Source organism: Streptomyces sp. NPDC091287 (genome assembly GCF_044768525.1).
Lineage (GTDB): Bacteria > Actinomycetota > Actinomycetes > Streptomycetales > Streptomycetaceae > Streptomyces.
In genome coordinates this window covers 499,297-609,846 of the sequence record NZ_JBIVUV010000001.1, presented here as the reverse complement: position 1 = coordinate 609,846, position 110,550 = coordinate 499,297, and the positions used below count along the sequence as shown (strand labels likewise).

Genomic DNA, 110,550 nt, shown 5'->3' with positions numbered 1-110,550 from the left:
CGCTTCTTCAACCACTACATGAACCCGGACGGCCCCTTCGACTCCCGGCCGGTGACCAAACCGGTCCTGTGGCTCCCGCAGAACGAGATAGCCAACTCGCCGAGCACACCACTTCAGTTGAAGGACGGCCCGTTCGCCGGCCAGATGCTGTTCGGCGACGTGACGTACGGCGGAATCCAGCGTGCGTTCCTGGAGAAGGTCGGCGGTGAGTACCAGGGGGCGGTCTTCCGTCTCACGCAAGGGCTGGAAGCCGGTGTCACCCGGATCAGCGTCGGCCCGGACGGCGCCCTCTACGCGGGCGGGCTGGGTGCGGGCGGCAACTGGGGCCAGGAGGGCAAGCTCAGCCACGGTCTGCAGAAGCTGACACCGAACGGCACCGACGCCTTCGACATCCGCGCCATGCGCGCCGTCCCGGGCGGGTTCGCGTTGGAGTACACCCAGCCGGTGTCGACGGAGACCGCGGCCAACCTGGCCGGACGCTACAAGATCAAGCAGTGGCGTTACGTGCCGACCGCGGCGTACGGCGGCCCCAAGGTCGACGAGGAGAGCCTCACCGCCCAGTCGGCCACTCTCTCCGCCGACCGCAAGACGGTCACGCTGACGGTCCCCGGACTCAAGGCCGACCGAGTCGTCCATGTGCGCTCAGCGCGTCCCTTCAGTGCGACGGGCGGTGAACAGCTCTGGAGCACCGAAGCCTGGTACACGATGAACCAGCTGCCCGGAGCGACCTCCCGGACCGGCGAGGTGAAGGGGGTCAACGGCAAGTGCCTGGACGTGGACAACAGCAATACCGCCGACGGCACGAAGATTCAGCTGTGGAACTGCAACAACTCCGCGGCCCAGCAGTGGACGGTTGGCGCTGACCAGACCGTGCGCGCCCTGGGCAAGTGCCTGGACATCGACAACGGCGGCACTGCCGACGGCACGAAGGTGCAGCTCTACGGCTGCAACGGCACCGCGGCCCAGACCTGGCAGCCCCAGGCCGACGGCACTGTGCGCAACCCGCAGTCGGGCAAGTGCCTCGATGCCTCCGGGGGCGTCTGGAACGACGGCACACCGGTCCATCTATGGGCCTGCCACGCCGGCTCCAATCAGCGGTGGGCACTGCCATAGCACGGCGGGTGGACGCGTGAGCGGTACGACGCGTCTCTGAGGGCGAGGGTCGGAGCGCATGCTCCGGCCCTCGCCCCGCACCACGCCCTGGCCGATTGTCTGTTTCGGCGCTGGGTGTTCCGGTGCGGCCATCCTCCGTGGCGACCTCGCTTCCCTGCTCCGGGAGGCGGTGGCGCTTCCGGCTCGGCGGTGGTCGCGGGGCCGTACCTGAGGGCGTTCGCTCACAGGTGTGTCCTGCCCGGGCCCGGTACGGGGCGGTGGTGCGGGTGGGTGAGGTGCATGACGGTGCGCATGAGCAGGACGGCGGAGGCCGCGAGGCCGAGGGATCCGACGGCTTCCAGGAGGTGCAGGCTGTCGGCGATCCGGGGGCCGGTGCGTTGGGTGAGGAGTGTGGCGGAGATGCCGCCGGTGGTGGCCGCGACGAGAGTGAGAACGGCCTGCTGCGCGATGTGTCGATGCCAGGCGGGGGCGGGCCGGTCCGCCGGGGCGGCAGCCGCGGGGGTGAGGAGTTGCTGCAGTTGCCGGGTGAGGTCGCCGGGTCCGGGCCGTAGGCGGGGTGCGAGGCGGTCGGTGAGGTCGAAGTCGGCGTCCAGGCGCAGGCAGGTGGCTTCGAGGATGGCGAGCCCGCGCAGCACGGTGGTGAAGGCCGGAGGCAGCAGAAGGCCGGTTGTCCTGATCAGACCGGTGAGTGCCGTCAGCGTGTCGGCGTCCGTGCCGGACCCTCGTTGGCCGCGCGCCGGCAGGGTCAGGAGCAGCCTCGCGCAGGCACGTTCGAGGGTGCGCCCGTCGGCGGGGCGGTCGGCGGCCGTGTTGAGGGCACGGGCGAGTGCCGCCGGGTCTCGGAGAGCGGTGGCGGTCAGGATGGCGCGCAGCGCACTGAGCTGGAGGGCGTCGAGGCGGGCGGCGTGTCCGAAATCGAGCAGGGCCGGTGCTGCGCCGGCGCGGAGGTGGATGTTGCCGGGATGGGGGTCGGCGTGGGCGATGCCGTGCCGGAGCAGGAGGTGGAGATGGCCGTCGGCGATGGTGCGGGCCGCGGTGCGGGCGGCCGGGCCGTCGAGGTCGGGGGCAGCTCGGTGGGCGGGCAGGCCAGGTACGAAGTCCTGGACGAGGACTGTGCGGCCGGAGAGACCCGGATGGACGGCGGGGACGGTGACGGGGCCGCGGTGGGCCGCGCGGTGGGCGGCGGCCAGGGTACGGGCTTCGACGCGCAGGTCGAGTTCGGCGCGCACGGCGGTGCTGAAGTCATCGACGAGGCGGGTGATGCCGGTGTCACGGCCCCAGAGGGTGCGACGTTCCAGACTCCGCGCGAGGCGGGCGAGGACGTCGAGGTCACAGGACAGCTGGGCGGTGGCGTCAGGGCGGAGGATCTTCACCGCGACGAGGGTGTTGTCGTGCAGGACGGCCCGGTGGACCTGGGCCATGGACGCCGCGGCGAGCGGCTGCGGGTCGAAGGAGGCGAACACTTCCTGCACCGGGCTGCCGAAGTGGTCGGCGAGGAGCTGTTCCACCCGGCCGGGGTCGGCGGGAGGGACGGTGTCGTGCAGGTCGGCGAGGGGCAGGGCTACGTCATCAGGAATGAGCCCGGGCCGGGCGGCGAGGACTTGGCCGGCCTTCACGAACAGGGGCCCGGCCTCGGTGAGGCAGTCTCTGAGCGCTTCGCCCAGCACAGCGCCGCGGGGTGCGCCGGGCCGACGGGCGAGAAAGAGTCCGTGGCGGGAGGCCAGACGCATGAGCCGGCCGTAGCGGCGGCTGCGCCGGCACCAACCGATGACCGCCCCGGCGAGCGCGAACGGGCCGGGCGGGTGGATGCCGCCTAGGAGTTCCAGGCCGACGGCGGTGGCCATGGCCGCCAGGACCGCGACCGTCAGCAGAAGCCCGGGGTCGGTGAAGGTGTGCGGGTCCGCCCGCCGGGCGAGGACGGCGACCCCGACGGCGGCGGCTGCGCCGGCGCCCGCGCACCATGCCCCGGCGCCGGGACGGGGCGCGATCCCCAGGAGCCGGGGAGCGGTCCAGGCGGCCGCGGCGGCCAGGGCTCCGGTCAGGATCAGCCACATCACGAGCGGCTCCCCTCCTTCACCGGCACCCCCACCGGCACCGGCACCGGCACCGGCACCGGCCGGGCTACACGTGGCCGGGCGGTCAGTAGTGCGGTCAGCACGGTGGCGTGCGCCACCAGCACGGCGAAGCCGCTGCCGACGAAGGCATCGGCGGCGTACGGCAGGAGCGGCAGGAGCGGCAGGAGCGGCAGGATGATTTCGAAGCCCATCAGGCCGGTGAAGACGACCAGGCACAGCGTGGGTATCGCCATCCCTTCGGGCAGTTTCACGTGCCTCCCGCCCGGCGGCCCTCGGGTACCCCGAGCGCGCGCATCAGAAAGGGCAGGGTCCGCTCGACAGCCGTGTGCACCTTCTGCCCGGCCAGGAGAGCGTGCCGCTGGGTCTCCAGGCAGGCCATGATCAGCTGCCCGGTGACGGCTGTGTCCGCGCGCACGAACACCCCCTTCTCCATGCCGTCCTCCAGGAGTTGCCCGACCAGGGCCGCGAGCGGTGCGACGTGTTCGAAGAACCGCGCGCGGTCCTCGGGCGGCAGCATCGTGGCCACCGATGCTCCGGCGCCTCGCTGGAAGGAGAACTCGGTGAGTACCAGCTTGACGAGGATCTCCAGCCGGTCGACCGGTTCGGTGCGGTCGGCGAGTTCGCGCTCGGCGAGGGTCATGAAGCGGGTCATCTCCCGCTGGGACCAGGCCAGCAGCAGGGCCGTCCTGTCGGGGAAGTAGTTGTAGACCGCGGTCCTGGCCACCCCTGCCGCCCTGGCGACCTCCTGGAGTTTGAGGTCCTGCCAGCCGCGCTCGCGCAACTGCTCGGCGAAGGCGTCGATCATCGCCTCGCGCGTGGAGGCCTTGTGCTCGGCCAGCGTGGACCCTCCGGTCAGCTTCGGACTCATGATGCGCTTCCCTCACTCGAAGACGGCCGTGGCAGCGGCAGGCCGAACAGGTCGGCCGCCACGTTCGGGTCACCCTTCCACGCGGTCAGCGGCATCAGCACCAACCGGTCGGTGAGCCGGCGCAGCGCGGTGGCCACCTCCGCCCGCTGCGTGGAGGTCAGCGACCCACGACGATGCAGACGGCGCAGCTCATCGGCGGCCACCGCGGTGGCGTGCAGTCGGGCGGCGTCGATGACGCGAGGACCACAACCGGACGCCACGGGCGGCTCGACCTCGGCGAGCGAACTCATCGGCCGGACTTGGCGAACAGGGCCGAAGCCGCTTCCACCGAGGCCGCTTCGCGCAGCTGAGCGGTGGTGACGCGGACCGTCAGCCACGCGAGCGCGACCATGACCAGAGCGTTCGCGGCGTGAAGGGCCCCGAGGAGCGGAATCCCGGTCCCGTGCTTCTGCAGCACCGGCTGCACCAGCATCGCCAGGAACAGAGCGAGCCCCGCGCCCACCGCCCGTCCCGCCGGACGCCCGACGATCAGCAGCACGACCAGGACGACACCGACGACCTCGGAGGCGTAACCGAGCAACCGGTGGGCATCCAGACTCGACGCCTCACCGATCGGCAGCCTCTCCAGGGCGAACAGCCCGAACCCCGCGGTCACGATCTGCGCGCATGCCGCGCCGATCACCGTCCACGCCGACGCCCGCACCCCCTGGACACCGAACTTGCGGACCCCGCTCAGCGGCCTGATCCGAACGGGAACCACTTCTGTCGTCGCTGCACGCACAGCACACCCCTTTTCATGACGACGTGTCGTCATGAAAAAATAGCACGGGTGGCGCGCGCCCTTCGCTCGTCGCTCGTCGACCGCGCTCTCCTGGAGCTCGCCCGACCACGCGCCACCCGTCCGGAGGCGACACCGGCGCTCAGCGTAGGAGTGTGGCCTCCGGTGACGTCCAGGTCTCCGTCGGCGCGGCATGATCCTTGTCGCCCAGCGCCTTGTCGAAGACCAGCCGCAGGCGATACGTACCCTCGGGCGCCGGGGAGCCGTTGGCGAGCGTGCCGTCCCAGGCGTGGAAGTCCATGCCCGTGCCCGCGCCGGCGTTGCGCGTGACCCAGCGCTCGTCGTACGGCGTCGCGACCGTGCGTCCACGGGCGTCCAGCACCTGCAGACGCATGCGGCGCAGCAGCGGGAACTGATGGGACACCATGACCTGGACGGTGTCGTCCGCGGTGCTCTCGTTGCCGAGGTCGAGCGTCTGGGGTTCGTTCTTCCCGAAGTCGAAGTACGCCGGGCGAAGGGAGGGGTTGTCGATGTTGACGTTGACCCGCGTGAAGCTCGGGTTGATCGCCGTCACGCCGTCGTAGTCACCGGACATCGCGAGGTACGGGACGCCTACGACGTCTCCTTGCGCCACCGGGGTCAGGGTGATCCATCCGCCCAGCAGCGTGCCGTCGGGGACGCCGTCGGGCTGCTCGACCCGCAGGGGCACGGTGCGCGACGAACGGGCCGGCACGGTGACCGTACGCGGCAGGCCTGTGACCGTGGCCGTCGCGTCGTGGGCCTCCCAGTCGTGGGTGTACGGCGGGGTGGCGGACACCGCGCCGCGATGCGCGACCTTGTAGGTGACGGCCTCGCGCCCCGGGTTGCGGACCGAGACCCGGGCGGCGACGGCCCTGCCCTCCAGGTCGCCCAGGGCCAGCTCGGGGGTGGTGGCGTAGGGCTGATCGCCGTCCACGGCGCGCAGGGCGGCCATGACGTCGACGCGGCCGGCGCCTTGGTGCGCGACCGGTTCGAGGCCGCGCCCGGGATCGCCGGTGAGGCCGAGGGGCGTCGCGGTGGTCTGCAGGACCGACCGCACGCGAGCCGGGGACAGTGCGCGGTCGCGCTGAAGGAGGAGCGCGGCGGCGCCCGCGACGTGCGGCGCGGCCATGGACGTGCCCGACAGCACTCCGTACGAGCCGTAGGAGGGAGGCAGCGCGGAGAGGATGTAACCGCCGGGAGCGGCGACGTCCGGCTTGAACTCCAGCTCGTTGCCGGGCCCCCATGAGGACCCGTCGTCCATCAGTCCGGCGTGGGCGTCATCCAGGTCCAGGCCCGCGTACGCGCCCCCCGTCACCGTCGGGTTCTCGGCGGCCAGCAGCCGGCGGGCGCTGTTGAACGAGAGCGAGACCGCCGGTATCCCGGCCGTGCCGCAACACGGCTGGCCGGCGATCGTGTCCGGGTCGCCGAAGTCCTGGTAATACAGCCCGGCGACGGCACCCGCCTTCTCGTACACGCGCAGCAGGTCCATCGGCCGGCACCCGGCGGTGTTGACCGCCTTGAAGAGGACGGCCTTCCCGGCCAGGGAGCCCTCCGGCAGCGGGGCGCACGACGCCTCACCCACGGCCACGGGGTGGTGGGCGGTGGAGGAGAGCGGCGGGGTGCGGCCGAAGTCCTCGTAAGGAAGGGGCGTTTCCTGGCCGTCGTTCAACTTCAGGGCCAGGTACGGGTAGCGGCTGTTGTACGTGCTGCCGACGGCTATCGCCTGACGGGATATGGCCGGGGTCGCGGTGTTGAACGGGCCGGCGAAGCCGTTCCCCACGGAGACGGTGACGCTCACCCCCGCCGCCACCGCGGCGTCGACGGCCTTGGCCAGGATGCCGCTCGCCCGGACACCGCCGGTCGACCCCAGACTCATGTTGATGACGTCCACGCCGTCGCCGACCGCCCGCTCCAGCGCGGCGATCAGCAGCCCCTCCTCAGCCGGACGCTCCTTGCCGAACACGCGGTAGGAACGCAGCCGCGCGTCCGGTGCGACGCCCTCGATGTGGGTGTCGTCGCCGGCGATGATGCCCGCCACATGCGTGCCGTGGCCGAACGAGGGCCCCGACGATTCGTCGTAGGGGTCGGCGTCGTCGTCCGCGAAGTCGTAACCGCCGGTGACCCGGGCGCTCGGAAAGGTCCCGTCGCCGAACGCGGCGTGGTCGTAGGCGATGCCGCTGTCGAGGATGCCGACGGTGACGCCCTCGCCGGTGAACCCGGCACGGTGCGCCTGGGGCACCCCGGTGAGGTCGGTGGTGGTGACGGTCTCCCGGCCCGACGGCGCGTCGCCGGAACGGGCCGGGGAACGGGACTCGTCGGCGATGGCCTTCGCGAGGACGGCCGCGGGCACCGGGGCGGGCCGGTCCGGGGGCCGGTAGGTCACCGGCGTGCTCACCGAGCCGACACCGGGCAGCCCGGCCAGACGGTGCGCCTGGGCGGCCGGAACGGTGACCGACAAGGCGTTGAGGAGCCGGCTGTGACGATGGTCGACAGTGAGCTCGATGCCGGCGGTGCGGGCCGCCGCGCGGAGTTGTTCCTGCTGGTCGGCGACGGCGGCGCGGGCCGCCGCGTACGGGGCCGCGACGGCCGCGGGCCGGGTGAGCGTCAGGATGCGTTGCACGGGCGCCGAAGACGGCTGAGCATCGTCCTGGGCAGCCGCCGCCACGGGGAGGACCGCGACGGCGAGGGCCCCGGCGATACCCAGGGTGAGGAGTTTCTTCATGCGCTGATTCAGCCGCGTCGGCGGCTCCACGACAAGCCGGTGCGGTGGCGAGAAGCCGTCATGACGGCTTGTCGACACGCACGTTGCGCGCCTGTGTCGGCCGGCGTCGCGGACGCTCGGTGCCGGTCCACCGGGAGGTGGGCATCCGCGAAGAGGTCGTCACGGTCGGCTGCTGCCAGAATGTGCCCTGGCAGGAATGCGACAAGTGGAGGGGACGGCATGCTGCAGGACCTGGGTCTGACTCCCGAGGAGGAAGGCGTCTACCGGTTCGTGGTCGGCCGTCCCTCGACCGAACTCAGCGACCTGGTACGAGACATGGAACCACCCCGCACCGCGGAAGCCGTGGCGGGAATCGTGGCCTCCCTCGTCGCGCGAGGACTCGTCGCCCGCACCACCGGCCGCGAGGAGTACGTCGCCGTGTCTCCCGGTGTGGCCCTGGGGGTGGAACTGGCCGAGCGCAAGGAACGCCTTCAGCGCGCCGAACTCGCCCTTGAGGAACTCGCCGAGAGCTACCGGCTGGGCAGCATGGGCCGTGCGCAGCGGGATCTCGTCGAGGTCGTCGACGGGCGGGACGCGGTGCAACGCCGCTATTTCCAGATGCAGTTGTCCGCGCGACGCAGCATCGAGACCTTCGTGACCGGGGACATCCAGGTGGTCGGACCGGAGAACACCCAGGAGCGCACGGTGCTGCGACGCGGCATCAGGCTCCGAGCGGTGGTCGACCAGCGATTCCTCAGCGCCCCGCGGAGCGACGACCAACTGGACGAGTCGCTGGCGGACGGCGTGCAGGTCCGCACCGTGAAGGAGATCCCGCTCAAGCTCATCATCTGCGACAACGAGGTGGCCATGCTGCCCCTGCACGGCAGAGGAGCGGATGTGGACCCGAGCCTCGTTCTGCGCGGTGGGCTGGTCAACATCGCCCTGTCGCTGTTCGACACGGTGTGGGAGCGGGCACGCCCCTACGGCGCGACGGGAATGGACATCGACGCGATGGACGCTAGCGTCCTGCGGCTGCTTCTGGCGGGACTCACCGACTCCGCCGTGGCGAGCCAGCTAGGACTGTCCTCCCGCACGGTGCAACGGCGCATCAAGGCGCTGATGCTCCGCGCCGGAGTGAACACCCGCATGCAACTGGGCTGGCACGCACGCCACCATGGATGGGCCTAGGTGTATTGATCACGGGCGTTGTCAACGCTGTGGGGCTTGATCATCGCCGAGGCCGGGCGCGCGCTGTTCACATCCGGTGCCGGGAGCGCAGCTTGGTCCGTGCCAGTGCCACCGCGGCGACGGCCCCTGCCGTCGCGACGAGGATCGGGCCGCCGAAAGTGAGGGCGTGTTGGAGGGAAGCCGTGGCCGCGTAGCCGGTGCCGGCTTCGAGGGTGGCCCAGAGCGGGGCGGCGGCGAGGCTGTAGGGGGCGATGCGGTGGTAGGGCAGGCGGGTGGCACCGGCGAGGTGCGGGATGAGGGTGCGGATCACCGGGAGGAAGCGGGCCAGGAACACGGCGTGGCCTCCGTAGCGGGTCATCAGCGTCTCGGCCCGCCCCCATGCGGCGGCGGGCAGACGGCGGCCCAGCCGGCCGGTGCGGAGGTGGGTGCCGAGCGCACGCCCGGTGCGGTGGGCGAGGAAGTCGCCCACGACCACCGAGCACGCGGCGGTCGCGATCAGCAGCGGCAGGCTGAGCTGTCCGGTGCGAGCCAGTGCGCCCGCCGTGAGCAGCAGGGTGAGGGTGGGGACGAAGGCCCCGACGAGCAGGACCGACTCGGCCAGGACGGCGGCGGCTACGAGCGCGTACACCCCGGTCGGCGGCACGTGGTCGAGGGCGGTGGTCAAGGCGTTCACCGTCCCGCTCCGGCCGAGGAGCGCGCCGGGCCCGGGACGGTGGTCGCGGGTCGCGTGAGCTGCCATACCTTGGCCGGAGGCAGGTTGCCCCAGATCGTCCGGCACGCGGTGGCGTACCGACGCCGGTAGTCGGCCACAACCTCTTCCGCGGCGTGGTGGCGGTGGGCCCGAGCCCGGGTCGCGAGCAGGGTGCGGGCCCGGCGGGTGCCGAGGTAGGCGAAGTAGGTCAGGGTACCGCCGGGCCGCAGCAGCTCCAGGTACCGGCCCATCACTGCCTCGACCTGGCCGGGGGTGAAGTTGGCGAACGGCAGGCCCGAGACGATCACGTCGTAGCGTCGGTCGGTGTCCAGGTCCTCCACCCGGGCGGTGCGGATGCGGACCTGCTGCCGGTGGACCGCGCCATCCGGGTGCGTGGCTGCGACGTCATGCAGTCGGGCGCTGAAGTGCGGGTTGGCCTCGACGACGTCCAGATGGCTGCCGGCCGGCAACTGGGGGATCAGTGTGCGGGTGACCGCTCCGGTGCCCGCGCCCGCCTCCAGGATGTTCAGCGGGCGTGCCGCCCTGGCGCGCACCGGTTCGGTCAGGGCCCGTGCCAGTGCCCGGCTGCTGGGAGCGATGGCACCGGTGGTGCGGATGTCGCGCGCGGCTTCGATGAGGAACATCCAGCCCTCGGCATGGCGCTGCGCGAGGGAACGGTCGTGCGAGGTGGCCCATTTTTCCATGGGTTCGACGCTAGGAACCGCGGCTCGCCACGGAATCCGCCACTGTGTGATGACGGAACCCTACGAAAGTAGGGGGTCGAGAGGGAAGATCGTCGGATGAGCGGGCTCCGGTCACGGCCTAGGCTTTCGGAGTGGGACGAGGACGGAATCTTCTGTGGGCCGTGTACGGGCGGCGCGGGCTGGTGCTGCTGCTGACCGGCGCGGCGGTCCAGAACGGCGCTGCGACTGCCGGTGGCCGCTATCTGACGGCGGGCACCGCGGCCGCGGTGTTGTGCGGGCTGGCCCTGCTGGTGCCCCGGCTTCCCTGGTTCGCCGCTCCCGCCCTGGCGACCGCGGCGACAGGGCTGTGGGGGTGGCCGCTGCTGCCCCTCCTCCTCGTCGCGCTGTTCGACCTGGCCGCGCGCCGCCGCACCGCGGTGGCCGCCGGCTGTTGCGCGGTCGTGCTGGCGGTCGGCACGGTGGCGCCGTCCTCGGTGTCGCTGTGGCGGCCACAGCAGTACGGCGCCAGCCTCTTTCTGCTCCTGGCCGTCGTCGGTGGATCGTGGATGGGCAACCGCCGCCGCCTGGTGGACGCGTTGAACGCCCAGGTCGAGCACCTGCGGATCGAACGGGAGCTGCGCGAACAGGCGGCGCGGGACGCGGAGCGCTCCCGCGTCGCCGCCGAGATGCACGACGTGCTCGCCCACCGCCTGAGCCTCATCGCCCTGCACACCGGCGTTCTGACCACCCGCGCGGACGCACTGCCCGCTCCGGTGGCCGAGCGCCTCACGCTGCTGCGCACCGCCTCCACCGAGGCACTGGCCGATCTGCGCGACGTCCTGGGAGCCCTGCATGAGTCCGGCCCCACGGCCGGTGATGCGGCGCCCGCCCCCGTGCTGCGCGATGTGCGCGAGCTCATCGCACAGGCGCGTGAGGCCGGGCAGCAGGTCGACGTGCAGATCACCGGCGAGCCCGAGCAGGCGCCTGCCGCGCACCGCCTGGCGCTCTACCGTCTCGTCCAGGAGGGGCTGACCAACGCCCGCAAGCACGCCGTCGGGGCCCCGGTACGCATCCGCCTGGACTACGGGCCGCCCGCCACCGTCGTGGAGATCGTCAATGCCTCCGGCCGCTCCGACGGGCCCACCGCTCCGTCCGGTTTCGGGCTGGTGGGCCTGGGCGAACGCGTCCGCACCCTCGGCGGGCGCCTCACCGCCGGCCCCCACGGCACCGGCACCTGGCGCCTGGCCGCCCGCATCCCCCACCCCGCCCGCTCCGAGCAGAACGGCCCTCTCCCATGATCCGCGTCATGATCGTCGACGACGACGCCCTGGTCCGCCTCGGCCTGGCCGATCTCCTCGACGGCGACGAGGAGATCGAGGTCGCCGCCCAAGCGTCCGACGGTCTGCACGCCGTCGAGCTGGCCACCGCCCACCGCATCGACGTCGCCCTGGTCGATGTGCGCATGCCCCGCATGGACGGCATCACCGCCACCGCCCGCCTGCGCGCCCTGCCCCACCCGCCGAGGGTCATCACCCTGACCACCTTCGACCTCGATGAGTACGTCTACGACGCCCTGGCCGCCGGCGCCGACGGCTTCCTCCTCAAGGACACCGACCCGGCCGAGATCCTGCGCGCCGTCCACCTCGTCGCGGACGGCTCCGCCATGCTCCATCCGACCGCCGCCCGACGGCTCATCGACCGCTACCACCAGTCCGGCCGGCCCAGGGCCGCCGCCGCCCGCGCCCGGCTCGATCAGCTCACCCCTCGCGAACACGACGTCCTGACCCTGCTTGCCCTCGGCGACACCAACGCCGACATCGCCACCGCCCTGGGCATGCGCGAAAGCACGGTCAAAGCCCACGTCAGCCGCATCCTCAACGCCCTGGACGTCACCAATCGCGTCCAGGCAGCACTCCTGGCCCGCGACGCCGGCATCTGACGTCCCCCTCACGAGACCAGGACGCCCAGGCCCGCGCAGTCCCTCGCCAACCCGCCCGGCCCCCCGGCCCGTTGGTCACAGACCGCGCCACGAAGCTCGGAAGGGGGGTACCAGCACCGTGCTGGTACCCCCACCGGGGAGGGTCAGCGTACGGCGTAGGCGCGGATCAGAGTCTGCGTGACCGCCGATCCGTCCGCCGCCGTCGCGCTGATGCGCAGGGAGACGTAGCCGCCCCTCGCGCGGGAGTTGTCCACCAGCGCGGTGAACTTCCCGGCGGCCTCGACCACTCTCGTCTTCGTCCAGGTCGTCCCGTCGTCCCAGGACACCTCCGCGCCGATGGACGTGGCCCGGCCGTCGTAGCCGGGCTGGCCGGTCGCGTCGAGGACGACGGGGAAGCGCTTCAGCCGCGGGGCGCGGTTCCGCGTGTCCAGCGGCGCCCGGTACGACGGCATGAGCAGCGGCAGCGCGGTGTCTTCGCCGACCGTGTCGGAGTCGAAGCTCCATCGTGTGGTGGTCGATGTGGACAGGGCCCAGTCCCGCAGGATCGGAAGGTCCGTCCGGCGTCGCACGGTCGAGGTGAGGTCGTACCGTGCCTCTCCCGGCGTGACCTCCCAGGAACCGGAGCTCACGGAGTTCGTCCTGCCGACCTCGACGCCGTCGCGGGCCAGGCTCACCGTGGGCCGGTCGGTGATCGAGCCGAAGGCGTAGTGTCCGTCCGCGTCACCGAAGAGGGGCAGGGCGAACGTGATCCTGTCCCCGGCCCGTTCGGCCAGCGGGCCGCGGACGCCCGAGGCGAGATCCGACGGGACCCGGGGGCTCAACGGGCCCCGGTACCAGGACTCGTGGTCGGTGTAGGGCTTGGTCTCCCGGCGTATCCGGCCGGTCATCGTCTCCGCGCCGGCGCTCACGTTGCTCGACGCCAGGTGCAGCCAGCCGACGTCCCCGGTGGAGTAGAACGCCACACGGCGGGAGGGGGCCCTGACCTGCTGGGCGCCGAACGCCACGGTCGGGGCGGCCCCGGCGCCGATCGACACCGCGAGGTTGTCGGAGTAGTTGTCCTCCTTGCCGAGGCCGTACCAGCTCTCGGTGATCCGGCCCAGGTCACGGTCGCGGACGCGGAAGCCGGGGTCCTGAGGGACACCGGAGGTGAAGGTGCGGGCCAGGTTGTAGACGTAGGGACTGTCCGGAGCGCCTGTCCAGCGCAGGGCGGCGCCGCCGGGGCGGGCGTGCCCGCGCAGCAGCCGGTAGTCCTCGGTCGTGATGCCGAACACCGGCATCGTGACCGAGTTGAACGGCGTCCAGTTGCCGGGGTAGCCGTGCGTCACCAGAACGGCGGTCGCGCCGCGCGCCTTGAGGACGGTGGCAGCGGCCTCCAGACGCTCCACGGACCCCGCGTCGGTGCCGACGTCCAGCAGCGCGAACCTGCCTTTCACGTCCTGTGCTTCGAGCTCCTCCGGCGTGCCCAGGCCCACGTCGACGGCCCGCGCACGGCCCGAGGGTGCGAGGTAGGTGACGCCGTCGGTGGTGAGAGGACTGGCCAGGGCGTACTGCGCCTCGATCCGGTGCCCGTCGGTCGTGCGCAGGTCCAGCATGGGGGCGTAGGCGCGCGTCAGGTAGTCGATCCGTACGCCGTCCCAGCCGGCCGACGGCGCCTTCGCGATCGCCACGTCGGAGGCGGCCGCACGGTTGACGGACGCGGAGGCCGCGTAGAACGAGTTGCCGATGTCACGGCGGTAGCGCAGGGCCGAGGTACGGCTCTCCAGCGGACGGTCGCCCTTGACGGACACCCGGCTCGCGGTGCGGCCGTCGAGCCGGATGGTCCGGTCCTCGGTGAGCTTCTGCCCGGGCTGGGCGAAGAACGCGAACGACCGGACCGTTTGGTAGAGGTTGTCCTCGGTGACCCCGGGGTCGAAACCGAAGATCCCCGCGTTCAGGTCGTACTCCCCCGCCGGGACGGTGAGGGTGGCGCGCCCCTTGCTGAAGTAGGCGCGTTCCACCTCCCTGCGTCCGGGCGACAGCAGATCGACGTGGCTGATCAAGCCGGCCGGATCGCCCGCGCGGTTGGTGGCGTCGAACGTCATGGTGACCATGTGCGGAGCCACGTGGAATCCGAACGCCGTCACGCTCGTGGCGCCGTCGTCGGAGGTGGCCGTGATACGTCCGGACAACTCGCCGTAGCCGGTGTCCGGCAGTTCGGCCGCGCCGTTCAGTCTCAGGACGGCCGAGGCGGTTCCTCGTGCGGGCACGGTCAGCGAGGTCCGGTCCAAGGACGCGGCTGAGGCCGGAGCCGTGGCGCCGCTCGCGTCGAAGGCGGCCAGGCCGAGGTCCAGCGTCACTGCCGTGTCGCCGTCGTTGGTCCAGGTCACCTCGCGGTCGGCGGTCTGGCCCTCCGTGTGCGGCCAGGGGAAGTCGCCCCCGTCGATCGTTCCGGGGCCGGTCAGCGTAGTCGTGGTGGCCCGTGCGACATCCACGAATCCGGCGCCTTGTGCGAGCGGCGCGTCCTTCGCCTCGGTGCGGGCGGCGGACATCAGCGCCGACTTGAGCCGCTCGCCGGTCCAGTCCGGATGCCGCTGCGCCAGCAGAGCCGCCGCTCCGGCCACATGGGGCGTGGCCATGGAGGTGCCGTTCGCCGCCGTGTACGAGGCGTTCACCGGTGTGCCCATGGTCGTGCCCTTGGCACGGGCGGCGACGATCCCGACGCCGGGAGCCGCTATGTCCGGCTTGAGATAGTGCTCGTCGGGAGAGTCGAAGACGTCGCCGCGGCCCGAGAACGGTGCCGTGCCGAGATCGCGGTCGGCGGCCGCCACGGTGAGCGCGCTGCGGGCGCATCCCGGTGAGCCGACGGTCGACCTGCCCGGGCCCGCGTTGCCCGCGGCGACCACGAAGAGGCTGTGGGACTGTGCGGACAGCGCGTCGATCGCCTCCGAGAGCGGGGTCGCGCACTGCCCGCCCGTATCGGTGCCCAGGCTCATGTTGACGACGTCCGCCCCCTGGTCCACCGCCCACTGGACGCCTGCGAGGGTGGCGGACGTCGGGCCGGAGCCGTTGTCGCCGAGCACCTTTCCGACCAGCAGGTCCGCGTCCGGCGCCACACCCTTCAGTCGGCCGTCCGCGGCGGCACCGCTGCCCGCGACGGTGGAGGCGACGTGGGTGCCGTGCCCGTGCCCGTCGACGGCGCTTCCCTTGCCGGAGAAGTCGCGCTCCTGGGCGACCCGGCCCTTGAGGTCGGGGTGCTCGGGGTCGTACCCCGTGTCCAGCACCGCGACCTTGACACCCTTGCCCGTGTACCCGGCGGCCCACGCGTCCGGGGCGCCGATCTGCGGCACGCTCCTGTCGAGGGACGCGGAGACCGTGGCGTCGAGCCACAGCTTCCGCGGCGCGTCGGCCGAACGGTCGCGCTCCAGCGTGGACAGGCTCTTCCAGAACGTGGCGGCGCTCTTCTTCGGGGTGTGCAGCGCGGTGGTGCGCAGGGCGCCGAGCCGACGGTCCACCACGGCGCCCGAGGGCGCGGGAGCGGTGCGGGCGGCCGACTGCTTGCTGTACGTGGCCAGCAGCGGGATGTCGGACGCACGGGCGTCGTCGTATCCCGACTCGATCAACTCGGCTACGTTGAAGAGCTGTTCGTCCACCCGGTCGCGGGCGATGAGCGGGGTGGCGTCGAGCGGGACGACGAACAGGTCCTCTCCGAGCGTTCGCGTCTGGTGGTCGACGGGCTCGCCCTGGGGGCCTGTGACGGAAAGGACGGAACCGTCCCGGACGCTCACCTTGTCCCCCGTGACCAGGGTGACCGTCCGGACAGGGCCGCTCGCGGGCGTGGACGTCTTCGCGGGGCTGTCGGCGGCGGACGAGGCCGTGGGCGCCGTGAGGGCCGCCCCTCCCAGGGTGAGGGCACAGATCAGGGCGAACATCCGTGGTCCGTGGCGCTCCAGGGACAGAGTTCGTTTCACGTTCGCATCGCCTTTCCGGGGTGTGGGTTCAAGCGACGCTAATTGCAACGTAGTTGCTGCAAAAGCTTCCGGTGAGGCGGCTTTCCGACTCTGTCGTCAAAACGACAGTCTCCGGAGAGCCGGATCAGTCTGTCTCCGGCCTCGGCGGCTCTCGCCCGCTCCGTCGCGCGGGCGCCTCGGCCGCGGGCACGCCCGTGGAGGCGCACTCATGTGAGTGCGCCTCCACGGATGGGCGGCAGCCCGTTCGGTGCCTGGCCGGATGCTTTCAGCGCCCGAGCCACCCGCCGTCGACGGGGAGCACGGCGCCGTGCACGTAGTCCGAGGCTCGGGAGGCCAGGAAGACGGTCGCGCCGGCCAGGTCATCGGGTCGGCCCCATCGGCCGGCCGGGATGCGATCGAGGATGGCGGCGCTGCGTGTCTGGTCGTCGCGGAGGGCCTGAGTGTTGTCGGTGGCGATGTAGCCGGGGGTGATGGCGTTGACGCAGACCCCGGAGGAGGCCCATTCGTTAGCCAGGGCCTTGGTGAGACCGGCGATGGCCGACTTCGTCGCCGTGTACGCCGGAACGAGAACTCCGCCCTGGAAGCTGAGCAGGGAGGCGGTGAAAACGATCTTGCCCTGGCCGCGTTCCACCATGCGTTTGCCGAGCTCCCGGCTGAGAACGAACTGGCTGGAGAGGTTCACCTCGATGAGGCGGTCCCAGTCCTCGTCCGGGAATTCGGCCGCTGGGTGGCGGGCGATGGTTCCGGCGTTGTTGATCAGGATGTCGATGGGACCGTGGTCGGCTTCGACGCGCGCCGCGAAGTGGCTTACGGCCTGCCGGTCGGCGAAGTCGACACGGTGGGCGGCGAAGGAACGGCCGTGCCCGGTGACACGGCGCTCCACCTCGCTGCCATCGGCTTCCATCTGCGCGCTGACACCGATGATGTCGGCTCCGGCCTCGGCGAGGGCTTCGGCCATGGCCAGGCCGATGCCCCGGCGGCAGCCGGTGACAACGGCGCGGCGGCCGGTGAGGTCGAACAGGTGAGGGAGGGAAGACACGGTCGCGTTGTCCTTTCGGGCGGGTGTTCGAGAGAGGCGTGGGGTGTTCGGGAGACGGGAGGGGCGTCCGGGAGACGGGAGGGGTGTCCGCGGGGTCAGGACGCCTGGCAGTCGACGAGGATCTTCATCTGGCCGGAACCACCGCTCTCCAGGGCGGCGAAGCCCGCGGCGGCGTCGGACAGCGGGACGACGGTGGATATCAGTTGCGCTGCGGGCACCTTCTCCTGGGCCACCAGGTGCACGGCTGCCTCGAAGTCGGAACGGTCGTAGAGGCGCGCGCCGATGAGGGTGAGTTCGCGCCAGAAGAAGCGGTGAAGGTTGACCGGGCGGGGCTGGCCGTGGATGGCGACCAGCACCAGACGGCCGCGTACCGCCAGGGCGTCCACGGCGGCAGCGACTCCTCCGGCGGCCCCGGACACTTCGAAGGCGACGTCCGCGCCCGCGCCGCCGGTCCACTCCTCGACGTAGGCCGGCACGTCGGTCGCCGCGTCCACGGTGTGCAGGCCGAGTGTGTCGGCGAAGGCCCGGCGCTGCGGGTCGAGTTCGGCGAGCAGGACGTCGCCACCGGCGCCGGCCGCGACGGAGGCGATCAGCAGACCGACCGGTCCGCCGCCTACCACGAGAACCCTTTCGCCGGGGGCGACCTGGGCCCGACGCACGTCGTGCACCGCGACGGCTGTCGGCTCCACGAGCGCGGCACGGTCCAGCGGCAGGTCCTGCGGGAGGCGGACGAGGAGACCGGTCGGCACCGTCCAGCGGCGGCGCAACGAGCCGGGCGAGTCGATGCCGACGAAGTCGAGCCGGTGGCAGATGTGGCTGTGCCCCGCGCTGCAGGCCGGGCAGGTGCCGCACCAGCGCAGCGGCATCACGGTGACGGCGTCTCCCGGTGCCCAGTCCTCCACGTCCGGGCCGACCTCGGCGATACGCCCGGACATCTCGTGTCCGATGACCGCCGGCAGGGTGACTCGGCTGTCCATGTCGCCGTGAAAGATGTGCAGGTCAGTGCCGCAGATGCCGGTGTAGGCGACGTCGATGGCGACCTCGCCCGGCGCGGGCGCCGTCAGGGCGGCCTCGCTCGTGCTGACGGTGCGCTCACCGGTGTAGAAGGCGGCCGGTGCGGTGGTGTGGGACATGGAGTCTCTCGCTTTCGGGTGCGTGGGGGCGTAGGGCTTCACGGTCATCGGCCGGTCAGTCCGTTCGGGAGCCGGCGGGGGCCGACGCGGATGGCTGGGAGCCGGACGCCGTGAGGGGCGTGGGGCGCGGGACCGCGGCGAGGACTACCGCTCCGAGCACCGCGAGCCCGGCGGCCAGGGAGAACGCGCCACCCCAGGAGTCCAGCTCACCCACCAGGAAGCCGGTGACGGCCGGGGCGATGATGGCGGCGAGGTTGGCACAGAAGTGCACGAAGCCGCTGACGGCGCCGACCCGCGCGGGGTGGACGTACTGCTGCACCAGTGCCCAGAACTGCGCGTTGCTGGTGTAGAGGAGCAGCATGGTGACGGTGAAGAAGGCGACGGACGGGACGGTGCCCGAGACGGAGGTGATGCCGAAGCACAGCAGTCCGCCGAGCGCCAGACCCAGCACCGCTGCCCACTTGCGCACCGCGTAGGGGGCGCGGAGCCGCTTGGCGATCCGATCGGAGAAGATCCCGCCGACCGCTGTGCCCACCGCGGCCGCGATCCACGGCAGGGAGCCGGCCCATGCCAGGCTCTTCAGGTCGACGCCGTGCTCCTGTACGAGGTAGGTGGGGTACCAGGACAGGAACAGGAAGGTGATCCAGTTGAAGCCGAAGAAGGCGAGGGCGGTGGCCAGGACGGCAGGCCTGCGCAGGTAGTAGCCGACGGGGGGCGCGGTGGTGGCCTCCTCGTCGGGCCGGCCCAGTTCGCCGCCGACGATGTGTTCGAGTTCGCCCGCGCGGACGCGTGGATGCTCTTCGGGCCTGTCCCGTACGCATACGTACCAGAGCGCGGCGACCAGCACCCCGACGGCACCGAGCACGACGAACGTCAGCCGCCAGTTGTTCCCGCTCCAGACCAGTAGCCCGGCGACGACCGGCGTGCCGATGGCCGCGCCCAGCGGGTTGGCGGCGAAGGTCAGGCCCACCGCGGTGGCGTACTCGCGGCGGGGAAACCAGTTACTCATCGTCCGGGCGGTCACCGAGCCCTGCGGGCCCTCGCCCAGGCCGAACAGCAGCCGTTGGATCAGGAAGCTCGCCGCGTTCCAGCAGAGCGCCGCCGCCGCGGTGAACACCGACCACCAGATCACCGCGACGGTCATCACCTTGCGTGGGCCGAAGCGGTCGGCGAGCGCCCCGCCGAAGAAGCTGGCCGGCGCGTAGGTGAAGGCGAAGGCGCTCATCAGGATGCCCATGGTGCTCGGGCTGAAGCCGAACTCCTTGACGATGAGGGGCGCGGCCACGCCGATCGCCGCCCGGTCGCCGTAGTTGACGATGAGCACGAACGCGTTGGCGCTCAGCACGCCCCATCGCACGCCGGGCCACGTACGAGCCTGGGCGCGCGCGGGCGGTGTGGCCGGATGCTGCGCGGTCTTCCCCGGGCCGCTCATGCGCGGACCGTCTCAAGCTTGTCGAAGTCCAGCTCCACCCCGTGACCGGAGAGTTCGGGGGCGATGGCCTTGCCGTCGGTACCGGCGTCCAGCCGGAGGGGCGGGGTGAGCATGTAGGCGTCGAGACCGAAGCCGTGTGCCTCCATGTAGGTGCGGTTGGGGGCGGCGGCCAGAGCGTGGACGGTCAGGTCGTGCACGCCGTGCGAGGTGACGGGCAGGTTGGCGGCCTCGGCCAGGGCGCACACCTTGCGGAAGACGGTGTATCCGCCGCAGTTGCTGACGTCGGGCTCGGGGAAGGTGACACCGCCTGCGGCGATCATCTGCTGGAACTCGTAGAGGGTGTGCAGGTTCTCGCCGGTGGCGATGGGCTGGCCGCCGTCGCGGACGATCCGGGCGTGCCCTGCCACATCGTCCGGAATGGTCGGCTCCTCGATCCACACGAGCCCGAACGGTTCCAGGGCGCGTGCGGCGCGCAGGGCCTGATCCACCGACCACTGCATGTTGGCGTCCACCATGAGCGGGAAGTCCTCGCCCAGGTGCTCGCGCATCGCGGCGACCCGCCGGACGTCCTCGCGCAGGCTGGGGCGGCCGACCTTCATCTTGATCGCCCGGAACCCCTGCTCCTGGAAGCCGTCCGCCTGTTCCAGCAGTTGGCTGAGGGGCAGTTGGAGGTCGATGCCGCCGGCGTAGACCGGCACGGCCGGGTCGTAGCCGCCGAACAACCGCCACAGCGGCATCCCGGCCCGCTTGCCCTTCAGGTCCCAAAGGGCGATGTCGACAGCGGAGATGGCGGAGGTGGCGTGACCGCCACGGCCGCCGTAGTGCAGGGTCCACCACATCTTCTGCCAGCAGGCTTCGGTGGCGTCCGCCTCCTCGTTCTCCAGGACGGGAGCCAGGTAGCGCTCGACCATGGTGTGCACGGCGGCACCGCCGTGGTTGACCGTGTAGGTGTACCCCAGACCTTCCACCCCGTCCGCGTCCCGGACCCGGACGGTGACCAGCTCGAAGTCGGTCATGACCCCGTGCGTGCTGTCGGTGAGCGCACTCTGGAGCGGCACTCGGTACAAGTCCGCTCGCACCGCGTTGATCTTTGCCACGGAAACCTCCACTGGGGTTGGGTCGAACGCTGAGAGCCCCGAGCACGGAGCTGGAATCAGCAGGTGCGGCCTGCTGTCCTGACGCATGACAGAGATGGCGGGCACGAGGTGGCCCAGCCAGAAGAAAACCGGTTTTCTTAATGAGGAAGCTACGCCGCCGTCTCCGTGCGTTGTCAAGGGTCCGCAAGCAATCTCCGCAGAAGAACACCGGTTTTCCGGTGCGCTAGGCTGACCGGTGTCACGACGATGGGGAGGCAAGGAAGTGCCAGAGAGGCCAGCGGGGCCGGACACACGCCCGGGCCGCGCCCGGCTCATCGACGTGGCCAACCGCGCGGGCGTCACGAAATCCGTGGTCTCCCGCGTGCTCAACGGCGACCCGACCCTCTCGGCCCGTGACGAGACCCGCCGGCGCGTCCGCGACGCCGCCGAGGCGCTCGGTTACCAGCCCCACGCGGGAGCCAGGGCCCTTGCCCGTGCTCAGGCCCGTGCCATCGCGCTGCTGATTCCCGACCTCACCAACCCCGTCTACGCGCGCATCATCCGCGGCGCCTACCAGCGCGCGCTGGAACGCGGCTACGTCCTGCTGTTCATCGAGGACGCTCCCGGCCGTCGGGCGGACGACATGCTGCTCGACCTGGTCAACACAGGCCGCGTGGACGGCCTGCTCATCGCCTCGGCCCGCCCGGGCCGCCAGTGGCAGCACAGCACTGAACTAGCCGCCGTGCCGCACGTCTTCGTCAACCGCGAAGTGCGCGGCAGCCACCGCAACGTCACCACCGACCTGGCAGGCGCCAGCGCCGTCGCGGTACGCCACCTCGCCGACCACGGGCATCGACGCATCGGCCATGTCGCCGGCCCGCAACGCGTTCCCTCCTCCGCGGCGCGCCGCCGCGGTTTCCTGGCCGAGGCCGACCGGCTCGGCCTGGCGTCGGCTCCCGTCGCGCACGGCGCCTTCAGTGAAGAGGGAGGCGCCAAGGCAGCCATCCGCCTGCTGACCGGGCACCCCGACCTCACCGCGCTCTACGTCAGCACCCTCGGACAAGCCATCGGCGTCCTGCACGCCGCCCGCCAGTGCGAACGGAGCGTGCCCGGGGATCTGTCCGTCATCACCTACGACGATCTTCCACTGGCCGACTACCTCGACCCGCCCCTGACCACGGTCGCCATGCCCCTTCAGGAACTCGGCGCCGCCGCCGTCGACGCCCTGTGGGACCAGCTGAGCGGCAGCCCCCCACACAACGTGAACGTTCCCGCCCAGCCAACTGTGGTCCCCCGGCAATCCGTCGCCTCACCTCGAACCGGTCACGCCGACTAGTAGTGCTTCGTTAGGTTCTGTGTCTGGTTCGGTTACGGGGTAGGGGTCGGTTGCAGGTGGTGCAGGTGCCGGTCCAGCTCTTCAGCAGGTCCTGGAGGGTGTCGAGGACCTGGTAAAGGGTCAGGCCGGCGTGTGGACTTTTGGGTCGAGCCGCCTGAGGGTGAGGAAGGCTTGAGCGGCGGTGACGAGAGTGACGTGGTGGTGCCGGCCGCGCCAGGTGCGTCCCATGCTGCGCGCACTGGAGAAGTGGGGGTTCGATCCGATTCCCTGCGATCTCCTGCACTACGCACCCTTCGGAGGCTCTTTCCACTGCGCGACCCTCGACATCCGGCGGCGCGGTGGGCTGGAGTCCTATACCGACTGAGACACGCCTCCGCGCCACCGAGCCGACAGGGTACGGCACTGAGAGGCTCGCCCAGCGGCCGCGCGAGCGTACGTCATCCCTGGGTCCGTGACTGCGCGGGCAGGGGCACTCGTCGGGCACTTCGCCACCGTGGAGATCACCTCCTCCCCCGGCTCGCGGAGGCTGGCACAGGCCCTGCGCCGCGCGGGCGAGGGCCCCGCCGCCCAGCGGTTCTACGACGAGCACGTGGAAGCCGACGCGGTCCACGAACAGGTGGTGCGCCACGAGGTGATCGGCGGCCTGCTGGAGGACGGGCCCGGCCTGGCGGCCGACATCGTCCTCGGCATCGAGGCGACCGGCCACCTGGAAGACCTCCTCGGGGACCACCTCCTGGCGGCGTGGCGCGAGGGCCGCTCAGCCCTGCGCACACCACCGACACCCTGACCGCGCAAGGCGTTTACTGCCGGACACCTTCAGGACTGTTGCGGCGCACGTTCATTCTGATGCCGCGCCCGGCCGTCGTACGCAACCGCTTCGCAGAGCCCCGGGCCACAGACCTGAGTCCGCGGCAGTCGTCGGAAGCACTGCACCAGGGTGGCCTTCTCCCCGTAGGCGGAGGCTTCCCCGTGGCCAGGAGCCCATCTGTAGCCGAATGGCACCCGGAACTCGTCGGCGGGCACCAACTGGAGCCAGTCGACGTGACACCTACCGGCTGTGGCTTCGGTGCGGTAGCTCGGCAGGCAACCAGAGGAGTTTGACCCTCAGCTTCCGCGGCGTTCACTCACGCTCCAGCAACTCCGTCTGGGGCCTCTCCCTCGGTATCCGGGCGACGAACGGCAACCAACCCCTCATTTGACTGGCAGTCAGGAAGGTCAGCAAAAGGTCAGCATCGATCCGATCGAACCTTGACGCACAAGCGTGAACACGAGACTCGACGTACTTCCTCACCAGGACAGCAGACCCTCGATCCCAAGCACAGGACAGGACACCTATCGAGGGTCCTGGCACGGCGCCCATCAATGGGAGGAAAACCGACCCGACCACAGGTTTCCCCAGGTCAGCGCACTCGCCCACGTGGCTTCAGCGGGGTTGAGGGCAGCTCCGGGGCGGGCAGGCGGGCGCCGTCGTAGCCCTGCACCTCGCCGAACCGCGAGCCTTCCTCCCAGTCTTTTCGCGCCTGTACGATCTCCTCACCGGATCGGGCGATGAAGTTCCAGAACATGACCAGTTCCTCCTCGAACGGCTCGCCGCCCAGGAGCATCAGCCCGGCGTCGGAGACGGCGCGCAGAGGCAGTTCGGTGCGGCCGCATCCGAGGTAGAGCATCGAGCCGGGCAGCACGGGGACGCCGTCGACCTCGGCCTCGCCCGACATGGACAGGACCGCGTACTCGAAGTCGGGGTCCAGGGGCAGGCGGGCCTCGGCGCCACCGGCCAGGGTCACGTCGGCGCCGACGATCGGGGTGTACGCGGTGCCGGGCGAGGCCGCACCGTCCAGTTCGCCCAGGATGACGGTCGCGGTCACGCCGGGGGCGGTGACGACGGGCAGGTCCGTGTGGTGCTGGAAGTGCGGCTCGATGTTGCGGTGCGCTTCCGGGAGGGCCACCCAGAGCTGCGCTCCGTGCAGCAGCCGGGCATGTTCCTTCGGGCTCTCCTCGGAGTGGCTGATGGCGCGGCCCGAGGTCATCAGGCCCAGTTCCCGGGGGCGTACCGTCTGCAGGCTGCCGAGACTGTCCCGGTGAAGGACTTCCCCGTCGTGGAGCCAGCTGACGGTCTGGAGTCCCATGTGGGGATGCGGCGGGACCTGCATTCCGGGCTCGTCGGCGATGTCGTCGGGGCCGTAGTGGTCCACGAAGGCCCAGGCGCCCACCATGCGCCGGCCCAGATTGGGCAGCAGACGGCGGACCTCGGTGCCCTCGCCGAGCTGGACGCGGCGGGGGGCGAGAAGCTCACGGACGGGCTCGGCGACGACGAAGCCGCGCCCTCCGCAGACGGAGGGCGTGGCCTGGCGATCGAGATTGCTCATGGCGCTCAACCTATTCCCGTAGGGGCGTGGAGCACCGGTCCCACGCCAGAATTTTAGTGGAATGTTCAACCATTGTGCGGTGTTGTCATGGCTGAACGTACGGCGAGGCGGTCCGGAGACGGCCCGCACCACACGAAGGAGGACGCGTGAGCGAGACCGAGACCTACTACGAGTTCGGCACCGCCGCCGACCGGTGGGACCGGGCGCAGATGTTCTTCGAGGCCAAGGAGTACCTGACGGCCGCGCGGATCCTGGGTGGACTCGTCGGGGAAGCGCCGGAGCAGGTCGCGCCGCGGCTGCTGTTGGCCCGCTCCTACTACCACTCCGCCCGCCTGGGTAAGGCGGAGCAGGAGCTCCGGGCCATTCTGGAGCTCGACCCGGTGGAGAGCTACGCGCACCTGATGCTGGGCCGGACGCTGGAGCGCCAGGGGCGGATCGCCGACGCGGCGCCGCACCTGCGGATGGCCGCCGCCCTCACCGGCGACTTCGGCCCCGGAGCCACGCGCTCCTGAGCCGCTCCGTGTCACCGACCGGGCCCGCACCACTCGGTGCGGGCCCGGTCTCCTTTACCCGCCGATACGAGCATCGGACAATGGGATCTCCAGGACGAAGGGGTGGAAGATGCACGGATCCAGGAGTGCCGCATTAGGCCGGGCGCGGTCGGCCGCGCTCATCGGGCTGGCGGTGGCGGTTTCGGCCGGCTGCTCCGGTGGCGATGACGGAAAGAACCCGGAGGCGGCGGAGCAGACCGCTCGCCCGCCGGGAACCCACAGTTGGACCAGCAGACCCTGCGATCTCCTCACGGGCGAAGCTCCCGCCGAGGGCTTCACCCTCGGGAGCACCACCGACTCCGCCTCCCCCGACGCCCAGGAGGACATCGGCGAGAACGGCGCGCGGCCGCTGTACCGGCAGACCGGCTGCCTCGCGGACCTGAAGGCCGCCGACGGCACGTTCTGGAAGCTCAGCACCAGGGCCTCGGTGTACGAGGCCACCGGGGCCGCCCGTCACGCGTACCGCGTCAAGGAGGACCTCGACCGTGCCCACGGACGCGGGCCCGAGAAAGTCCACGAAGCCGCCTACGCGATACCGGCCGACGACCAGGGGCGCCCCGGCCGCACCCTCCTCCTGTGGAACGGCGACCTCGTGCTCACAGTGTCCGCGTACGCACCGCACGGGAGCACGGAACACGACGTACAGGAAAGCCTCGAACGGATCGTCGACAACGCGGCACGCCGCACGGAGGACGGCCTCCGCGATCACGACGCCTCCTCCCCCGCACCATGACGACCTCCGCGCCCTGCCTCCTGCCTTCTGCCCCAGATTCCCGGCACCCGGCACCATGACGTCTGTCGCCTGACGCCCCGATGTCCGACTCCCTCGACGACCACACGGTCCGGCAGCGCCCTTGGTTCGGTTCAGCCGTCCGGCCTGGCGTTCGCCACCCGGTCGAGCCACTCCTTCATCAGCGCTGCTTCGGCGGTGCTCAGGCCCGCCCCGTGCTCCTGCCGCAGCAGGGCGCTCAACCGGGCTTACCCGGCGGGTTCCTTCGTGCGCGTCAGTACATGCGCACTGGTGCGTCCGCATGTGCGCGTGCGGTCGGACTCAGTTCACCGCACTCGCGGTTCGGGGCGTCGCGGCAGGGGTGGCCGGCGACAGGAGACGTTCGGTGAGGCGCCCGAAGACGACGCCGAAGACGCTCCACAGCGTCACCTGCACCGCGAGCGTGGAGAGCCGGAACTCCCACAGCAGCCCGGCCGGGAAGTCCTTGCCCACTTCGTCGAAGGAGGGCAGGAAGGCGTAGGCGAGGCCGATCAGCAGGATGAAGCCGGCGGCGGCCGCCACGGTCGCGTTCCAGTTGCCCAGGCGAGGAGCGAGCCGTCTGCCGATGATGACGGCGGCGACGGCCAGCAGCACGCTGAGGGCGACCATCAGGAAGAACAGGGCGGTGCGCTCGCCGATGGTGTCGGGGTTGCCGACGGCGGGCGGATTCGCCGGGTATTTGAGGAACGGCACCACGTAGACCGTGAGCAGGGCGGCGCCCGCGATCAACGCCGCGGTGGCCCGGGGGCCGAAGTCACCGATGCGGCCCAGTGCGTAGCAGAACACGAGGGCGGCGATCCCGCCCACGGCGACGCCGAAGACCAGAACACCGGTGGCGAGTCCGCCGGTGGCCTGCATGGTGCGGCTCACCAACTCCTCGCCACCGCCGTGGTCGTGGCTGTGCGCCTCTTCGAGGGCGATGGCCGCGTCCACCTGGGACTCACCGAGGAAGTAGGCCACGGCGAGCGCGAACGCGCCCGCGATCAGGCCCGCGAGCATGCCGCGCACGAGCAGAGCCCTGACAGATATGGAGTTCACGTTGGTTTCCTGTTTTCTCTTGCTTCCCGTGTCCACTGATTCCCTGGTAGCTCAGGTGTCTCAGTGGCAGGGGAAGCCGAGCAGGTGACGGCCGTCGTGAACCCACTCGTGGACGCCTTCGCCCGAGATGAGCGCTGTGGCGCCCTGTTCGGCGCCGACGAAGTACAGCAGGACGAGCATGAGGATGCCGAAGAAGACCGCCCACGGGGCAATGGTCTTCGCCGAGATCGGGGCGATCGTGGATGTACCTGTTGCCGGAACGGCGGACTGCGCCATGGCAGAACCTCCTGTGGGAACACGCGTCCCTGTCGTGGTGCCTCGGACGAAGGTGCCGGGTCTGACTTCCCCGCGCACGCGGGGTCACAGTGGCGCGACCGTGCCGGATTCTCACCGGGCTTCCGTCGCACCCTCGTCATGGTCGACGCGACCATACCGCCTGCGGGCAGGCGCCGCCATGGTCCAATCTGCGGGGTCGCGGAGCACGGATCGCGTGGGGCGACAGCCCTGGGGCCCCTGGTGAAGAAGTAAGGGCAGGGACATGACAGTACGGGTGATGTTGATCTCACCGGCGATGAACGCCGCGCTGCGGGAGGCCCGCTTCGACGGCGACGCTCCCCTGGACCGGTCCGGCCGGGAGCGCGCGCGGGCAGCGGCCGACGCGGTGCCGGTGACCGGACTCGCGCTCAGCGGCCCCTCCGGGCGGTGCCGCGAGACCGCCGAGGCGCTCGGGCTGGCGGCGCGGACCGACCCGGTGCTGGCCGGCTGGGATCTGGCGCGGTGGTCCGGCCGCCGCCTCGACGATGTGGCGGCCGCCGAGCCCGCCCGGCTGACCGCCTGGCTCGGTGATCCTTCGGCCGCCCCGCACGGCGGCGAGTCGCTGCGGGACCTGATCGGGAGGATCGGAGGATGGCTGGACTCCCTCGGCGGACCGGACGCACCCGGCGCGGACTTCCTGGCCGTGGCCGAGGCCGCCGTCCTCCGGGCGGCGGTCGTCCATGGTCTGCGGCTGCCGGCGGAAGCGTTCTGGCGGCTGGATGTCGCCCCGCTGACGCTGACCGAACTCAGCGGGCGGTCGGGCCGGTGGAACGTGGGGCTGGGCCGCCCGCTCACCGCCCCCACGACCGGCTGAACGCCACTGCGCTACGCCCCCGTCCGCCACTGCGCAGCCCCCACACAGCCCGGCCGGCCGGGCGTCACGCCCCCTCGCTCTCCCGCCAGTCGGGCCGGACCAGCACGGCCGTGGCGACGATGCCGTCCTCGATCCGCCACTGCCCGTGCAGCGTCGTCGGCAGGGCCGGGTCCGTGAGGAGCAGACGCGCCGCGAACGTGCCCTCGGCAGCGGTGCCCCCTTGAGGCGTGTCGCCCGTGTCGCCTCGGCCGCCCGTCTGCTGGAACGTCAGATCTGCCTGGATGAAGTCGAGTTCGATTCCCGTGACCGGGTACCAGGTCTTGAACACGCTCTCCTTGGCACTGAACAGGACACGGTCCCAGTGGATTTCGCCCTTGCCTTCCGGCGCAGGCGGACCGATCCGCGCACGTTCGGCGGGCAGGGTCACCAACTCCCGTACGCCGGTGGGGAGCGGAGCGTGCGGTTCCGCGTCGATGCCGAGCGACAGCACGCCCTTCGCGCGGGCCAGCGCGGCCGCCCGGTACCCGTCGCAGTGGGTGAGGCTGCCGACGATTCCCTCGGGCCACAGCGGTCGTCCCCGGTGACCGTGGAGCACGGCCACGGGTGGCAGACCGAGTCCGGCCATGGCGCGCCGGGCGCAGGCGCGGGCCGTCGAGAAGTCGTTCCTGCGTTTGGCCACGCTCTTGGCGACCAGCGCCTCCTCCTCCGGGAAGAGGGTTCCGTCGGGGACGGTCTCCGCGCGGGTGGCGGCACAGGAGACGTCGGCGGGCAGCAGTCGCTCGATCACGAGGAGCCTCCGGGGGTGCGCCGCTGTGCGGACGGTTCGGCGTCGGTGCGGGCGGGCGGGGCGGGTTGCCCCTCGTAGGGGAGGATCTGCCGCAGCAGGCCGCGCGGGTGCCCCCTCTCGCGCCACTCCCTGGGGTAGCCGATGGAGACCTCCTCGAAGCGCACCCCGTCGTACCAGGTCGTACGGGGGATGTGGAGGTGGCCGTAGACGACGGCGGTGACGTTGAAGCGGCGGTGCCAGTCGGCGGTCAGCTCGGTGCCGCACCACTGGGCGAACTCCGGGTACCACATCACCGATGTGGGTTCCCGGACCAGCGGCCAGTGCCCGGCGAGGACGAGGGGTATCTCGGGGTCGTGCTCCGCGAGCCGGCGCCCGGTCGCGGCGACCCGGGCGCGGCACCAGTCGTCCCGCGTCGGATAGGGATCCGGGTGCAGGAGGTATTCGTCGTTGCAGACGATGCCGGACTCGTGCGCGACGGCCAGCGACTCCTCCTTCGTGTGCGTTCCCGGGGCGCGGAAGGTGTAGTCGTACAGGAGGAAGAGCGGCGCGATCGCCACCGGTCCGTCCGGGCCCGGCCAGAGCGGGAACGGGTCTTCCGGAGTCGTCACTCCGAGGTCCCGGCACAGCTCGACGAGGTGGTCGTAGCGGGCCTGGCCGCGCAGTTGGACCGGGTCCTTGGCCAGGGTCCACAGCTCGTGGTTGCCCGGGGTCCAGATCACGTGGGCGAAGCGCTCCGCGAGGAGTCCGAGCGTCCACCGGATGTCTTCGGGCGTCTCCGCCACATCGCCGGCGACGATCAGCCAGTCCGCGTCGGACGTCGGGTGCAGAGACTCCACGATGGCCCGGTTGTCGGTCACCGCGGCGTGCAGGTCGCTCACGGCCAGCAGACGGCCCGCGCGCTGCTGTCGGCTGCCGTCGCCGGGGGCGGGAACGGCGGCGGGGGCACCGTGCGGTGCGGGGTCGCTCGGAGGCGTCATGGGCGCTGTTTTCCCGATCTGTCGGCAGTGGTCCGGCTCCGTCCGCACGGTGGGGAGCCGCTGGGAACGTAGCCTCTCACGCTCCCCTCGCGGTTCCCCCGGGGTTTCGGATGGCGGGCACGTCGGGCGGGGTCGCTACGGTCACTGATGCTCTGTCAGTCGCTTGCTGTTCGGCGGGAGTTCAGTTCGTTCACCGCACCGAGCGCGTCGCCGACCGTCGTGTAGTCGACGGCGATGAAGGTGACCGGACTGCCGCGTTCCGCCTCGCAGGCACGGGTCCGCTCCAGGACCCAGTCGCGGGCGTTGACGCGGCCGGCGTCCAGGCGGCTGCCTCCCGCGTTCGTGATGAAGTGGTTGAGCAGGAAGAGCTGTTTCCCGGTGCCGCCCCGGTGGGGTTCGCACGTCATCTCGGAGGGGCTCCGGAAGGCGAACGGGGTCTCCATCCCGTACCGGTAGAAGTTGCGGTACCAGGGCGCCGGGCCGTCGGCCTTCTCGGCGAACACCACCAGTCGGCGGCCGCTGTCGATCATCTCCGCCAGGGTGGGCCACGGGGCGTCAGGATCCGCCGAGGGGGTGTGCAGGAGGTCCTCCAGGCCGGCGGCGCGGAACGCCTCCTCGGTGTCCTCGGGGCTGATGTCGTCCTGGACGATGAGCGTCACGATCTCGGTCGGGTGGGCGCGCAGCCAGTTGCCGATGTCCTCCAGGGCCGGGACCAGTTCGATGGCCCCGGCGCGGCAGACGGCGTGGCAGAGCCAGAGTCCCTCGCGTGGCGGGTTCGCCCGGTCGATGGCGCCGGTGATCAGGCGCCGTTGCTCAGGGGTGAATTCGGGGGAGTCGAGACGCCCGGCGATGTCCTGCGGTCGCTCCCAGCGGTACGTGTCGAGCTGGAGGGCCCGGACGCCCGTGTTGAGCTGGGTGGTGATGTCGGGGTCCTGGAGGGGGCCGATGAACCGGTCCGCGGTGGTGGACATGGCGTTGTGCGAGGTGAGGTAGGCGGCTTCGTCGTAGCGCAGTTCGCACAGGCGGCTGCTGCCCAGGCACTGGCGGGGTGCGGACGGGCCGAACACGGGCGGCACCAGCAGCACGCCGGCCAGTGCGGCACAGGCCACGCCCGCCGCCGTCGTCCGCACCGCTGTCGGGGTCGGGGTCGGCATCCGACCCGGGCGCACCAGGAACGCCCAGCCCACGCCCGTGAGGAGCACGCCGCCGACGAGGGCCGTGAGGGCGGCGCTCAGCCCGGTGGCGACCGCCTGGTTCACGGCGTTGCGCTGGAGGTCGTCGAGGAGCGCGGCGACGCTCGGGGCCCAGGAGGACGGTGTGGTGAGGAGGCGTCCTCCGGTGATCAGGCGGGCCAGAAGCACGGCCGCGGCGGTCAGGACTCCCGCGCAGGCGAGCGCCTGCCCCAGTCGCATCAGCCGGCGGGCCGGGGCGGCGGGACCGGTGAACCAGAGCGTCGTGAGCGTGGCCAGTGCGACGGTGAGGGCGAGGACCTGGAGCAGGGTCAGGAGCCTGATCGCGTCACGGGCCCGCTCCAGGGCCGTGAGGTCCATCCCGGCGGTGGTCAGGGTGCCGGTGAGGTCCCACGTACCGTCCTGGAGGGTGGTGCGGAGGTCGGCGGCGGCGGTCCGTGAACCGTCGGAGAGCGCGGCGGCCGCGGTGGCTGCCAGCGCGGTCGATACGTCTCCCTCCCCCAGGGCCACCTCGATCTCGGGGCGCAGCGCCACCCGCTCCCGCTCCGGGACCGTCGTGAGGAGGGCGTCGGCGGCGCGGTCGGCCTGGTCCTTGGTGAGCGGCAGCGTGGGCAGGTTGGGGGCGCGGCCCTCCTTGAGGGCGTCGAGCGCCGTGGCGAGGTCGGCGGTGAACCGTTCGAAGTCCGGCCGGTCACTGCCCTGGATACTGGCCACCAGGTCGCCGAAGTAGACGCGTGCGAGGTCGGCGAGGTTCTCCAGCACCGGGGCCAGGTCGACGGTCAGCCGGAGCTCGTCACGGTCGCCGCGCAGATAGCCGGTCACCGCCTCGATCTGCTGGTCGGTGAGGGCCCGGACCGTGGCGGACGGCAGCACGACCTTGATGTTCGACGTCACCAGCGCCTCGGGCACGGGCAGGCGCGCGAGCAGATCGCGGGTGACGGGCGAGATCTCCGGGTCGACGAGCACCTCGGTGTAGAGCCGGTCGTAGGCCGACTCCTCGTCCAGCACCGCCTGGTAGAAGCCGGGCGAGGCCACCGTGGACCGGACGGTCGCGGTCAGGGCGACCGTCGTCACGCACAGGACGGCCAGCAGGAAGGCGAGCACCGGCACGAGACGGCCGGGCCGGCCCGGGGGCGCGGATCCCCATGTCGGCCCGAGCGGGTTCGCGGTCGGTTCGGCGATCACCCGCCCAGCCTATGCGGAATATCAGCTTTTATGCGTGAATGATGATATTTAGGAGCTGAGGAGCCCGCTGTGCACTCCGTTCACCTGGCCGTGCTGATGACGAGTCACGACCGCCGTGCGCGAACGCTGTCCGTGCTGCGCGCCCTGGAGGAGCAGCGCGGGCTCCCCGCCGGGACGACGCTCGGGGTGCATCTCGTGGACACCGGCAGCACCGACGGTACGCCGGAGGCGGTCCGGCTGCGGCATCCGGCGGTGGAGGTGATGTCGGTGGGCGCGGACACGCCCCACAACCTGGCGCTGCGCATCGCGAGCCGCAACAGCCGCAGCGGCGGCGGGGGCGGCGGTCCGCTCGGCGGCGCGCCCGGCGGGCCGACGTATTCGTGGACGCATCAGCTCTGGCTCGACGGCGGGGTCGAACTCTTCCCGGACGCCCTCGCGAACCTGCTGCGGACGGCCGGGGCGTCCGGGACCGGGGCCGTCGTCGTGGGCGCCGTGCGGAACGCGTACGGGGACACGGTGTACTCCGGCCGGCGGGGCCGTTCCCTGACCCTCGTCGAGCCCGGCGAGCACCGGCCCGAGCCCTGCGACACGTACGACGGGCGCGTGGTCCTGGTGCCCCGTGCCGTGTACGACCTCGTCGGGGACCCCGACAAGGTCTTCCGCCACCGGATGGGCGACTACGACCACGGCAGCCGGGCGCGGCGGGCAGGCGTGAACGCGTTCGTCGCCCCGGGGCATGCCGGTGAGTGCGTGGGTGGGCCGGACGCCCCCGGCTCCCGGGAGCCGGGGATCGGCGTCCGGGAGGCGCTGCGCCGGGCGGCCTCCGTACAGGAGCTGCCGCTCCGCCCGTGGTGGGTCTACTGCCTGCGGCACACCTGGCCGTGGGCGCCATATCTGATGCTCGCCCCGTACGCGCGCGCCGCGGCCCGCGCCACGCTCGGCCGACTGCGGGGGTGATCAGGGGCCGGGCGGCTTCAGCTGCGCTCAGCGGCCACCGCGGCGGCGGACCGGCCGGTGGGCGGGGGCGGCACGGTGGGGCGCCCCGCGGCGGTCCTGGCGGCGCCGGCAGGCGCCCTCTTCCCGGGAGCCGGGCCCGCGACACGCTGTGCGGAGGCGGCGGAGGGGATCGCGGCGCCGGTGGGGGTCGCCGTGGTGCGCCGGGTGACGGTACGGGGTCGGGCCGTGCGGAGCGGTGCGTACGCCGGAATCCTCAGCAGCCCGAACACGGCGGCCACGGTCCCGGCCGGCGGCAGGAGGAGGAGCGCGGGGTGCAGCAGTTCCGCGTACACCAGTGTCGCGGTGGTGACCGGCACAGCCGCCCACAGGCCCAGGAGGACCGCCGTGCCCGGCACGGTGACGCGGACCCGGCGCAGGCGGTGCGCGATGTGGTCGTCCGTGTCGCGCAGCAGGGAACGCGCGGCGCGGCGGCGGGAGATCAGGACCAGGGCGGTGTCGGCGAGGGCCACCGTCGCCAGGACCGGCAGCGCGGCCCAGGCGGCTCGGCCCGACGGGGCTGCCGCCTGGATCAGCGCGCCGGAGGCTGCCAGCGCGAATCCGGTGAACTGCGCACCGGACGCGCCGAGCCGGAGGCGGGCGGGGTGCCAGTTGTGGAGCAGGAAGCCGGCCAGGCCCGCCACCAGGGCCGCCGGAAGCAGGGCGAGGGCGGGACTCCCGCCGACGGCGGCGCACGCGAGCAGCCCGGCGGCGGTGACCAGCCCGACGGTGGTCAGCAGTCCGTCGGCGTGGTCCAGCAGGGCGAAGGCGTTGGTGACGAGGACGATCCAGAGCACGGCCAGGACGCCCGCCGCCGGTGACAGTCCGGCGAGGCAGACGACGAGGATCGCGGCGGCCGTCTGGACGGGGAGGCGGAGGGCGGCCCGGAACGGCTTCAGGTCATGGACGAGCCCCAGGACGGCAACGATCCCGGCCCCGGCGAGCAACCCCCCGAGGGAGCCGGCGGAGTCGTCCGCCGCGCCGAGCCACAGGGCCCCGCCGGCCGCAAGGCCGACGCCGAGCACAGCCGTCGCTCCGCCCGTTCTGCGCAGCGCTGCGGCCCGTGGCGCGCGTCCGCCCGGTTCGTCCGGGGCGTGGGAGCGGAGCGCCGCACGGCGGGCGACCTTGGCGAGTGCGACCGTGATGAACAGCGCGGCCACACCGGAGGCGATGATCCCCAGCACGTTCACCTGCCCTGCCTTTCCTCGTTCATGACCTGCGGCGCGGGACTCCGGGCGGCCGGTGGAACGCCTGCCGCCCGGTCCCGGGCCGATTGCGGGTCGGGGGACACGGGACGCCACTCGGGTGGCGTTTCTCCCCAACCTACGGGCCAATGTCCGCATTCATCCTAAATAACACGAAAAGAGCGATGTATTGTTCTGCCGCCGGGCTTCACCAGGGCCGCCTCCGGGACTGCCACCCGGGCTGTCACCCGACTACCGGGAGGCCTGGGCCGACCGCCCGGCAGCCTTCAACAAGACTCTTTGTGAACGGAGTTGAGGGAGAGCGTGGGCGGATGGGCCGTCAGTAACCGAGACCCCGTCCGGCGTTGCGCTCGGCGGCCGCGTGCCACCAGCGGGGCGGAGAGGGACCGGCGACCGCGGCGGTGGGCTGATCGGGGTGCAGGCCCAGGACGCGCAGCGCGTCCCCGCGGACCCGGACGACGTACTGACCGCGCCAGTGCCCGTCCGCGCCGACGCCGCAAAGGAGATCGATACGAACGAGATTCCCGGCGAAGGGCATCCAGTCGACGCCACGGTCCCGCAGTCAGGCGCGGAGGGCCGCCGGGGGCCGCGGACAGCCCGGCAGGTTCTCGCACGACACGACGGCCACCCACGCGGCGCTCGACCCGCTCTCCGTCTTCTCCCCACGCATGGCACCGAGCCTAGCGTCAGCCCGCGATGCGGGCGTCCCGGCCGTCCACGAAGGTCCCGACGATCTCGATGTCCCCGATCCGCGAGGGGCCCACGCGGTGCGGGTCGTCGCCCAGCACCACCAGGTCGGCGCGCATCCCCGGTGAGAGGGCGCCCACCGACGCCTCCCAGCGGCAGGCGTGGGCGCCGGCGACCGTGTAGGCCCGCAGCGCCTCGTCGACGGTGACGGCCTCGTCGGGGCCGACGAGACGGCCCGACGCGGAGGCGCGTTCGACCATGAACTGGATCGCCCGCAGCGGCGAACCGTCCGTGACGGGGCGGTCCGAGCTGCCGACGAGGGCGACCCCGTGGTCCAGGAAGCCCCGGCCCCGGTACAGCCAGCCGGCCCGCTCCTCCCCCATCACCGTCGCGTAGTCGTCGCCGAAGTAGCGCAGGAAGCCGGGCTGGACCACGGCGCTCACGCCGAGCCCGGCGAACCGGGGCAGCTGGTCCGGGCGGATCAGCCCGGCGTGCTCGATGCGGTGGCGCGCGTCCGGGCGGGGGCGCAGCTTCTGGGCCCGCTCCAGGGCGTCCAGGGCGAGGTCGGCGGCGCGGTCGCCGATGGCGTGGACGGCGAGCTGCCAGCCCGCGAGGTGGCCGTCGACGATGAGGTCGGTGAGAAGGCCGGGGTCGTCCTGGAAACGGCCGACGTTGTCGGTCGTGCCCTCGTACGGGGAGGTGAGCGCCGCCGTACGGGCCATCATCCCGCCGTCGGTGTAGATCTTCAGGGCGCCCAGGGACAGCCAGTCGTCGCCGAACCCGGTGCGCAGGCCGAGGTCCAGGGCCCGGGGGAACCCGTCGTCGGCATGGGTGGCGCGGGGGCGCAGGGTGTCGCCGGACGCCATGAGCTGGACCCGCAGGGGCAGTCGGCCGCGGTCCCGGAGCAGTTGATAGGCGCCCAGTTCGACGGGGCTGTGACCGAGGAGCCCGCCGCCTATGCCCGCCTCGGCGCAGGCCGTGATCCCCTCGTCGAGGCAGCCGCGGGCGGCGAGCTCGATCGCGTCGGCCAGTTCTTCCTGGGAGTAGGGCAGCCGCAGCCGGCGGGCGGTGGTCATGGCGCTCTCGGCGAGGAAGCCGTCCTCGTGCGGCGTTCCGTCCGGCAGGAGCTCCAGCACGGCGGTGTTGACGACGCACGCGTGCCCGGAGTCGTGCATCAGGAGGACCTTGCGGCCGTGACTGACCCGGTCCAGTTCGGCGGCGGTCAGATGCCGGCCCAGGGCCCGCTGGTCGTACCCGGCGACGTCCACCCAGGCGCCGGGAGGGGCCGGCCGCCGGGCCGCCGCGTCCACCACGGCGAGGATGTCCTCGACCCGCTCGCACGGGGCGATGCTCGGCGTGCCGGCCTTCAACCCGGCCCAGGCCAGGTGGACATGGCTGTCGATGAAACCGGGCAGCACGGTGGCGCCGTCCAGGTCGACGACCTCGCGGGCGGGCAGGGATGTCACGTCATCGTCCACACCGACGACCCGCCCCCGCCAGATACCCAGGTCGTGGGCGACGGGGTGCCGGGGGTTCATCGTGAGGATGCGCGCGTTGGTCAGTCGCGCACAGAGCATGGCCAGTCCGTCCGTCGGAGTTCGGTGTGCTGTGCGGGCGTGAGGCTTCTCGGAGCCGTACGGCTGTGGGGCATCGCCGCCGAGAGCCCCCGGCCGTCCGCCGGAATGTAGCGCCGGGGCACGGCGGGCACCATCGGTCCCCCGCGTCGGGCACGGGTCGGACCTGGGCACGGCCTGACGCACTCGGCCTTCAACGCCCCTCCCGGCAGTTCATCGACCCTGCCACGGGCCGGCCGGTCGCCGCGCGGACCGGCCTGCTCAGCACGGTGCACCTGACCGCCTGCGCCGTCGTCCACCTAGGCGGTTTCTTAAGGATCACTGCACGAGACCCGAGCTGTTGGTGGTGTGATGGCTTCATGCGACCTGAGCACTGTGTGACCAGGAACCACATCGAGGTGTGGCAAGAACGCGTGCTGCCGTCGGGGCCGGATCGGATCAGGTTCGGGACGGTGCTGCGCGGCTCACTCCTGCCGATCCTGGTCTGGGGCGGAGTCGCGTGCTTCGTGTATTTCGTCTACAACCCGCTCGTCGCGACGGTCCTCGGCGGTCTCTTCGCGTTGTCGTTCATCGTGGGGTTCGCGCTGCGTCGCGGGGCGAAGCACACGGTTCGCTGCAGCGTCTACGGTGCGCTGGGCGGAGTGCTCGACAAGTCCATGGCTGGGTTCTGAGGCGTTGCGGCACAGGCGGCCCGTCGTTGTACTGAGCGTGCTGACCGATGCCCAGTGGGCCAGGATCGAGCCCCTGTTGCCGGACCGGACTCCCCGCCGAGGGGGAAGATGGCGTGATCACCGGCAGATGATCGACGCAATCGCCTGGAAGTACCGGACTGGATCTCCATGGATGGATCTGCCTACGGAGTTCGGCTCATGGAAAGGCGCCTACAGCCGTCTGCGGAACTGGGCGATCGACGGGACGTGGGAGCGAGTGTTCACCACCCTGCTGGCCCAGGCAGACGCCGATGAGGGCCTGAGCTGGGTGGTATCCGTCGACTCCACGGTCGTGCGGGCACATCAGCATGCGGCTGGAGCCCGCAAAAAGGGGCTCCAGCCGACGAGCCAGCTGACCACGCCATCGGCCGGTCCCGAGGCGGGCTGACCACGAAGATCCACCTCGCCGCCGACGGCAACTGCCGGCCGCTGGCTTTCGTACTTACGGCCGGACAGGCCGGCGACGCGCCCGCCTTCACTGAAGTGGTGGCACGACTGCGCGTCCCCCGCCGTGTCGGGCGTCCCCGGACTCGGCCCGACATGGTTCTGTCCGACAAGGCGTACTCCTCCCGGGCCATCCGCGAACACCTGCGACGGCGAGGCATTCGGACGGTCATCCCGGTCCCAGCCGATCAGCAGGGCCACCGGCTCCGTCGGGGCAGCCACGGCGGCCGGCCGCCCGCCTTCGACCGCGAGGCATACAAGCAGCGCAACACCGTCGAGCGATGCATCAACCGCCTCAAACAGTGGCGAGGGATTGCCACCCGCTACGAGAAGACCGCCACCGTCAACCTGGCCGGACTCCACGTCGCAGCCATCCTCATCTGGTCAGCACGATGATCCGAGAGAAACTGCCTAGCCGTCGCCGTCCTGGCAGCACGGTCCTGAGCACCCGGCCGTCGGCCGCCCGGACCGTAACCCGCGTCAGCGGTGCCATGATGATCGCCATCGGCGGCTTCCTGCTGCTGGAACGACGCGGAACCGAAGGAGTTCACGCACATGGAAGACCGGATACAGCGGGAACCGGCGACCCCCGCGGTGCGCGAACGCGTCCAGGACAGCTTCGGCCGGCAGGGCCTGATGTCCCACCACGGCGCGCGCCTCGCCCACATCGGCCCCGGCCGCGTACACATCGTGCTGCCGGCCCGCCCCGAGGTGACGCAGCAGCACGGCTACGTCCACGCGGGCGCCACCAGCGCCATCGCGGACAGCGCCGGCGGGTACGCCGCGCTCACCCTGTTCGACGAGGAGTCCGAGGTCCTCACCGTCGAGTACAAGATCAACCTCCTCGCTCCCGCGGCCGGTGACCACCTCGAGGCGATCGGCAGCGTCCTCAGGTCCGGCCGCACCCTGACCGTCTGTCAAATGGAGGTCTACGGCGTCCTGGCCGACGGCCCCCGGAAGCTCGTCGCGAACGGCCAGCAGACCCTGATCCGCGTGGACAGCATCGCCGGATGAGCCCCTGGCCCGTTGACGATCCGGGTCGGGCGATGAGCCAGGGCGAGCGGCATCCGGTCATGGCCCGGGGAGGATCAGCTCGCCCGTGTGGTCGTACGGCGACCGGTGGCCGCGCCGACGATCACGGCGAGGGCGACCAGCACGATGCCGAACAGGACGACGCTCGTGACGCCCACGTGGTCCGCGAACAGGCCGCCGATGAGAGCGCCCAGGGCGATACAAGTGTTGTAGGCCATGGTGTTGAGCGACATGGTCGCCTCGAAGGCCTCGGGAGCCGCCGAGAGCGTCAGGTTGATCTGGCTGAGCTGGACGACTCCGAAGGCGAGGCCCCACAGGATCATCGCGACGATCCCACCGATACGGCCGGTCCCGACGGTCAGCAGCAGGACGAGGGCGGCGATCATGATCAGGCCGCCCACGACGAAGCTGCCCCGCATGCTCCGTTCGACCGTCCGGCCGCCGATGAAGTTCCCGACCGCGCCACCGATCCCGAACACGACGAGAACCACGGTGATGAAGCCGGCGGTGGCGGAGGCACCTTGTTCCAGGTACGGCCGGACGAACGTGTACGCGCCGAAATGGCCGAGGACGAAGAACACGACCATGATCAGGACCACGCGCAGCCGTACGTTCCTGAACGGCAGGCCGAACACCTCGCGCACCGGGACGGCGTTGGCCGACGGCAGCGACGGGACCGTGACGGCGACCGCGAGGAGCACCAGCGCGCTGAGACCGGACCAGATCAGGAAGGTGGTGCGCCAGTCGCCCGCGCTCTCCAGCAGGGTGCCGAGCGGGATGCCGACGACGGTGGCGACCGAGATGCCGGACATCACGACGGCTGCGGCCCGGTTGGCATGCCTTTCCGGGACGATGCGCATGGCCATGCTGACGCCGATGGCCCAGAAGACACCGCTGGCGAAGCCCATGACCAGGCGGGTGCCCAGGATCAGCGGGTAGTTCGGGGCGATCGAGGTGATCAGGTTGCCGATCACCAGGACGACGAGCAGGGCGGTCAGCAGCCGACGCCGGTCGACGCGCCGGCTCCATGCCACGATGAACGGCACTCCGAGACCGGCCGCGACACCCTGCGCCGTGACCATCAGGCCGACCGCTCCTACGGAGACCCCGAGGCTCTCGCCGATCGGGGTGAGCAGACCGATCGGCATCAGTTCCGTCGTGAGGAAGACGAACAGGCTGGCGGTGATGGCGGCGACACCCGGCCAGCCCCGGACCGGTGGTACCGGCTCTCCCGAGGTGGCCGGCGGGTTCGTCTCTTCGTGAACGGTCATGTCGTCTCTCCGGATGTGGTCGGGTGTGGTTCGCGGAGGTCCCGCCGCGCCGGTGCCGGCCCGGGGGCCACGGAGTCGGCCGGGGCGGGGCCTCGGTCCGGGGGCGGGCGCTGTCCGAGCACGACCGCACCGAGGATCACCGCCATGCCGACGATCTGGAGGAGGGATAACGTCTCGCCCTTGACCAGGTAGCCCAGCAGGGTCGCCACGACCGGACTGCCCAGCGCGAGGAAGGAGACGGCGACGGCGGGCAGGCGCTCGATGCCCCGGAACCAGACGAAGTAGCTCAGGACCGCGCCCAGGGTGATGAGGTGGGTGAACCCGATGACGTTCGATCCGGTGAGCCCGTCCGGCAGTCCTTCCAGCGACAGCCAGAACGGCAGCAGGACCAGCCCGCCCGCCGTGAGTTGCCATCCGGTGAACGTGAGCAGGCCGACGCCTTCCGGCCGGTCCCACCGCTTGGTCAACGTGATGCCCAGGGCCATGCACAGCGCACCGCCGACAGCCGCGAGGACACCGAGGGCGTCGAGCGGCACCGGGCCCCTGAAGACGAGCAGCACCACTCCCCCGGCGCCCATGGCGCAGGCCAGGGCGTGGCGGGCCCTGACCCAGTCGCCGAGGAAGAGGGCGGCGAGGACCACGACGAACATGGGCTGGGCCGACATGATCACGGCGGCGATGCCGCCCGGCAGTCGATAGGCGGCGAGGAAGAGCAGGAAGTTGAAGGCGCCGATGTTCAGAACGCCCAGGACCGGCGCACGCCACCACCAGACACCGGCGGGAAGTCTCCGGCCGAGGGCCAGCAGCACCAGCCCACCGGGCAGGGCCCGCACGGTGGTCGCCAGGAGTGGCCGGTCCGGCGGCAACAGCTCGGTGGCGACCAGGTAGGTGCTTCCCCAGACCGCCGGAGCGAGACCGGTCAGGGCGGCCGTGCGTATGTTCTGTCTGCTCGTCATCTCGCCTCGGAGTTACGGGGGATCACGGCGGCTCCGCTTTCGGGCGCGCCGGAGAAGCCCCGGTCGCGTGGCCGACGGAAGAGATCGGGCCCGAGGGGGCTGCTGCCGTGTGCGGTCGTCATCAGTCTCGGGCCGGGACCATCCATGAGTCCAACACATGCTTGTCACCTGATGAATCTCGATTCACGATGGATCCATGGAGCTCCAGCAGATGCGGTACGTGATCGCCGTGGCCGAGACGAACAACTTCACGAGGGCCGCCCAGCGCTGTCTGGTCGTCCAGTCCGCGCTCAGCCACCAGATCGCGCGCCTGGAGAAGGAGTTGGGCGCCAGACTCTTCGAACGCACCAGTCGCCGGGTCCGGTTGACCCCGGCGGGCGCGGCGTTCCTGCCCGCTGCGCGCCAGTGCCTGGACGCGGCGGAGCGGGCCGCGGCCGAAGTGGCGGCGGCCGTCGGGGAGGTGCGCGGGCGCCTCACGGTGGGTCTGATCCCCACCGTCGCCGCCGTGGACCTCCCCTCCGTCCTCAAGGACTTCCACCGGCGCCACCCCAAGGCCCGGGTCAGCCTCAGCGTGGGGGCGAGCGAGGATCTCGTCGAGCAGGTCAGGAGGGGCGAGATCGAGGTGGCCTTTCTCGGCATCCCGGTCACGGCCCGGCCCCGGGGTGTCCAGGCCCGGGAGCTGGCCAGGGAGCGACTGATCGCCGTGGTCTCCCAGGACCACCCGCTCGCAGGCGAGTCCTCGGTCGACCTTCGCCGGCTGTCCTCGGAGGTGTTCGTGGACCTCCCGGCGAAGACCGCCGGCCGAGCGCAGTCCGATCTCGCCTTCGCCGCCGCCGGCCTCACCCGCGAGGTCGCCTTCGAGGTGACGAACGCCGACTACCTGGCCCGTTTGGTCGCCGCCGGCCTGGGTGTGGCCCTGCTCCCGCCCGCGTACGTCGCCGGCCTCGCCGGAGTGACCACGATCGAGGTCACGGACGCGCCGGCCCGCGTCGAGTACGTGATCTGGGGCAGGGAGAGCCGAACCTCGGCGGCGGCGGCCTTCCTTGAGCTCCTGGGCATCGAGGCGGAGTGACCGCGGGGCACTCCGGCGGCCCGGGCCGCCGCGGCCGCTGGTCTCACGTTCCCGGGCGGCCGCTGGTCTCACCTTCAAGGACGGCCGCTGTGAGCCGCCTCACTGACCGGGTGCTCCGGGCGGGACGTACGCGATCATGGCCGGATGGAAGCTCGTTTCCTCGGCATCGCCGAGCTCGCCGAAACTCCGTCCGTGGCGGTCGTGGTCGACGTCATGCGGGCGTTCACGGTGGCTGCCTGGGCGTTCGGCCGAGGTGCGGAGAAGATCGTCCTGGCCGAGTCGCCGGCCGACGTCCTGACGCTCAAGGCACGCCATCCCGATTGGGTGGCCCTCAAGGACGGTCCGCCCGCACCCGGCTTCGACACCGTCAACTCCCCCGGTCTGCTGCGCTCCCTCGACCTCGGTGGACGGACCGTCGTCCAGAAGACCACGGCGGGGACGGTCGGCGCCCTGGCGGTCAAGGAGGCGTCGCTGGTGCTGTGCGCCGGCTTCGTGGTGGCGGGCGCGACGGCTCGGCTCCTGCGTCAACACGGCTGTGACGCCGTCACGTTCGTGGTCACCGGCGAGGAGGGGCGCGCCGAGGAGGATCTGGCGTGCGCCCAGTACATCGCGCGAAGGACCAACGGGGGCGGGCCGGACGCGACCCCGTTCCTGCGCCGTGCCGCCGGGTCGCGCGCCGCCGCCGAACTGACGGGGGGCGTACGGCAGGGAGCCCATCCGGATGACGTCGCGCTCTGCCTCGAACTCGACCGGTTCCCCTTCGCCATGGTCGCGTCGCTGGAGGACTCGTTGATGGTCCTCCGCCCGTGCGCCGTGCCCGCACCGGGCGACGAGGCTTCGCCATGATCAGGATCAGCCGCGTGAGCAACCCCGCGTGACAGCCCTCAGGCCGCTGCCCCCGGCGCGATCTCGGCGATCAGTCCCTCGACGAGGGCCCTGATCTCGTCGCGGATCGGGCGGACGGCGGCCACACCACGACCGGCCGGGTCCTCCAGCTTCCAGTCGAGGTAGCGCTTGCCGGGGAAGACCGGGCAGGTGTCGCCGCAGCCCATCGTGACGCAGACGTCGGACTCGCGGACCGCGTCGACGGTGAGTACCTTCGGCGTCTCGGCGGAGATGTCGATCCCCACCTCGGCCATCGCCTCGACGGCGGCGGGGTTGACGGCGTCTCCGGGGTTCGAGCCCGCGGAGCGGACCTCGACGCGGCCCCCGGCCAGGTGGGTCAGCCAGGCGGCGGCCATCTGGGAACGGCCGGCGTTGTGGACGCAGACGAACAGGACGGACGGCTTGCCGGAGGACTCTGCCATGGTGATCGCTCTCTCCCGTCGCACGGCGGAACCGGGCCGCCGATGACTCCGATGACTTCAGCACCCGCTGGTATCAGCGAGCAATGATGTGAGAGTATCAGCGCATGCTGACTTCAGTCGATCCTGATGTGATCCGGGCGCTGGGCGATCCGCTCCGCCTGCAGATCGTGACCCTGCTCGCCCGCGAGACGCTCTGCACGACACACCTGGTGGAGGAGACCGGAGCCAAGCAGACCAACCTGTCCAACCATCTGAAGGTGCTGCGCGAGGCCGGGCTGGTGGAGACCGAGCCGTGCGGCCGCTTCACCTACTACCGGCTCAGGCCCGAGGTCCTGGCCGGACTGTCGGAGCAGTTCGCCTCGCTGGCCGAGTCCGCCCGTACCGCCGATGAGAACAAGAGGGCCTGCCCGTGACCTCCACCGAGCCCGCCACTACCGCGGCCCGGGGCGCCGGCCCGGACGGGGACGACTCGATCGTCAGGAAGCTCTCCACTCTCGACCGCTACCTCGCGGTGTGGATCCTGCTCGCCATGGCCGTCGGGCTGGGTCTGGGCCGCGTCGTCCCCGGGATGAACGACGCCCTCGCGAAGATCGAGATCGGCGGGATCTCCCTGCCGATCGCGCTCGGCCTGCTGGTGATGATGTACCCGGTGCTGGCCAAGGTCCGCTACGACCGGCTCGACCGTGTCACCGGCGACCGCAGACTGTTGGTCTCCTCCCTGGTCGTCAACTGGATCGTCGGCCCCGCGGTCATGTTCGCCCTGGCGTGGATCTTCCTGCCGGACCTGCCCGAATACCGCACCGGCCTGATCATCGTGGGCCTCGCCCGCTGTATCGCCATGGTCATCATCTGGAACGACCTCGCCTGCGGCGACCGGGAGGCCGCAGCCGTCCTCGTCGCTTTGAACTCGGTGTTCCAGGTGTTCGCGTTCGGCCTGCTGGGCTGGTTCTACCTCGACCTGCTGCCCCGCTGGATGAACCTCGGCGACGGCCAGGGTCTGGACGTCTCCGTGTGGCACATCGCGCTGAACGTCGTCATCTTCCTCGGCGTCCCGCTGCTGGCCGGGTTCCTCACCCGCCGCCTCGGAGAGAAGAGGATGGGGCGCGAGCACTACGAGCAGCGGTTCCTGCCGAAGATCGGGCCCTGGGCGCTGTATGGACTGCTGTTCACGATCGTCGTCCTCTTCGCCCTCCAGGGAAAGACGATCACCTCGCAGCCGCTCGACGTCGCGCGGATCGCCCTGCCGCTGCTGGTCTACTTCGCGATCATGTTCTTCGGGACCTTCCTCCTCGGGAAGAGCCTCGGTCTGGCGTACGACCGCACCACCACGCTCGCGTTCACCGCGGCGGGCAACAACTTCGAACTCGCCATCGCGGTGGCCATCGCCACCTTCGGCGTCACCTCCGGACAGGCCCTGTCCGGTGTCGTCGGCCCGCTCATCGAAGTGCCGGTGCTGATCGGGCTGGTGTACGTCGCGCTCGCCTGGCGGCGCACATTCGCCTCAGATGCGGTGACGACGGCACCGTGACGCGGCGCGGGCGCCCCGCGACGTCGTACGCGGGACGGCGCGGCCGAACCGACCCTCACATGATGGCGGGGCTGCGGCGCTCGACGAGAACGACGTCGCGCCAGACGCCGCGGTGGCGCCCGATCCGCTCGCGGATGCCGATGACCCGGAAACCCGCCCGCTCGTGAACGGCGAGACTGGCGGTGTTCTCCGGAAAGATCCCGGCCTGAATGGTCCAGATCCCGGCCTGCTCGGTGGAGTCGACCAGGGCCTTCAGCAGGACGGAAGCGATCCCGCGGCCTCGCGCGGCGGGGTCGACGTAGACGGAGTGCTCGACGACGCCCGCGTACGCGCACCGGTCCGAAACCCGGCCGGCCGCCACCCAGCCCAGGACCTCACCGAGCCCGCCGAGGGCGACGAAGCGGTGGCCGGGCAGCTTCGCGGCGTCGAAGCTGCGCCAGTCGGGCGGGCCGGTCTCGAAGGTGGCGTTGCCCTCGTCGATGCCCGACCGATAGATCGCCAGCACCTGCTCGGCGTGGTCCGCGGCCAGCGGCGCGATCACGACTCCCGGCGCCCCGCTCACCGCGCGCTCCATCCCGTCACCCTCACGGTCAGGCGGCCGACTGCATGAGCAGCCTGCCCATCCCGGCCAGCACCGACGGTTCGACCCGGTAGTAGACCCAGGTGCCGCGCCGCTCGGACGTCAGCAGCCCGGCCTCCTTCAACTTCTTCAAGTGGTGGGACACGGTGGGCTGAGAGACCCCGACATCGGAGATGTCGCACACGCACGCCTCGCCGCCCTCGTGCGAGGCCACGGCGGAGAACAGCCGCAGCCGCACCGGGTCGCCGAGCGCCTTGAACATCCGTGCGGCCGTCTGCGCCTCGTCGGCGGTCATCGGGCGCTCGGTCAGGGGCGGACAGCACGGCACAACGCCCCGGCCGCCGGCGGGCTCGATCAGCGGCAGCACCTTCGCATTCGACATACGTCTATGTTGACACACGTCAAACCAGGGCGGCAGGGGTTCACCCGCGCGCGAGAGCGGCCGAGGGCGAGCCAGGAGGGCCGACGAGCCGAGTGGTCCAGCCCTGACACCCCCACCGAGAACCTGAGGCACCGCACGGGCGACCCCACAATTTCGACACCCGTCTATGTTGACGCTCATCGATACAAGTGCCATCCTGGGCCGCACAAGGCATCGACAGATGTCGAAACACGCGAGGAGTCGCCGCCGTGAACGCGTCCGCCACCAACGAACTGCCCGTCGTCGTGATCGGAGCCGGACCCACCGGTCTGGCCGCCGCGGTCCACCTGATCGGCCGGGGCATCGAACCCCTGGTCCTGGAAGCAGGTGCCACCGCCGGCGCCGCGGTGCGCGACTGGGCGCATGTGCGCCTCTTCTCCACCTGGGGCGAGGTCGTCGACCCGGCCGCCGAGAAGCTGCTGGCCCTCACCGGCTGGACCCGGCCCGCCCCGGACACGTATCCCTCCGGCGGGGACTGGGCCGAGCAGTATCTGCGGCCGCTCGCCGACGCCCTGGGCGACCGGATCCGCCTCGGCGCCCGGGTCACCGGCGTCTCCCGCGCCGGCCGCGACCGGATCGTGGACGCCGACCGCGACCAGCAGCCGTTCGTCGTGCACATCGCCCACGCCGACGGGCGCGAGGAGCGGCTCTTCGCCCGCGCCGTCATCGACGCCTCCGGCACCTGGTCCACACCGTCCCCCGCGGGCGCCGACGGCCTGCCGGCCCTCGGCGAGAAGGCCGCCGCCGACCGCATCACCTACCGTGTCCCCGACCTCAAGGACCCGGCCGTCCGCGCCCGTTACGCGGGGCGCCGCACCGCCGTCATCGGCTCCGGGGCCTCCGCCTTCACCGCCCTCACCTCCCTCGCCGACCTCGCGAAGTCCGACGACGGCACGGGCACCACGGGCGTGTGGGTCCTGCGCCGGGGCCTCTCCGGCTCCACCTTCGGCGGGGGCGGGGCCGACCAGCTGCCCGCCCGCGGGGCACTCGGACTGGCGGCGAAGGCCGCTGTCGACGAGGGGTACGTGGACGCGGTCACCGGCTTCCGGACCGAAGCGATCGAACGCGACGCCCACGGCCGCTTCGTGCTGGCGGGCGAGGACGGACGCCGCCTGGACGCGGTCGACGAGGTGATCGTGCTGACCGGCCTCCGCCCCGACCTCGGCTTCCTGGACGAGCTGCGCCTCGGTCTGGACGATCGGCTGCAGGCGCCCATCGGACTGGCCCCACTGATCGACCCCAACCAGCACTCCTGCGGCACCGTCTACCCGCATGGGCACCGCGAGCTGTCCCACCCGGAACCCGGGATCTACCTGGCGGGCATGAAGTCCTACGGCCGCGCCCCGACCTTCCTCGCCATGACCGGCTACGAGCAGGTCCGCTCCGTGGCCGCCGCCCTCGCCGGCGACCTGGAAGCGGCCGACCGCGTCGAACTCACCCTCCCCGAAACGGGTGTTTGCGGCGGGGCAGGCCTCTTCGACGACCCGGCCACCACCCAGGCCGACACCGGAGGCTGCTGCGCGACACCCGAACCCACCGTGGTTCCGCTCGGTGTCGGAGCGCCCGCCGGCGGCGAGGCGGCGGGCGGCTGCTGCTCCTCCTGACCGACCTGACGGCGGCACCGGGGAGGCGTGCGGGTACGGTCAGTGGTAGGCGTGGACCACGGCGTGCCCCTTGCCGCGGCCGATCATCCACTTGTTGACCGGCGTCGTGATCACAAAGGCCACGGCGAAGCCGCCCAGCAGGGCCGTCCAGAACAGCGCGTCCGAAAGATGGGCGTCCATGGCCCCGGGCGTCAGGGCGATGATGCCGTTGTCGACGAGCTCCATCACCGCGATCGAGACGGTGTCGGCGGCCAGCGCCACCTTCAGCGCGGTCCTGAAGTCCAGCCCTGCCCTGCGGACCGCGAACAGGGTGAACGAGTAGCCGAACACGAACGCCAGCGCGATCGCCAGGGCCATCGTCTGGACGTTGCCCCACATCAGGGCGGTGCCGATGACCATGCCGAGGATCTCACCGATCGCACAGCCGGTGAGGCAGTGCAGCGTCGCCTTCGCAGCCGTCCCCCACGTCGCCCCGCCTTTCCGATGTCCGGCATGACCCGCCTGTGTCCGCCGGCCGTCGTGGTCGTGGTCGGAGTGATGCGTGCCGTCGTCCATGGTCGTCGCCTCCCGTGCCGTCCGGTGCGATCCCCCTGCCCCGCCCACAACACGTTATACCCCCCAGAGGTATAACGGGTCAGCGGAGCGAACGGCCGCTCGCCGCCTTTCGGATACCGAAGACGGAGGCGCCGAGGACGACAACCGCGGCACCGGAGATCACGGCGTCCGGGGGCAGCGCGAAGGCGAGGACCGCGCAGCCGGTCAGGCCGACGGCGGGGATGAGGCGGTTCGGCCGCCCCTCCTCGGGGGCGAGCGTCCAGGCGGATGCGTTGGCGATGGCGTAATAGGCCAGCACACCGAAGGAGGAGAACCCGATCGCTCCGCGTACGTCGGTGGTCGCGGCGAGCACGGCGACGACAGCGCCGACGGCGAGTTCGGCGCGGTGCGGGACACCGAAGCGGGGGTGGACGGCGGCCAGGGCGTGCGGCAGGTGCCGGTCACGGGCCATGGCCAGGGTGGTGCGCGAGACGCCGAGGATCAGTGCGAGCAGGGAGCCGAGGGCCGCGACGGCGCCCCCCACACGGACGACGGGCACGAGCCAGCCGGCCCCCGCGGCATGTACGGCGTCCGCCAACGGGGCGGTCGCGTCCGCCAGTCCACCCGGGCCGAGTACCGTCAGTGCGGCGCCGGCGACGAGGCCGTAGACGGCGAGCGTGATGCCGAGCGCGATCGGGATGGCGCGCGGAATGGTACGGGCGGGGTCCCGCACCTCCTCGCCGAGGGTGGCGATGCGGGCGTACCCGGCGAAGGCGAAGAACAGCAGCCCAGCGGACTGGATCACCCCACCGACTCCGGCGTCCGAGCCGATACGCGCCCGCGAGGCGTCCGCGCCGGACGAGGTCAGGGCGGCGAGGACCACGGCGGCGAGCACCATCAGGACCACCGCGACGACGACCCGGGTGAGCCGCGCGGACTTCTGCACCCCGGCGTAGTTCACCCCGGTCAGCGCCGCCACGGCGAGCACCGCCACCGCGCGCTCCTGACCGGGCCACAGGTAGGCGCCGACCGTGAGGGCCATCGCCGCGCAGGAAGCGGTCTTGCCCACGACGAACGCCCAGCCGGCCAAGTAGCCCCAGAAGTCGCCCAGTCGTTCGCGGCCGTAGACGTAGGCGCCGCCGGACCGGGGGTAGCGGGCGGCCAGTCGCGCCGAGGACGTCGCGTTGCAGTAGGCCACCACCGCGGCGACGGCCAGGGCGAGCAGCAACCCCGAACCCGCGGCCTCCGCGGCCGGACCCAGCGCCACGAAGATCCCGGCACCGATCATCGATCCCAGGCCGATCACCACCGCATCGAACACACCCAGTCGACGCCGCAATCCGCCCGCGCCCCCTGCGACATCCACCGAGCTCACGCGCGCTCCCTCTCACCTCACCCCATGAACGAACTCAGCGGGCACCGTACCCGAATCACGTGTCACGCCGGTGTCGCGGCGGGAGCGGTCACAGCGGCGGGCATCGCGGGGGCACCGGGGCGGACGGCGGCCTCCCGCCGGGGCTCGGCCTCCTGCGCCCCGAGGGCTGAGGCCCCTGAGGCACAGGCGCCCTCCGAGCGGGCACCGGACGCGCAGACGATCTTCTCCGCACCGCCGGACTCTCCCGCACCACCCGGCACCACAACACCGCCCTCCACGCCGTCACCCCTGCCGGCACCAACCTCCTCAACACCGCGGCCTGGGAGCGCCCCTGTCATCCGTGCGGACGGAGTATCCGAACCTGCCGTCGGTGTGGGCCGCACACGTCCACGCGGGCGCCTGACCACGCGCACTCCGGCGTACCGGAGGTCGGCAGTCGGAGGGCGGCAGTCACGGACAGGAGCGCACGGTGTGGCGCCCAGGGGGCCGGCCTCCACCGTGTCCACCCCCTGGCATTTCCGGCGTCCTTCCCGCAGGAGAGGCGTTCCCGCCGGCGTGCCCCGCAGCCGCCTGCGCCGGCACCCCGTACGGGACGCCGACACAGGCGGCTGCGTCTGTGCCGGGCCTGTACCTACAGGGTGCGGGCCAGGCGGTCGGCGAGCAGCCGGGTGAAGCGGGCCGGATCGGGCAGGTCGCCTCCTTCGGCGAGCAGTGCGCTGCCGTAGACCAGCTCGGCGACCTCCGTGAGCGCGGGGTCGTCGGCGTCTGCGTTGTGTGCTGTGCGCAGGGCGGTGACCAGCGGGTGTGAGGGGTTGAGTTCCAAGATCCTCTTGACGGTGGGCATCTGCTGGCCCATCGCCCGGTACATCTTCTCCAGGGTCGGCGTCACGTCGTGGGAGTCGCCGACGATGCAGGCTGCCGAGGTGGTCAGACGTGATGACAGGCGGACCTGCTTGACCTGTTCGGACAGGGCGGTGGTCAGCCACGGCAGCAGGGCGGCGAAGTCCTCCTCGCGCTGGGCCTTGGCGGCGTCGCCTTCCTTCTCGCCGTCGGTGGACTCGCCGAGATCGACCTGACCCTTGGCGATGGACTGCAGGGGGTGGCCGTCGAAGGCCGAGACCCGGTCGACCCACACCTCGTCGACGGGGTCGGTGAGGATCAGGACCTCGTAGCCGTTCGCGGCGACGGCTTCCATGTGCGGGGAGTTCTCCACCATCGCGCGGCTCTCGCCGGTCAGGTAGTAGATGGTGTCCTGACCGTCCTTCATACGCTCGACGTACTCGCGCAGCGTGGTGGTCCTGTCGGGGTCGTGGGTGGAGGCTGCCGACACCAGCTGAAGCAGGGCATCGGTGTTGTCCGTATCCTCGACCAGGCCTTCCTTCAGGGCCCGGCCGAACTGCTCCCACACCTTCGCGTAGCGCTCGGTGTCCTTGGACTGCATGTCCTTGAGGGCGCCGAGGACCTTCTTGACCAGGCGTCGGCGCACGCCGTGAATCTGGCGGTCATGCTGGAGGATCTCGCGCGAGACGTTCAGCGACAGGTCGTGGGCGTCCACGACACCCTTGACGAAGCGCAGGTAGCTCGGCATGAGCGCTTCACAGTCGTCCATGATGAACACCCGCTTGACGTACAGCTGCACGCCGGGCTTGGTGTCGCGGGAGAACAGGTCGAAGGGCGCCTGCGAGGGGATGAACAGCAGCGCCTCGTACTCGAAGGTGCCTTCGGCGCGCATGTGGATCGTCTCGGCCGGGGGCAGCCAGTCGTGGCTGATCTGCTGGTAGAACTCGTTGTACTCGTCCTCGGTCACCTCGGTGCGGGGGCGGGCCCACAGTGCCTTCATCGAGTTGAGCGTGTCGGTCTCGCGGGTGGTCGCGCCATCATTGGCGGTGCGCTCGGTGGCCATGCGGATGGGCCAGCGGATGAAGTCCGAGTACTGCTTGACGATCTGACGGATCTTCGGCTCGGAGAGGTAGTCGGCGCGTCCGTCCTCGCTGTCGGCGGGCTTCAGGTGCAGGGTGACCGAGGTGCCCACGGGCAGGCCGTCGACGGCCTGGATGGCGTAGGTGCCCTCGCCGTCGGACTCCCACCGGGTGCCGGTGTCGGTGCCGGCCCGCCGGGTGCGCAGGGTGACCTTGTCGGCGACCATGAAGGCCGAGTAGAAGCCGACGCCGAACTGCCCGATCAGGTTCTCGGCGGTCGCGGCGTCCTTGGACTCCTTGATCTTCTCCAGGAGGCCGGCGGTGCCGGACTTGGCGATCGTGCCGATCAGCTCCACCAGATCCTCGCGCGTCATGCCGATCCCGTTGTCACGGACGGTCAAGGTGCGGGCTTCCGGGTCGACTTCCAGGGCAATGTGCAGGTCAGCCGATTCGATCTCGAGACTGGAGTCGGTCAGCGATTCCAGCCGCAGCTTGTCCAGGGCGTCGGAGGCGTTGGAGATCAGCTCGCGCAGGAAGATGTCCTTGTTCGAGTAGATCGAGTGAATCACCAGCCGGAGCAACTGGCGGGTCTCCGCCTGGAATTCCAGCGTCTCGACACTGCCGCTCATGTGGATCTCTTTCTGTGGGAACGTCATGAAGGGAATAGGAACAGGGCCGGGACGGGTCGTTGACCGTCACCGGCGTGGTTCGGCATGGGCCGGGCCACACCCACATGGTGTGCCTCTGCGTGGTGGGAGTCAGTCATCGCCAGGGGCGTGGCTGTGCGCCTGGGCGCCCAGGGCATCCAGGGATTCGACGAGGCCGGCGTGGCGGGCGTCGAGGTAGGGGCGGATGCCGGCCAGAGGGGCGATGAGGTCGGCTGCGTCGGCGGCGCCGAGAGCGGCATGCAGGGCATCCTGGGCCGAGCGCGCGTCGGGCGCGAGATGGGCGAGCGCGGCGATCTGCCCGGAGAGGCGGCGCAGGTCGGCGGCGTTGGCGCGGGCCCAGTTGGCGGTGGCGCGGTCGGCGGATCTGGCCTGACGGGTGGCCGCCACGCGCTGCTCGCCGGTGGTTCCGGCGGCGCCGGGGCGGCCGCGCAGGTAGCGGCGTTCGGCGGCCTGGCGGCTGGCGACACCGAGAGGGCGCGCAAGATCCGCCCAGCTGGCGCCCGCGCTGCGGGCGGTTTCGATCAGGCCGGTCTCCCAGCCGGCGAGATGCTCGCGCACCTGCCGCAGCAGCATCAGCGAGGCCAGCGCCTGCTCGGGGCCAGGGCCGACGGCGTCGGGAGACTTTTGCTGCGCGTCGCGCAGGGCGTCCTCCGTGGCGGCAAGGGCCGCCGCGGCGGCGATGAAGGACGCCGGGCTGGGGGCGCCGGTACTGGCCGCGTTCGGCTGGTCTGCTGCGTTCACGGCACCTCCCTCGTCTTGTCAGCGGGCCGACGACATCAGAATTGTCATCCATTGGACGACAAATGACAACGGGATCAGTGCAGCGCATCGGCAGCGACAGCTCGAACCTGCTGGAGGTGTTTCAGATGTTGATGCAGATGTTGATGGCAGATCCTGCTCCAGCTACCCGTCGGGGACGACGTCCTCCTCGGCCGTCCTCGCCGGATTCGGGCGTCAGCTGACCGGCGGCGAACGCGTCGGCTTGGCGCCTGCCTGCCCCTGGAGGGCGCACGCGTGGTGACCGCGCTAGCTCCCGGCCCGGCTCTGCGGGTGCGGAGCCCTCATGACTGTCCCTTCGGGGGCCGGAGGTGCCGACTGATGCCAGAGACCGTTGCTCGGTGTCAGTCGACCTCCTGGGCGCGTGTCCGCCAGAGGTCGTTCTGGGCACTGGTCTTCTCCCAGAGTCGGCTGATTCCATCCGGTCCGAGGTCTTCGAGCGGTACGAGAAATGTCTCCCGGAGTGTTGTGGCGAAGTCCTCGACGTTCGTGATGGTCCGGGAACTTCTGCCGTCCGCGCTGTACTGCCGCACCGTCCGCGACAGCAGCAGCGAGGTGTGCCCGGCAGTGGGCCGTGCGGTATCAGCGTGGTGACGTAGGGCGACTCCGGAGACGTGGAGAGGTCGTGCGAGCGGGCGGCGAAATCGGCGGGCTCGCGCGGCTGGAGGCGGAAGTCGTAGGAGACGATCGTCGCGCCCGGGTGGTGGTGGAAGCGCCAGGTGTCCGAGGCCAGTCGCTCCAGTCGGAAGGTGAACCTCCCTTGCGTCTGGGGCCCTTCGCGTAGGTGGAGCGGCTCTATGAACCCGTCTCCGATACCGGCGTCGGCAACCCATTGCCGGCCGTCGAGGTCGATGATCAGCGCATGGTGATTGCCCCACATCGCATCCCCACGAGCCTGGCGCATGACGCCGCCCTCGACCATCGACACCTCGAACCCGGCCAGGCGCAGCAACATGGCGAGGCCCGCGTTCTGTTCGTAGCAATAGCCACCGCGCCGCCGCCGTATGAGTTTGTCGAACAGCGCGTCGGGGTCGAGGCTGACCGGCCGGCCGAGCTGGATGTCGAGGTTCTCGTACGGCACCATGCGCCGCCAGCATCGGTGCAGGGCGAAAAGCGTCTCGCGGTCAGGCGTCACGCGGCCTCGGTGCCCAATCCGGTGCACCATCGCGTCAAGAGTCAGGGACACCGTCCGCGTCCCCCTTGACGTAGCGGGCGCGGACAGGCGGGCCACCGTCGAGACTTCGTCGTACCGGCTCGGCGCCCCGCGGATCACCGACCCCGCCGGCCGCCGCGGACAGCCGCACCACTTCAGCCGCGGCTCGCAGTACGGCCGCTCGCTCACCCGGACCGATGCCGTCCAACGCCACCACCACCAGTCCGCACATGCAGAGCACGCCTGCCACCAGCAACAGCCAGAAGCCGTTAGTCGGGTAGCCGGGTCACGGCAACGTGACCCGGCTACCCGACTTAACCGCGGTACGTCTCCAGCAGTCGCAGCCACACCTCGCTGATCGTCGGATACGCCGGGACCGCGTGCCACAGGCGGGCGATGGGGACCTCCCCCGCGACCGCGATCGTCGCCGAGTGCAGGAGTTCGCCGATGCCCGGGCCGACGAAGGTGACGCCGAGCAGGATCTCGCGGTCCAGGTCCACGATCATTCGGGCGCGGCCCCGGTAGCCGTCGGCGTAGAGGCCGGAGCCGGCGACCGAGGCGAGGTCGTAGTCGACGGCGCGTGCGCGGTGGCCCGCGCGTTCGGCCTCGGCGAGGGTGAGGCCGACGGACGCGGCCTCCGGGTCGGTGAAGACGACCTGGGGGACGGCCGTGTGGTCGGCGGTGGCCGCGTGGGCGCCCCAGGGAGCGGTCTCCAGGGGGCCGTTGCCGGCGCGGGCGGCGATCGCCGCGCCCGCGATGCGCGCCTGGTATTTGCCCTGGTGGGTCAGGAGGGCGCGGTGGTTGACGTCCCCGACCGCGTACAGCCAGTCCGTTCCCTCGACGCGGCAGCTGTCGTCCACGGTGAGCCAGGAGCCGGGTTCGAGGCCGATCGTCTCCAGGCCCAGGTCGTCCGTGCGCGGGGCCCTGCCGGTGGCGAAGAGAATCTCGTCGGCCTCGATACGGTCGCCGTCGTCCAGGTCGACGGTGACCGGGCCGTCCGGTGCGGGGCGGTGGACGGCCGTGACCGAGACGCCCGTACGGATCCGGGCCCCGGCCTCCGTGAGCGCGTCGGCGATCAGCTCGCCCGCGAAGGGCTCCATCTTCGGGAGCAGACCGCCGCCCCGGATCAGCAGCGTCACCTCGGAGCCCAGCGCCTGCCAGACGGTCGCCATCTCCACGCCCACGACTCCTCCGCCGACGATCACGAGCCGGCCGGGAGCCTCCTTGGCACTGGTGGCTTCGCGGCTGGTCCAGGGGCGGGCCTCCTCGATGCCGGGGAGGGTGGGGACCACGGCCCGGGAGCCGGTGCACACGGCGACGGCGTGCCGGGCCGTGAGCCGGTGCTCCGTGCCGTCGGGGGCCGTGACGGTGACCGCACGGGGGCCGGCGAGCCGGCCCGTACCCCGGTATACGTCCGCTCCGACGCTGTCCAGCCAGGCGACCTGGCCGTCGTCCTTCCAATGGCTCGCCTCCGCGTCCCGGTGGGCGAGTACGGCCTCCACGTCCAGGGGGCCTTGCACCGCGGCGCTCAGTCCCGGCACCCGGCGGGCGTCGGCGCGGGCGACGACGGGGCGCAGGAGCGCCTTGCTCGGCATGCACGCCCAGTAGGAGCACTCGCCGCCGACCAGCTCGGACTCCACCACCGCTGCGGAGAGCCCGGCGGCGCGGGCCCGGTCCGCCACGTTCTCCCCCACCGGACCTGCGCCGATGACCACTACGTCGTACTCGGAGTGCTCGGAGTTCTTCCCTGCGTCAGTCATGGAAACAGTGTCCTCGCGGGTGTGCGCCCCGGCCACATGGGCAGGCGGAATAGCGCAAGTGCAGTCACCGTTGTGCCGGACAGGACCGTCTGGACTCCACCGGCAGAGGAAGAGGTATCCCCCGTATGAGCACCGTCGAGCTCACAAAGGAAAACTTCGATCAGGTCGTCAGCGACAACGATTTCGTTCTGATCGACTTCTGGGCTTCCTGGTGCGGCCCCTGCCGGCAGTTCGCGCCGGTCTACGACTCGGCCTCCGAGCGCCACCCCGACCTCGTCTTCGCCAAGGTGGACACCGAGGCGCAGCAGGAGCTGGCGGCGGCCTTCGAGATCCGTTCCATTCCCACGCTGATGATCGTCCGCGACAACGTCGCGGTCTTCTCGCAGCCCGGTGCACTGCCGGAGGCTGCCCTGGAGGACGTCATCGGGCAGGCCCGGAAGCTGGACATGGACGAGGTCCGCAAGTCCGTCGAGGAGCAGAAGCGGGCGGCCGAGGCGGGCCAGGGGCAGCCGGAGGCCCCGTAGTCCGGCCCGTCCGGCGCACGGCACGACCCTGGGGCCCTGACCGACACCGTGGAGACGGTGTATGCGGTCGGGGCCCTCGGTCGTGCCCGAGGGCGGGCGTCGAGCCAGGGTTCTCCCGCCCTGCCCCCCTCCTCGCTCTCTCGCCTTCTCGCTCTCGCTCTCAGGACGCGGGGCGCTCTCCCTCGGCCCCGGCTACGCGGACCGACATGCCGTAGTCCAGTTCCTCGCCGTCGATGAGCACGGCCTCCACCGTCCGGGTCTCCGGGTCGACGTCCGCTTCCATGCCCTCGCCCGCGTACCGGGGGTAGCCCGAGGCCCCCGTCTCGCCGGTGGCGGCGACGACCGCGGACCGGATCGGCCGGCCGGGGGCTCCGGTCCGCGTCCTGCTGTGGTCGGGGATCAGGAGGAGCTCGTAACTCTGCGGGTGGCTCATGCCTCCGACGCTAGACATCCGGCGTGCGTCGCGCATGTCGTCGCGCCGGAGGCGGTCAGCTGGATTCCCGGTGCACGGCGCTGGTGCGGAGCAGGTCCTGATGGACCGGTGGTCCGCCCGGGTGCTGGACCATGCGGTCGATCGTCTCGGCCAGCGGCTGCGGCATGGCGAGCTCCATCCGGACCGTGCTCAGCCGGGGACGCAGCAGCCGGCCGATGAGGGAGTCGTCGGCGCCGATCACCGCCGTGTCGGCGGGCACGGCCACCCCAGCGTCCTGGAGGGCCCGCATCAGCAGCATGGCGTACTCGTCGTTGTACGCGAACACCGCGTCCAGTCCCAGTTCCGGCCAGCGGGCGGCCAGCTGGTGAGCGGACTCCTCCTCGTACCGCAGCGGGAGGGGGCACACGCGGGCCCCCGCCGGTTCGGCGACGCGACGTGCCCCGATGAGGCGGGGTTCGGAGAAGGGCACCCGGCCCGGTTCCTGGGGCATGACCACGCCGATGTGGCGACGGCCGCGGGCCAGCAGGTGTTCCACCGCGCTGGCGCCGACCTGGCGTTGGTCCATGACCAGGCCGTGCGCTCCGGCCACCGGGCCGGGGCCCAGGGTGATCACCGCCTTGGCCCCGGAGCGGGTCAGGATGCCCGTGCCGTGGGGGGTGAGGGCGATGCCCGGCGGTACGACGACGGCGACGGGTCGCAGTTCGGCCCAGGCCGTGGCCGCCTCGTCGGCGGTGAGACCGACGCTGCCGTACTGGACGACGGTGTAGTCCAGGCGGCGCAGCCCGGACTGGAGTTCCTCGAAGAAGTACTGGTGCAGTGGTCCCGCCGGTATGTGACCGGAGGGCAGCAGGACCATACGGCTGTGTCCGGCGCGCAGGCTGCGGGCAGCCGCGTGCGGAACGTAACCGAGCTGGAGGGCTGCCTCCCTGACCCGGCGTCGGGTGGGTTCGCTGATCCGGACGGTGGCGTTGTTGTTCAGTACGTACGACACGGTGGCCCGGGACACTCCGGCGAGGCGCGCGACATCGGCGCTGGTCGGAACGGAGACTTCGGCGGGCTGCTTGGGTAACTGGCTCATGGCGTCGGGCAGTCTTCCAGACCCGTGGGAGTGGGTTTCGGCCCGGGGCCCGCAGCTCCGGTCACGGTGGCCGGAACGCCGCCCCGCGGCCCCGGCCCGACGCCCCGCTCCCGGGATCGGGCGGTGAAGGTTCTACGGTGTTGCGATGACGTTCCACGACAGCGCGTACCGTTCCGACAACCCCTTTGACGTGCCCGGCAGCAGCGGGCCGACCGCCACGACGGAGGCCGACACCGACGACGTGGGGCCCGTGAGTACCTCCTACGCCCCCGATCGCGACGGCGATCCCGACCCAGGTGAGATCGTCTGGACCTGGGTGCCTTTCGAGGAGAACGACGGGCGGGGGAAGGACCGGCCGGTGCTCGTCGTGGCCCGCGAGGAGGCGGGCACGCTGCTCGCCGTCCAGCTCTCCAGCAAGCAGCACGACCGGGAACACGAGTGGGTGGCGCTGGGCGCGGGCCCCTGGGACAGCTCGGGGCGGCCGTCCTGGGCGGGCCTTGAGCGAGTGCTGCGGGTCCACGAGGACGGGATGCGCCGGGAGGCGTGCGCCCTGGACCGGGAGCGGTTCGACCGGGTCGCCGGGCGGCTGCGCGAGCGGTACGGCTGGAGCTGAGCGGCGAGGCGGCGGGGAGCGGTGTGGACGCGGCGGGGGGCGGCGGCGCGGTGGGCGGTGGTGAGGCCCGCCGGGCGCGGTCCGGACGCCGGTCCCCGGGTCAGATGAAGGTCCGGGCGAAGGCGGCCCGGACGGCGGACTCGGGGTCTCGGTCCAGGATCCCGAAGACGATCTGCTCGAAGTGGCCGCCGAACCGGCCGCCCTCGCCGAGCAGCGCCCGGAACGCCTCCGCCACCTGTGCCGGATCGTTCTGGAAGACCCCGCAGCCCCAGGCCCCCAGGACCAGTCTGCGGTAGCCCCGTACGGCCGCGACCTCCAGCACCCGTTCGGCGCGGGAGGCCAGCGCCGCCGGGACACGGTGGGCCTCCTCGGGCGTCTGCCGCTGGATCACCCCGGCGTTGGGCGCGGGCGAGGTGAGGAAACCGACGGTGTACGGGGCGTCCAGGAAGGCGCCGCGGTCGTCGCGGAAGACCGGCACCCCGGGCGAGTGGATCACCCGGTCGGTGTAGAAGGCGCTGCGTTCGGCGCGGTGGTGCGCGTAGTACTCGGGGGCGCGCAGGAGGGTCGCGTGGAGGGCCGAGCCACGGCACAGGGCCTCCTCCTGGGCCTGCGCGCCGTTGAGGTAGCCGCCGCCGGGGTTGCGGGCCGAGGCGTAGCTGAGGACGGCGACCCGGCCGGGTGCCTCGCCGGTCATCCGGCGGGCCGCGGCGAGGCTGCTCTCGCCGGTGACCTCGAAGCGCGGGGTGCGGTCGGTGTCCAGGGCCGCGACGGGCACCGGGTCCGGCCCGTAGAGCCTGGTTCCGGACAGCGCGGCGGCGACGGCCCGTGCGATGGACACGTCCTGACCTGCCACGTTGCGATATGTCCCGGCCTCGACGACCGCTTCCGTCCCGCGCGCGATACCGCGCAGCCGCGCGCTCACCGGCGCTCCCCCGTGTGATGCATACGGGGCATGCTGACGGGGGACCCGGCCTGGGCGCAACCGGATTCTTCTGGCTCGGGGGCACCCTTGTGCGATCTCCGGGTACGGGTTTGGCTGGTAGGTAAGCAGCTGAGAAGGAGGCTCCCATGGGCTTGGACATTCCCGGCGCAACCGGCTCGCGCCCGGACGCCGCCCCCCTCGACGAGAGCGGGGCAGAGGATTTACTGCGCGGCATATGTTTCAAGACGGGCCCGCCTCGAATCGTCGGGGTGGAACTCGAATGGCTCATCCACGACCGGGAACGACCTGACCTTCCGGTCGGCCAGGCACGGCTGGACAGCGCCGTCGAGGCGGTCCGCGCACTGCCGCTGAGCGCGGCGCTGACGTTCGAGCCGGGCGGTCAGCTGGAGCTCAGCTCGCAGCCCGCCGGCTCCCTCATGGAGTGCGTCGACACCACGGCGGCCGATCTGGCGGCGGTCCGCGCCACGCTCGGCGCGGCGGGGCTCGCACCGGTCGGACTCGGCGTCGACCCGTGGCAGGCGCCGCGCCGCAGGCTGCGGGAGCCCCGCTACGAGGCGATGGAGGCCGCGCTGGACCGTACGGGGCCGGCGGGGCGGGCGATGATGTGCACCTCCGCGTCGGTCCAGGTCTGCCTGGACGCGGGCGAGGAGGAGCCGGGGCCGCTCGGTTACGGGCGGCGCTGGCAGCTCGCGCACCTCCTGGGCGCGGTGCTGGTGGCCGCGTTCGCGAATTCGCCGTTCCAGCAGGGCCGCCGGACCGGCTGGCGCTCCACCCGGCAGTCCCTGTGGGCCGATCTGGACCCGGGCCGGGCCCTGGCGCCGGGTTCCGGGCGCGCCCCGCGCGAGGCCTGGGCCGCGCACGTGCTGGACACGACCGTGCTGTGCATCCGGCGCGAGGAGGGCCCCTGGGACGTGCCGGAAGGGCTGACCTTCCGTGAGTGGATCCGTACCGGATCGCCCCGGCCGCCGGTGCGGGCCGATCTCGACTACCACCTCACCACGCTGTTCCCTCCGGTCCGGCCGCGCGGTCATCTCGAACTGCGCATGATCGACGCGCAGAGCGGGCCCGACGGGTGGCTGGTGCCGCTCGCCGTCGCCACAGCCCTGTTCGACGACCCGGAGGCCGCCGAGACCGTGTACCGCACCGTGAAGCCGCTGGCCGAGACGGCGGGCTCACCGGCCCCACGCAATCCGCTCTGGACCGCGGCCGCCCGCGAAGGGCTCGCCGACCCGGAGCTGCGGGCCGCGGCCACCGCCTGTTTCGGGGCGGCGCTCCCGGCGCTGGAGCGGATGGGAGCGAGCGGGGCGGTGCGCGACACCGTGGCCGCCTTCACCGACCGCTACGTCGCCCGGGGTCGATGTCCGGCCGATGACCTGCCCGAGCCCGGCGACCTGACCGGGCGGAGCCTGGCGGCCGATCAGAGCGTGCTGACCGGTCCGAGCCTCCTGAGCGGTCCGAGCCCGCTGGGCGATCACACCCCGCCGCGTCCCGGAAAGGCGGCCTCCGCATGACCGAGCACCGTGAAGACACCCGGCACCGCGAGCACTCCGACGCCTTCGATCCGGCCGGCTCCACCGCGTCGACCGGCTTCCCCGTCGTACCCGGCGTCGATCCGGAGGCGCTGCGGCGGCGCGCCCTCGACGCGCTGCTGTCCGCGCGCGAGCGCACCGCGCTGCTCACCGACAGTGTGGACGACGGCGAACTGACCGCTCAGCACTCCCCGTTGATGTCGCCGCTGGTCTGGGACCTGGCACACATCGGCAACCAGGAAGAGCAGTGGCTGCTGCGCGCCGTCGGCGGCCGGGAGGCACTGCGCCCGGAGATCGACGGACTCTACAACGCCTTCGAACACTCCCGCGCCTCGCGCCCCTCGCTGCCGCTGCTGGCACCGGCCGAGGCCAGGACGTACGCCTCCGACGTACGGGGGCGGGCACTGGACCTGCTGGAGGGCGCACCGCTGCACGAGGGCGGGCGCCCGTTGGAGCGCGCCGGATTCGCCTTCGGCATGATCGCCCAGCACGAACAGCAGCACGACGAGACCATGTTGATCACCCATCAGCTGCGCGCGGGCCCCGCCGCGCTCACCGCGCCCGCGCCGCCCCCGCCCGTCGATGCCGAGGCGCTCGGGGACGACGTCCTGATTCCCGGGGGCCCGTTCACGATGGGGACCTCCGCCGAGCCGTGGGCCCTGGACAACGAGCGGCCCGCGCACCGGTGCGACGTGCCGGCGTTCCGTCTGGACGCCTCGCCGGTCACCTGTGGCGCCTACCTCCGCTTCATCGAGGACGGCGGGTACGGTGAGAGGCGCTGGTGGGCGCCCGAGGGCTGGGCCATGGTCCGTGAACACGGCCTGACCGCACCGCTGTTCTGGCGGCGGGAGGCGGGACAGTGGCTGCGCCGCCGGTTCGGGGTGACCGAGCCGGTGCCGGAGGACGAGCCGGTGCTGCACGTCAGCTGGTACGAGGCGGACGCGTACGCCCGCTGGGCGGGGCGGCGGCTGCCCACGGAGAGCGAGTGGGAGAAGGCCGCCCGCCACGACCCTGCCTCCGGCCGCTCCCGGCGCTACCCGTGGGGCGACGAGGACCCGACGCCGGAGCGGGCCAACCTGGGGCAGCGCCACCTGCGGCCAGCACGGGCCGGCGCGTATCCGGCGGGCCGTTCGCCCGCCGGGGCCGGGCAGTTGATCGGCGATGTGTGGGAGTGGACCTCCAGCGACTTCCTGCCCTATCCGGGGTTCGTGGCGTTTCCCTACCGCGCGTACTCGGAGGTGTTCTTCGGGCCGGGGCACAAGGTGCTGCGCGGCGGCTCGTTCGCCGTGGGCGAGGTCGCCTGCCGGGGCACCTTCCGTAACTGGGACCTTCCGGTGCGGCGGCAGATCTTCTCCGGATTCCGCACCGCGAGGGTCGCCTGATGTGCCGTCACATCGCCTATGTGGGCGAGCCGGTGGCGCTCGGCGATATCCTGCTACGGCCTCCGCACGCTTTGGTGCGGCAGTCCTGGGCGCCCCGCCGCCAGCGTTACGGCACGGTGAACGCGGATGGTTTTGGGGTCGGTTGGTACGCGGACGGGGACCCGGTGCCCGGACGCTATCGCCGTCAGGGACCGATATGGGGTGACGAGACGTTCACCGATCTGGCCCGGGTGGTCCGCAGCACCGCGCTGCTCGCCGCCGTACGGGATGCCACCGAGGCGGGTGCGGACGGGGAGGCCGCGGCCGCGCCGTACACCGCCGGGCGGCAGTTGTTCAGCCACAACGGGATGGTGCGGGGCTGGCCCGGCTCACTCGCCGACGCGGCCGCCACCCTGCCCGCCGAGAGGCTCCTGTCGCTGGCCGCCCGCAACGACTCGGCGCTGATCTGGGCGCTGATCCGCCGCCGGACCGACGCCGGGGACGATGTGCCGCGCGCCGTCGCGGAGACCGTGCGGGAGGTCGCGGCCGCCGCGCCCGGCTCCCGGCTGAATCTGCTCCTCACCGACGGGGAGACGATCACGGCGACCGCCTGGGGCGACACCCTCTGGTACCTCACGACACCGGGCCACCGCACCGCGGTCGCCTCGGAGCCGTACGACGACGACCCGCTCTGGCGCGAGGTCCCCGACCGCACGCTGCTGGTCGCGACCTCCACGGACGTCCTGCTCACCCCGCTCAAGGAGCCCACCGCGTGAGTCCTTTCCTGCTGACCCGCACCCTGCCGGTGGACGCGACGGACGCGGCGCTGCGCGCCGACGTCCTCAGCGGCCTGACCCGGCATCCCAAGACCCTGCCGCCGAAGTGGTTCTACGACGCCCGCGGCAGCGAGCTGTTCGAGGAGATCACCCGGTTGCCGGAGTACTACCCGACCCGCGCGGAGCGGGAGATTCTTCAGGCGCGGGCCGAGGAGATCGCCGCGGCGTCGGGCGCCCGGACGGTGATCGAGCTGGGCTCGGGGTCGTCCGAGAAGACCCGTCATCTGCTCGACGTGCTACCCGAGTTGCACAGTTACGTCCCCGTGGACGTGAGCGAGAGCGCGCTGACGGGGGCGGCCGAGTCGCTGCTCGCCGAGCACCCGGGGCTGTCCGTCCACGCGCTGATCGCGGACTTCACCGGGGGCCTGGCCCTGCCGGGGACACCGGGGCCCCGGCTGGTGGTGTTCCTGGGGGGCACGATCGGCAATCTGTTGCCGGAGGAGCGGGCGGCGTTCCTCCGGTCGGTGCGCTCGCTGCTCTCGCCCGGTGACGCGCTGCTCCTCGGCACGGACCTGGTGAAGGACGAGGAGACGCTGGTGGCCGCGTACGACGACGCGGCCGGGGTGACGGCAGCCTTCAACAAGAACGTCCTCAACGTCGTCAACCGTGAGCTGGGGGCCGATTTCCCGCTCGACGACTTCGATCACCTCGCGGTGTGGAATCCGCGGGAGCGGTGGATCGAGATGCGGCTGCGGGCCCGCCGGGCGCTGAGCGTCAAGATCCGGGAGCTGGACCTGGTGGTGCCGTTCGAGGCCGGTGAGGAGCTGCGTACGGAGGTGTCGGCGAAGTTCCGGCAGGAGGACGTCCGTGAGGAGCTGACCGCCGCCGGTATGCGGCTGACTCAGTGGTGGACGGACTCGGCGGGGCGGTTCGCCCTGTCGCTGGCCACGGCGGTCTGACGGGGCCGGAGGGGGCCTTGGGGTTCGAGGACGGCTGCTCGTGCTCTGCGGGCCAGGGCGCGGCGGCCGTCCTCGCCGTCCACGGGGATCGGCGCGAGGACGTCGATCCGGGCGGTGAGCCCGGCCGCCCGCACCACCCGCCACAGGGAGGCGGTGAGCGGGTCGGACCCGACGAACGCGACGGCGCCCGCGGCCGGTCCGGAGCGGTGCTCCGCGGTGCCGTAGGCGATGCGGACCGGCCGGACCGTCGCACCGGCGTCGATCGCCGCCTGGAAGACGGCGGGCCGGAAAGCGCCGCCGTCCCGTCCGCACCAGGTGCTGCCCTCGGGGAAGACCACGACCCGGGAGCCGGAACGCAGGGCCGCGGCGACGGCCCGTACGGCGGCGGGCAGGGCGCGCAGCCGGTCGCGTTCGATGAACAGGGTGCCGCCGAGCGCGGCGAGGGGGCCGAGCAGGGGCCAGCGCCGGATCTCGCTCTTGGCGACCGTCCGGCCGGGCAGTACGGAGGCGATCAGCGGGATGTCGAGCCAGGAGATGTGGTTGGCGACGACGAGTTCGCCGCCCGTGGCGGGTTCCGGAGCGTGCCGCCGCACGGTGACGCGTACGCCGAAGGCCCGGGGGACGGCGCGCGCCCAGCGCCGTGTCAGTCGGCAGCGCGGGACGGGCCCGAGCAGCTGTACCAGCGGGACGCACGCCACCCCCAGCAGGACCAGTCCGCAGCCGGCCAGCAGCAGGAGGGCGGCAGGCAGCGGAGCGCGTACGGCTCCGGTGTGCCGGGCGCAGCCGTCCGGGGTGCAGGGGGCGACGGGCAGCCAGAGGCTCATCGCAACGGGGCCAGGGAGAGGAAGTGGCGCAGGTAGCGCGGGTCGGTGCGGCGCAGCGAGAGCAGGACGTACAGGTCGGCGACGTTGAAGTCGGGGTCGTACGCCGGGGCTCCGCAGATCTGGGCGCCGAGCCGGAGGTAGCCGCGCAGCAGGGGCGGGAGGTCCGCCCGGGAGCCGGCTTCCGTGCCGTGCGCGGAGGAGTCCCAGAGGCGGTGCGGGGTGACCCAGTACTTCTCCGGCGCGAGGTGGTTCGCGCGTACGGTGTTCCAGCTCCGGGCGGCGCTCGCGCCGCCGTCGGCCAGCGGGAGGGAGCAGCAGCCCGCGATCCAGGTGTGGCCGGTGCGCTCCAGGTAGCGGGCGAGTCCGGCCCAGACGAGGGCGATGACCGCGCCGTCGCGGTGTGCGGGGTGGACGCAGGAGCGCCCGACCTCGACGAGGTCGTCGCGGATCGGGGCGAGCCGGGTGAGGTCGAACTCGCTCTCCGCGTAGAGGCGTCCGGCGATCCGGGCCCGGTCCGGCGGCAGCAGTCGGTAGGTGGCGACGACGTCCCCGGTGGCGGTCTCACGGACCAGCAGGTGATCGCAGTACGCGTCGAAGACGTCGCTGTCCAGGCCGGGTTCGGGCCCTTCCAGCCGGGCTCCGAGTTCCCCGGCGAACACGAGGTGGCGCAGGCGCTGGGCCGCGCGTATGTCTTCCTGGCAGGTGGCGAGGGTGACCCGGTAGGCCGGTTCCGGGGCGCCGGCGGGGCCGGAGGCCGGGGCGGAGGCGGGGAGCGGGGCGGAGGCGGGGAGCGGGGCGGAGGCGGGGAGCGGGGCGACGGGCAGCACGGTCATGGCGGTCTCCGGGGACGGAAGAGTGAGGGGGCGCTGCCGGGCTGTCGCGGGGTGCGACGGCCCGGCCCCTTACTTCTTCCGTCACCGGCTGGATTCGACGTGACCGCTGTGGGGAGCGGGGATGTGCGACGGCTGAATCCCCAGGGACACGCTGCCCCGGGGACGCCGTGCCGTGTGGGCTTCGTGTCGTGTGGACTCCGTATCGCGTGAACTCCGTATCGCGGGGACTCCGTATCGCGTGAACTCCGTGTCGCGTGGACTCCGTCAGGGAGGGATCAGCCGCTGCCGGCGAGCATGGCGGTGATGCGCTCGGATGCGGCCTTGGCCTCGCGGGCCGGGTCGCCGCCCTCGAGCACGGCCGTCATGTAGGGCTTGATCGGGTTCTCCGCCTCGACCCTGGCCCACTGGGGCGAGTTGGGGGTGGCGCGGCCGCGGGTGGCGCCTTCGGCCATCGCCGCGGTGCCCTCGTCGCCCTCGATGACATGGGCGAGGCTCGGCTTGTTGGGGACGTAGCTCATGCCCCGGGCGAGCTCCGTCTGCCACTTCTCGCTCGCCAGCGCCTTGACGACGGCGATGCCGGCGGTGCGTTCGTCGGCCTTCTTCGGGACGATGAGGTCGGAGCCGCCGGTGAACACCGAGCCGGGTGCTTTCGAGGACTTGCCGGGAATGGGGAAGTAGCCGAGCTTTCCCTTGAGTTCGGGGTTCTTCTGCTCGATGAGCGCGGCGCTGCCCGGAGTCGAGATGATCTGCGCGACGTCGCCCTTGGCGAAGACGTCGGTCTGCGGGGGCTTCTCCTCGTCGGCGTCCGTGGGTCCGTCGCCGAGCGCCTGGAGTTCCTGGTAGAACTCCATGCCCGCCAGGGCCTCCGGAGTGTCCAGGGCGCCCTGCCAGTCGCCGCCGTTCTCGTCGGCGAGTTCCCCGCCCTCGTCCCAGATGAAGCCGGCGAGCACGTACCAGTTCTGACCGGCCAGGTAGATGCCCTGGTTGCCCGCCCCGTTGAGCTTCTCGGTGGCGGCGATCCACTCGTCGCGCGTCTTCGGGAGGGAGTCGACGCCCGCCTCCTCGAAGATCTCCTTGTTGTAGATCACCACCCGGTTGGCCGCGTACCAGGGGATGCCGTACTGCACGCCGTTGATGCTGCCGGGCTGGGCCAGGCCGGGCAGCCAGTCCTCGCTGCCCAGGTCGCGCATCGATTCGAGGGTCAGATCGCGCAGGCCGCCGCTCTCCGCGTACTGCGCGACCTGCGTGTTCCCGACCTCGATCACGTCCGGGGCGTCGTCGCCCTCCAGCGCGGAGAGAACCTTGGGTCCGATGCCGCTCCACTCCTGGATCTTGAAGTCCAGCTCGATCGAGGGGTTCTCCTCCTCGTACGAGCGGGTGAACTTGTCCAGGAAGCCGGGCGAGACGCTGTCCTTCATCAGCCAGACCGTCACCGTGCGGTCACCGCTGCCCGAGCCCGGTATGAAGCCGCATCCGCCGAGTGCGACGGACGAGACAAGCGCGATGGCTCCGGCCAGTATGCGGTTCTTCACGTAGTCACCTTCTGCGAAACGGCACGACGAAATCGGGACCCGGTGTGGGGGGATTGCGGGCGGCGCTCGCACGGGTGGTTGGCTGAATTTTGGTATGGACCAATCAGTAGGTCAAGGCGGACACCCGCCCCGATTCACCCCATCCTCCCCCTCGCGGGAGGCCTCGGATTGAGGCAACGTGGTCACAGGAGAGGAGACAAACAATGGCAAATCACACCTATCGGGTCACCGAGATCGTAGGAACCTCCGAGGAGGGCATCGACGAGGCAATCCGGAACGGCGTCGCAAGAGCGGCGGAAACGTTGCACAATCTCGATTGGTTCGAGATTAATCAAGTTCGGGGCCATATCGAAGATGGCCGAATCGCGCACTACCAGGTCGGCCTGAAGGTGGGCTTCCGGCTCGACGAAAGCGCCTGATCAGGTACGCCCCTCGCGTTCCTGGGCATCTTTCAGCGCCGCCGATGGGTCGGCCCAGCGGGCTCGCACCACAGTAAATCCGGCCACCTGGGCCGCATCGCAGACCAGCTCGTCGTCGTCCACGAGCATGCGCACCTGCCCCTTCCGCCCCAGCTGCCGGAGGATGTCCAGCTTCGTCCGGCGTGCGGGGCGACGGTCGTCGTTGCGCCGCATGAACAGCGTGCCCTCGGGCAGTCCCTGACGGCTCAGCCAGCGCACCGTGTCGCGTCGGCACCGCTCGGGGCGTCCGGTCAGATAGACGATGCGGCACTCCTCGGCGCTCGCGAGCACCATGCGTACGCCCTCCGCGAGCGGGGGGTCGTCCACGGCCGCGGCGAAGAAGCCGGCCCAGTCGCGCTGCGGGCCTTCCAGGAAGTGCTGCCGGTGGGCGGTGTCCGCGAGCGTGCCGTCCAGGTCGAATACGGCCAGCGGCCGTGCGTCGTTGTCCACTCCCCCAGCTTAGGAAGCGCGTCGGCCCCCGGCGTCGGCCGCCGTCGCGCGGAGATCCTGGGAGAGCCGCGGCGTTCGCGGGAATCCTGGGAGAGCGGCGGTGTTGAAGGGAGCGTGAGCTCTGTGATCGCCTCGACCCGCTTCTCCGTCCTGGACCGTTCCCGCACCCGTGAGGGGCACGACGCCTCCCGGGCGCTGCGCGACACCGTCGACCTGGCCCGGGAGGCGGAGGCGCTCGGCTTCCACCGCTTCTGGGTCTCCGAGCACCACGGCGTGCCGGGGGTCGCGGGGTCCGCGCCGACGGTGCTGGCCGCCGCCGTCGCCGCCGCGACCTCCACCATCCGGGTCGGCACCGGCGGGGTGATGCTGCCCAACCACCGGCCGCTGGTCGTCGCCGAGCAGTTCGGGGTGCTCGCCTCCCTCTTTCCCGGCCGAATCGACATGGGGCTCGGCCGCTCCGTGGGGTTCACCGACGGTGTCCGCCGGGCGCTGGGCCACGGCAAGGAGGACGCCGAGGACTTCCCCGGCCGGCTCGCCGAACTGCTCGGCTGGATCGACGGCACCCAGGGGGCCCACCCCGGGGTGCACGCCCGTCCGGCGGAGGGCCTGCGCATCCCCGCGTACGTCCTGGCGATCGGGGAGGGCGCGTCGGTCGCCGCGGCCGCCGGGCTCCCCCTCGTCATCGGCGATCTGCGCGGCCGGGAGAAGGTGCTGCGCGCCATCGAGGTCTACCGCCGCGACTTCCGCCCCTCCGCCCGCGCCGAGCGGCCCGAGGTGATCGTCGCGGGCACGGTGGCCGTCGCCGGCACCGAGGAGGCGGCCCGCCGACTGCTCGTACCGGAGGCATGGGCCATGGCGTACTCCCGTACGCGCGGAGACTTTCCGCCGCTGGCCCCGGCCGAGCGCGTCGAGGCCCTCGCCATGACGGCCAAGGAACGGAGGCTGTACGAGCGGGGGCTGGACGGCCATGTCCACGGCACCGAGGACCAGGTGGCAGGTCAGCTGGAGCGGGCGATCGAGGAGACCGGGGCGGACGAGGTGCTCGTCACGACCAGTACGTACGACCGGGAGGGTTTGGTGGACTCGCTGCGGCGGCTCTCCCGGATCGTCCGGCCCCGGGACCGGGCCGACGAACGGGTCCCGCTGCGGAGCCTCGACGTCCGATAGCCGCCGGACGCGCCCGCGAGGATCGGGAACGCTGGGAGGCATGACGCACTCTCCCACGACGGACTCCCGGACGGTCCTCACCGCCATGTACACGGCCGAAGCACGCTATCTGGCGGCCGGCGGACCGGGCACGGCCTCCTTCGACCTCCTGGCGCCCTGGTTCGCACCCGATGTGGTCCTGCATCAGGCGGCTGGGCTCCCGTACGGCGGAGTCTGGCGCGGGCATCTCGGCATGGAGCGGTTCTTCCGGGCGATGAGCGACACCTGGTCCGAGTTCGAGCTGGTGGAACAGGACTTTCTGGCCACCGGGGAGACCTCGGTGGTGCGCACGATCGTCCGCGCCGTGTCCCGGGCGACCGCGCGGGAGCTGACGTTCCCCATCCTGCAGACCCTCACCGTCCGGGACGGCCGGATCACCGAGGTGCGGCCGTTCTACTGGGACACCGAGGCCGTCACCCGTGCCTGCACACCGTGAGGCGCGGCGCCGGATCCCGGGGGCCCGCCGTCGGCGCCGACGCCTAGAATCGGACTGTTTGTCCCACCAGGCGTCAGAACCGACCCGTACGGAGCCGAGCCCCATGCACTCCCCCCACGATCCGTACGTCCGCGTGCGCGGCGCCCGCGAGCACAACCTCAAGAACGTCCGGGTCGACATCCCACGCGACACCCTGACCGTGTTCACGGGCGTGTCCGGGTCCGGCAAGTCCTCGCTCGCCTTCGGAACGATCTACGCGGAGGCCCAGCGCCGCTACTTCGAGTCCGTGGCCCCCTACGCCCGGCGACTGATCCATCAGGTGGGCGCGCCCGCCGTCGGGGAGATCACCGGGCTGCCGCCCGCCGTCTCGCTGGAGCAGCGGCGCTCCGCCCCGGGGGCCCGGTCCTCCGTCGGGACGGTGACGACGCTCTCCAACTCGCTGCGCATGCTCTTCTCCCGTGCGGGCGACTATCCGCCGGGGGCCGAGCGGCTGGACTCGGACTCCTTCTCCCCCAACACCGCTGTCGGGGCGTGCCCGGAGTGCCACGGGCTCGGCCGGATCCACCGGACGGACGAGGAGCTGCTCGTCCCGGATCCCTCGCTGTCGATCCGGGAGGGTGCGATCGCCGCGTGGCCCGGGGCGTGGCAGGGCAAGAACCTCCGCGATGTGCTGGACGCGCTGGGCCACGACGTCGACCGGCCGTGGCGCGAGCTGCCCGAGAAGGACCGGGAGTGGATCCTGTTCACCGACGAGCAGCCGGTGGTGACGGTGCATCCGGTGCGGGACGCGGGACGGATCCAACGCCCTTACCAGGGCACGTACATGAGTGCACGGCGCTATGTGCTGCACACCTTCGCCGATACCAAGAGCCGGGCCCTGCGGGCGAAGGCGGAGCGCTTTCTGACCAGCGCCCCGTGCCCGGTGTGCGGCGGGAGCCGGCTGCGGCCGGAGGCGATGGCGGTGACCTTCGCGGGGCGGACCATCGCGGAGCTGGCCGGCCTGCCGCTGTCCGCACTGGCCGAGGTCCTGTCCGGCGCGGGGGCGGGCGGCGAGGAGACGGCCCGGGTGCTGACAGGCGATCTGCTGGCGCGGATCGGGACGGTGACGGAGCTGGGGCTCGGCTATCTGAGCCTGGACCGGACGGCCCCGACGCTGTCCTCGGGCGAGCTGCAACGTCTGCGGCTGGCAACGCAGTTGCGGTCGGGGCTTTTCGGCGTCGTCTACGTCCTCGACGAGCCGTCGGCCGGGCTGCACCCGGCGGACACCGAGGCGCTGCTCGGGGTGCTGGGCCGGCTGAAGGAGGCCGGGAACTCGGTCTTCGTGGTGGAGCACCAGATGGACGTGGTGCGGCGGGCGGACTGGCTGGTGGACGTGGGTCCGCTGGCCGGCGAGCACGGCGGGCGGGTGCTGCACAGCGGGCCGCCCGAGGGCCTGGCCCGGGTGCCGGAGTCGGCGACGCGGCGGTTCCTGTTCGAGGAGGGGCCCGCGCCCGTACGGGAGCCGCGGGCGCCGAGCGGGTGGATCCGGCTCTCCGGCGTGGAGCGGCACAACGTGCGGGGCGTCGACGCGGCGTTCCCGCTCGGGGTGTTCACGGCGGTGACCGGGGTGTCCGGCTCGGGCAAGTCGACCCTGGTCGGCCAGGTGCTCGCCGGGGTACTGGCGGACCGGCAGGCGGGCGAGGAGCCCGGGCCGGGTGCCCGGTACTGCGCGGCGGCCACCGGTCTGGAGGCGGTGGACCGGCTCGTCCAGGTCGACCAGAAGCCCATCGGCCGTACACCCCGGTCCAATCTGGCCACGTACACCGGCCTGTTCGACGCCGTGCGGAAACTCTTCGCGGGGACGGACGCGGCGCGGGAGCGGGGGTACACGGCGGGGCGGTTCTCGTTCAACGTGAGCGGCGGGCGGTGCGAGACCTGCCAGGGCGAGGGGTTCGTCTCGGTGGAGCTGCTGTTCCTGCCGAGCACCTACGCGCCCTGTCCGGACTGCCACGGCGCGCGGTACAACCCGGAGACCCTGGACGTCACGCTGAACGGCCTGACGATCGCTCAGGTCCTGGAGCTGACCGTGGAGTCGGCGGCGTCGTTCTTCGCCGGGACGCCGGCCGCCGAGCGCGCGCTGACCACCCTGCTGGACGTGGGCCTCGGCTATCTGCGGCTCGGTCAGCCCGCCACGGAGCTGTCCGGCGGCGAGGCGCAGCGCATCAAGCTGGCGGCGGAGCTCCAGCGCACCCGGCGCGGGCACACGCTGTATCTGCTGGACGAGCCGACGACGGGGCTGCATCCGGCCGATGTGGAGGTGCTGATGCGGCAGTTGCACTCGCTGGTCGACGCCGGGAGCACGGTGGTGGTCGTGGAGCACGACATGGCCGTGGTGGCGGGCGCGGACCATGTCATCGACCTGGGGCCCGAGGGGGGTGACCGGGGCGGCCGGATCGTCGCGTCCGGCACCCCGGCGGAGGTGGCGCGCGGAGCGGGGAGCCGTACGGCGCCGTATCTGGCGAAGGCGCTGCGGCGCTGAGCCGACGGCGGACATGACGTCGATCCCGTACGGCTCCGGAACCGTACGGGATCAACGCCCGGGATCAACACCCGTGTCAGCGGCGGACCTTGCGGGTCGCCCGCAACCACTCCTTGTTCATCGCGGCGATCGAGGGCAGCGGGATGCCCTTGGGGCAGGCCGTGGCGCACTCGCCGGTCAGGGTGCAGCCGCCGAAGCCCTCGTCGTCCATCTGGGCCACCATGTCCAGGACGCGGGTCTCGCGCTCGGGTGCGCCCTGCGGCAGGACGTTGAGGTGGTTGACCTTCGCCGAGGTGAACAGCATCGCCGAGCCGTTGGGGCAGGCGGCGACGCAGGCTCCGCAGCCGATGCACTCGGCGTGCTCGAAGGCGAAGTCGGCGTCCGGCTTGGGCACCGGGGTGGCGTGGGCGTCCGGGGCGGTGCCGGTGGCGGCGGAGATGTAGCCGCCGGACTGGATGATCCGGTCGAACGAGGAGCGGTCCACGACCAGGTCCTTGATGACCGGGAAGGCGGAGGCCCGCCAGGGCTCGATGTCGATCGTGTCGCCGTCGGCGAAGGACCGCATGTGGAGCTGGCAGGTGGTGGTGCGTTCCGGGCCGTGGGCGTCGCCGTTGATGACGAGGCTGCACGCGCCGCAGATGCCCTCACGGCAGTCGTGGTCGAAGGCGACCGGCTCGTCCCCGGCGAGGGTGAGTTCCTCGTTGAGGGTGTCGAGCATCTCCAGGAACGACATGTCGGCGGAGATGCCGTCGACTTCGTAGGTGGCCATGGCGCCGGGCTCTTCGGCGTTCCGCTGGCGCCAGACGCGCAGGGTGAGCTTCATGCGTAGCTCCGCTGGGTGGGGTGGACGTACTCGAAGACGAGGTCTTCCTTGTGCAGGACAGGGGCGCCGCCGGTGGCGGTGAACTCCCAGGCGGCGGCGTAGGAGAACTCCTCGTCGCGCCGCTCGGCCTCGCCGTCCGGGGTCTGGGACTCCGTGCGGAAGTGGCCGCCGCAGGACTCGGCGCGGTGCAGGGCGTCGAGGCACATGAGCTCGGCGAGCTCCAGGTAGTCGACGATGCGGTTCGCCTTCTCCAGTGACTGGTTGAACTGTTCGCCGGTGCCGGGGACCTTGATGCGGCGCCAGAACTCCTCGCGGATCTCCGGGATCTTCGCGAGCGCCTTGCGCAGACCGTCCTCGGTGCGGGCCATCCCGCAGTACTCCCACATGAGTTCACCGATCTCGCGGTGGAAGGAGTCGGGGGTGCGGTCGCCGTCGACGGAGAGCAGCAGGTTGATCCGGTCCTCGGTCTCCGCCACGGCCTCCGCGACGGCGGGGTGCGCCGCGTCCACGGTGTCGGTGTGCGGATTGCGGGCGAGGTAGTCGTTGATCGTGGAGGGCAGGACGAAGTAGCCGTCGGCGAGGCCCTGCATCAGGGCGGAGGCGCCGAGGCGGTTGGCCCCGTGGTCGGAGAAGTTCGCCTCGCCGATGGCGAAGAGGCCGGGGATGGTGGTCTGGAGGTCGTAGTCGACCCAGAGGCCGCCCATCGTGTAGTGCACGGCGGGGTAGATCCGCATGGGGACCGTGTAGGGGTCCTCGTCGGTGATCCGCTGGTACATGTCGAAGAGGTTGCCGTACTTGGCTTCGACGGCCTTGCGGCCCATCCGGCCGATGGCCTCGGCGAAGTCCAGGTAGACCCCTTGTCCGCCGGGGCCGACGCCGCGCCCCTCGTCGCAGACGTTCTTGGCGGCGCGGGAGGCGATGTCGCGCGGCACCAGGTTCCCGAAGGCGGGGTAGATCCGCTCCAGGTAGTAGTCGCGCTCGTCCTCGGGGATCTGGTTGGCCGGGCGGTCGTCGCCCTTGGCCTTGGGGACCCAGATGCGGCCGTCGTTGCGCAGCGACTCGCTCATCAGCGTGAGCTTGGACTGGTGGTCGCCGGTGCGCGGGATGCAGGTGGGGTGGATCTGGGTGAAGCAGGGGTTGGCGAAGTACGCGCCGCGTCGGTGCGCCCGCCAGACGGCGGTGGCGTTGGAGTTCATGGCGTTGGTCGACAGATAGAAGACGTTGCCGTAACCGCCGGTGGCCAGGACGACCGCGTCGGCGAAGTAGGTGTCGATCTTCCCGGTGACCAGGTCGCGGGCGACGATGCCGCGCGCCTTGCCGTCGACCACGATCAGGTCCAGCATCTCGGTGCGGGCGTGGAGTTCGACGCCGCCCGACGCGATCTGTCGGGACAGCGCCTGGTACGCGCCGAGGAGGAGCTGCTGTCCGGTCTGGCCGCGCGCGTAGAACGTACGGGAGACCTGGACGCCGCCGAAGGAGCGGTTGTCGAGGAGGCCGCCGTACTCACGGGCGAAGGGGACGCCCTGGGCGACGCACTGGTCGATGATCTCCACCGAGATCTGCGCCAGCCGGTGGACGTTGGACTCCCGGGCGCGGAAGTCGCCGCCCTTGACGGTGTCGTAGAACAGCCGGTGGATGGAGTCGCCGTCGTTGCGGTAGTTCTTCGCGGCGTTGATGCCGCCCTGGGCGGCCACCGAGTGGGCGCGCCGGGGTGAGTCCTGGAAGCAGAACTGGACGACGTGGTAGCCCTGTTCGGCGAGTGTGGCGCCGGCCGCTCCGCCGGCCAGACCGGTGCCGACGACGATGACGGTGTGTTTGCGCCGGTTGGCGGGGTTCACGAGTTTCGCTTGGAAGCGGCGGGTGTCCCAGCGTTCGGCGACGGGGCCCTCGGGGGCCTTCGTGTCGACCACGGGCTCGCCCGTTGCGTACTGCGTGTAGTCGGGCATATCAGCTCACCACTCCGGTCATGACGGCGACGGGTACGGAGATGAAGCCCACCGTCAGCACTGCCGCGAGGAGGTTGGCGAGGGTCTTCAGGATGCGGTCGCGGGTCGCGTTGCCGACGCCCAGGGTCTGCGCGGCGCTCCAGAAGCCGTGCTGGACGTGCAGGCCCATGGCGAGCACGGCGACGATGTAGATGACGTTGCCGTACCAGGTCGAGAAGGTGTCGATGACGTTCTGGTAGGGGTGCCCGGCCTCGAAGCTGGTGTGCACGGTGCCGGTCGTCAGGTCGAGGATGTGCCAGACGATGAAGAGCGCGAGGATGATCCCGCCCCAGCGCATGGTCCGGGTGGCGTAGCTCGCCCGGGGCTTCTTGTGGACGTACTTGGCCGGGCGCGCCCTGATGTCGCGCCGGCTCAGCTGGTACGCGGAGACGCCGTGCAGCACGACGGCCGCGACCAGCCCCACCCGGACGAGCCACAGCGCCCACTCGTAGTGCAGTACCGGTTCGCCCATGGTGCGGAGCCAGTGGGCGTACCCGTCGAACTCGTCGGGTCCGAAGAAGATCTTCAGGTTGCCCACCATGTGGGCGACGAGATATCCGAGCATGACCAGACCGGTCACGGCCATGATCGTCTTCTTGCCGACGGTCGAGTTCCAGAGCGTACGCGTCATCGACGGCCGTCGGTCCGTCCGCGTTGCCAATGCCATGGACACGACGATAGGGGCGAACGGCCCAATCAGTCCAAGACATGGTCTGGCTCATCTCCATAGGCATTCGCTATCGACAGTCGGTAGGGTCGAACGGTGCACTTCCAACAGCTCACCTACTTCGTGGCCGTCGCCGAGGCCCGGCACTTCACCCGGGCCGCCGAGGCGGTGCATGTGTCGCAGCCCTCGCTCTCCCAGCAGATCCGGGCGCTGGAGACGGAGTTGGGCGCTGATCTGTTCAGCCGGGCCCGGGGCAACATCGCGCTCACCGACGCGGGCGAGGCACTGTTGCCGCTCGCCCGGCGGATCCTCGCCGACGCCGAGACGGCCCGGCAGGAGGTCCAGGAGCTGGTCTCGCTGCGCAGCGGCCGGGTGCGGCTGGGGGCGACGCCGAGCCTGTGCACCGGGCTGCTGCCGGACATGCTGCGCGCCTTCCACGACCGGCATCCGGGGGTGCGGCTGCTGCTGGAGGAGGGCGGCTCGCACGACCTGGTGCGTCAGCTGGCGCGGGGCGCGCTCGACCTGGCGCTGGTGGTGCTGCCCATGCCGGCCGCCTCCCCCGCGCTGACCACGGTGGAACTGCTGCACGAGGACCTGGTGGTGGTGTCCTCGGCGGCGGAGCCGCCCCCGGGGCGGGGCGGCCGGATCCGGATCGCGGATCTGGAGGGGGCGCCGCTGGTGATGTTCCGGCACGGGTACAACCTGCGGGAGCTGACCGTGGCCGCGTGCCGCGCGGAGGGCTTCGAGCCCACGTTCACCGTCGAGGGCGGCGAGATGGACGCGGTGCTCGGTTTCGTACGGGCGGGGCTCGGCATCGCCGTGGTGCCGAGCATGGCCGCCGCCCGGGCGGGCAGCGACCTGCGGAGGACTCCGCTGGCCGGGGCCGGGCTGCGGCGTACGATCGCCCTCGCGCACCGCAGCGACGTGGCTCCGCCCCGGGCCGCGCGCGAGCTCCAGCGGATGCTGCTGGAGCACCGGCCGGCCTCGGGCTGACCGGCCGGGCGCGAAGGATTCTCCGCGCCCCGGCCGGGCTCAGACCGCGTCCGCCAGCAGCAGGGAGTGGATGCGGTCCGGAGCCCCGGGGCGGGCGTAGTACCAGCCCTGTGCGGTGTCGCAGCCCAGCAGCCGCAGCTGCTCGGCCTGGGCGCCCGTCTCCACGCCCTCCACCGTGACGGCCAGCTCCAGGCTGTGGGCCAGCGACACGATGCCCTCGACGATCTTCAGATCGACCGGGTCCGCCGGGTGCTGCTGCATGCCCCGGGTGAAGGAACGGTCCAGCTTGAGCACGCTCACCGGCAGCCTGCGCAGGTTCGCCAGGTTCGAGTAGCCCGTGCCGAAGTCGTCGAGCGCGATGTCGACGCCCATCTCCGCGAGCTGCCGCAGCGGCTTGAGGAGATCGTCGTCGGCCCCGATCAGGGCGGACTCGGTCACCTCCAGGCAGAGCGCTCCCGGTTCGAGACCGGAACGTTCCAGCACGTCGACCGTCTCGGCGACCAGGCGGGGGTGGTGCAGCTGGGTCGGCGAGAGGTTGACGTTGATCCGCAGCGGTCCACCGTCGCTGTGCCGCTCCTGCCAGAAGTTCGCCTGCCGTACGGACTCCTCCAGCACCCAGCGCCCGAGCGGCACGATGAGCCCGGTGTGCTCGGCGAGCGGGATGAACCGGTCGGGGCCGAGCACCCCGTGCTGCGGATGGCACCACCGTACGAGCGCCTCGGCGCCGTGCACCGTGCCGTCGCCCAGGTGCACGAGCGGCTGGTACTCGATGAAGAACTCGCCCCGGTCCAGGGCGGCCGGGAGCGCGGTCGTCAGCCCGTGCCGGGTGATGGCGCGCGCGTCGGCCTCGGCGTCGGCGAGCTGGTAGCGGTTGCCGCCCGCCGCCTTGGCCCGGTACATCGTGATGTCGGCGCTGCGCAGCACCTCGGCGGCGCTGCGCTCCCCGGAGGGCCCCTCGACGACGCCGATCGAGCCGCGCACGGTCAGCTCGCGGCCGTCGAGGCGGATCGGGGAGGCGAGCGCGTTCAGGATGCGGCCGGCCAGTTCGCCCACCTCCTCGGCGGTGTCCGGGCCGGTGGTCAGCGCGACGAACTCGTCACCGCCGAGCCGGGCGACCATCTCGCCGCGCGCGGTGGCGCAGCTCTGGAGCCGGTCGGCGACCTCGACCAGGAGGCGGTCGCCGGCGGCGTGGCCGAGGCTGTCGTTGATGGCCTTGAAGCCGTCGAGGTCCAGGTAGCAGAGGCCGAAGCGGATTCCCTCCTGGGCGGCGAGGGCCTTCTCCAGACGTTCGAAGAACAGCGTCCGGTTGGGCAGCCCGGTGAGCGCGTCGTGGGTGGCCTCGTAGCGCAGGCGCAGATTGAGCAGCCGCCGCTCGGTGGTGTCCTCCATCAGTGCGAGCTGGTACTCGGGACGGCCCTCGGAATCCCGTAGCAGCGAGACGGTGAGGTTGGTCCACAGCACGGTGCCGTCGTTGCGGTAGTACGCCTTCTCGACCCGGTAGTGGTCGCGTTCGCCGCGTACCAGCTCGTCGTAGTACTTCCACACCTGCGGCGAGTCCTCGGGGTGGACCCACTCGTTCACCTTGTGGCTGCGGACGTGGTTCTCCAGCCCGCCGAACATCTTGGTGAGGGTGTCGTTGATCTCCAGGATGTTGCCGTCCAGGTCGGCGACGCCGATGCCGATGGCGGCGTCCTTGAAGACCGCGCGGAACCGGGCCTCCGTGGCGTGCAGGGCCTGTTCGGCGTCCGAGCGGGCGGTCAGCGCCGAGCGGGCGATGGCCTCCTGCTCGGCGAGCGTGCGCTCGCGCAGGGCCCCGGTGAAGCCTGCGGCGAGGGTGTGCTGGATCCGGGCGCAGCGGGCCCGGCCGTCCTCGGTGGACAGCACGCCGGGTCCGTTGCCGCCGCAGTACAGGACGAGGTAGGAGTCGACGACGCCGAGCGTGGAGCTGAGGGCGTCCGGGTCGGTGCAGTGCGCGTCGATCAGGGCCTCGCCGATCCGCTGGGCGGGCGAGGCGTCGAAGGGGTGGGCGTGCAGGATGCCGTTCAGCTCGCGTGCCAGGGGCAGCAGATGCTGTTCGAACTCCGGCCGGGTGAGAGAGGTGGCCGTCAGGGGGAAGATGGCCCGGCTCCAGATTCTGGCGAATCTCCGCAGCCGGCCTTCCGGACCGTCAGGTTCCGCGTCCGGTTCCCCGGACGCCTGGGCGGGAATGCTCACGCCTTGCGCCCAACCCCTGCGAAGCCCGAGAAGGCGTACGGGTCTTCCTGCTCCGGCGCCTGCGGGGTGTCGGGCCGCCATTCGGGCATCGACACGAGCCCCGGCTCGACCATCTCGTAGCCCTCGAAGAACTGGCCGATCTCCTCGCGCGAGCGCATGATCAGCGGGTTGCGGATGTTCTGGTAGACGCCGACCGTGCCGGCCGCCTCCTCCTTGGGCAGCGGAATGCCCTCGTACGAGGCGTGGGTCAGGACGATCAGGCTGCCGGGGGCCAGTGACTCGCGCAGCTCGGCGACCGCGGCGCGCGGGTCGTCGGCGTCCTCCACGAAGTGGAGGACCGCGACCAGCAGCAGCGCCACCGGCCGGTCCAGGTCGAGCAGTCCGGTGATCTCCGGGTTCGCCAGGATCTCCTTGGGGCGGCGCAGGTCGGCGGCGGCGATCACCGCGCGGTCGTTGCCCTCCAGGACGGCCTGGCTGTGGGCGACGGCGACCGGGTCGTGGTCGACGTAGGCCACCTTGGCCCCGGGGTCGGCGGCCTGGGCGACCTCGTGGACGTTGCCGAAGGTCGGTATGCCGGAGCCGATGTCCAGGAACTGGTCGATGCCGGTGTCGACGGCATAGCGGACGGCCCGGCGCATAAAGGCGCGATTGGCCTGCATGATCTTGGGAAGGCCCGGAAGGAACTCCATGGCCTTGCGCGCGGCTTCCCGGTCCACCTCGAAATTGTGCGATCCGCCCAGATAGAAGTCGTACATGCGAGACACGCTTGGCACCGAGATGTCAATGCCCTGCGGTGCCCAGGCGGGACGCTCCATCGATGTCTCCAACAAGTCGCCACGGCGATCCGGCCATGTTCATGGTCAGTGTTGACCAGAGGCTACTGATCGGCCGCCAAGAGAGCGAGTGGAAACGGAAATTAGCGATCCGTTATTGGTCACACTCCGGTGGCATCTGCGGCCGGTCCGTCGCTGCGCGTATGCGAACAGCGACGGACCGGCACTCCGGACGCCGTTTCCCGGTGGTTCGGGGCCACTTGAGGCTCCTGGGCGGTGTTCGACCGGGCCCGGTTACCGGGTAGCGCCGACAAGTTTGGATTCGGGGGAAACGGCGTACCAGGTTCCGCCGACCCCCTGCCCGTTGGTGTCGCCGGGCTTGGCGTCGCCCGCGAAGGTGTAGATGGGCCAGCAGTCGATGGTCTGCTGCTTGACGCCGTCGGGGCGGTCGAAGGTGACGAATCCCTTCGTCGTCACACCATCCACCGCATTTTTGGCCATGGGGGCCACTACCGGCCACTTCTTGAGGCAGTCGCCCGTGCACGCGGTCTTCATCGGCCAGGCCGAGTCCTTCGTGAAGCGGTAAACCGTCATACCGCGTCCGTCCACCACGATGTCGCCGAGTTCCGGATCCTTGCGGACCGAAAGGCCGGCGGGATCGGCGGGATCGGCGGATTCGGCGGATTCGGCGGGTTCACCCACGCCCGCGCCGTCGGCGTTCTTCGCGGCCTTCTTCCCGTCGGGAGCTGCGGCGAACCAGGTGCCGCCGACTCCCTGCCCGTTGACCTGACCCGGTGAGGTGTCCTTGGCGTACCGGTACATCGGCCAGCCGTCGACGGTGAGTTGGCTGGTGCCGTCGGCGCGGGTGACCTCGCCGAGCAGCTCGGGGCCGGTGCCGGCCGCGGCGGTGGCGTTGCCGGAGGCGACGACCGGCCAGGTCGCCGCGCACGCTCCGGCGCAGTTCGACTTCGGCGGATTCGCGGTGTCCTTGTCGAACCGGTAGAGCGTGAAGCCCTCGCTGTCGGTGAGCACCTTCCCGAGCTTCTTGCTCTCCCGGACGGCTAGTTGACCGGCTTCCTGGGGTTCCGCCGCCTCCGCGTCGGCCCCCGATCCGTATCCCCCGCCGGCTGATCCGTACCCGCTGTCGGCGGGCTGCTGGGCCGGAGCGGCGTTGCCCACGGCCTGGCCGTTGGGTGCCGCGTCGCCCTGCTCCTGACCGCACGCCGTCGTGAGCGTCAACAGAGCCGCGGCGGTGACCGCGAGCGAGGCGTTGCGCCAGGTGTTCATGTCGACTCCCGTGGTGCTTCGTCGTACCGCTTCCGGTGCCGGCGCGGGACCGCGCCGTTCATGGCCCTAGGTACGGGACGCCGACGGGGGCGCGTTCAAAGGAATGCCGAGAAGAATTCGGCGGCGCGACGTCCACCGGACAAACACGAATGGCGCATTAACCGCACGATCAGGCGAATCACCGGCAGGTATCGCGTGTTCCCCGGCAGCGTGGATCATGCTCGCGGACGTGTACGGATCACGCATCGCGCGGCTCACGACGGTCGCCGCACTTCTCTGGCTGACAGCCGTACCGCTGCCCGCCACCGCCGACAGCTGCGCGGTGGCCACGATCGGGCAGGGAGACGGCAGTTCGTCGGTCGCCGTGGCAGGCGACGGGGACTGTGTCGCGGTCTCCGAGCCACCACCGAAGCCGCCACCCCCACCGCCGCCTCCACCGCCGCCTCCTCCGCCTCCCCCACCGCCGCCACCGGTGGTCGCGGAACCGCCGCCACCGCCACCGGTGGTCGCGGAACCGCCGCCGCCACCACCTCCACCCCCACCGCCACTGCCGCCTCCTCCCCCGCCACCGGCACCCGCCCCGCCCCCGAAGCCGTCCCCATCACCGAAGCCCCCGGAGCGGACCGAGCCACCGCCCTCGCGGTCCGTCGCGCTGCCGACGTACCGCAAACCGGCCCGCAAACAGCCGCGGAGCGGACCGTCGCTGGTGTCCCTGACGCTGCTCATCACCGCCCCGGCGGTGTTCGCCGTTGCCGTGCTGCGGCCGCGATCGTCCCGCTGACCAGGAGAGATGCATGTCCGAATGGCTCGTACTGAGCATTGCCATGGCGTCCGCCTGCGCGGTCGTCCTCACCATCGCCGTCCTGAACAACCGGCGGATCGGGGATGACGACGACCCGTCCGAGACGCCCGACGTCATCGAGTACATGACGATGATGATCGGCGTGGTCTACGCGATCGTCCTGGGGCTCGCCATCGCCGGGGTCTGGGAGGGACGCAGCGCCGCCCAGGAGTCCGTCCGCATCGAGGCGCAGGCGCTGCACGAGGTGCAGGCGCGCGCCTCCGTCTACCCGGTGGAGGTCCGCGACCGCATCCGGGCGGACGTCGACGCCTACGTCAACCATGTGGTGCACGACGAGTGGAAGGTGATGTCCGACCGGAACACGCTCACCGAGCGCGGCACCCAGTTGCTGGACAAGGTACGGGCGGACGTCACCGACTACGTGCCCAGGACCGATCACGAGGGGCAGGCCTACCAGCCGCTGGTCGACCAGGTGGCGGCGGCGGACGACGCCCGCAGCACACGCGGGCAGAACGCCGGGGCGACGATGCCGGGGGTGGTCTGGTTCGGTCTGATCATCGGGGCGCTGGTGACCGTGGGGCTGATCTTCACCCTCCAGATCCGCAGAACGTTCCGCGAACTGCTCCTGGCCGGCCTGTTCAGCGCGTTGATCGCCTTCCTGCTCTTTCTGATCTGGGACTTCGACGCGCCCTTCGGCCGAGGCATCTCGGCCACCGCGGACCCGTTCCTCGACATGTTCCCGGGGGCCGCCCGCTGAGTCCGCGCCCCCGGCCCGTGAGCCGACCGGTGAGCCGGCCGGGGGACACCGCTGACCCATTCGCCGGACCCCGATCGCGGGCCGGGGGGACCCCTCCTAGCGTGTCGGGCATCGAGGTGCATTTTTCCTGCTATGTGGAAATTGGTTCCGCAGCTGCCCCTCGGGGAACCGGAGGATCCACCATGCGCGCGATACGTGTCGCACCGCTCGCCCTGCTCGGCGCCAGTGCCCTGACGCTGCTGGCCCCGTCCGCCGCCCACGCCGCGCCGGACGGGGCGACCAGCACGTTCAACCCGACGATCGCCCCGTCGGTCATCGCCCCCGGCGGCCGGGTCACCCTCGGCGCCGGCGGCTGCACGGGCGAGACGACCGTCTCCTCGGGCATCTTCGACACCACCACCATCCCGAGCGGCTCCACGACGGCCACCGCCACCATCGACACGGACGCCCGCCGGGGGGCCGTGTACGCGGTGACGTTCGCGTGCGGCTCCACCGGCACCTCCCGCAATGTCAACCTGACGATCACCGGCGGCGCCACCAGCACCCCCACCCCGACGCCCACCACCGTTCCGACCGCCAGCTCGACGGCGCTCGTGCCGGGCGGCGTGCGCGGCGGCCTCGGCGGAAGCTCCGGCTCCACCGACACGGTGGAGGTCGCGGCCGGAGCGGCCCTGGTGGCCGTGGCGGCCTCGGGCGCCCTCTACTTCGCACGCCGCCGCACCGCCGACCGCCGCCACTGACCGCGAGCATGCGGCGCACGGCAGTCGCCCCGGGTCCTGATCCAGGACTCGGGGCGACGGGCGTATCGGGCCGGGCGGGAGGTTCGACGCCTTAGAACGCCGCATGGCTCGTCCGCCGGCGCCGGACGAGGAAGACCGCGCCGCCGACGGCCGCCGCGGCCACCAGACCGCCACCGACCTGCATCTCCACGGAACTCGGGCCCATCGAGCCGCCGAGCCCGCCCTCCGCGCCGTAGCCGGCGAGCACGGTGAACTTGTGCGTCGCGATCCGGTCGTTGTCACTGCACTTCACGGAGAGGTGGTACTGCCCCGGCGTGGTGTTGTTCCGGACCCGGGCATGGGCGAAGTTGGTGCCGTCACCCGCCGAGAGGGTGGTCGTCGGGAACGCGTTCGACCAGACCTTGCCGCCGTGACCGCAGCCCCGCGCGGTGATCTTCAGCGTGCCGCCCTGGTGGACGGACTGAGGGTTGACGGCGACGTTGACCGGGCCGTTGGTGGCGGCGGCCATGGGGGCCGCCAGCCCGACGGCCGCGAAAGCGGTCGCGGTGACCGCGAGAGCGCGTGAGACACGCATCGTGTGAACCTCCAGCGGGAAACGCCCCCGGGGGCTTGTCCCCCGGGCTGGATCGACGAGAACGCCTCCCATGACGAACACTCACCAGCGGGCCGAAGGCTCGCACTTCGGCGTTGCTCCACCCCGGTGAAGCGACACGCCGTATGAAAACCCCCGAACCTGACGGAGCCGCAGGTCACAGACCATCAGAATTTTTATCTGCTCATTACTCCGATGGGCAGGCATCCGGCGGGGGGCCGACCCCGCCGCCACCCGTTCGCCCCTCTCTGATCGCCGCCCGGACCCGACGCCCTTAGCGTTCACAGCGTCGCAACGAAGGGAGATCCATGGGCCGGGACTACGCTGGCGCCGAGCGGACCAGACGTGTGCCATGGGGCGCGGTCGCCCTGGTGCTGCTCAGCGGCCTCGCCCTCATGCGCAACGGCACGGAGTTCGGGGAGGCGGGCCCCCCGCAGCCCGCGGCGGCCGCCTCGCTGGACCTGGGCAAGGACGCCGCGGGGCCGCCGGTGGAGGGCGAGCCGGTGCAGCCGCTGCCGTATGCCCCGGCCTCCCGGGTCAAGGTCCCGTCCATCGACGTCGACGCCCCGGTCATCGACGTCAACCTCGACGCCAACGGGTGGATCGACGCCCCGCCCGCCGAGGACCCCAACCTCGCCGGCTGGTACCAGAACGGCATCGCCCCCGGCCAGCGCGGCACCGCCGTGGTCGTCGGCCACGTCGACAACATGTCCGGGCCCGCGGTCTTCTTCGGCCTCGGCTCGCTCCAGAAGGGGCACCGGGTCGAGGTCGCCCGCTACGACGGCCGGGTCGGGATCTTCGAGGTGTACGGGGTGGAGGTCTTCTCCAAGAACGACTTCCCCGGCCCCCGGGTCTACGGCGACACCGGCCACGCGGAGCTGCGGGTCATCACCTGCGGCGGGGGCTACTCCAAGGCTGGCGGCTACGACGGCAACGTGGTGGTCTTCGCCCGGCTCGTCGACACCCGCTGACAGCGGCGCTCCCCGCACGATGGTGCCTCCGGTGGCCTCGGGTTTCCGAGGCCACCGGAGGCACCATCGTGCGGGGAAGCGTTTCTTCGGCTCAGAGGCGGCGCGGCACCGTGATGCGGTAGCCGGAGTCCAGCAGCCGGGGAAGATAGCGGCGCAGGGCCGCGACGCTCTGCGAGCGGTCGCCGCCCGCGTCGTGCGAGAGGACGACGACGCCGGGCGCCGCTCCGTCCAGCACCCGGCGGACGATCGTGCCGGTGCCCGGCGTCTTCCAGTCGAGCGTGTCCACGGTCCAGGCCATGGGCTCCATGCCCAACTCGGCCCCGATCTCGAAGGAGTTGCGGTTCCACGCGCCGTAGGGGGCGCGGTACCAGAGCGGCGGGGCCCCGAGCGCCCGGTCCACCACCTCGCTGGTGCGCCCCAGTTCGTCGCGGATCGCGGGGCGGGAGAGCTTCGGGATCAGCGGGTGCGACCAGGAGTGGTTGCCCACCACATGCCCGTCGTCGGCCATCTCGCGCAGCAGGTCCGGGTGCCCGTCGGCCATCTCTCCGCAGACGAAGAACATCGCGCGGACCCGGTGCTCGCGCAGGGTGGCCAGGATGTCCGGGGTGTAGAGCGGGTCGGGTCCGTCGTCGAAGCTCAGGACCATCGAGTGACCGATCTCGGGGAGATGCTCGAAGGGCCGGACCCGCACGGGCGGCCTGCCCGGTCTGAACCGGGGCGGGGTGTTGGCCGTCATGGGTTCGAGCCGGTACGGGGAGGGCCGGCCCCGGACGTGCCCCGGAGGTCCCGCGGCAGCGGCGGGCGGGGTGTCCGCGGCGGGTGCGGAGCGACTGGGCGCCGAGACCGGATCGGCGGCGATCAGGTGCACGGCGGTGGCGGTTCCGAGGCCGAGGGCGACCCTCAGCAGAGTGCGGCGCTCGGGTCCGGTGTGATCACTTCTCATGGCCAACTGCTCGCACGGCCGGACGTCCGCTCCGGCCGCCGACACCGACCATCGCCCGTTTTGTACACGATCGACGCAGTATGTTCATCTCTCTTCGGGTCCGTCGGCGGCCCGGAGCCTCCCCTCCGGGACGAGCCGATAGCCTCGGAGCCGTGACAGAGCAGCAGCCTCATCGGTTCGAACGCGGTACGGACGGCCCCAAGGTGATCGTCGCGGGGCTCGACGGCTCCGATTCGTCGATGCGCGCGGCGGCCTACGCCGCCGGTCTGGCCCGTCGGCAGAACGCCATGCTGGCCCTGGTGTACGTCCAGCCCGTCATCACGGCGGGCGCGGCGCTGGGCGTGCCGGTGAGCGACACCACGGGCGAGGTCGCGGAGGACCTGGTCTCCGAGATCCGCGCGGCGACCGAGCGCTTCAGTGACGCGTGGGACATGCGCTGGGAGTTCCACACCTTCCGGGGCGACCCGTACAACGGGCTGGTGACGGCGGCCGACGAGCTGAAGGCGGACGCGGTGGTGGTCGGGGCGTCGGAGTCGGCCGGGCACCGCTTCGTCGGTTCGGTGGCCGTGCGTCTGGTGAAGGCGGGGCGCTGGCCGGTCACCGTGGTGCCGTGAGGAGCGTTCACCTGCCCATCAGGAGCCCGTCTCCCTCCGCTCCGCGCCCGAGGACGACGGTACGGATGCGGTCGCGGACCTCGCGGAGGTGCTCGGCCCCGTCGTCGAGGGAGGCGTTGAGGTTGACGGCGCGTCCGGTATGGGTGTCGTACCACTGCGGGACGAACTCCGCCTTCTTCACCGTCCAGCGCTCGCCGGGCTTCGCAGGCGGCGCGAAGGTGAAGCGACCCATCGAGCTCTGGTTGCCGCGCGGGTCCTGGACGCCCTCGTAGTTGATCATCGCTCCGGCGATCTGGTCGCCCATCCCGTAGACGACCCAGGTGCCGTTGACCTTCTCGTACGCCTGCGGCACATGGGCATGGGTGCCGATGATCAGGTCGATGTCGGGGCGGCCCCCGTCGGCGGACGCGGTGAGCCGCCGGGCCAGCTCCACCTGGGTCGCGTCGGGCTCGTCCTGCCACTCGGTGCCCCAGTGGGCGGAGAGGACGACGACGTCGGCGCCGGCCCGCCGGGCCGCCCTGGCCTCCTCGATGATCCTGCGCTCGTCCGTCACGTTGACCGTCCAGGGCCGGTCGGCGGGGACCGGGATGTCGTTGGTGCCGTAGGTGTACGCGAGGTGGGCGACCTTGGCCGCACCCTTCCCCGGTCCGGCGGGCATGATCGTGGGCCGGGCGGCCTCGGCGGCGGTGCGGGCGGAACCGGTGTGCCGGATGCCCGCCCCGTCCAGCGCGCCGAGTGTGCGCGAGACCCCCTCGGCCCCGTCGTCGAGGGTGTGGTTGGAGGCCGTGGAGCAGGAGTCGAACCCGGTGGCGCGCAGGGCGGTGGCGACCTCGGGCGGCGACTTGAAGCTCGGGTAGCCGGTGTAGGGGCCGCCCTCCTCGCCGTACACCGTCTCCATATGGCAGAACGCCAGGTCCGCGGCGGAGACGACCGGGGCGACGCCCGCCAGCATCGGGGCGAAGTCGTAGCCGGCGCCGCCCGCGTCGACGGCGGCCCGGTCGATCACGGAGGAGTGCGGCAGGATGTCGCCCGCGGCGAGGAGCGTGAACGGGCGGGGCCCCTCGGCGCCCTGGCCGCCGGCTCCCCTCGCGGGGGCGGGCGACCCGCCCGGCGCGGGGGCCGGGAGCTGCTGCCCGGTGCAGCCGGTGGCCGCGGCGAGCAGGAGGGCGATGGCGGCCACGGTGCCCGGTCGGATGCGCTGCGTCATCTGCTCGACTCCATGTTCGGATGATTACGACCATCCGACTACACATATTTTCATACCGGATAAGCAAGGAGCATTGCCGCATACCTAGCTGAACTGGTCGTACCGGCCGACCCCGACGGCCCCTCGACCGTTCACCGCACCATTCGCCGCACTGAGCGACCGCTCGTCGCACGCCTCGGCGCACCGCCTGTTCCCGCGCCGCCGAATGCGTTCGTATACGCCAAGTCGGCAACGAGGCCACCAGGGGCCGCGGCGGGAGAGGGCGTTCATGAAGACCACCACGACGACCGATGAGCGGACCCTCGCCGAGTTGCAGCGGGAACACGGCCCCGCGCTGTTCCACTTCCTCCTCGGTCTGACCTTCGGGGACCGGCAGCGGGCCGAGGACCTGGTGCAGGAGACCCTGGTACGCGCCTGGCAGCACCCCGAGGCCTTCGACGCGCCCTACGCGTCGATGCGGCCGTGGCTGTTCACCGTGGGCCGCCGCCTCGCCATCGACGCGCGGCGCTCCCGGCAGGCCCGCCCCGTCGAGGTCAGCGACACCGTGCTGGAGAGCACCCCGGACGCCCTGGACACCGCGGACTGTGCCGTCCGCGCCCTGGACGTCCGGGAGGCGGTCCGCACCCTCAGCCCCGAGCACCGTGCGGTGCTGGTGCAGATCTACTTCCGCGGGCTGAGCGTCGGCGAGACGGCCGAGGCGCTCGGCATCCCCGCGGGGACCGTCAAGTCCCGCTCGTACTACGCCCTGCGGGTCCTCGCGCGGACGCTGCCCGGCTACTCCCGCAGGTCCTCCGCCCGGAGCAGCGCCAGCAGGGCGGAGGCCTCGGCCACCTCCACATAGACCCGGGCGCAGCCGTCGCAGCCCCGGAGGTGGCGGGCGACCCTACCGGTCTCCTCGGCGTCCAGGGCGTCCAGGACGTACGCGCCCAGCAGCAGGCGCACATGCGGGTCGTCGCCGGGGTCGACACTCATTCACTGCCTCGCATCTCCTGGGCGATCCTCACCTTCTGCCCACGCGGGGCGCCCGCCCCCGGTTCAATGCTGCGTGAAGCCCGGCACCGAGCAAGGAAAGAGGCGAGACGGGATGCGTCCCGAGGATACGGATGGGACCGGTGGGAACGGGCTCCAGGTACCGATGACCTGGCTGTCCACCGAGTATCTCGCCGACGACCTGTTACGGACCGGCGATCTGATGGAACCGACGACGCTGGAGTTCCGGGCGGGGCGCGACGCCCTCGCGCTGACGATGTTCCTGTGCGGAGTCCCCCGGGACGCTCCCGCTCCCCGGGCCCTGCCCGGACCGAGGGTCGACGAGCTGCGGATCCTCACGGCGTACGAGTGCACCTGGCGCGCCTGGATCTGCGAGCGGCTGACGGAGGCGGGACGGAACACGGAGCCCGGCGACCCCGATCTGGCGTTGGCGCGGGCGGCCTGGCGGTGGCTGGAGGAGACCGAACTCCTCGCGGCGGACCTCGACGCGATCGGCCCCGCTCCATGGGACGCGGCGGCCGACCCGACGGGCGACCGGGAGGTCCGCGTCTGGACGCCCGCCTGGCAGTTGGGGCTGCCGCTGGGACATCTGGCCGTCCACCTGTGCTGATCCCCTCGCTCAGGAACCGTGCACCCCGGCACGGTACTTGGGCAGCCGCAGCGTGATCTTCATGCCGGCCCCGACGCCGGTCTCGATGACCAGGCCGTAGTCGTCGCCGTAGACCTGGCGCAGCCGCTCGTCCACGTTGAGCAGGCCGATGCCGGTGGAGGCGCCGCCCTCGCCGCGCAGGATCTGCCGCAGCCGGTCGGGGTCCATGCCGGTTCCGTCGTCCTCGATGACCACCTCGGCCTCGGAGCCGGCGTCCAGGGCACTGATGGTGATGCGGCTGCGGGTGACCGCCCCTTCCAGGCCGTGCTTGACGGCGTTCTCCACCAGCGGCTGGAGGCACAGGAACGGCAGCGCGACGGGCAGCACCTCGGGGGCGACCTGGAGGGTCACGGCGAGGCGTTCGCCGAAGCGGGCGCGGACGAGGGCCAAATACTGGTCGATGGAGTGCAGTTCGTCCGCCAGCGTGGTGAACTCCCCGTGTCTGCGGAACGAGTAGCGGGTGAAGTCGGCGAACTCCAGCAGCAGTTCGCGGGCCTGTTCGGGGTCGGTCCGGACGAACGAGGCGATGGCTGCGAGCGAGTTGAAGATGAAGTGCGGGGAGATCTGCGCCCGCAGGGCCTTGATCTCCGCCTCGATGAGCTGGGTGCGGGAGCGGTCCAGCTCGGCCAGCTCCAGCTGGACGCAGACCCAGCGGGCCACCTCCCCCGCCGCCCGGGCCAGCACCGCCGACTCGCGCGGGGCATAGGCGACCAGCGCGCCCAGGACCCGGTTCTCGACGGTGAGCGGAACGGCGACGGCCCAGCGCAGCGGGCAGTCGAGGTCGGCGCAGCCACTGTCGAAGGCGGTGCGGCGGCCGTTGTCCAGGAGCACCTTCAGGTGTTCCATGACGTCCTTGCCGTGGTGGTGCCCGGCGCCGTCCCAGACCAGTACCCGGTCCCGGTCGGTGAGGCAGAGGGCGTCGGTGCCGAGGAGGGAGCGCAGCCGGCGGGCGGCGCGCCGGGCGCTCTCCTCGGTGAGGCCGGCCCGCAGCGGCGGGGCGGCCAGCGACGCGGTGTGCAGGGTCTCGAACGTGGCGTGCTCCACGGGCGTGCCGACATCGCTGGGGCGCAGCGGTCGGGCGGTGCGGCGGCCCACCAGATACCCGACGCCGAGCAGCAGCACGGCCGCCACGACGAGAACGGCGATCGCGGCCCCGGTCATCGTTCCCGCCCCGCGGCGGACCGCGCCGAGGAGAGTGCCTCGGGGAGGTGGAAGCGGGTCATGGCGGCGTTGGTGCCCGGGGGTATTCGCCCCGGTGTGGCGAGCGAGACGAGGATCATCGCGAGGAACCCCACGGGGACGGACCAGACGGCGGGCCAGGCGAGCAGGGCGTGCGGCCAGCCCGGCGGGCGTACGGCCCCGCTGACGGTGATGGCCACCGCGACGAGAGCGGAGCCGCCGCCCAGCAGGAGCCCCGCGACGGCCCCGGGCGGGGTGAGCCGCCGCCACCAGATGCCGAGGATGAGCAGCGGGCAGAAGGAGGAGGCGGAGACGGCGAAGGCCATGCCCACCGCGTCGGCCACCGGTACCCGGCTCACCAGCAGGGAACCGGCGAGGGGTACGGCGATGGCGAGGACGGTGGCGAGCCGGAAGTGGCGTACCCCGCGCGAGGGCAGGACGTCCTGGGTGATGACTCCGGCGACGGCCATGGTGAGCCCGGAGGCGGTGGACAGGAACGCGGCGAACGCCCCGCCGGCGATCAGCGCCCCGAGGAGGTCGCCGCCGAGTCCGCCGATGACGCGGGCGGGCAGCAGGAGGACGGCGGCGTCCGCGTCTCCGCCGTACCGCAGTTCGGGCGTGTAGAGCCGGCCGAGGGCTCCGTAGACCGGCGGCAGCAGGTAGAAGAGGCCGACCAGGGCGAGGACGGCGACGGTGGTGCGGCGGGCGTCGCGGCCGTTGGGGCTGGTGTAGAAGCGGACGACGACGTGCGGCAGACCCATGGTGCCGAGGAAGGTCGCCACGATCAGCCCGTAGGTGGCGTACAGCGGATGGTCGGCGCGGAAGACGGCGAGCTGGTCGTCGAAGCTGACCCGGGGCCGGCCGTCGCCCTGCCAGGCGAGCACCAGGAAGAGGGCGGGCACCAGGAGCGCGGTGAGTTTCAGCCAGTACTGGAAGACCTGGACGAAGGTGATGGAGCGCATGCCACCGGCGGCGACGGCTGCGGTCACGACGGTGGCGACGAGGACGTCGCCGAGCCAGCCCGGAGCGCCCGTGAGGATCTTGAGGGTGAGCCCGGCGCCCTGGAGCTGGGGCACGAGGTAGAGCCAGCCCGCGCCGACGACGAGCGCGCTGACCAGTCGGCGGACCTGCCGTGATTCGAGCCGTCCCTCGGCGAAGTCCGGCAGCGTGTAAGCCCCCGAGCGGCGCAGCGGGGCGGCGACGAAGACCAGGAGCACCAGGTATCCGGCGGTGTAGCCGACCGGGTACCAGAGCATGTCGGGGCCGTGGACGAGGACGAGCCCGGCGACGCCGAGGAAGGAGGCGGCGGAGAGGTATTCGCCGCTGATCGCGGCTGCGTTGAGGCGGGGCCGCACGGTGCGCGAGGCGACGTAGAAGTCGGAGGTCGTACGGGAGATACGCAGGCCGAAGCCGCCGACGAGGACGGTGGCGAGGACGACGAGGGCGACCGCCACCCAGGACGCCATGTGGTCGGGGGTGCTCACGGGGCGGGGCGGCCCTCCACCAGCCGGGCGAAGTCGCGTTCGTTGCGCTCGGCCCTGCGGACGTACCACCAGGCGGCCAGGGTGAGCGGCGGGTAGGTGGCGAAGCCGAGCACCGCCCAGACGAGGGCGGAGCTGTTCAGCGCGGCGAAGAGGAGCGGCAGGGTGCCCGCGACAAGGGCGAGGACGGCGAAGACGGTGAGCCCGGCGCGCAGCTGGCCGCGCATCAGCGATCGCACATAGGCGCCGCCGAGTGCGGTCTGCTCGTCGATCTCCGACTGGGTGCGGTAACGGGGCAGCGGGCGCACCCGCCGCGGCTCCCCCGTGACCACTTCGCGCCGGGGCGATGGCTCTGCGGACATGGGCTCGGAGTGTAGGCGTCGGCGGGCCGTGCTGGGAAGGGTTCGGCGAAGAACCCCCCAGGTCAGCGGCCACCCTGGCGCATCAGGAGGTCGCGCAGGGCACGGGTGTGGCGACGGCTGACGGCCAGCTCCGCCTCCCCGATGCGCACGCTCATGCTGCCCGCGTCCAGGCGCAGCTCGTCGATCCGGCCGAGCGCCACGAGGTGGCGGCGGTGGATCCGGACGAAGCCCCGGGAGCGCCACCGCTCCTCCAGGGTGGTGAGCGGGATGCGGACGAGGTGGCTGCCGGTGGCGGTGTGCAGGCGGGCGTAGTCGCCCTGCGCCTCGGCGTACGCGATCTCGTCGATGGGGATGAAACGGATGACGCCGCCCAGCTCGACCGGGATCTGGTCGCCCGCGCTGTCGTGGACGGGTGCGGACCGGTCCCCCACCTGCTCGGCGACCCGTCGGACGGCTTCGGCGAGACGTTCGCGGCGGACCGGTTTCAGGACGTAGTCGACGGCCTTGAGGTCGAAGGCGTGGACGGCGAAGCCCTCGTGCGCGGTGACGAAGACGATGAGCGGGGGCGCGGCGAAGCCGGCGAGGAGCTGGGCGACGTCGAGGCCGGTGAGACCGGCCATGTGGATGTCGAGGAAGACCACGTCGATCGCGGACGGATCGTCGGGGCCCGCGTCCACCGCGCCACCGATGCGGCGCAGTGCCTCGGTCGCACCGGTGGCGCCCTCGGCGCTGCGGACACGGGGGTCGGCGCGCAGGAGGTAGAGGAGTTCCTCCAGGGCGGGTTGTTCGTCGTCGACGGCGAGTACGCGCAGCATGAGGCCGGAGTTTAGGGGCTCGCCCGGCCGATGGCTTGACTGAATCCCGGGTTGTTCCCGTACCGCAGTACATGCAGACGACCGAACCCCACATCCGGGTGGGGGCCTATGCGCTGGGCGCGCTCGGGAGGGCCGACGCCTTCCGGTTCGAGGAGCATCTGGCGGACTGTCCCGGGTGCCGTGTGCGGGCACGCGAGTTCGCCGGGGTGAGGGCGGGTCTGGCGGTGGCGGGGCCACCGGTGGTACCGGGGTCCGGGCTCGCGGAACGGCTGACGGCCGCGGTGGCGGCGGGGCGCGAGTGGGGGTCGGCGGTGGCGCTGGAGGTGGCGCGGGTTCCGGTGGAGGGGGTGTGCGCGCTGGTCGCGGTGGGCCGGGACGGCAGTGAGGAGACGGTGGGCAGTTGGTCGGCCGGGGGCGTGGGCGGCGGCCCGGTCGAGGTGTCGGGCGGGGCGGCGCTGCGACCGGAGGGCATCGACCACTTCGAGGTGCGGACGGCGGACGGGCGGCGGCTGGTGACGGTGACGCGGTGAGCCCGGGAGGCCGTTACTTCAGGAACTTGGAGAGCCTGCGGTCCGCCAGCGGTCTGCCGCCCGTCTGGCAGGTGGGGCAGTACTGGAGCGAGGAGTCGCTGAAGGAGACCTCCAGGATGGTGTCCCCGCAGACCGGGCAGGCCTCCCCGGTACGCCCGTGGACCCGCATCCCGGTCTTCTTCTCGGCTTTGAGCTTTCCGGCCTCCACCCCGCTGGAGCGGGTCACGGCGTCCTTGAGCGTGGTGCGCAGCGCGGTGTACAGGCGGGTGACGTCGTCCTCGCCGAGGTCGGCGGTCCGTTTGAACGGGGACATCTTCGCGACGTGGAGGATCTCGTCGCTGTAGGCGTTGCCGATGCCCGCGATGAGCGACTGGTCGCGCAGCGCGCCCTTGATCTGGCGGCGCTCCCCCGCGAGCAGCGCGGCGAACGCGTCGCGGTCGAAGACGTCGGCGAGGGGGTCCGGGCCGAGGCGGGCGATTCCCGGGACGTCCATGGGGTCGTGGACGAGGTGGACGGAGAGGCGCTTCTTGGTGCCCATCTCGGTCAGGTCGAAGCCGTCGCCGTCGACGGTGATCAGGCGCAGGGCGAGGGGTCCCTTGCCGGGGCGGGGCGGGGCGGCCGGGAAGGAGTCCTTCCAGCGGAGCCAGCCGGCCCGGGCGAGGTGGGTGCACAGGTGGAGGCCGCCCGCCTCGATGTCGAGGAACTTGCCGTGGCGGGCGACCGAGGTGACGGCTGTGCCCTCCAGGGCGGTCAGCGGCGGGTCGTACGTCTTCAGGACGCTGATCGCCAGCGGGAGGACACGGGCGATCTCCTTGCCGACCAGGTGGTCGTCGAGGAAGACTCGCAGGGCTTCGACTTCGGGCAGTTCGGGCATGGCTCCAGACTGCCGCAGCCGGTGGGCGGCTGCCTGTCAGGACACCGGTGCGCGGTCCGTGCCGGTGATGACGGCGCCCAGCTCCGTGAACTCCTCCTCGACCGCGGCGGCGAGCCGGTCGAGGTCGGGCAGCGCCTTGCCGTCGGCGACCAGTCCCACGTGCACCCGGCCGCCGTAGGTGGAGAGGGCCACCGCCAGGGACTGGCCCCGGGCCAGCGGGGCCATGGGGTAGAGGGCGGTCAGCGGGCAGCCGCCCAGCGAGAGCGCGGAGCGGGGCAGCGGCACGCTGGTGACCAGCACGTCGAAGAGCATACGGGCGGCGTTGGCCGCCAGTGGTGCGCCGAACCGGTGGGCCAGCGGCGGCAGTTGGTCGGCCAGTACGGCGACGGCTCCGGCGCCCTTCAGGGGGCCGGCCGCCTTGTTGCGGTCCATCGCCGTCCGGACCGCCCGGAGCCGCCCGCGCGGGTCGGCCTCGGCGACCGGCAGGTCGAGCAGATAGGCGGAGAGCCGGTTGCCCGTCGCGGAGGCGCCACCGGGCCGGCGGCGGGAGACGGGGACCAGGGCGCGCGGGTCCGCGGCGGACAGCGGTTCGCCGCGCCCGGCCATCCAGCGGCGCAGCGCACCGGCGACGACGGCGAGGAGGATGTCGTTGGCGGTGCCGCCCTCGGCGCGCCGGATCCGCTGGAGGTCCCCGGCGTCGAGGTCGGCGGTGGCCAGGCGGCGGGTGCCGCTGGAGGGTGCGGTGAAAGCGGTCGTGCCGCGCAGGTCGAGGCGGCCCGCGCGGACGACGGAGGCCCCCACACCGAGCGCCCGGCCGACCTCGCCGATCCGGCCGAGGGCCATGCCCGCCATCTCCCGGGGGTCGGGCAGCCAGGAGCGGGGCGGGACGGCGGGGCGGCCCCGGGCAGCGGTGCGGGCGCTGGTGACGGCGGCGATCTCGTCGAAGATCCCGGCCCCGATGGCGACCGCCCGCATCCCGTCGGCCAGGGCGTGGTGCAGCTTGACCAGGACGGCGAAGGGGCCGCCCGCCGCGCCGCCGATGAGATACATCCGCCAGGGCGGCAGTCCGCGCCCGAGCGGTCGCTCCATCAGTTCGCCGGCCAGCCGGCCGGCCCCGGCCATGAAGTCGCCGTCGTCCACGACGACGTGCTCGACGTGCCGGTGCACGTCGAAGTCCTTGTCCACGGTCCAGGCTTTGCCGCCGACCGGCAGCAGAACGTCGCGTACACACATGCGCAGCCGGGGGATCGCGGCGGCGCGGGTGCCGAGCAGGTCGAGGATCCGCTCCGGAGCGGCGCCGGGCGCCGGCGCGAAGACGGCGAGCGCGCCGAGGTGCATCGGATGGGCGTCCGATTCGAGGTGCCAGAAAGCGAGATCGAGCGGGGCGAGGAGCTCGGTACCCAACGGGGGCCTCATGTCGTCGAAGGCGGCAGGGCCGGGGTGCGGCCGGTCCCCCGCAGTCAATCGTTTGCGGTCGGTTACGGTCAAGCACAGACATGTTACGTACTGTTACACCTCGGTGGGCGATTCAGCGGGCCGGAATGAGAAACTCGCACCACACGCATTTGCCGCTGCCACGGGATTCCACGCCCCAGACGTCGGCCAGCCGGTCGACCAGCATCAGGCCGCGTCCCGACACTCCCGACTCCCCCGCGTCGCGGCGCCGGGGCAGTGCGCTGGAGCGGTCCTCGACGTCGACGCGCAGCCGTCGCTCGGTTCCGGCGAGCACCCGGATCGTCACGACGGCGCCGCCGTCGGTGTGCATGAGCGCGTTGGTAATCAGTTCGTCGGCCGCGAGTTCGATCTCGTCGGCCCGGTCCTTCGCTCCCCAGGCCCGGACCGCGGCCCGGATCATGTGCCGGGACGAACTCAGCGCCTCGGGGTCGTTCTGGGCGACGTGCTGCTGGAGGCGGCCGCCCGGCTGCGGGGCGTGCGCGGCCCGGCGGCGCAGCAGCAGGACCGCGACGTCGTCCTGGCCGCCGCGCTCGTCGACGGCGTCGCAGAGCTGGTCGGCCAGCTTCTGCAGGCCCTGGGGGCCGTTGGTGACGAGGGCGGTGAGCTGCTGCATGCCTTCGTCGAGGTCGGAGCCCGGCAGCTCGACGAGTCCGTCGGTGAACAGGACCATCGTCTGGCCGGGGTCCAGTTCGACCGTGCCGACCGGGTACTCCAGCCGGCCGAACTCCGCCGAGAGACCGAGCGGCAGCCCGCCCTCGGACGGCAGCCTGCGGCAGCTCCCGTCCACGTCCCGCACCAGCGGGTCGACGTGTCCGGCGCGGACCAGCTGGACGACGCCGGTGGTGAGGTCGACCTCGGCGTAGGTGCAGGTGGCGAAGCGGTCGGTGTCCAGTTCGTGGAGGAAGACGGAGGCGCGCGCCATGACCGTGGCGGGGCTGTGCCCCTCGGCGGCGTACGCGCGCAGGACGATCCTGAGCTGCCCCATGACGGCGGCCGCGTGGGTGTCGTGCCCCTGGACGTCCCCGATGACGGCGCCGACCCGGCCGCCGGGCAGCGGGATCAGGTCGTACCAGTCGCCGCCGATGTCGCGGCCGAGGCGGGCCGAGCGGTAGCGGACGGCGACCTGCGCCCCGGGCACGGCCGGGATCCGGCGCGGCAGCATCGCCTGCTGGAGGCCCTCGGCGAGGTCGTGGTCCTGTTCGTAGAGCATCGCGCGCTGGAGGCTCTGGGCGATCGAGGTGCCGAGCGCCATCAGCAGATTGCGTTCGTCGGCGGTGAAGCCTCCCTTGTCCCGGTAGAGGAGGCCGAGTGCGCCGATCGGGCGGGCCTGGGCGATCAGCGGCATGTAGGCGGCGGAGGTGATCCCGAGGTGGCTGATGTCGGGCCACAGGATCGGGTAGGAGGTGGCGAAGTCGTCGGCGGACTCGATGAAGCGGGGGGTCAGGGTGCGCACCACTTCGCTCATCGGGTACTGCTCGTCCACCCGGGTGTACCGGGTGCCGGGGACGTACGAGCCTTCGGGGCCGTCGGCCACGAGGTGGATGCGGCCGGACTCCAGCAGGCCCATGACGAGGCTGGTGGCTCCGAGGTGGGCGAGCCCCTGGGAGTTCTTGAGTACGGCGATGACGTCCTTGACGGTACGCGCGTGGGCCAGCGCGGCGGTGGTGCCCTCGACCAGGCTGGTGCGCCGGCGACGATCCTCGTCCAGCTCGCGCCGGGCGGTGGAGTCGGCCAGTTCCTGGGTGGCGTCGCGGACGATCCCGATGATGCGGCGCGGGCGGCCGGTGCCGTCCCGGCGGACGAAGCCCTGCGTGTGCGTCCAGCGCAGCGTGCCGTCCCGCCGCTGGATGCGGAAGTAGGCGCCGTAGTTGGTACGCCCGCTCTTCAGGGCCTGCGAGACCATCCCGTCCAGACGCTGGGCCTCGTCCGTCGGCACGCGCGGCGCCAGCGACGCAGGCCGGTCGTCGTACTCGTCCACGGTCAGGTCGAACACGTCGAGGGCGGCCTGGTCCATGTGCATGAGGCCGGTGTCGAGGTCCCAGTCGAAGCTGCCCATACGGTTCAGGGCGAGGCTGAGGTCCGGGTGGGCGGGCCAGTCGTCGGGGAGTGACAGGGCACCCGCTACCCGATCATCCATGTGGGCCACTCTGCCACCATTTATCCGATTCTTCTTGTCCGATTCGTTGATTCGTCGACGGCTGGTACGGGGCCGGGGGCGACGCCGTACGGGCTCCGTCGGCAGGGCACTCAGCCCCTGGCGTCCGGCCGGTCAGCCGGCGAACACGTCGTCGAGGCCCGCTTCCATGGGCTCGTCCGGCTCGGCGGGCGCTTCCGGCTCAAGGGGGCCGTCGGGGCCCGCGGGCTCGTCCGGCTCGGCGGGGAAGACCTGGGTCGGCTCCGGCGCGACGTCCGGGTCGCCCTCCTCCTCGTACTCCCACGGCTCCTCGGGCGGCGTGTCACCGAAGTCGTCGGACGGCTCCGGCGGTCCGGGATCCGTGGGCTCCTCCGGCTCGGAGGGGGCCGGCCCGGTCGGGGCGGTGTCCGGGGGCGCGGATTCGGAGGGGCGGCCCGGCGACGGGAAGAGCAGGTCGGCGTCGGGCTCGAAGGGCGGCGGGTCGTCCGGAGTGCGGTCGCGGCCGCCACTGTCGCCCATGGCCCGCTCGATCCAGGTGTTGTCGTCGGCGTTCACGATGATCAGGCTGGTGGCCGCCTTGACGCCCGGCTCGACGGCCACGATGCGCGCGGGGTCGTAGCCGGGCCAGCGCTCCCCCCGGTGGGCGACCTTTCCGTCAGCGACCACGGGCGGGGCCAGCGGGTTGCCGCAGGCGCAGCGGACGCGGGGCATCCCCCGGCTGTCGACCAGCACGGCGGTGCCCGCCTGGAGCACGGCCTGGAAGCCGGTGGCCGAGCCGGCGCTGTAGCCGTGATTGGTGACCTGGGCGTCGGCGCGCAGGACGACGGGGGTGAGGGACTTCAGGTAGCCCGGGATCTGCACGGCCTCGATGCCGGCCGCGTCGGCGAAGGCGCGCGCCTTGTCCTCGTCGTCGGCCAGGAGGGAGGCCTGCTGTTCGACGTCGCAGGCGGCGACCGACCGGGTGCCGCCGTAGAGCCCCGGTACGGCGCCGGAGACCGGATGGACCGTCCGGGTGGCGGAGGTCGGTTCGGCGTCCGGCGCACCGGTGGGGGACGGGGAGGCCGCCGCCCGCGCCGTGGAAGCGGTGAACGGACCGGGGCCGGGGGACGCGAGCGGCTGGAGGAGGACGTCCTTGACCTCCGCGGTGCCCGTGGTGCCCTTCGCCGTACGGTCGCCGCCGCCTCCGCAGCCGGCGACGGCGAGCAGCACCCCGGCGGACAGCGCGGCGAGCGCCGTACGCCGGATACGTCCTTGTGAGCGCACAGAGCTCTCCTGCCTGTCCCTGGGGAACGGATGGGTGTCACCATCTGTGCCGCACCGAGCGCGGTCCCGCAAGCGGACGGTCGCCCGCACTCCCGTCTTGAACGCGTTCAAGAAACCCTCTACGCTCACTCCCGGAACTTGAACACGTTCAAAGCAGGAAGTTCACAGCAGGACGTTCACAGCAGGACGTTCAAAGCAGGACGTTCAAAGCAGGGGGAAGTCATGTCCGCACTGGTCAACGCCATCGTGATGCTGGGCATGCTCGTCGTCGTGCCGGCGGGGCTGCGGCTGACCGGACAGAAGGAGCTGGAACGGATCCGGCAGCTCTGGCCCCTGTTCGCCGTGCCGGGCGCCGTCGCCCTCTGGCTGCCGCGCGGCCCCGCGGCCACGGCTCTCGCCTGCTGCTACGCGCTGGGAGCCGTCCTGCTCGCCCTGCACGCCCCGCGGCGGGCGGTCCGCGGCCGAGACCTCGACCCGGCGGGGATCGCGCTGCTCACCGCGCTGGTCACCCCGGCCGTCGCCGCGGTCGCCCTGGTCGCCGAACGGTCGGGGCACGAGCTGTTCGGGTTCGACCTCGGCATCCTGGCGCTGACCGTGCCGCACTTCCACTTCGCCGGGTTCGCCGCCGCCCTGATCGCCGGGCTGGTCTGCCGGGTCTCCGACGGCCCGGCGGGCCGCTTCGCCGCGCTGAGCGTGCCGCTGGGCACCCTGCTCGTCCTCGTCGGGTACTTCATCGGCGACTGGGCCGAGCTCGCCGGGGCCCTCGTCCTCACGGCCGGCATGTGGACGGTCGGCCTGCTGACCTGGCGCATGGGGCGCGCCGGCGGCCGGGACCGGGCGACCCGGCTCCTGCTGCTCGCCTCCGCCGCCGTCCTGGTGGCGACGATGCTGCTCGCGCTGAGCTGGGCGCTCGGCGAGGCGACCGGACTGCCCCACCCCACCCTGACCTGGATGGCCGCCACCCATGGCCTGGGCAACGCGCTGGGCTTCGCGCTCTGCTCGCTGCTGGCCTGGCGGCGCATCCGCACCGAAGGACCCGACCGCACCGGAGGCAGGACCGCATGAGCACCCTCACTTACCCGGAGGTCGGCGCGACCCGCCTCGGCCCGCTCCCCCGGGGATACCACCACCTCCACCACCGCACCCGGATCGGCCGGGGCGAAACGGACTTCGCCACCGCCGGAGCGGCGATAACCGAATGGCGGATGCACCGCGCTTCGGGTGCGCGGGTGGAGGCCCCGGGGCGCCGCGCGGAGCCGGGCGGCAACGTCCGGGTCTCCCTCGGCCTCGGGCCGCTGCGCTTCACAGCCCCCTGCGAAGTCATCTGGACGGCGTACGGGGAGGACGGCCGCACCGGCTTCGGTTACGGCACCCTCGCCGGGCATCCGGAGCGCGGGGAGGAGTGCTTCGTGGTGGACCTCGCGGACGACGGCACTGTGTGGTTCACAGTGCTGGCGTTCTCGCGCCCCGCGTCCTGGTACGCCCGGCTCGCCGGACCGCTCGTGCCCCTCGTACAGCACTGGTACGCGCGCAGGCTCGGCCGCACTCTGCGCCGGATCGTCGTGACGAGCTGACCCGCCCGGCCACGACCGGCAGGGCCCCTGGCCGCGCCCTGCCCGATACTGGCAGGGATGGAATGGTTCACCGCGGACGGCTACTGGCTGAGCCGGCTGATCTTCCAGCGGGCTCTGGCCGTGGTCTATCTGGTCGCCTTCCTCTCCGCCGCGCTCCAGTTCCGGGCGCTGATCGGCGAGCGCGGCATGCTGCCCGTCCCCGAGCTGCTGCGGCGCACGCCTTGGCGGGCCGCCCCGGGGCTCTTCCGGCTGCACTACTCGGACCGCTTCTTCGCCGGCGTCGCCTGGAGCGGCTGCGCCGTCTCGGTGGCCCTGATCGCCGGTCTCGACGGGCTGCTGCCGCTGTGGGGCGGCATGCTGCTCTGGGCGCTGCCGTGGGTGCTGTATCTGTCGATCGTCCAGGTGGGGCAGGTCTGGTACGGATTCGGCTGGGAGTCGCTGCTGCTGGAGACGGGGTTCCTGGCGGTCTTTCTCGGCACCGGGGACACGGCCGCGCCGGTGCTGGTGCTGTGGCTGCTGCGGTGGCTGCTCTTCCGGGTCGAGTTCGGCGCGGGGCTGATCAAGATGCGCGGGGACGCGTGCTGGCGGAAGCTGACCTGCCTGGACTACCACCACGAGACACAGCCGATGCCGGGGCCGCTGAGCTGGTTCTTCCACCATCTGCCGGGGCCTGTGCACCGGGTGGAGGCCGCCGCCAACCACCTCACCCAGCTGCTGGTGCCCTTCCTGCTGTTCACCCCGCAGCCGGTGGCGAGCGCGGCGGCCGGCCTGATGGTCCTCACCCAGCTCTGGCTGGTCCTGTCGGGGAACTTCGCCTGGCTGAACTGGCTCACCATCGCGCTGGCGCTCTCCGCGATCGACTGGACTCCCCTGGCCGGGCCGCCACCCGCCCAGGTCGCGCCGCCCCTCTGGTACGAGGTGGTGGTCATCGCGGTGACCACCCTGGTTCTCGTGCTCAGCTACCGCCCGATGCGCAATCTGCTCTCGCGGCGGCAGGCGATGAACCGGTCCTACGATCCTCTGCACCTGGTCAACACCTACGGGGCCTTCGGCTCCATCAGCCGGATGCGGCTGGAGGTCGTGGTGGAGGGCAGCGCCGATCCGGTGGCGCGCGAGGAGGCCGAGTGGCGGGAGTACGGCTTCCGCGGCAAGCCGGGCGATCCACGGAGGCTGCCGCGCCTGTTCGCCCCGTACCATCTGCGGCTCGACTGGATGATGTGGTTCGCGGCACTCTCCCCCGCGTACGCCCGCCCCTGGTTCGGCCCCTTCGCCGAGCGGCTGCTCGACGGCGACCGGGACACGCTCCGGCTGCTCGGGCACAACCCGTTCCCCGACGGACCGCCCCGGCAGGTGCGCGCCCGGGTGTTCCGCTACCGGTTCACCGGGCTCCGGGAGCTGCGGGCCACCGGATGCTGGTGGCACCGCACCTATGTCCGGGAATTCCTGCGGCCCGCCTCCCGGCCGCTGCCGCCGGAGCGGGAGGGCGGGGAGACGGGCCGCGGGACGCGCTGAGCGGTCAGTCGATGCCGGGCAGAATGTGCGGCTCGGCGAGGTCGTCCTCGTATCCGGCGAGCCGGATCGGGGCGGACCTGGCCCAGACCTCGATGTTCCGCAGCTTCTCGGGGCGGCCGGGCCGCCCCGCGTTCCGTTCGGCGGGGCGCATTTCGCGCTCGGTCAGTTCCGGTGTCGTCACCGCGCACTCCTTCGTGTCGCGTCGCACGGGGCGTCGCCGTCGCTCCGGCGGCGATGCCGGGGCGCGACCGCCCCGCGCGGGGCAGGGTTGGGATATGTCGGTCGCGGTGGCGCCGGTTCGGGGCGGAACAGCGGTCGGGTTACCGACCATGTCCCAGGACGGTCGAGGAACCTTCGTGGGCTCCTCGATGACGTCCGTTCGCCTCAGCCTAACCAAATGAGCACCTCCGCGCTCGATAGAACGTGTGCGGTAGGTCACTTTCGGCCACCGGGTACAGCGAAAACCCGGCCCAGGGAACATCCTGGGCCGGGTTCTCGGCCGTCGCGCGGGGCCGACGGGCCGGTTGAGCCGTTCGGGTTACCAGTTGGCGGGGGCGTAGTCCTTGAGGAAGCAGCCGTAGAGGGCCTCGCCGCCCTCACCGCGCACGATCGGGTCGTAGACCCGGGCCGCGCCGTCGACCAGGTCGAGGGGCGCGTGGAAGCCCTCCTCGGCGAGGCGCATCTTGTCCGGGTGCGGGCGCTCGTCGGTGATCCAGCCGGTGTCCACGGCGGTCATCAGGATGCCGTCCTTCTCGAACATCTCCTGGGCGCTGGTGCGCGTCAGCATGTTGAGCGCGGCCTTGGCCATGTTGGTGTGCGGGTGGCCGGCGCCCTTGTAGCCGCGGCTGAAGACGCCCTCCATCGCCGAGACGTTGACTACGTACGCGTGGTTCGCGGCGGTCGCCGCCATCGCCGGGCGCAGCCTGCTGATCAGGATGAACGGCGCGGTGGAGTTGCAGAGCTGGACTTCGAGGAGCTCGATCGGCTCGACGTCCTCGACCGTCTGGACCCAGCTGTTGGTGTCGTGCAGGTCGGGGACGAGGCCGCCCGCGTCGATCGCGGTGCCCGCGGCGATCCGGGCCGGCGAGGCGGAGCCGGTGACCAGGGCGAGGCCCGTGACCTCCTGGGCGCTGAGCCCCTCCTTGCGGGCGGCGGGCAGGGCCGCGACCCGGTCGACGGCGCCGCTGCCGAAGGTGCCGATGACCTCGGCGACGGGCAGTTCGCCCGCGGGCAGCGGGGCCGACTCGGCGTTGACCAGCTCGCTGTAGGCGCCCGGGGAGCGGCGCACGGTCTGGGCCGCGTTGTTGATCAGGATGTCCAGCGGGCCCTCGGCGGCGACCGAGTCGGCCAGCGCGACGACCTGGGCCGGGTCGCGGAGGTCGATGCCGACGATCTTCAGCCGGTGGATCCACTCGGCGCTGTCCTCCATCGCCTTGAAGCGGCGGATCGCGTCGTTGGGGAAGCGGGTGGTGATGGTGGTGTGCGCGCCGTCGCGCAGCAGCCGCAGCGCGATGTACATGCCGATCTTCGCCCGGCCGCCGGTGAGCAGCGCCCGGCGTCCGGTCAGGTCGGTGCGGGCGTCGCGGCGGGAGCGGTTCTCCTTGGCGCACGACTGGCAGAGCTGGTGGTAGAACGCGTCGACCTCGACGTACCGCGTCTTGCAGATGTAGCAGGACCGGGGCCGCTGGAGGATGCCCGCGATCTCGGCCTGGGCGGAGGAGGAGGGCAGCACGCCCTGCGTCTCATCGTCGATGCGCTCGGCCGAGCCGGTCGCCGTGGCCTCGGTGACGGCCCGGTCGTGGGCGGTCTTCGCGGCGCGGCGCTCCTGGCGGCGGCGCTGCTTCACGGTGCGGTAGATCCCGGCGGTGGCGCGGCGGACCGCGATGGCGTCCGGGTGGTCCACCTCGATCCGGTCGAGCTCGTCGAGCACGCTCAGGCAGACGGCCAGCCGCTCCGGGTCGATACCGGGACCGAACTCCTCGATTCCGGGAGCGAGCTCCGGGCTGTCCTCTGTCACCGTCATTGCCGTTCCTCTGTCATCTTCTCGCCGCGGATCGTGGATCACCGCAGGCCGAAACACCCCGCCCAAGTTTGCCATGCGCGGGCCACTGCTCTGTTCGGGAGGCGTACGGGCGGCGTACGAGCGGCCCCGGGCGGAGGGGGCGCTGGAGAGGCCTTCGAAAATAAGCGGAAGAAGGGACGCATGACTTCGCGAGGACCGGGCAGGCGACCGTCCGACACATTGGGCAGCAGGGAGGGCGACACCATGACGGCGATGTCAGCGCGAGCCATCGGAACGACGACGCTGAGCGACAGCGACAGCGACAGCCGGACCGGTGCGCGTACGGCGGACGTCACCACCGGAGAGCTGCCCTGGGTCGAGGACGCCGGAAAGATCGCCCCGCAGGACGCACGGGCCCTGTCGAAGATCTTCTTCGACCGGCTCCAGGTCCTGGAGGAGGGCACCCATGAGCACCAGTACGCGCGCAACACCCTGATCGAGATGAACCTCTCCCTGGTGCGCTTCGCCGCCTCCCGGTTCCGCAACCGGGGCGGCGACGACTCCGAGGACATCATCCAGGTCGGCACGATCGGCCTGATCAAGGCGATCGACCGGTTCGACCTGTCCCGTGAGGTCGAGTTCGCCACCTTCGCCGTGCCCTACATCGTCGGGGAGATCAAGCGCTTCTTCCGCGACACCACCTGGTCGGTGCATGTGCCGCGGCGGCTCCAGGAGCTGCGGGTGGACCTCGCCAAGGCGAAGGAGCAGCTCTCCGCGGAGCTCGACCGCGACCCCACCGTCAAGGAGCTGGCCACCCACCTCGACCTCCCCGAGGAGGAGATCATCGAGGGGCTCGTGGCCGCCAACGGCTACTCGGCCGGTTCGCTCGACACCCCCTCCGCGGACAGCGACTCGGGCCAGGAACAGCGGGCGTACGCCGATGTCCTCGGCGAGGCCGATCCGGGCATGGAGACCGTCGAGAACCTGCACACCCTGGCCCCGCTGCTCGATCAGCTCGACGACCGGGAGCGCCGGATCGTGCAGATGCGCTTCGGTGCGGAGATGACGCAGTCGCAGATCGGCGCGGAGCTCGGCGTGTCCCAGATGCATGTGTCGCGGCTGCTCAGCAGGATCGTCCAGCAGCTGCGCAAGGGGATGAGCGTCGAGGCGTGATCCTGCACGACCCCTCCGGCTTCGGACCGGAATCCAGCCGCCCGCCCTTCCCGGCGGGCGGCTTCGTGCTGTCCGAACGACAGCCGGTCCACCGAGGAGTCCGTCGCTCGCATATGCTTCCTGACGATCAGGCCGGACGCACCGTGCCGTCGCACGAAGGGGTGGAGGCTTGACCGAGTCGCCCGTGGGCACATCTCCGATCCCTGTGGGCATCCCCGGCATCCCCACCCAGCAGGTTGGCATCCCCCACCACCCCGAGGCCCCGCTGTGGAGTCTGAACGCGTCGATCCTGCTCGTGGAGGACGACGCGGGTGACGCGCTGCTCGTCGAGGAGATGCTCACCGACAGCGAGCTGGATTCCGCCCTCACCTGGTGCAAGACCCTGGCCGAGGCGCGCGCCTTCCTGGCCGCGGCCACCACCCCGGTGTGCGTGCTCCTGGACCTGCACCTCCCCGACGTGCACGGCCTGGACGCCGTGCGCCAGATACTGGAGTCCGACAGCGACGCCGCGATCGTCGTCCTCACCGGCCTGGAGGAGTCCGGCACCGGGCTCCGCGCGGTCGCCGGTGGTGCCCAGGACTACCTGGTCAAGGGCCGCCTGGGCCCGGAGGTGCTCGCGCGCGCGGTCCGCTACGCCCTGCAGCGCAAGGAAGTGGAACGGGCCGCCGCCGCGCTGCGCGCCAACCGGCTGATCGCCCAGGAGAACGCCCGGCTGGAGCGCGGGCTGCTGCCCGTCCCCCTGCTGCGGGACGACCGCTTCCGGGCGCGCGCCCGCTACGAGCCGGGGCGGGTCCACGGGCTGCTGAGCGGTGACTTCTACGACGTCGTGCAGACCTCCGACGGCACGGTCCACGCGGTGATCGGCGATGTCTCCGGGCACGGGGCCGCCGAGGCCGCGCTCGGCGTGTGTCTGCGGGTGGCGTGGCGTACCGCCGTGCTCTGCGGTACGTCCCACCCCGAGCAGATAGCCCTGCTGGAGGAGATCCTGGTCGCCGAACGCTCGGACTCGCACGTCTTCGCCACCGTCACCTCGCTGGCGTTCCCGCCCGGGCAGCGACACGCGCAGGTCCTGCGGGCCGGTCACCCCGGCCTGCTGCTGCGCGAGGGCACGGACGTGAGCTGGGTCGAGCCCGAGGGCGGCATGGCGCTCGGGCTGCTGCCCGGGGCCGGCCGCTGGCCGACGGTCGACATCCCGCTGGCGCCCGGTGCGGGTCTCGTACTCTTCACGGACGGGCTCTTCGAGGGGCGCGACGGCCCCGACAGCCGCCTCGGCGAGGAAGGGCTGCTCGCGATGGCACGGGCCAACGGGCACCTTCCGGCGCGCTCGTTCGTCGACGCCCTGGTCGCGGGGGCAGCGGAGGGGGCCGCCCCGTACGGCGGCCTCGCGGACGATGTGGCCGTTCTGCATCTGGGCTGGGGATCGGAATCCGATGAGCGGTGACATGACGAAGAAACCTGCGCCGGACGGCCTGGCCGCGCGGCTGTCGGTGCAGAACTGGGTCCATCTCATACTCGGCGGATTCATCGTGGTGGTCTGCGCCTGTCTGGTGATCGGCGGGATCGTGATGGCCCGGATCTCCGATCGCACGACCGAGCTGGTGGACCGCATCCAGCCCGCCAGATCCGCGTCGTTCCAGCTCCAGAACTCCCTCCTCGACCAGGAGACCGGGATCAGGGGGTTCGCGCTGACGGGGGACGACTCCTTCCTCGAACCGTACGAGGCGGGGAAGGCCGCCGAGCAGGAGCGCGCCGCACAGGTCCGGCGTCTGGTGGGCCCCGGCAGCCGGTACGCCGACGACCTCGACGCCATCTCCTCAGCCGCCGAGAAGTGGCGGCGGAGCAAGGCCGAGCCGCTGATCGCGACGGTCCGGGAGCGGGGGCCGAGCGAGGCCGCCACCTCCGCCCAGTTGCAGCGCAGCAAGGCGGACTTCGACCAGCTGCGGCAGGCGTACGGCGCCCAGCAGGGGCATCTCGCCGAAGCCCGCGACCAGGCGCGTACCGACCTCGGCACGGCACGCACCACCCGCGACCGGGTGGGGATCGCGCTGGTCACCGTCTTCGTGCTGACCGTCGCGGCGCTGAGCCTGCTGCTCCACCGGGTGGTGGGCGTCCCGCTCAACCGGCTGCGCGCCGCCTCGGACCGCGTCAGGTCGGGGTCCTTCGGAACGCGGATCGAGATCAAGGGGCCGTCCGACGTGCAGGCCGTGGCCTGGGCCGTGGAGGACATGCGGCGGCGGCTGGCCGACGAGCTGGCCGAGGCGCAGAGCCGCGAGGCCCTGCTCGCGGAGCAGACGGAGGAGCTGCGGCGTTCCAATTCGGAGCTGGAGCAGTTCGCGTACGTCGCCTCGCACGACCTCCAGGAGCCGCTGCGCAAGGTCGCGTCCTTCTGCCAGCTCCTGGAGAAGCGGTACGGCAAGGAGCTCGACGAGCGGGGCAAGCAGTACATCGCCTTCGCGGTGGACGGCGCCAAGCGGATGCAGGTCCTCATCAACGACCTCCTGACGTTCTCGCGGGTGGGCCGGGTGCAGGAGAGCTGGAAACCGGTCGATCTGGACCGGGCCCTGGACCGCGCCCTGGCCAATCTGACCCTCGCGGTCGAGGAGTCGGGGACGGTGGTCGAACGGCCGGAGTCCCTGCCCGAACTGCTCGGGGACGCGACCGCCCTCACCATGGTCTGGCAGAACCTCGTCGGCAACGCGGTGAAGTTCCGCCGGGAGGACGTCCCGTGCCGGATCTCGGTCGCCTGCGTACGCGAGGACGAGAACTGGCACCTGATGGTGTCGGACAACGGGATCGGGATCGCGCCCGAGTTCGCGGACAAGGTGTTCGTCATCTTCCAGCGGCTGCACGCCCGTGACGAGTACGAGGGCACCGGCATCGGCCTCGCGCTCTGCCGGAAGATCATCGAGTTCCACGGTGGCCGGATCTGGCTGGAGCCCGAACCGGGCGAAGGCACCCGCATCCACTTCACCCTGCCCGTGGCGCCCGATGCGCCCACGCACACCACGGCGGAGCTGCTCGCTCCCGCCCTGCTCACCAGCCAGCCGGGAGATCCTTCGTGAACACCCCTGTCCAGCCCATCGAGGTCCTGCTCGTCGAGGACGACCCCGGCGACGAGCTGATGACCCGTGAGGCCTTCGAGGACAACAAGATCCGCAACACCCTGCACGTGGTGCGCGACGGACAGGAGGCGCTGGACTTCCTCTACCGGCGCGGCGAGTACACCGAGGCCCCCCGCCCGGACCTGGTACTGCTGGACCTGAACCTGCCCAAGTACGACGGCCGGCAGGTGCTGGAACAGATCAAGGGCGACCCCGAACTGTCCCTCATCCCCGTGGTCGTGCTCACCACGTCCTCCGCCGAGGAGGACATCCTGCGCAGCTACAAGCTCCACGCCAACGCGTACGTGACCAAGCCGGTGGACCTCGACCAGTTCATCGCCGCGGTGCGCCAGATCGACGAGTTCTTCGTGACCGTGGTGCGGCTGCCCGGACGTGCGTAGGATCGGTCCGGATCTCCTGGAGTGGGATCGTTCGCCAGGGGTAGACGAATGGCGGAAAAGGTCTCCGACCTCACTGCGGCGCCCTGGCTGGAGCACATGAACGAACAGGTCACCTCCCCACCGGAAGACCCGGGTCAGGGGCTGGCTTCCGCCGAGGTACTGCACAGCGCCGAGGTCTTCGACGGCGAGCCGGGCTGCATCGCGCTGGCCCGTGCGCTCGCCGACCGCTTCCTGACGCGACTCGCGGTGGAGTGCCTCGCCCCGATCGGCGAGCACACACGTAGCGACCTGATGCTGGCCGTGAGCGAGCTGGTCACCAACGCCGACCGCTACAGCCACGGCCCCTATCTCCTGGAGCTGGAGGGCAACGCGCAGCTCATCAGCGTCACGGTGTACGACAGCAGCACCGCGATGCCCGTGCTGTACGCCCCCGACCCGTCCCGCCTCGGCGGTCACGGCATGGAGATCGTGGTGGCCCTGTGCGACCGGCTCACGGCCGAGCGGGTGCCGGTGGGCAAGCGGATCCGGGCGGAGTTCCAGCTCAGCACCTGAGCCCGGCCGGCGTCCCTCAGGCGTCGAGCACGGCGGTGGCCTCGACCTCCACCAGGTGTTCGGGGGTGTCCAGGGCCGCGACGCCCACCAGGGTGCCGGGCGCTCGGGGGGTGGTGCCCAGTCTCGCGGCGGCCCGGTCCACGCCCTCCAGGAACGCGGGCATCTTCTCGGGCGTCCAGTCCACGACGTACACGGTCAGCTTCGCCACGTCGTCGAAGGTGCCGCCGACCGCGGCGAGGGCCGTGCCGATGTTCACGTAACACTGCTCGACCTGCGCGGCGAGGTCACCCTCGCCCACGGTGGCGCCCTCCGCGTCCCAGGCGACCTGCCCGGCGACGAAGACCAGCTTCGATCCGGTCGCGACCGACACCTGCCGGTAGGCGCCGATCTCCGGCAGTCCGCTCGGGTTCACCAGGGTGATGGCCATGCTGCCCGCCTCCTCGTCCTGGGGGCCGTGCCCCCTCTTGCCACCGGACCGGCCGATTCCCGGTCACTTGTGGTTACTCGGGAACCGTAGGAGAGTCGCCGCTGACATGGAAGAACGCACTTTTCGGTGACGGGGGAACCTGATGGTGACCAAGCAGTTCAGCGGCTCGTCCGAGGACGCGGATCTGCGGCGCGCGGACTCGCTGGCGCGGGAGATCTTCTCCGACGTCGCCAACAAGTGGGCGCTCCTGATCATCGAGGCCCTGGGCGAGGGCACCCTCCGCTTCACCGAGCTACGGGGCGAGGTCGAGGGCATCAGCCACAAGATGCTCACCCAGAACCTGCGGATGCTGGAGCGCTACGGACTGGTCGAGCGGTGCGTGCACCCCACCGTGCCCCCGCGGGTCGAGTACACCCTGACCGAGCCGGGGCAGGGCCTGCGCCGGACGGTCCATGTGATGTGCGACTGGACCCATGAGCACATCGGCCACATCGAGGCCTCCCGCCGCGCCTTCGACACGGCTTAGGCCTCGCCCTGGTCCTCCGACCGGCCGAACCAGTCCAGGCACAGCACCAGCGCGTCGTCGAGCGTCTCCGTGCCCCGGTACTCCGCCAGTTCGCCGAGCATCGCGCGCGGGACGGTGGCGGCCGGAA

At 71.8% G+C, this 110,550-nt stretch carries 106 protein-coding genes, 3 pseudogenes and 1 riboswitch (2 of these 110 cut by a window edge); of the genes and pseudogenes, 46 read left to right on the top strand and 63 right to left on the bottom strand.

Going from position 1 to position 110,550, the window contains the following annotated elements; genetic code table 11:
* A protein-coding gene (locus ACIQRW_RS02640) for a ricin-type beta-trefoil lectin domain protein (RefSeq protein WP_403753329.1) crosses the window boundary here: on the top strand, positions 1-1,113 show its 3' portion. Its footprint begins 1,287 nt before the window's first position; only the last 1,113 of its 2,400 coding nucleotides appear in the window; its start codon lies off the left edge, out of view; its stop codon occupies positions 1,111-1,113.
* Positions 1,114-1,334: 221 nt separating this feature from the next.
* Here ACIQRW_RS02640 and ACIQRW_RS02635 read toward each other — a convergent pair whose 3' ends face one another.
* From ACIQRW_RS02635 to ACIQRW_RS02610, 6 genes are all read right to left on the bottom strand, one after another.
* Positions 1,335-3,167 (bottom strand): ABC1 kinase family protein, encoded by a 1,833-nt coding sequence (locus ACIQRW_RS02635; protein WP_403753483.1) that lies wholly within the window; start codon positions 3,165-3,167, stop codon positions 1,335-1,337.
* Positions 3,167-3,421 (bottom strand): hypothetical protein, encoded by a 255-nt coding sequence (locus tag ACIQRW_RS02630; RefSeq protein WP_403753326.1) that lies wholly within the window; start codon positions 3,419-3,421, stop codon positions 3,167-3,169. The genes ACIQRW_RS02635 and ACIQRW_RS02630 overlap by 1 nt, the downstream gene beginning before the upstream one ends.
* 14 nt (positions 3,422-3,435) lie before the next feature.
* Entirely contained in the window at positions 3,436-4,056 is a 621-nt protein-coding gene (locus ACIQRW_RS02625; RefSeq protein ID WP_403753324.1) for a TetR/AcrR family transcriptional regulator, read from the bottom strand.
* Positions 4,053-4,346 (bottom strand): hypothetical protein, encoded by a 294-nt coding sequence (locus ACIQRW_RS02620; RefSeq protein WP_403753321.1) that lies wholly within the window; start codon positions 4,344-4,346, stop codon positions 4,053-4,055. The genes ACIQRW_RS02625 and ACIQRW_RS02620 overlap by 4 nt, the downstream gene beginning before the upstream one ends.
* On the bottom strand, positions 4,343-4,837 hold the full coding sequence (locus ACIQRW_RS02615) for a hypothetical protein (protein ID WP_403753318.1): 495 nt from the start codon (positions 4,835-4,837) through the stop codon (positions 4,343-4,345). Before ACIQRW_RS02615 ends, ACIQRW_RS02620 begins: the two co-directional genes overlap by 4 nt.
* A gap of 139 nt (positions 4,838-4,976) precedes the next feature.
* On the bottom strand, positions 4,977-7,577 hold the full coding sequence (locus ACIQRW_RS02610) for a S8 family serine peptidase (protein ID WP_403753316.1): 2,601 nt from the start codon (positions 7,575-7,577) through the stop codon (positions 4,977-4,979).
* Positions 7,578-7,796: 219 nt separating this feature from the next.
* Here ACIQRW_RS02610 and ACIQRW_RS02605 point away from each other — a divergent pair, with 219 nt between their 5' ends.
* Positions 7,797-8,744 carry a LuxR C-terminal-related transcriptional regulator gene (locus tag ACIQRW_RS02605; protein WP_403753313.1) on the top strand — a complete coding sequence of 316 codons (948 nt, stop codon included), beginning with the start codon at positions 7,797-7,799 and terminating at the stop codon, positions 8,742-8,744.
* A 67-nt stretch (positions 8,745-8,811) separates the two neighbouring features.
* Here the strand turns inward: ACIQRW_RS02605 and ACIQRW_RS02600 are convergent, their stop codons facing one another.
* Positions 8,812-9,417, bottom strand: a complete 606-nt coding sequence (locus tag ACIQRW_RS02600) for a DedA family protein (protein WP_403753310.1) — start codon at positions 9,415-9,417, stop codon at positions 8,812-8,814.
* Positions 9,414-10,139 carry a class I SAM-dependent methyltransferase gene (locus tag ACIQRW_RS02595; RefSeq protein WP_403753307.1) on the bottom strand — a complete coding sequence of 242 codons (726 nt, stop codon included), beginning with the start codon at positions 10,137-10,139 and terminating at the stop codon, positions 9,414-9,416. The genes ACIQRW_RS02600 and ACIQRW_RS02595 overlap by 4 nt, the downstream gene beginning before the upstream one ends.
* 131 nt (positions 10,140-10,270) lie before the next feature.
* Here ACIQRW_RS02595 and ACIQRW_RS02590 point away from each other — a divergent pair, with 131 nt between their 5' ends.
* Positions 10,271-11,416 carry a sensor histidine kinase gene (locus ACIQRW_RS02590; protein WP_403753304.1) on the top strand — a complete coding sequence of 382 codons (1,146 nt, stop codon included), beginning with the start codon at positions 10,271-10,273 and terminating at the stop codon, positions 11,414-11,416.
* The gene (locus ACIQRW_RS02585; RefSeq protein ID WP_403753302.1) at positions 11,413-12,057 is read left to right on the top strand and encodes a response regulator; all 645 of its coding nucleotides are present in this window, start codon (positions 11,413-11,415) and stop codon (positions 12,055-12,057) included. Before ACIQRW_RS02590 ends, ACIQRW_RS02585 begins: the two co-directional genes overlap by 4 nt.
* A gap of 143 nt (positions 12,058-12,200) precedes the next feature.
* Here the strand turns inward: ACIQRW_RS02585 and ACIQRW_RS02580 are convergent, their stop codons facing one another.
* The 5 genes from ACIQRW_RS02580 to ACIQRW_RS02560 all read right to left on the bottom strand — a co-directional run bounded on the left by ACIQRW_RS02580 (position 12,201) and on the right by ACIQRW_RS02560 (position 20,705).
* Positions 12,201-16,004, bottom strand: coding sequence for a S8 family serine peptidase (locus tag ACIQRW_RS02580; protein ID WP_403753299.1), 3,804 nt, complete (start codon positions 16,002-16,004; stop codon positions 12,201-12,203).
* A gap of 265 nt (positions 16,005-16,269) precedes the next feature.
* Positions 16,270-17,043, bottom strand: coding sequence for a 2-dehydro-3-deoxy-D-gluconate 5-dehydrogenase KduD (kduD, locus tag ACIQRW_RS02575; RefSeq protein ID WP_403753295.1), 774 nt, complete (start codon positions 17,041-17,043; stop codon positions 16,270-16,272).
* Between the two features lie 95 nt (positions 17,044-17,138).
* On the bottom strand, positions 17,139-18,176 hold the full coding sequence (locus tag ACIQRW_RS02570; RefSeq protein WP_403753292.1) for a zinc-binding dehydrogenase: 1,038 nt from the start codon (positions 18,174-18,176) through the stop codon (positions 17,139-17,141).
* Positions 18,177-18,231: 55 nt separating this feature from the next.
* The gene (locus ACIQRW_RS02565; RefSeq protein WP_403753289.1) at positions 18,232-19,608 is read right to left on the bottom strand and encodes an MFS transporter; all 1,377 of its coding nucleotides are present in this window, start codon (positions 19,606-19,608) and stop codon (positions 18,232-18,234) included.
* Positions 19,605-20,705: a mandelate racemase/muconate lactonizing enzyme family protein gene (locus ACIQRW_RS02560; RefSeq protein ID WP_403753286.1), complete on the bottom strand. Its 1,101-nt coding sequence runs from the start codon at positions 20,703-20,705 to the stop codon at positions 19,605-19,607. The genes ACIQRW_RS02565 and ACIQRW_RS02560 overlap by 4 nt, the downstream gene beginning before the upstream one ends.
* Before the next feature lie 262 nt (positions 20,706-20,967).
* Between ACIQRW_RS02560 and ACIQRW_RS02555 the strand changes: the two genes are divergently transcribed.
* The 3 genes and pseudogenes from ACIQRW_RS02555 to ACIQRW_RS02545 form a co-directional block, all read left to right on the top strand.
* A complete protein-coding gene (locus ACIQRW_RS02555) occupies positions 20,968-22,020 on the top strand; it encodes a LacI family DNA-binding transcriptional regulator (RefSeq protein ID WP_403753284.1) in 1,053 nt (350 codons plus the stop codon).
* A 226-nt stretch (positions 22,021-22,246) separates the two neighbouring features.
* Positions 22,247-22,384 (top strand): annotated as a pseudogene (locus ACIQRW_RS02550) (amidinotransferase); the annotation flags it as partial.
* Positions 22,385-22,477: 93 nt separating this feature from the next.
* A pseudogene (locus tag ACIQRW_RS02545) lies at positions 22,478-22,807 on the top strand (iron-containing redox enzyme family protein); the annotation flags it as partial.
* Positions 22,808-23,420: 613 nt separating this feature from the next.
* Here the strand turns inward: ACIQRW_RS02545 and ACIQRW_RS02540 are convergent.
* Entirely contained in the window at positions 23,421-24,386 is a 966-nt protein-coding gene (locus tag ACIQRW_RS02540) for a pirin family protein (RefSeq protein ID WP_403753281.1), read from the bottom strand.
* A 146-nt stretch (positions 24,387-24,532) separates the two neighbouring features.
* Between ACIQRW_RS02540 and ACIQRW_RS02535 the strand changes: the two genes are divergently transcribed.
* Both ACIQRW_RS02535 and ACIQRW_RS02530 read left to right on the top strand, forming a co-directional pair.
* The gene (locus tag ACIQRW_RS02535) at positions 24,533-24,898 is read left to right on the top strand and encodes a tetratricopeptide repeat protein (RefSeq protein WP_403753278.1); all 366 of its coding nucleotides are present in this window, start codon (positions 24,533-24,535) and stop codon (positions 24,896-24,898) included.
* 109 nt (positions 24,899-25,007) lie between these two features.
* On the top strand, positions 25,008-25,670 hold the full coding sequence (locus ACIQRW_RS02530; protein WP_403753275.1) for a hypothetical protein: 663 nt from the start codon (positions 25,008-25,010) through the stop codon (positions 25,668-25,670).
* Between the two features lie 131 nt (positions 25,671-25,801).
* Here the strand turns inward: ACIQRW_RS02530 and ACIQRW_RS02525 are convergent.
* The 3 genes and pseudogenes from ACIQRW_RS02525 to ACIQRW_RS02515 all read right to left on the bottom strand — a co-directional run.
* Positions 25,802-25,915: pseudogene (locus tag ACIQRW_RS02525) on the bottom strand (TetR/AcrR family transcriptional regulator); the annotation flags it as partial.
* 73 nt (positions 25,916-25,988) lie between these two features.
* Positions 25,989-26,744 carry a CbtA family protein gene (locus tag ACIQRW_RS02520; RefSeq protein ID WP_403753272.1) on the bottom strand — a complete coding sequence of 252 codons (756 nt, stop codon included), beginning with the start codon at positions 26,742-26,744 and terminating at the stop codon, positions 25,989-25,991.
* 60 nt (positions 26,745-26,804) lie between these two features.
* On the bottom strand, positions 26,805-27,020 hold the full coding sequence (locus ACIQRW_RS02515; protein ID WP_007451619.1) for a CbtB-domain containing protein: 216 nt from the start codon (positions 27,018-27,020) through the stop codon (positions 26,805-26,807).
* A 45-nt stretch (positions 27,021-27,065) separates the two neighbouring features.
* A riboswitch (adenosylcobalamin (AdoCbl) riboswitch) is annotated at positions 27,066-27,158 on the bottom strand.
* 124 nt (positions 27,159-27,282) lie between these two features.
* On the opposite strand from ACIQRW_RS02515, the gene ACIQRW_RS02510 reads away from it, so the two are divergent.
* A complete protein-coding gene (locus ACIQRW_RS02510; protein ID WP_403753269.1) occupies positions 27,283-27,873 on the top strand; it encodes a histidine phosphatase family protein in 591 nt (196 codons plus the stop codon).
* Between the two features lie 64 nt (positions 27,874-27,937).
* Here ACIQRW_RS02510 and ACIQRW_RS02505 read toward each other — a convergent pair whose 3' ends face one another.
* From ACIQRW_RS02505 to ACIQRW_RS02495, 3 genes are all read right to left on the bottom strand, one after another.
* Entirely contained in the window at positions 27,938-28,660 is a 723-nt protein-coding gene (locus tag ACIQRW_RS02505) for a 4'-phosphopantetheinyl transferase (RefSeq protein WP_403753266.1), read from the bottom strand.
* Positions 28,657-29,637 (bottom strand): metallophosphoesterase family protein, encoded by a 981-nt coding sequence (locus tag ACIQRW_RS02500; protein WP_403753263.1) that lies wholly within the window; start codon positions 29,635-29,637, stop codon positions 28,657-28,659. The genes ACIQRW_RS02505 and ACIQRW_RS02500 overlap by 4 nt, the downstream gene beginning before the upstream one ends.
* 155 nt (positions 29,638-29,792) lie before the next feature.
* A complete protein-coding gene (locus tag ACIQRW_RS02495; RefSeq protein WP_403753260.1) occupies positions 29,793-32,012 on the bottom strand; it encodes a hypothetical protein in 2,220 nt (739 codons plus the stop codon).
* Positions 32,013-32,081: 69 nt separating this feature from the next.
* On the opposite strand from ACIQRW_RS02495, the gene ACIQRW_RS02490 reads away from it, so the two are divergent.
* Entirely contained in the window at positions 32,082-32,969 is an 888-nt protein-coding gene (locus ACIQRW_RS02490; RefSeq protein WP_403753257.1) for a glycosyltransferase family 2 protein, read from the top strand.
* Positions 32,970-32,986: 17 nt separating this feature from the next.
* Here ACIQRW_RS02490 and ACIQRW_RS02485 read toward each other — a convergent pair whose 3' ends face one another.
* The 3 genes from ACIQRW_RS02485 to ACIQRW_RS02475 all read right to left on the bottom strand — a co-directional run bounded on the left by ACIQRW_RS02485 (position 32,987) and on the right by ACIQRW_RS02475 (position 36,474).
* Positions 32,987-34,195 (bottom strand): MraY family glycosyltransferase, encoded by a 1,209-nt coding sequence (locus ACIQRW_RS02485; RefSeq protein WP_403753254.1) that lies wholly within the window; start codon positions 34,193-34,195, stop codon positions 32,987-32,989.
* A 334-nt stretch (positions 34,196-34,529) separates the two neighbouring features.
* Positions 34,530-34,748 (bottom strand): hypothetical protein, encoded by a 219-nt coding sequence (locus tag ACIQRW_RS02480; RefSeq protein ID WP_403753251.1) that lies wholly within the window; start codon positions 34,746-34,748, stop codon positions 34,530-34,532.
* 148 nt (positions 34,749-34,896) lie between these two features.
* Positions 34,897-36,474, bottom strand: a complete 1,578-nt coding sequence (locus ACIQRW_RS02475; protein WP_403753248.1) for an amidohydrolase — start codon at positions 36,472-36,474, stop codon at positions 34,897-34,899.
* A gap of 374 nt (positions 36,475-36,848) precedes the next feature.
* On the opposite strand from ACIQRW_RS02475, the gene ACIQRW_RS02470 reads away from it, so the two are divergent.
* From ACIQRW_RS02470 to ACIQRW_RS02460, 3 genes are all read left to right on the top strand, one after another.
* A complete protein-coding gene (locus tag ACIQRW_RS02470) occupies positions 36,849-37,142 on the top strand; it encodes a hypothetical protein (protein ID WP_403753246.1) in 294 nt (97 codons plus the stop codon).
* 31 nt (positions 37,143-37,173) lie between these two features.
* Positions 37,174-38,021 (top strand): IS5 family transposase gene (locus ACIQRW_RS02465; protein ID WP_403753481.1). Its coding sequence is split into 2 segments (ribosomal slippage): positions 37,174-37,519 and positions 37,519-38,021, totalling 849 coding nucleotides; the frame shifts between segments, so codons are not numbered across the junction.
* Between the two features lie 159 nt (positions 38,022-38,180).
* Positions 38,181-38,639, top strand: a complete 459-nt coding sequence (locus ACIQRW_RS02460) for a PaaI family thioesterase (protein ID WP_403753243.1) — start codon at positions 38,181-38,183, stop codon at positions 38,637-38,639.
* A 74-nt stretch (positions 38,640-38,713) separates the two neighbouring features.
* Here ACIQRW_RS02460 and ACIQRW_RS02455 read toward each other — a convergent pair whose 3' ends face one another.
* Together ACIQRW_RS02455 and ACIQRW_RS02450 are read right to left on the bottom strand one after the other, a co-directional pair.
* Positions 38,714-39,928 carry an MFS transporter gene (locus tag ACIQRW_RS02455; RefSeq protein WP_403753240.1) on the bottom strand — a complete coding sequence of 405 codons (1,215 nt, stop codon included), beginning with the start codon at positions 39,926-39,928 and terminating at the stop codon, positions 38,714-38,716.
* A complete protein-coding gene (locus ACIQRW_RS02450) occupies positions 39,925-40,884 on the bottom strand; it encodes an EamA family transporter (RefSeq protein WP_403753237.1) in 960 nt (319 codons plus the stop codon). The genes ACIQRW_RS02455 and ACIQRW_RS02450 overlap by 4 nt, the downstream gene beginning before the upstream one ends.
* A gap of 196 nt (positions 40,885-41,080) precedes the next feature.
* Here ACIQRW_RS02450 and ACIQRW_RS02445 point away from each other — a divergent pair, with 196 nt between their 5' ends.
* Positions 41,081-41,956, top strand: a complete 876-nt coding sequence (locus ACIQRW_RS02445; protein ID WP_403753234.1) for a LysR family transcriptional regulator — start codon at positions 41,081-41,083, stop codon at positions 41,954-41,956.
* 144 nt (positions 41,957-42,100) lie between these two features.
* Positions 42,101-42,802 (top strand): 2-phosphosulfolactate phosphatase, encoded by a 702-nt coding sequence (locus ACIQRW_RS02440; protein WP_403753231.1) that lies wholly within the window; start codon positions 42,101-42,103, stop codon positions 42,800-42,802.
* Between the two features lie 38 nt (positions 42,803-42,840).
* Here ACIQRW_RS02440 and ACIQRW_RS02435 read toward each other — a convergent pair whose 3' ends face one another.
* Positions 42,841-43,263, bottom strand: coding sequence for an arsenate reductase ArsC (locus ACIQRW_RS02435; protein ID WP_403753229.1), 423 nt, complete (start codon positions 43,261-43,263; stop codon positions 42,841-42,843).
* 104 nt (positions 43,264-43,367) lie between these two features.
* Here ACIQRW_RS02435 and ACIQRW_RS02430 point away from each other — a divergent pair, with 104 nt between their 5' ends.
* Positions 43,368-43,676, top strand: coding sequence for an ArsR/SmtB family transcription factor (locus ACIQRW_RS02430; protein WP_403753227.1), 309 nt, complete (start codon positions 43,368-43,370; stop codon positions 43,674-43,676).
* Positions 43,673-44,791: an ACR3 family arsenite efflux transporter gene (gene arsB / locus ACIQRW_RS02425; protein ID WP_403753224.1), complete on the top strand. Its 1,119-nt coding sequence runs from the start codon at positions 43,673-43,675 to the stop codon at positions 44,789-44,791. Before ACIQRW_RS02430 ends, arsB begins: the two co-directional genes overlap by 4 nt.
* A gap of 55 nt (positions 44,792-44,846) precedes the next feature.
* Here arsB and ACIQRW_RS02420 read toward each other — a convergent pair whose 3' ends face one another.
* Positions 44,847-45,365: a GNAT family N-acetyltransferase gene (locus ACIQRW_RS02420; RefSeq protein WP_403753221.1), complete on the bottom strand. Its 519-nt coding sequence runs from the start codon at positions 45,363-45,365 to the stop codon at positions 44,847-44,849.
* A gap of 16 nt (positions 45,366-45,381) precedes the next feature.
* Positions 45,382-45,753 (bottom strand): ArsR/SmtB family transcription factor, encoded by a 372-nt coding sequence (locus tag ACIQRW_RS02415; protein ID WP_403753218.1) that lies wholly within the window; start codon positions 45,751-45,753, stop codon positions 45,382-45,384.
* 248 nt (positions 45,754-46,001) lie between these two features.
* Here ACIQRW_RS02415 and ACIQRW_RS02410 point away from each other — a divergent pair, with 248 nt between their 5' ends.
* The gene (locus ACIQRW_RS02410; RefSeq protein ID WP_403753216.1) at positions 46,002-47,396 is read left to right on the top strand and encodes an NAD(P)-binding domain-containing protein; all 1,395 of its coding nucleotides are present in this window, start codon (positions 46,002-46,004) and stop codon (positions 47,394-47,396) included.
* Between the two features lie 39 nt (positions 47,397-47,435).
* Here the strand turns inward: ACIQRW_RS02410 and ACIQRW_RS02405 are convergent, their stop codons facing one another.
* The 6 genes from ACIQRW_RS02405 to ACIQRW_RS02380 form a co-directional block, all read right to left on the bottom strand.
* A complete protein-coding gene (locus ACIQRW_RS02405) occupies positions 47,436-47,951 on the bottom strand; it encodes a DUF4396 domain-containing protein (RefSeq protein WP_403753213.1) in 516 nt (171 codons plus the stop codon).
* 79 nt (positions 47,952-48,030) lie between these two features.
* Positions 48,031-49,305, bottom strand: a complete 1,275-nt coding sequence (locus tag ACIQRW_RS02400) for an APC family permease (RefSeq protein WP_403753211.1) — start codon at positions 49,303-49,305, stop codon at positions 48,031-48,033.
* Between the two features lie 631 nt (positions 49,306-49,936).
* Positions 49,937-51,853, bottom strand: a complete 1,917-nt coding sequence (gene htpG, locus ACIQRW_RS02395) for a molecular chaperone HtpG (protein WP_403753209.1) — start codon at positions 51,851-51,853, stop codon at positions 49,937-49,939.
* 129 nt (positions 51,854-51,982) lie between these two features.
* The gene (locus ACIQRW_RS02390) at positions 51,983-52,633 is read right to left on the bottom strand and encodes a type III effector protein (protein WP_403753206.1); all 651 of its coding nucleotides are present in this window, start codon (positions 52,631-52,633) and stop codon (positions 51,983-51,985) included.
* A 121-nt stretch (positions 52,634-52,754) separates the two neighbouring features.
* Entirely contained in the window at positions 52,755-53,753 is a 999-nt protein-coding gene (locus tag ACIQRW_RS02385; protein ID WP_403753204.1) for an arylamine N-acetyltransferase, read from the bottom strand.
* A 383-nt stretch (positions 53,754-54,136) separates the two neighbouring features.
* Entirely contained in the window at positions 54,137-55,582 is a 1,446-nt protein-coding gene (locus ACIQRW_RS02380; protein WP_403753201.1) for a dihydrolipoyl dehydrogenase family protein, read from the bottom strand.
* Positions 55,583-55,707: 125 nt separating this feature from the next.
* Between ACIQRW_RS02380 and trxA the strand changes: the two genes are divergently transcribed.
* Entirely contained in the window at positions 55,708-56,106 is a 399-nt protein-coding gene (gene trxA, locus ACIQRW_RS02375; RefSeq protein WP_018955724.1) for a thioredoxin, read from the top strand.
* Between the two features lie 160 nt (positions 56,107-56,266).
* Here trxA and ACIQRW_RS02370 read toward each other — a convergent pair whose 3' ends face one another.
* Entirely contained in the window at positions 56,267-56,539 is a 273-nt protein-coding gene (locus tag ACIQRW_RS02370; RefSeq protein WP_007451487.1) for a hypothetical protein, read from the bottom strand.
* Between the two features lie 55 nt (positions 56,540-56,594).
* Positions 56,595-57,617, bottom strand: a complete 1,023-nt coding sequence (locus ACIQRW_RS02365; protein WP_403753198.1) for a LacI family DNA-binding transcriptional regulator — start codon at positions 57,615-57,617, stop codon at positions 56,595-56,597.
* A gap of 145 nt (positions 57,618-57,762) precedes the next feature.
* On the opposite strand from ACIQRW_RS02365, the gene ACIQRW_RS02360 reads away from it, so the two are divergent.
* Positions 57,763-58,230 carry a type II toxin-antitoxin system PemK/MazF family toxin gene (locus ACIQRW_RS02360; RefSeq protein WP_403753195.1) on the top strand — a complete coding sequence of 156 codons (468 nt, stop codon included), beginning with the start codon at positions 57,763-57,765 and terminating at the stop codon, positions 58,228-58,230.
* A gap of 100 nt (positions 58,231-58,330) precedes the next feature.
* On the opposite strand, the gene ACIQRW_RS02355 is transcribed toward ACIQRW_RS02360, so the two are convergent.
* A complete protein-coding gene (locus tag ACIQRW_RS02355) occupies positions 58,331-59,152 on the bottom strand; it encodes a TIGR02452 family protein (protein WP_403753193.1) in 822 nt (273 codons plus the stop codon).
* Between the two features lie 146 nt (positions 59,153-59,298).
* Between ACIQRW_RS02355 and egtA the strand changes: the two genes are divergently transcribed.
* From egtA to egtD, 4 genes are read left to right on the top strand one after another with little or no spacing between them, the layout of a single operon-like run.
* Positions 59,299-60,684 carry an ergothioneine biosynthesis glutamate--cysteine ligase EgtA gene (gene egtA / locus ACIQRW_RS02350; RefSeq protein ID WP_403753190.1) on the top strand — a complete coding sequence of 462 codons (1,386 nt, stop codon included), beginning with the start codon at positions 59,299-59,301 and terminating at the stop codon, positions 60,682-60,684.
* Positions 60,681-62,084 carry an ergothioneine biosynthesis protein EgtB gene (egtB, locus tag ACIQRW_RS02345; RefSeq protein ID WP_403753187.1) on the top strand — a complete coding sequence of 468 codons (1,404 nt, stop codon included), beginning with the start codon at positions 60,681-60,683 and terminating at the stop codon, positions 62,082-62,084. The genes egtA and egtB overlap by 4 nt, the downstream gene beginning before the upstream one ends.
* Positions 62,084-62,839 (top strand): ergothioneine biosynthesis protein EgtC, encoded by a 756-nt coding sequence (gene egtC / locus ACIQRW_RS02340; protein ID WP_403753184.1) that lies wholly within the window; start codon positions 62,084-62,086, stop codon positions 62,837-62,839. The genes egtB and egtC overlap by 1 nt, the downstream gene beginning before the upstream one ends.
* A complete protein-coding gene (egtD, locus tag ACIQRW_RS02335; protein WP_403753182.1) occupies positions 62,836-63,798 on the top strand; it encodes an L-histidine N(alpha)-methyltransferase in 963 nt (320 codons plus the stop codon). Before egtC ends, egtD begins: the two co-directional genes overlap by 4 nt.
* Here the strand turns inward: egtD and ACIQRW_RS02330 are convergent.
* The 3 genes from ACIQRW_RS02330 to ACIQRW_RS02320 all read right to left on the bottom strand — a co-directional run bounded on the left by ACIQRW_RS02330 (position 63,741) and on the right by ACIQRW_RS02320 (position 66,987).
* Complete coding sequence (locus ACIQRW_RS02330) at positions 63,741-64,622, bottom strand: lysophospholipid acyltransferase family protein (RefSeq protein WP_403753179.1); 882 nt, start codon at positions 64,620-64,622, stop codon at positions 63,741-63,743. The genes egtD and ACIQRW_RS02330 overlap by 58 nt on opposite strands.
* Positions 64,619-65,455 (bottom strand): GNAT family N-acyltransferase, encoded by an 837-nt coding sequence (locus tag ACIQRW_RS02325; RefSeq protein ID WP_403753176.1) that lies wholly within the window; start codon positions 65,453-65,455, stop codon positions 64,619-64,621. Before ACIQRW_RS02325 ends, ACIQRW_RS02330 begins: the two co-directional genes overlap by 4 nt.
* A 275-nt stretch (positions 65,456-65,730) precedes the next feature.
* A complete protein-coding gene (locus ACIQRW_RS02320; RefSeq protein WP_403753173.1) occupies positions 65,731-66,987 on the bottom strand; it encodes an extracellular solute-binding protein in 1,257 nt (418 codons plus the stop codon).
* 203 nt (positions 66,988-67,190) lie between these two features.
* Between ACIQRW_RS02320 and ACIQRW_RS02315 the strand changes: the two genes are divergently transcribed.
* The gene (locus ACIQRW_RS02315) at positions 67,191-67,406 is read left to right on the top strand and encodes a dodecin (protein WP_018955713.1); all 216 of its coding nucleotides are present in this window, start codon (positions 67,191-67,193) and stop codon (positions 67,404-67,406) included.
* Here ACIQRW_RS02315 and ACIQRW_RS02310 read toward each other — a convergent pair whose 3' ends face one another.
* On the bottom strand, positions 67,407-67,895 hold the full coding sequence (locus tag ACIQRW_RS02310; protein WP_403753170.1) for a hypothetical protein: 489 nt from the start codon (positions 67,893-67,895) through the stop codon (positions 67,407-67,409).
* Positions 67,896-68,009: 114 nt separating this feature from the next.
* On the opposite strand from ACIQRW_RS02310, the gene ACIQRW_RS02305 reads away from it, so the two are divergent.
* The 3 genes from ACIQRW_RS02305 to uvrA all read left to right on the top strand — a co-directional run bounded on the left by ACIQRW_RS02305 (position 68,010) and on the right by uvrA (position 72,055).
* Complete coding sequence (locus tag ACIQRW_RS02305) at positions 68,010-69,062, top strand: MsnO8 family LLM class oxidoreductase (RefSeq protein WP_403753167.1); 1,053 nt, start codon at positions 68,010-68,012, stop codon at positions 69,060-69,062.
* Between the two features lie 40 nt (positions 69,063-69,102).
* On the top strand, positions 69,103-69,537 hold the full coding sequence (locus ACIQRW_RS02300; RefSeq protein ID WP_403753165.1) for a nuclear transport factor 2 family protein: 435 nt from the start codon (positions 69,103-69,105) through the stop codon (positions 69,535-69,537).
* 103 nt (positions 69,538-69,640) lie between these two features.
* Positions 69,641-72,055: an excinuclease ABC subunit UvrA gene (uvrA, locus tag ACIQRW_RS02295; RefSeq protein WP_403753163.1), complete on the top strand. Its 2,415-nt coding sequence runs from the start codon at positions 69,641-69,643 to the stop codon at positions 72,053-72,055.
* Between the two features lie 76 nt (positions 72,056-72,131).
* On the opposite strand, the gene ACIQRW_RS02290 is transcribed toward uvrA, so the two are convergent.
* The 3 genes from ACIQRW_RS02290 to ACIQRW_RS02280 are packed head-to-tail and all read right to left on the bottom strand — an operon-like array spanning position 72,132 to position 75,494.
* Positions 72,132-72,878 carry a succinate dehydrogenase/fumarate reductase iron-sulfur subunit gene (locus ACIQRW_RS02290; RefSeq protein WP_007451460.1) on the bottom strand — a complete coding sequence of 249 codons (747 nt, stop codon included), beginning with the start codon at positions 72,876-72,878 and terminating at the stop codon, positions 72,132-72,134.
* Complete coding sequence (locus ACIQRW_RS02285; protein WP_403753159.1) at positions 72,875-74,824, bottom strand: fumarate reductase/succinate dehydrogenase flavoprotein subunit; 1,950 nt, start codon at positions 74,822-74,824, stop codon at positions 72,875-72,877. Before ACIQRW_RS02285 ends, ACIQRW_RS02290 begins: the two co-directional genes overlap by 4 nt.
* A gap of 1 nt (position 74,825) precedes the next feature.
* The gene (locus ACIQRW_RS02280) at positions 74,826-75,494 is read right to left on the bottom strand and encodes a succinate dehydrogenase (RefSeq protein ID WP_403753478.1); all 669 of its coding nucleotides are present in this window, start codon (positions 75,492-75,494) and stop codon (positions 74,826-74,828) included.
* Positions 75,495-75,626: 132 nt separating this feature from the next.
* On the opposite strand from ACIQRW_RS02280, the gene ACIQRW_RS02275 reads away from it, so the two are divergent.
* The gene (locus ACIQRW_RS02275; RefSeq protein WP_361330402.1) at positions 75,627-76,523 is read left to right on the top strand and encodes a LysR substrate-binding domain-containing protein; all 897 of its coding nucleotides are present in this window, start codon (positions 75,627-75,629) and stop codon (positions 76,521-76,523) included.
* A gap of 39 nt (positions 76,524-76,562) precedes the next feature.
* Here the strand turns inward: ACIQRW_RS02275 and ACIQRW_RS02270 are convergent, their stop codons facing one another.
* The 3 genes from ACIQRW_RS02270 to ACIQRW_RS02260 all read right to left on the bottom strand — a co-directional run bounded on the left by ACIQRW_RS02270 (position 76,563) and on the right by ACIQRW_RS02260 (position 80,797).
* Positions 76,563-78,737: a putative bifunctional diguanylate cyclase/phosphodiesterase gene (locus ACIQRW_RS02270; RefSeq protein WP_403753155.1), complete on the bottom strand. Its 2,175-nt coding sequence runs from the start codon at positions 78,735-78,737 to the stop codon at positions 76,563-76,565.
* On the bottom strand, positions 78,734-79,552 hold the full coding sequence (locus tag ACIQRW_RS02265) for an SAM-dependent methyltransferase (protein ID WP_403753152.1): 819 nt from the start codon (positions 79,550-79,552) through the stop codon (positions 78,734-78,736). The genes ACIQRW_RS02270 and ACIQRW_RS02265 overlap by 4 nt, the downstream gene beginning before the upstream one ends.
* Before the next feature lie 252 nt (positions 79,553-79,804).
* Positions 79,805-80,797, bottom strand: coding sequence for an SCO0930 family lipoprotein (locus ACIQRW_RS02260; protein WP_403753149.1), 993 nt, complete (start codon positions 80,795-80,797; stop codon positions 79,805-79,807).
* Positions 80,798-81,591: 794 nt separating this feature from the next.
* Here ACIQRW_RS02260 and ACIQRW_RS02255 point away from each other — a divergent pair.
* Both ACIQRW_RS02255 and ACIQRW_RS02250 read left to right on the top strand, forming a co-directional pair.
* Entirely contained in the window at positions 81,592-82,356 is a 765-nt protein-coding gene (locus ACIQRW_RS02255; protein ID WP_265597784.1) for a DUF4239 domain-containing protein, read from the top strand.
* 182 nt (positions 82,357-82,538) lie between these two features.
* A complete protein-coding gene (locus ACIQRW_RS02250) occupies positions 82,539-83,096 on the top strand; it encodes a hypothetical protein (protein WP_403753146.1) in 558 nt (185 codons plus the stop codon).
* Positions 83,097-83,187: 91 nt separating this feature from the next.
* Here ACIQRW_RS02250 and ACIQRW_RS02245 read toward each other — a convergent pair whose 3' ends face one another.
* Positions 83,188-83,670, bottom strand: a complete 483-nt coding sequence (locus ACIQRW_RS02245; protein WP_403753143.1) for a hypothetical protein — start codon at positions 83,668-83,670, stop codon at positions 83,188-83,190.
* A gap of 326 nt (positions 83,671-83,996) precedes the next feature.
* Here ACIQRW_RS02245 and ACIQRW_RS02240 point away from each other — a divergent pair, with 326 nt between their 5' ends.
* Positions 83,997-84,659, top strand: coding sequence for a class F sortase (locus ACIQRW_RS02240; RefSeq protein WP_403753140.1), 663 nt, complete (start codon positions 83,997-83,999; stop codon positions 84,657-84,659).
* Positions 84,660-84,750: 91 nt separating this feature from the next.
* Here ACIQRW_RS02240 and ACIQRW_RS02235 read toward each other — a convergent pair whose 3' ends face one another.
* A complete protein-coding gene (locus ACIQRW_RS02235; RefSeq protein WP_403753137.1) occupies positions 84,751-85,602 on the bottom strand; it encodes a polysaccharide deacetylase family protein in 852 nt (283 codons plus the stop codon).
* Between the two features lie 152 nt (positions 85,603-85,754).
* On the opposite strand from ACIQRW_RS02235, the gene ACIQRW_RS02230 reads away from it, so the two are divergent.
* The gene (locus tag ACIQRW_RS02230; protein ID WP_403753134.1) at positions 85,755-86,216 is read left to right on the top strand and encodes a universal stress protein; all 462 of its coding nucleotides are present in this window, start codon (positions 85,755-85,757) and stop codon (positions 86,214-86,216) included.
* A 7-nt stretch (positions 86,217-86,223) separates the two neighbouring features.
* On the opposite strand, the gene ACIQRW_RS02225 is transcribed toward ACIQRW_RS02230, so the two are convergent.
* Positions 86,224-87,423 (bottom strand): CapA family protein, encoded by a 1,200-nt coding sequence (locus ACIQRW_RS02225; protein WP_403753131.1) that lies wholly within the window; start codon positions 87,421-87,423, stop codon positions 86,224-86,226.
* 268 nt (positions 87,424-87,691) lie between these two features.
* On the opposite strand from ACIQRW_RS02225, the gene ACIQRW_RS02220 reads away from it, so the two are divergent.
* Positions 87,692-88,264 carry a sigma-70 family RNA polymerase sigma factor gene (locus ACIQRW_RS02220; protein ID WP_403753128.1) on the top strand — a complete coding sequence of 191 codons (573 nt, stop codon included), beginning with the start codon at positions 87,692-87,694 and terminating at the stop codon, positions 88,262-88,264.
* Here ACIQRW_RS02220 and ACIQRW_RS02215 read toward each other — a convergent pair.
* Positions 88,198-88,395 carry a zf-HC2 domain-containing protein gene (locus ACIQRW_RS02215; protein WP_403753125.1) on the bottom strand — a complete coding sequence of 66 codons (198 nt, stop codon included), beginning with the start codon at positions 88,393-88,395 and terminating at the stop codon, positions 88,198-88,200. The genes ACIQRW_RS02220 and ACIQRW_RS02215 overlap by 67 nt on opposite strands.
* A gap of 112 nt (positions 88,396-88,507) precedes the next feature.
* Here ACIQRW_RS02215 and ACIQRW_RS02210 point away from each other — a divergent pair, with 112 nt between their 5' ends.
* Positions 88,508-89,023: a hypothetical protein gene (locus tag ACIQRW_RS02210; RefSeq protein WP_403753122.1), complete on the top strand. Its 516-nt coding sequence runs from the start codon at positions 88,508-88,510 to the stop codon at positions 89,021-89,023.
* A gap of 9 nt (positions 89,024-89,032) precedes the next feature.
* Here the strand turns inward: ACIQRW_RS02210 and ACIQRW_RS02205 are convergent, their stop codons facing one another.
* The 4 genes from ACIQRW_RS02205 to ACIQRW_RS02190 form a co-directional block, all read right to left on the bottom strand.
* A complete protein-coding gene (locus ACIQRW_RS02205; protein ID WP_403753119.1) occupies positions 89,033-90,223 on the bottom strand; it encodes a sensor histidine kinase in 1,191 nt (396 codons plus the stop codon).
* Positions 90,220-91,725, bottom strand: a complete 1,506-nt coding sequence (locus ACIQRW_RS02200) for a cation acetate symporter (RefSeq protein ID WP_403753117.1) — start codon at positions 91,723-91,725, stop codon at positions 90,220-90,222. Before ACIQRW_RS02200 ends, ACIQRW_RS02205 begins: the two co-directional genes overlap by 4 nt.
* The gene (locus ACIQRW_RS02195; protein ID WP_403753114.1) at positions 91,722-92,084 is read right to left on the bottom strand and encodes a hypothetical protein; all 363 of its coding nucleotides are present in this window, start codon (positions 92,082-92,084) and stop codon (positions 91,722-91,724) included. Before ACIQRW_RS02195 ends, ACIQRW_RS02200 begins: the two co-directional genes overlap by 4 nt.
* A gap of 62 nt (positions 92,085-92,146) precedes the next feature.
* Positions 92,147-92,899, bottom strand: coding sequence for a LytTR family DNA-binding domain-containing protein (locus tag ACIQRW_RS02190; RefSeq protein ID WP_003964604.1), 753 nt, complete (start codon positions 92,897-92,899; stop codon positions 92,147-92,149).
* 71 nt (positions 92,900-92,970) lie between these two features.
* Between ACIQRW_RS02190 and ACIQRW_RS02185 the strand changes: the two genes are divergently transcribed.
* On the top strand, positions 92,971-93,429 hold the full coding sequence (locus ACIQRW_RS02185; RefSeq protein ID WP_403753111.1) for a zf-HC2 domain-containing protein: 459 nt from the start codon (positions 92,971-92,973) through the stop codon (positions 93,427-93,429).
* Positions 93,430-93,442: 13 nt separating this feature from the next.
* Here the strand turns inward: ACIQRW_RS02185 and ACIQRW_RS02180 are convergent, their stop codons facing one another.
* The 4 genes from ACIQRW_RS02180 to ACIQRW_RS02165 all read right to left on the bottom strand — a co-directional run bounded on the left by ACIQRW_RS02180 (position 93,443) and on the right by ACIQRW_RS02165 (position 99,155).
* Positions 93,443-94,303, bottom strand: a complete 861-nt coding sequence (locus ACIQRW_RS02180; protein WP_403753108.1) for an Fpg/Nei family DNA glycosylase — start codon at positions 94,301-94,303, stop codon at positions 93,443-93,445.
* Between the two features lie 36 nt (positions 94,304-94,339).
* Positions 94,340-95,707, bottom strand: coding sequence for a wax ester/triacylglycerol synthase family O-acyltransferase (locus ACIQRW_RS02175; RefSeq protein WP_403753105.1), 1,368 nt, complete (start codon positions 95,705-95,707; stop codon positions 94,340-94,342).
* A 124-nt stretch (positions 95,708-95,831) separates the two neighbouring features.
* Positions 95,832-97,895 (bottom strand): SpoIIE family protein phosphatase, encoded by a 2,064-nt coding sequence (locus tag ACIQRW_RS02170; RefSeq protein WP_403753103.1) that lies wholly within the window; start codon positions 97,893-97,895, stop codon positions 95,832-95,834.
* Between the two features lie 132 nt (positions 97,896-98,027).
* Positions 98,028-99,155 (bottom strand): DUF6777 domain-containing protein, encoded by a 1,128-nt coding sequence (locus ACIQRW_RS02165; RefSeq protein ID WP_403753100.1) that lies wholly within the window; start codon positions 99,153-99,155, stop codon positions 98,028-98,030.
* Between the two features lie 222 nt (positions 99,156-99,377).
* On the opposite strand from ACIQRW_RS02165, the gene ACIQRW_RS02160 reads away from it, so the two are divergent.
* Genes ACIQRW_RS02160 through ACIQRW_RS02150 form a run of 3 tightly spaced genes read left to right on the top strand, consistent with a single transcriptional unit; the run spans position 99,378 to position 102,241 of the window.
* Entirely contained in the window at positions 99,378-100,220 is an 843-nt protein-coding gene (locus ACIQRW_RS02160; protein WP_403753097.1) for a YndJ family protein, read from the top strand.
* Entirely contained in the window at positions 100,217-100,729 is a 513-nt protein-coding gene (locus tag ACIQRW_RS02155) for a DUF1990 family protein (protein WP_403753094.1), read from the top strand. Before ACIQRW_RS02160 ends, ACIQRW_RS02155 begins: the two co-directional genes overlap by 4 nt.
* Positions 100,730-100,786: 57 nt before the next feature.
* The gene (locus ACIQRW_RS02150) at positions 100,787-102,241 is read left to right on the top strand and encodes a lipase maturation factor family protein (RefSeq protein WP_403753091.1); all 1,455 of its coding nucleotides are present in this window, start codon (positions 100,787-100,789) and stop codon (positions 102,239-102,241) included.
* A gap of 4 nt (positions 102,242-102,245) precedes the next feature.
* Here the strand turns inward: ACIQRW_RS02150 and ACIQRW_RS02145 are convergent, their stop codons facing one another.
* Positions 102,246-102,422, bottom strand: a complete 177-nt coding sequence (locus ACIQRW_RS02145; RefSeq protein ID WP_164610478.1) for a hypothetical protein — start codon at positions 102,420-102,422, stop codon at positions 102,246-102,248.
* A gap of 357 nt (positions 102,423-102,779) precedes the next feature.
* Positions 102,780-104,264, bottom strand: coding sequence for an SDR family NAD(P)-dependent oxidoreductase (locus ACIQRW_RS02140; RefSeq protein ID WP_403753088.1), 1,485 nt, complete (start codon positions 104,262-104,264; stop codon positions 102,780-102,782).
* Positions 104,265-104,507: 243 nt separating this feature from the next.
* On the opposite strand from ACIQRW_RS02140, the gene ACIQRW_RS02135 reads away from it, so the two are divergent.
* From ACIQRW_RS02135 to ACIQRW_RS02115, 5 genes are all read left to right on the top strand, one after another.
* Positions 104,508-105,416, top strand: coding sequence for an RNA polymerase sigma factor SigF (locus tag ACIQRW_RS02135; RefSeq protein WP_403753086.1), 909 nt, complete (start codon positions 104,508-104,510; stop codon positions 105,414-105,416).
* A gap of 205 nt (positions 105,417-105,621) precedes the next feature.
* Positions 105,622-106,857, top strand: coding sequence for a PP2C family protein-serine/threonine phosphatase (locus ACIQRW_RS02130; RefSeq protein WP_403753475.1), 1,236 nt, complete (start codon positions 105,622-105,624; stop codon positions 106,855-106,857).
* Between the two features lies 1 nt (position 106,858).
* On the top strand, positions 106,859-108,478 hold the full coding sequence (locus tag ACIQRW_RS02125; protein WP_403753083.1) for a CHASE3 domain-containing protein: 1,620 nt from the start codon (positions 106,859-106,861) through the stop codon (positions 108,476-108,478).
* Complete coding sequence (locus ACIQRW_RS02120) at positions 108,475-108,918, top strand: response regulator (protein WP_030089012.1); 444 nt, start codon at positions 108,475-108,477, stop codon at positions 108,916-108,918. Before ACIQRW_RS02125 ends, ACIQRW_RS02120 begins: the two co-directional genes overlap by 4 nt.
* Positions 108,919-109,014: 96 nt before the next feature.
* Entirely contained in the window at positions 109,015-109,470 is a 456-nt protein-coding gene (locus ACIQRW_RS02115) for an ATP-binding protein (RefSeq protein ID WP_403753473.1), read from the top strand.
* Between the two features lie 16 nt (positions 109,471-109,486).
* Here ACIQRW_RS02115 and ACIQRW_RS02110 read toward each other — a convergent pair whose 3' ends face one another.
* Entirely contained in the window at positions 109,487-109,897 is a 411-nt protein-coding gene (locus ACIQRW_RS02110; RefSeq protein WP_403753080.1) for a RidA family protein, read from the bottom strand.
* Positions 109,898-110,039: 142 nt separating this feature from the next.
* Here ACIQRW_RS02110 and ACIQRW_RS02105 point away from each other — a divergent pair, with 142 nt between their 5' ends.
* Complete coding sequence (locus ACIQRW_RS02105) at positions 110,040-110,423, top strand: winged helix-turn-helix transcriptional regulator (protein WP_403753077.1); 384 nt, start codon at positions 110,040-110,042, stop codon at positions 110,421-110,423.
* Here the strand turns inward: ACIQRW_RS02105 and ACIQRW_RS02100 are convergent.
* On the bottom strand, positions 110,420-110,550 hold the 3' end of the coding sequence (locus ACIQRW_RS02100; RefSeq protein WP_403753074.1) for a PP2C family protein-serine/threonine phosphatase. It continues 1,051 nt past the right edge of the window; only the last 131 of its 1,182 coding nucleotides appear in the window; the start codon falls outside the window, past its right edge — the gene reads right to left on this strand; the stop codon is at positions 110,420-110,422. The genes ACIQRW_RS02105 and ACIQRW_RS02100 overlap by 4 nt on opposite strands.

What these genes read in the sequence shown, in the direction of transcription:
- ACIQRW_RS02330 (WP_403753179.1), bottom strand. Translation starts at nt 64,622, where the DNA reads ATGAGCCTCTGGCTGCCCGTCGCCCCCTGCACCCCGGACGGCTGCGCC.
- ACIQRW_RS02570 (WP_403753292.1), bottom strand. Translation starts at nt 18,176, where the DNA reads ATGTCCCACACCACCGCACCGGCCGCCTTCTACACCGGTGAGCGCACC.
- ACIQRW_RS02260 (WP_403753149.1), bottom strand. Translation starts at nt 80,797, where the DNA reads ATGAACACCTGGCGCAACGCCTCGCTCGCGGTCACCGCCGCGGCTCTG.
- ACIQRW_RS02225 (WP_403753131.1), bottom strand. Translation starts at nt 87,423, where the DNA reads ATGACGCAGCGCATCCGACCGGGCACCGTGGCCGCCATCGCCCTCCTG.
- trxA (WP_018955724.1), top strand. Translation starts at nt 55,708, where the DNA reads ATGAGCACCGTCGAGCTCACAAAGGAAAACTTCGATCAGGTCGTCAGC.
- ACIQRW_RS02500 (WP_403753263.1), bottom strand. Translation starts at nt 29,637, where the DNA reads ATGACGCCTCCGAGCGACCCCGCACCGCACGGTGCCCCCGCCGCCGTT.
- ACIQRW_RS02280 (WP_403753478.1), bottom strand. Translation starts at nt 75,494, where the DNA reads ATGACGCGTACGCTCTGGAACTCGACCGTCGGCAAGAAGACGATCATG.
- ACIQRW_RS02190 (WP_003964604.1), bottom strand. Translation starts at nt 92,899, where the DNA reads ATGCTGCGCGTACTCGCCGTCGACGACGAACAACCCGCCCTGGAGGAA.
- ACIQRW_RS02240 (WP_403753140.1), top strand. Translation starts at nt 83,997, where the DNA reads ATGGGCCGGGACTACGCTGGCGCCGAGCGGACCAGACGTGTGCCATGG.
- ACIQRW_RS02540 (WP_403753281.1), bottom strand. Translation starts at nt 24,386, where the DNA reads ATGAGCAATCTCGATCGCCAGGCCACGCCCTCCGTCTGCGGAGGGCGC.
- ACIQRW_RS02215 (WP_403753125.1), bottom strand. Translation starts at nt 88,395, where the DNA reads ATGAGTGTCGACCCCGGCGACGACCCGCATGTGCGCCTGCTGCTGGGC.
- ACIQRW_RS02430 (WP_403753227.1), top strand. Translation starts at nt 43,368, where the DNA reads ATGCTGACTTCAGTCGATCCTGATGTGATCCGGGCGCTGGGCGATCCG.
- htpG (WP_403753209.1), bottom strand. Translation starts at nt 51,853, where the DNA reads ATGAGCGGCAGTGTCGAGACGCTGGAATTCCAGGCGGAGACCCGCCAG.
- ACIQRW_RS02265 (WP_403753152.1), bottom strand. Translation starts at nt 79,552, where the DNA reads ATGGAGCGTCCCGCCTGGGCACCGCAGGGCATTGACATCTCGGTGCCA.
- ACIQRW_RS02530 (WP_403753275.1), top strand. Translation starts at nt 25,008, where the DNA reads ATGCACGGATCCAGGAGTGCCGCATTAGGCCGGGCGCGGTCGGCCGCG.
- ACIQRW_RS02565 (WP_403753289.1), bottom strand. Translation starts at nt 19,608, where the DNA reads ATGAGCGGCCCGGGGAAGACCGCGCAGCATCCGGCCACACCGCCCGCG.
- ACIQRW_RS02140 (WP_403753088.1), bottom strand. Translation starts at nt 104,264, where the DNA reads ATGACGGTGACAGAGGACAGCCCGGAGCTCGCTCCCGGAATCGAGGAG.
- ACIQRW_RS02620 (WP_403753321.1), bottom strand. Translation starts at nt 4,346, where the DNA reads ATGAGTTCGCTCGCCGAGGTCGAGCCGCCCGTGGCGTCCGGTTGTGGT.
- ACIQRW_RS02125 (WP_403753083.1), top strand. Translation starts at nt 106,859, where the DNA reads ATGACGAAGAAACCTGCGCCGGACGGCCTGGCCGCGCGGCTGTCGGTG.
- ACIQRW_RS02460 (WP_403753243.1), top strand. Translation starts at nt 38,181, where the DNA reads ATGGAAGACCGGATACAGCGGGAACCGGCGACCCCCGCGGTGCGCGAA.
- ACIQRW_RS02370 (WP_007451487.1), bottom strand. Translation starts at nt 56,539, where the DNA reads ATGAGCCACCCGCAGAGTTACGAGCTCCTCCTGATCCCCGACCACAGC.
- ACIQRW_RS02315 (WP_018955713.1), top strand. Translation starts at nt 67,191, where the DNA reads ATGGCAAATCACACCTATCGGGTCACCGAGATCGTAGGAACCTCCGAG.
- ACIQRW_RS02180 (WP_403753108.1), bottom strand. Translation starts at nt 94,303, where the DNA reads ATGCCCGAACTGCCCGAAGTCGAAGCCCTGCGAGTCTTCCTCGACGAC.
- ACIQRW_RS02250 (WP_403753146.1), top strand. Translation starts at nt 82,539, where the DNA reads ATGCGCGCGATACGTGTCGCACCGCTCGCCCTGCTCGGCGCCAGTGCC.
- ACIQRW_RS02210 (WP_403753122.1), top strand. Translation starts at nt 88,508, where the DNA reads ATGCGTCCCGAGGATACGGATGGGACCGGTGGGAACGGGCTCCAGGTA.
- ACIQRW_RS02380 (WP_403753201.1), bottom strand. Translation starts at nt 55,582, where the DNA reads ATGACTGACGCAGGGAAGAACTCCGAGCACTCCGAGTACGACGTAGTG.
- ACIQRW_RS02195 (WP_403753114.1), bottom strand. Translation starts at nt 92,084, where the DNA reads ATGTCCGCAGAGCCATCGCCCCGGCGCGAAGTGGTCACGGGGGAGCCG.
- ACIQRW_RS02475 (WP_403753248.1), bottom strand. Translation starts at nt 36,474, where the DNA reads ATGCTCTGTGCGCGACTGACCAACGCGCGCATCCTCACGATGAACCCC.
- egtC (WP_403753184.1), top strand. Translation starts at nt 62,084, where the DNA reads ATGTGCCGTCACATCGCCTATGTGGGCGAGCCGGTGGCGCTCGGCGAT.
- ACIQRW_RS02445 (WP_403753234.1), top strand. Translation starts at nt 41,081, where the DNA reads ATGGAGCTCCAGCAGATGCGGTACGTGATCGCCGTGGCCGAGACGAAC.
- ACIQRW_RS02300 (WP_403753165.1), top strand. Translation starts at nt 69,103, where the DNA reads ATGACGCACTCTCCCACGACGGACTCCCGGACGGTCCTCACCGCCATG.
- ACIQRW_RS02605 (WP_403753313.1), top strand. Translation starts at nt 7,797, where the DNA reads ATGCTGCAGGACCTGGGTCTGACTCCCGAGGAGGAAGGCGTCTACCGG.
- ACIQRW_RS02630 (WP_403753326.1), bottom strand. Translation starts at nt 3,421, where the DNA reads ATGGCGATACCCACGCTGTGCCTGGTCGTCTTCACCGGCCTGATGGGC.
- ACIQRW_RS02235 (WP_403753137.1), bottom strand. Translation starts at nt 85,602, where the DNA reads ATGAGAAGTGATCACACCGGACCCGAGCGCCGCACTCTGCTGAGGGTC.
- ACIQRW_RS02440 (WP_403753231.1), top strand. Translation starts at nt 42,101, where the DNA reads ATGGAAGCTCGTTTCCTCGGCATCGCCGAGCTCGCCGAAACTCCGTCC.
- ACIQRW_RS02480 (WP_403753251.1), bottom strand. Translation starts at nt 34,748, where the DNA reads ATGCCCTTCGCCGGGAATCTCGTTCGTATCGATCTCCTTTGCGGCGTC.
- ACIQRW_RS02325 (WP_403753176.1), bottom strand. Translation starts at nt 65,455, where the DNA reads ATGACCGTGCTGCCCGTCGCCCCGCTCCCCGCCTCCGCCCCGCTCCCC.
- ACIQRW_RS02245 (WP_403753143.1), bottom strand. Translation starts at nt 83,670, where the DNA reads ATGCGTGTCTCACGCGCTCTCGCGGTCACCGCGACCGCTTTCGCGGCC.
- ACIQRW_RS02435 (WP_403753229.1), bottom strand. Translation starts at nt 43,263, where the DNA reads ATGGCAGAGTCCTCCGGCAAGCCGTCCGTCCTGTTCGTCTGCGTCCAC.
- ACIQRW_RS02415 (WP_403753218.1), bottom strand. Translation starts at nt 45,753, where the DNA reads ATGTCGAATGCGAAGGTGCTGCCGCTGATCGAGCCCGCCGGCGGCCGG.
- ACIQRW_RS02365 (WP_403753198.1), bottom strand. Translation starts at nt 57,617, where the DNA reads ATGAGCCAGTTACCCAAGCAGCCCGCCGAAGTCTCCGTTCCGACCAGC.
- ACIQRW_RS02160 (WP_403753097.1), top strand. Translation starts at nt 99,378, where the DNA reads ATGTCCGCACTGGTCAACGCCATCGTGATGCTGGGCATGCTCGTCGTC.
- ACIQRW_RS02290 (WP_007451460.1), bottom strand. Translation starts at nt 72,878, where the DNA reads ATGAAGCTCACCCTGCGCGTCTGGCGCCAGCGGAACGCCGAAGAGCCC.
- ACIQRW_RS02385 (WP_403753204.1), bottom strand. Translation starts at nt 53,753, where the DNA reads ATGGTGCCGTACGAGAACCTCGACATCCAGCTCGGCCGGCCGGTCAGC.
- ACIQRW_RS02170 (WP_403753103.1), bottom strand. Translation starts at nt 97,895, where the DNA reads ATGGATGATCGGGTAGCGGGTGCCCTGTCACTCCCCGACGACTGGCCC.
- ACIQRW_RS02115 (WP_403753473.1), top strand. Translation starts at nt 109,015, where the DNA reads ATGAACGAACAGGTCACCTCCCCACCGGAAGACCCGGGTCAGGGGCTG.
- egtA (WP_403753190.1), top strand. Translation starts at nt 59,299, where the DNA reads ATGGGCTTGGACATTCCCGGCGCAACCGGCTCGCGCCCGGACGCCGCC.
- ACIQRW_RS02450 (WP_403753237.1), bottom strand. Translation starts at nt 40,884, where the DNA reads ATGACGAGCAGACAGAACATACGCACGGCCGCCCTGACCGGTCTCGCT.
- ACIQRW_RS02185 (WP_403753111.1), top strand. Translation starts at nt 92,971, where the DNA reads ATGCAGACGACCGAACCCCACATCCGGGTGGGGGCCTATGCGCTGGGC.
- ACIQRW_RS02635 (WP_403753483.1), bottom strand. Translation starts at nt 3,167, where the DNA reads ATGTGGCTGATCCTGACCGGAGCCCTGGCCGCCGCGGCCGCCTGGACC.
- ACIQRW_RS02595 (WP_403753307.1), bottom strand. Translation starts at nt 10,139, where the DNA reads ATGGAAAAATGGGCCACCTCGCACGACCGTTCCCTCGCGCAGCGCCAT.
- ACIQRW_RS02150 (WP_403753091.1), top strand. Translation starts at nt 100,787, where the DNA reads ATGGAATGGTTCACCGCGGACGGCTACTGGCTGAGCCGGCTGATCTTC.
- ACIQRW_RS02135 (WP_403753086.1), top strand. Translation starts at nt 104,508, where the DNA reads ATGACGGCGATGTCAGCGCGAGCCATCGGAACGACGACGCTGAGCGAC.
- ACIQRW_RS02105 (WP_403753077.1), top strand. Translation starts at nt 110,040, where the DNA reads ATGGTGACCAAGCAGTTCAGCGGCTCGTCCGAGGACGCGGATCTGCGG.
- ACIQRW_RS02455 (WP_403753240.1), bottom strand. Translation starts at nt 39,928, where the DNA reads ATGACCGTTCACGAAGAGACGAACCCGCCGGCCACCTCGGGAGAGCCG.
- ACIQRW_RS02285 (WP_403753159.1), bottom strand. Translation starts at nt 74,824, where the DNA reads ATGCCCGACTACACGCAGTACGCAACGGGCGAGCCCGTGGTCGACACG.
- ACIQRW_RS02625 (WP_403753324.1), bottom strand. Translation starts at nt 4,056, where the DNA reads ATGAGTCCGAAGCTGACCGGAGGGTCCACGCTGGCCGAGCACAAGGCC.
- ACIQRW_RS02510 (WP_403753269.1), top strand. Translation starts at nt 27,283, where the DNA reads ATGACAGTACGGGTGATGTTGATCTCACCGGCGATGAACGCCGCGCTG.
- uvrA (WP_403753163.1), top strand. Translation starts at nt 69,641, where the DNA reads ATGCACTCCCCCCACGATCCGTACGTCCGCGTGCGCGGCGCCCGCGAG.
- ACIQRW_RS02205 (WP_403753119.1), bottom strand. Translation starts at nt 90,223, where the DNA reads ATGACCGGGGCCGCGATCGCCGTTCTCGTCGTGGCGGCCGTGCTGCTG.
- egtB (WP_403753187.1), top strand. Translation starts at nt 60,681, where the DNA reads ATGACCGAGCACCGTGAAGACACCCGGCACCGCGAGCACTCCGACGCC.
- ACIQRW_RS02220 (WP_403753128.1), top strand. Translation starts at nt 87,692, where the DNA reads ATGAAGACCACCACGACGACCGATGAGCGGACCCTCGCCGAGTTGCAG.
- ACIQRW_RS02155 (WP_403753094.1), top strand. Translation starts at nt 100,217, where the DNA reads ATGAGCACCCTCACTTACCCGGAGGTCGGCGCGACCCGCCTCGGCCCG.
- ACIQRW_RS02515 (WP_007451619.1), bottom strand. Translation starts at nt 27,020, where the DNA reads ATGGCGCAGTCCGCCGTTCCGGCAACAGGTACATCCACGATCGCCCCG.
- ACIQRW_RS02585 (WP_403753302.1), top strand. Translation starts at nt 11,413, where the DNA reads ATGATCCGCGTCATGATCGTCGACGACGACGCCCTGGTCCGCCTCGGC.
- ACIQRW_RS02405 (WP_403753213.1), bottom strand. Translation starts at nt 47,951, where the DNA reads ATGGACGACGGCACGCATCACTCCGACCACGACCACGACGGCCGGCGG.
- ACIQRW_RS02420 (WP_403753221.1), bottom strand. Translation starts at nt 45,365, where the DNA reads ATGGAGCGCGCGGTGAGCGGGGCGCCGGGAGTCGTGATCGCGCCGCTG.
- ACIQRW_RS02255 (WP_265597784.1), top strand. Translation starts at nt 81,592, where the DNA reads ATGTCCGAATGGCTCGTACTGAGCATTGCCATGGCGTCCGCCTGCGCG.
- ACIQRW_RS02110 (WP_403753080.1), bottom strand. Translation starts at nt 109,897, where the DNA reads ATGGCCATCACCCTGGTGAACCCGAGCGGACTGCCGGAGATCGGCGCC.
- ACIQRW_RS02360 (WP_403753195.1), top strand. Translation starts at nt 57,763, where the DNA reads ATGACGTTCCACGACAGCGCGTACCGTTCCGACAACCCCTTTGACGTG.
- ACIQRW_RS02610 (WP_403753316.1), bottom strand. Translation starts at nt 7,577, where the DNA reads ATGAAGAAACTCCTCACCCTGGGTATCGCCGGGGCCCTCGCCGTCGCG.